Annotated in this window: 77 protein-coding genes and 6 pseudogenes; 41 read left to right on the forward strand and 42 right to left on the reverse strand. The window is 57.2% G+C overall.

Translation table 11 applies throughout. From position 1 onward, the window contains the following. Positions 1-446 precede the first annotated feature (446 nt). Complete coding sequence (locus C491_RS16930; protein WP_152421367.1) at positions 447-2,729, forward strand: bifunctional metallophosphatase/5'-nucleotidase; 2,283 nt, start codon at positions 447-449, stop codon at positions 2,727-2,729. A 497-nt stretch (positions 2,730-3,226) separates the two neighbouring features. Here C491_RS16930 and C491_RS23010 read toward each other — a convergent pair whose 3' ends face one another. Beyond that, positions 3,227-4,180, reverse strand: coding sequence for a hypothetical protein (locus C491_RS23010; RefSeq protein ID WP_005558500.1), 954 nt, complete (start codon positions 4,178-4,180; stop codon positions 3,227-3,229). A 234-nt stretch (positions 4,181-4,414) separates the two neighbouring features. On the opposite strand from C491_RS23010, the gene C491_RS22090 reads away from it, so the two are divergent. Continuing rightward, entirely contained in the window at positions 4,415-4,666 is a 252-nt protein-coding gene (locus C491_RS22090) for a MarR family transcriptional regulator (RefSeq protein WP_005558502.1), read from the forward strand. Between the two features lie 438 nt (positions 4,667-5,104). Here the strand turns inward: C491_RS22090 and C491_RS23400 are convergent, their stop codons facing one another. Together C491_RS23400 and C491_RS16940 are read right to left on the reverse strand one after the other, a co-directional pair. Further along, the gene (locus tag C491_RS23400) at positions 5,105-5,257 is read right to left on the reverse strand and encodes a hypothetical protein (protein ID WP_005558504.1); all 153 of its coding nucleotides are present in this window, start codon (positions 5,255-5,257) and stop codon (positions 5,105-5,107) included. A 1,196-nt stretch (positions 5,258-6,453) separates the two neighbouring features. Continuing rightward, complete coding sequence (locus C491_RS16940) at positions 6,454-6,783, reverse strand: DUF7344 domain-containing protein (protein ID WP_005558506.1); 330 nt, start codon at positions 6,781-6,783, stop codon at positions 6,454-6,456. Positions 6,784-7,305: 522 nt separating this feature from the next. Between C491_RS16940 and C491_RS22700 the strand changes: the two genes are divergently transcribed. Beyond that, positions 7,306-7,500: a DUF7511 domain-containing protein gene (locus tag C491_RS22700; RefSeq protein ID WP_152421370.1), complete on the forward strand. Its 195-nt coding sequence runs from the start codon at positions 7,306-7,308 to the stop codon at positions 7,498-7,500. Between the two features lie 286 nt (positions 7,501-7,786). After that, on the forward strand, positions 7,787-8,626 hold the full coding sequence (locus C491_RS16945) for a phosphatase PAP2 family protein (RefSeq protein WP_083909378.1): 840 nt from the start codon (positions 7,787-7,789) through the stop codon (positions 8,624-8,626). Between the two features lie 845 nt (positions 8,627-9,471). Here the strand turns inward: C491_RS16945 and C491_RS16950 are convergent. Beyond that, on the reverse strand, positions 9,472-9,963 hold the full coding sequence (locus C491_RS16950) for a nuclear transport factor 2 family protein (protein WP_005558511.1): 492 nt from the start codon (positions 9,961-9,963) through the stop codon (positions 9,472-9,474). A gap of 287 nt (positions 9,964-10,250) precedes the next feature. Between C491_RS16950 and C491_RS16955 the strand changes: the two genes are divergently transcribed. Further along, on the forward strand, positions 10,251-10,541 hold the full coding sequence (locus C491_RS16955; protein ID WP_005558513.1) for a DUF3303 family protein: 291 nt from the start codon (positions 10,251-10,253) through the stop codon (positions 10,539-10,541). A 28-nt stretch (positions 10,542-10,569) separates the two neighbouring features. On the opposite strand, the pseudogene C491_RS22095 reads toward C491_RS16955, so the two are convergent. From C491_RS22095 to C491_RS16970, 4 genes and pseudogenes are all read right to left on the reverse strand, one after another. Beyond that, a pseudogene (locus tag C491_RS22095) lies at positions 10,570-10,999 on the reverse strand (DDE-type integrase/transposase/recombinase); the annotation flags it as partial. A gap of 642 nt (positions 11,000-11,641) precedes the next feature. Continuing rightward, a complete protein-coding gene (locus C491_RS16960; RefSeq protein ID WP_005558515.1) occupies positions 11,642-13,264 on the reverse strand; it encodes a BCCT family transporter in 1,623 nt (540 codons plus the stop codon). A 440-nt stretch (positions 13,265-13,704) separates the two neighbouring features. Next, positions 13,705-14,898 carry an NAD(P)/FAD-dependent oxidoreductase gene (locus C491_RS16965; protein ID WP_005558517.1) on the reverse strand — a complete coding sequence of 398 codons (1,194 nt, stop codon included), beginning with the start codon at positions 14,896-14,898 and terminating at the stop codon, positions 13,705-13,707. 216 nt (positions 14,899-15,114) lie between these two features. Next, positions 15,115-16,296, reverse strand: a complete 1,182-nt coding sequence (locus tag C491_RS16970) for a M24 family metallopeptidase (RefSeq protein WP_049892218.1) — start codon at positions 16,294-16,296, stop codon at positions 15,115-15,117. 988 nt (positions 16,297-17,284) lie between these two features. Between C491_RS16970 and C491_RS16975 the strand changes: the two genes are divergently transcribed. Then, complete coding sequence (locus tag C491_RS16975; RefSeq protein ID WP_005558520.1) at positions 17,285-18,106, forward strand: IclR family transcriptional regulator; 822 nt, start codon at positions 17,285-17,287, stop codon at positions 18,104-18,106. 271 nt (positions 18,107-18,377) lie between these two features. Here C491_RS16975 and C491_RS16980 read toward each other — a convergent pair whose 3' ends face one another. After that, positions 18,378-19,568 carry an O-antigen ligase family protein gene (locus tag C491_RS16980; RefSeq protein WP_005558522.1) on the reverse strand — a complete coding sequence of 397 codons (1,191 nt, stop codon included), beginning with the start codon at positions 19,566-19,568 and terminating at the stop codon, positions 18,378-18,380. Positions 19,569-20,221: 653 nt separating this feature from the next. Beyond that, entirely contained in the window at positions 20,222-21,154 is a 933-nt protein-coding gene (locus C491_RS16985; protein WP_005558524.1) for a hypothetical protein, read from the reverse strand. A gap of 225 nt (positions 21,155-21,379) precedes the next feature. On the opposite strand from C491_RS16985, the gene C491_RS16990 reads away from it, so the two are divergent. From C491_RS16990 to C491_RS23015, 4 genes are all read left to right on the forward strand, one after another. Beyond that, entirely contained in the window at positions 21,380-21,679 is a 300-nt protein-coding gene (locus tag C491_RS16990; RefSeq protein ID WP_005558526.1) for a helix-turn-helix domain-containing protein, read from the forward strand. Positions 21,680-22,184: 505 nt separating this feature from the next. Then, positions 22,185-22,586, forward strand: a complete 402-nt coding sequence (locus tag C491_RS16995) for a hypothetical protein (RefSeq protein ID WP_005558528.1) — start codon at positions 22,185-22,187, stop codon at positions 22,584-22,586. A gap of 843 nt (positions 22,587-23,429) precedes the next feature. Further along, entirely contained in the window at positions 23,430-24,650 is a 1,221-nt protein-coding gene (locus tag C491_RS17000) for a Cdc6/Cdc18 family protein (protein WP_005558530.1), read from the forward strand. Positions 24,651-24,664: 14 nt separating this feature from the next. Further along, positions 24,665-24,811: a hypothetical protein gene (locus tag C491_RS23015; protein WP_005558532.1), complete on the forward strand. Its 147-nt coding sequence runs from the start codon at positions 24,665-24,667 to the stop codon at positions 24,809-24,811. Here C491_RS23015 and C491_RS22100 read toward each other — a convergent pair whose 3' ends face one another. Next, positions 24,812-25,054: a hypothetical protein gene (locus C491_RS22100; RefSeq protein WP_083909379.1), complete on the reverse strand. Its 243-nt coding sequence runs from the start codon at positions 25,052-25,054 to the stop codon at positions 24,812-24,814. A 352-nt stretch (positions 25,055-25,406) separates the two neighbouring features. Between C491_RS22100 and C491_RS17005 the strand changes: the two genes are divergently transcribed. Together C491_RS17005 and C491_RS17015 are read left to right on the forward strand one after the other, a co-directional pair. Beyond that, positions 25,407-25,811: a hypothetical protein gene (locus C491_RS17005; protein WP_241431361.1), complete on the forward strand. Its 405-nt coding sequence runs from the start codon at positions 25,407-25,409 to the stop codon at positions 25,809-25,811. A gap of 683 nt (positions 25,812-26,494) precedes the next feature. Then, entirely contained in the window at positions 26,495-27,106 is a 612-nt protein-coding gene (locus C491_RS17015; RefSeq protein WP_005558539.1) for an HNH endonuclease, read from the forward strand. A 7-nt stretch (positions 27,107-27,113) separates the two neighbouring features. Here C491_RS17015 and C491_RS17020 read toward each other — a convergent pair whose 3' ends face one another. Next, positions 27,114-27,464: a hypothetical protein gene (locus C491_RS17020; protein ID WP_005558541.1), complete on the reverse strand. Its 351-nt coding sequence runs from the start codon at positions 27,462-27,464 to the stop codon at positions 27,114-27,116. A gap of 646 nt (positions 27,465-28,110) precedes the next feature. Here C491_RS17020 and C491_RS17030 point away from each other — a divergent pair. Genes C491_RS17030 through C491_RS17045 form a run of 4 tightly spaced genes read left to right on the forward strand, consistent with a single transcriptional unit; the run spans position 28,111 to position 31,045 of the window. After that, complete coding sequence (locus C491_RS17030; RefSeq protein ID WP_005558545.1) at positions 28,111-28,503, forward strand: hypothetical protein; 393 nt, start codon at positions 28,111-28,113, stop codon at positions 28,501-28,503. After that, on the forward strand, positions 28,500-29,381 hold the full coding sequence (locus tag C491_RS17035) for a hypothetical protein (protein WP_005558547.1): 882 nt from the start codon (positions 28,500-28,502) through the stop codon (positions 29,379-29,381). Before C491_RS17030 ends, C491_RS17035 begins: the two co-directional genes overlap by 4 nt. Continuing rightward, positions 29,378-30,115 (forward strand): hypothetical protein, encoded by a 738-nt coding sequence (locus C491_RS17040; protein ID WP_005558549.1) that lies wholly within the window; start codon positions 29,378-29,380, stop codon positions 30,113-30,115. The genes C491_RS17035 and C491_RS17040 overlap by 4 nt, the downstream gene beginning before the upstream one ends. 9 nt (positions 30,116-30,124) lie before the next feature. Continuing rightward, on the forward strand, positions 30,125-31,045 hold the full coding sequence (locus C491_RS17045; protein ID WP_049892223.1) for a hypothetical protein: 921 nt from the start codon (positions 30,125-30,127) through the stop codon (positions 31,043-31,045). Here C491_RS17045 and aglM read toward each other — a convergent pair whose 3' ends face one another. Next, positions 31,046-32,332, reverse strand: coding sequence for a UDP-glucose 6-dehydrogenase AglM (aglM, locus tag C491_RS17050; RefSeq protein WP_005558554.1), 1,287 nt, complete (start codon positions 32,330-32,332; stop codon positions 31,046-31,048). It abuts the gene before it with no gap. A 245-nt stretch (positions 32,333-32,577) separates the two neighbouring features. On the opposite strand from aglM, the gene glmS reads away from it, so the two are divergent. Further along, entirely contained in the window at positions 32,578-34,458 is a 1,881-nt protein-coding gene (gene glmS, locus C491_RS17055; protein WP_005558556.1) for a glutamine--fructose-6-phosphate transaminase (isomerizing), read from the forward strand. 147 nt (positions 34,459-34,605) lie between these two features. On the opposite strand, the gene C491_RS17060 is transcribed toward glmS, so the two are convergent. The 7 genes from C491_RS17060 to C491_RS17070 all read right to left on the reverse strand — a co-directional run bounded on the left by C491_RS17060 (position 34,606) and on the right by C491_RS17070 (position 43,774). Then, a complete protein-coding gene (locus C491_RS17060) occupies positions 34,606-35,532 on the reverse strand; it encodes an NAD-dependent epimerase/dehydratase family protein (protein WP_005558557.1) in 927 nt (308 codons plus the stop codon). Positions 35,533-35,655: 123 nt separating this feature from the next. Further along, positions 35,656-36,396 (reverse strand): hypothetical protein, encoded by a 741-nt coding sequence (locus C491_RS22705; protein ID WP_152421371.1) that lies wholly within the window; start codon positions 36,394-36,396, stop codon positions 35,656-35,658. A gap of 34 nt (positions 36,397-36,430) precedes the next feature. Next, the gene (locus C491_RS22110; protein WP_152421372.1) at positions 36,431-37,972 is read right to left on the reverse strand and encodes a lipopolysaccharide biosynthesis protein; all 1,542 of its coding nucleotides are present in this window, start codon (positions 37,970-37,972) and stop codon (positions 36,431-36,433) included. A gap of 14 nt (positions 37,973-37,986) precedes the next feature. Continuing rightward, positions 37,987-38,889 carry a glycosyltransferase family 2 protein gene (locus C491_RS22115; RefSeq protein ID WP_005558561.1) on the reverse strand — a complete coding sequence of 301 codons (903 nt, stop codon included), beginning with the start codon at positions 38,887-38,889 and terminating at the stop codon, positions 37,987-37,989. A 6-nt stretch (positions 38,890-38,895) separates the two neighbouring features. Further along, on the reverse strand, positions 38,896-39,978 hold the full coding sequence (locus C491_RS22710; RefSeq protein ID WP_152421373.1) for a hypothetical protein: 1,083 nt from the start codon (positions 39,976-39,978) through the stop codon (positions 38,896-38,898). A gap of 797 nt (positions 39,979-40,775) precedes the next feature. Then, complete coding sequence (locus C491_RS22120; RefSeq protein ID WP_083909380.1) at positions 40,776-41,921, reverse strand: glycosyltransferase family 4 protein; 1,146 nt, start codon at positions 41,919-41,921, stop codon at positions 40,776-40,778. Between the two features lie 398 nt (positions 41,922-42,319). After that, positions 42,320-43,774: a sulfatase gene (locus C491_RS17070; protein WP_049892229.1), complete on the reverse strand. Its 1,455-nt coding sequence runs from the start codon at positions 43,772-43,774 to the stop codon at positions 42,320-42,322. Between the two features lie 273 nt (positions 43,775-44,047). Between C491_RS17070 and C491_RS17075 the strand changes: the two genes are divergently transcribed. From C491_RS17075 to C491_RS22125, 6 genes are all read left to right on the forward strand, one after another. Continuing rightward, positions 44,048-45,034: an SDR family oxidoreductase gene (locus C491_RS17075; RefSeq protein ID WP_005558566.1), complete on the forward strand. Its 987-nt coding sequence runs from the start codon at positions 44,048-44,050 to the stop codon at positions 45,032-45,034. A gap of 202 nt (positions 45,035-45,236) precedes the next feature. Then, positions 45,237-46,418 carry a glycosyltransferase family 4 protein gene (locus C491_RS17080; protein ID WP_152421374.1) on the forward strand — a complete coding sequence of 394 codons (1,182 nt, stop codon included), beginning with the start codon at positions 45,237-45,239 and terminating at the stop codon, positions 46,416-46,418. 243 nt (positions 46,419-46,661) lie between these two features. Then, positions 46,662-47,396 carry a UTP--glucose-1-phosphate uridylyltransferase AglF gene (gene aglF / locus C491_RS17085; RefSeq protein WP_005558570.1) on the forward strand — a complete coding sequence of 245 codons (735 nt, stop codon included), beginning with the start codon at positions 46,662-46,664 and terminating at the stop codon, positions 47,394-47,396. Positions 47,397-47,957: 561 nt separating this feature from the next. Further along, entirely contained in the window at positions 47,958-48,164 is a 207-nt protein-coding gene (locus C491_RS17090; protein WP_005558572.1) for a hypothetical protein, read from the forward strand. Between the two features lie 240 nt (positions 48,165-48,404). After that, a complete protein-coding gene (locus C491_RS17095; protein WP_005558574.1) occupies positions 48,405-49,661 on the forward strand; it encodes an RNA-guided endonuclease InsQ/TnpB family protein in 1,257 nt (418 codons plus the stop codon). A 320-nt stretch (positions 49,662-49,981) separates the two neighbouring features. Further along, on the forward strand, positions 49,982-50,167 hold the full coding sequence (locus C491_RS22125) for a DUF7563 family protein (RefSeq protein WP_083909381.1): 186 nt from the start codon (positions 49,982-49,984) through the stop codon (positions 50,165-50,167). A 39-nt stretch (positions 50,168-50,206) separates the two neighbouring features. Here the strand turns inward: C491_RS22125 and C491_RS17100 are convergent, their stop codons facing one another. Then, positions 50,207-50,515, reverse strand: coding sequence for a hypothetical protein (locus C491_RS17100; RefSeq protein WP_152421375.1), 309 nt, complete (start codon positions 50,513-50,515; stop codon positions 50,207-50,209). A 552-nt stretch (positions 50,516-51,067) separates the two neighbouring features. Here C491_RS17100 and C491_RS24040 point away from each other — a divergent pair. Next, complete coding sequence (locus C491_RS24040; RefSeq protein WP_275040019.1) at positions 51,068-51,199, forward strand: hypothetical protein; 132 nt, start codon at positions 51,068-51,070, stop codon at positions 51,197-51,199. On the opposite strand, the gene C491_RS23020 is transcribed toward C491_RS24040, so the two are convergent. Next, on the reverse strand, positions 51,176-51,832 hold the full coding sequence (locus C491_RS23020) for a DUF7344 domain-containing protein (RefSeq protein WP_449289272.1): 657 nt from the start codon (positions 51,830-51,832) through the stop codon (positions 51,176-51,178). The genes C491_RS24040 and C491_RS23020 overlap by 24 nt on opposite strands. Before the next feature lie 42 nt (positions 51,833-51,874). Here C491_RS23020 and C491_RS17110 point away from each other — a divergent pair, with 42 nt between their 5' ends. Then, entirely contained in the window at positions 51,875-52,183 is a 309-nt protein-coding gene (locus C491_RS17110) for a HalOD1 output domain-containing protein (protein WP_005558580.1), read from the forward strand. A gap of 1,379 nt (positions 52,184-53,562) precedes the next feature. Beyond that, on the forward strand, positions 53,563-55,956 hold the full coding sequence (gene hypF, locus C491_RS17115; protein WP_005558583.1) for a carbamoyltransferase HypF: 2,394 nt from the start codon (positions 53,563-53,565) through the stop codon (positions 55,954-55,956). A gap of 306 nt (positions 55,957-56,262) precedes the next feature. Here the strand turns inward: hypF and C491_RS17120 are convergent, their stop codons facing one another. The 4 genes from C491_RS17120 to C491_RS17130 form a co-directional block, all read right to left on the reverse strand. Then, positions 56,263-56,925 (reverse strand): ABC transporter ATP-binding protein, encoded by a 663-nt coding sequence (locus tag C491_RS17120; RefSeq protein WP_005558585.1) that lies wholly within the window; start codon positions 56,923-56,925, stop codon positions 56,263-56,265. A gap of 976 nt (positions 56,926-57,901) precedes the next feature. Further along, positions 57,902-59,449 carry a hypothetical protein gene (locus C491_RS22715; protein WP_152421376.1) on the reverse strand — a complete coding sequence of 516 codons (1,548 nt, stop codon included), beginning with the start codon at positions 59,447-59,449 and terminating at the stop codon, positions 57,902-57,904. Positions 59,450-59,572: 123 nt separating this feature from the next. Continuing rightward, complete coding sequence (locus C491_RS17125; protein ID WP_005558587.1) at positions 59,573-60,985, reverse strand: flippase; 1,413 nt, start codon at positions 60,983-60,985, stop codon at positions 59,573-59,575. A 51-nt stretch (positions 60,986-61,036) separates the two neighbouring features. Next, positions 61,037-62,359 (reverse strand): phenylacetate--CoA ligase family protein, encoded by a 1,323-nt coding sequence (locus tag C491_RS17130; RefSeq protein ID WP_049892233.1) that lies wholly within the window; start codon positions 62,357-62,359, stop codon positions 61,037-61,039. A 423-nt stretch (positions 62,360-62,782) separates the two neighbouring features. On the opposite strand from C491_RS17130, the gene C491_RS22130 reads away from it, so the two are divergent. Beyond that, the gene (locus tag C491_RS22130; protein ID WP_160167168.1) at positions 62,783-63,883 is read left to right on the forward strand and encodes a sugar-transfer associated ATP-grasp domain-containing protein; all 1,101 of its coding nucleotides are present in this window, start codon (positions 62,783-62,785) and stop codon (positions 63,881-63,883) included. A 109-nt stretch (positions 63,884-63,992) separates the two neighbouring features. Next, entirely contained in the window at positions 63,993-65,132 is a 1,140-nt protein-coding gene (locus tag C491_RS22135) for a glycosyltransferase family 4 protein (RefSeq protein ID WP_083909383.1), read from the forward strand. A gap of 640 nt (positions 65,133-65,772) precedes the next feature. On the opposite strand, the gene C491_RS22720 is transcribed toward C491_RS22135, so the two are convergent. From C491_RS22720 to C491_RS17145, 4 genes are all read right to left on the reverse strand, one after another. Beyond that, positions 65,773-66,591 carry a hypothetical protein gene (locus C491_RS22720; RefSeq protein ID WP_152421377.1) on the reverse strand — a complete coding sequence of 273 codons (819 nt, stop codon included), beginning with the start codon at positions 66,589-66,591 and terminating at the stop codon, positions 65,773-65,775. Between the two features lie 118 nt (positions 66,592-66,709). Beyond that, a complete protein-coding gene (locus C491_RS17135; RefSeq protein WP_049892241.1) occupies positions 66,710-67,549 on the reverse strand; it encodes a M14 family metallopeptidase in 840 nt (279 codons plus the stop codon). A 187-nt stretch (positions 67,550-67,736) separates the two neighbouring features. Beyond that, a complete protein-coding gene (locus C491_RS17140) occupies positions 67,737-68,513 on the reverse strand; it encodes a hypothetical protein (RefSeq protein WP_005558594.1) in 777 nt (258 codons plus the stop codon). A gap of 367 nt (positions 68,514-68,880) precedes the next feature. Continuing rightward, on the reverse strand, positions 68,881-70,773 hold the full coding sequence (locus tag C491_RS17145; protein WP_083909384.1) for an asparagine synthase-related protein: 1,893 nt from the start codon (positions 70,771-70,773) through the stop codon (positions 68,881-68,883). 623 nt (positions 70,774-71,396) lie between these two features. Here C491_RS17145 and C491_RS17150 point away from each other — a divergent pair. Further along, positions 71,397-75,125: a hypothetical protein gene (locus tag C491_RS17150; RefSeq protein ID WP_005558598.1), complete on the forward strand. Its 3,729-nt coding sequence runs from the start codon at positions 71,397-71,399 to the stop codon at positions 75,123-75,125. A gap of 779 nt (positions 75,126-75,904) precedes the next feature. Here the strand turns inward: C491_RS17150 and C491_RS17155 are convergent. Next, the gene (locus tag C491_RS17155) at positions 75,905-76,981 is read right to left on the reverse strand and encodes a glycosyltransferase family 2 protein (RefSeq protein ID WP_005558600.1); all 1,077 of its coding nucleotides are present in this window, start codon (positions 76,979-76,981) and stop codon (positions 75,905-75,907) included. Position 76,982: 1 nt separating this feature from the next. Continuing rightward, on the reverse strand, positions 76,983-78,290 hold the full coding sequence (locus tag C491_RS17160; RefSeq protein WP_005558602.1) for a nucleotide sugar dehydrogenase: 1,308 nt from the start codon (positions 78,288-78,290) through the stop codon (positions 76,983-76,985). 354 nt (positions 78,291-78,644) lie between these two features. Between C491_RS17160 and C491_RS17165 the strand changes: the two are divergent. Beyond that, positions 78,645-78,827: pseudogene (locus tag C491_RS17165) on the forward strand (NAD-dependent dehydratase); the annotation flags it as partial. Positions 78,828-79,083: 256 nt separating this feature from the next. After that, the gene (locus C491_RS17170; protein ID WP_005558606.1) at positions 79,084-80,430 is read left to right on the forward strand and encodes a S8 family serine peptidase; all 1,347 of its coding nucleotides are present in this window, start codon (positions 79,084-79,086) and stop codon (positions 80,428-80,430) included. 132 nt (positions 80,431-80,562) lie between these two features. On the opposite strand, the gene C491_RS17175 is transcribed toward C491_RS17170, so the two are convergent. Together C491_RS17175 and C491_RS17180 are read right to left on the reverse strand one after the other, a co-directional pair. Continuing rightward, positions 80,563-80,766 (reverse strand): hypothetical protein, encoded by a 204-nt coding sequence (locus C491_RS17175; RefSeq protein ID WP_005558608.1) that lies wholly within the window; start codon positions 80,764-80,766, stop codon positions 80,563-80,565. 6 nt (positions 80,767-80,772) lie between these two features. Further along, entirely contained in the window at positions 80,773-81,015 is a 243-nt protein-coding gene (locus C491_RS17180; protein ID WP_005558611.1) for a helix-turn-helix domain-containing protein, read from the reverse strand. Positions 81,016-81,416: 401 nt separating this feature from the next. Between C491_RS17180 and C491_RS17185 the strand changes: the two genes are divergently transcribed. The 3 genes from C491_RS17185 (at position 81,417) to C491_RS17195 (ending at position 82,465) form a co-directional block, all read left to right on the forward strand. Continuing rightward, the gene (locus C491_RS17185; protein ID WP_005558613.1) at positions 81,417-81,767 is read left to right on the forward strand and encodes a hypothetical protein; all 351 of its coding nucleotides are present in this window, start codon (positions 81,417-81,419) and stop codon (positions 81,765-81,767) included. A gap of 216 nt (positions 81,768-81,983) precedes the next feature. Then, a complete protein-coding gene (locus C491_RS17190; protein WP_005558615.1) occupies positions 81,984-82,166 on the forward strand; it encodes a DUF7563 family protein in 183 nt (60 codons plus the stop codon). Positions 82,167-82,252: 86 nt separating this feature from the next. Further along, positions 82,253-82,465: a hypothetical protein gene (locus C491_RS17195; RefSeq protein ID WP_005558617.1), complete on the forward strand. Its 213-nt coding sequence runs from the start codon at positions 82,253-82,255 to the stop codon at positions 82,463-82,465. 149 nt (positions 82,466-82,614) lie between these two features. Here the strand turns inward: C491_RS17195 and C491_RS17200 are convergent, their stop codons facing one another. Together C491_RS17200 and C491_RS17205 are read right to left on the reverse strand one after the other, a co-directional pair. Beyond that, on the reverse strand, positions 82,615-83,103 hold the full coding sequence (locus C491_RS17200) for a hypothetical protein (RefSeq protein ID WP_005558619.1): 489 nt from the start codon (positions 83,101-83,103) through the stop codon (positions 82,615-82,617). Further along, the gene (locus C491_RS17205; RefSeq protein WP_005558621.1) at positions 83,103-83,396 is read right to left on the reverse strand and encodes a UPF0175 family protein; all 294 of its coding nucleotides are present in this window, start codon (positions 83,394-83,396) and stop codon (positions 83,103-83,105) included. Before C491_RS17205 ends, C491_RS17200 begins: the two co-directional genes overlap by 1 nt. 76 nt (positions 83,397-83,472) lie before the next feature. Between C491_RS17205 and C491_RS17210 the strand changes: the two are divergent. Continuing rightward, positions 83,473-84,090 (forward strand): annotated as a pseudogene (locus C491_RS17210) (GDP-mannose 4,6-dehydratase); the annotation flags it as partial. A 123-nt stretch (positions 84,091-84,213) separates the two neighbouring features. Here the strand turns inward: C491_RS17210 and C491_RS17215 are convergent. Beyond that, positions 84,214-84,813, reverse strand: a complete 600-nt coding sequence (locus tag C491_RS17215) for a DUF5789 family protein (protein ID WP_005558625.1) — start codon at positions 84,811-84,813, stop codon at positions 84,214-84,216. Positions 84,814-85,054: 241 nt separating this feature from the next. On the opposite strand from C491_RS17215, the pseudogene C491_RS17220 reads away from it, so the two are divergent. Beyond that, positions 85,055-85,384 (forward strand): annotated as a pseudogene (locus C491_RS17220) (sugar phosphate nucleotidyltransferase); the annotation flags it as partial. 447 nt (positions 85,385-85,831) lie between these two features. Here C491_RS17220 and C491_RS17225 read toward each other — a convergent pair. Further along, positions 85,832-87,184: an LLM class flavin-dependent oxidoreductase gene (locus C491_RS17225; RefSeq protein WP_206537578.1), complete on the reverse strand. Its 1,353-nt coding sequence runs from the start codon at positions 87,182-87,184 to the stop codon at positions 85,832-85,834. 266 nt (positions 87,185-87,450) lie between these two features. On the opposite strand from C491_RS17225, the gene C491_RS17230 reads away from it, so the two are divergent. Continuing rightward, complete coding sequence (locus tag C491_RS17230) at positions 87,451-88,692, forward strand: carboxylate--amine ligase (protein ID WP_005558630.1); 1,242 nt, start codon at positions 87,451-87,453, stop codon at positions 88,690-88,692. After that, positions 88,693-89,014, forward strand: a pseudogene (locus tag C491_RS22140) (sugar phosphate nucleotidyltransferase); the annotation flags it as partial. Positions 89,015-89,748: 734 nt separating this feature from the next. Here the strand turns inward: C491_RS22140 and C491_RS17240 are convergent. The 4 genes from C491_RS17240 to C491_RS17255 form a co-directional block, all read right to left on the reverse strand. Beyond that, on the reverse strand, positions 89,749-90,267 hold the full coding sequence (locus tag C491_RS17240) for a hypothetical protein (protein WP_049892236.1): 519 nt from the start codon (positions 90,265-90,267) through the stop codon (positions 89,749-89,751). Further along, positions 90,264-90,494, reverse strand: coding sequence for a UPF0175 family protein (locus tag C491_RS17245; protein WP_049892244.1), 231 nt, complete (start codon positions 90,492-90,494; stop codon positions 90,264-90,266). The genes C491_RS17240 and C491_RS17245 overlap by 4 nt, the downstream gene beginning before the upstream one ends. Positions 90,495-90,650: 156 nt before the next feature. Next, positions 90,651-91,922, reverse strand: a complete 1,272-nt coding sequence (locus tag C491_RS17250; RefSeq protein ID WP_005558639.1) for an RNA-guided endonuclease InsQ/TnpB family protein — start codon at positions 91,920-91,922, stop codon at positions 90,651-90,653. Positions 91,923-92,126: 204 nt separating this feature from the next. Then, positions 92,127-92,633, reverse strand: a complete 507-nt coding sequence (locus tag C491_RS17255; protein ID WP_394295455.1) for a DUF7437 domain-containing protein — start codon at positions 92,631-92,633, stop codon at positions 92,127-92,129. Positions 92,634-93,056: 423 nt separating this feature from the next. Between C491_RS17255 and C491_RS17260 the strand changes: the two genes are divergently transcribed. The 3 genes and pseudogenes from C491_RS17260 to C491_RS17270 form a co-directional block, all read left to right on the forward strand. Then, positions 93,057-93,359, forward strand: coding sequence for a hypothetical protein (locus tag C491_RS17260; protein ID WP_005558645.1), 303 nt, complete (start codon positions 93,057-93,059; stop codon positions 93,357-93,359). 80 nt (positions 93,360-93,439) lie between these two features. Continuing rightward, positions 93,440-93,592: pseudogene (locus C491_RS17265) on the forward strand (ATP-binding protein); the annotation flags it as partial. A 139-nt stretch (positions 93,593-93,731) separates the two neighbouring features. Beyond that, on the forward strand, positions 93,732-94,459 hold a 728-nt coding region (locus C491_RS17270; RefSeq protein ID WP_005558649.1), incomplete at its 3' end, for a threonine synthase.

Below are 94,459 nucleotides of genomic sequence, written 5' to 3' on the forward strand. Positions count from 1 at the left end.
GGTGCGGCGCCGGTGGGGACGCCGCCCGCGGACTGACGCGAGAAGCGAGACGGGAGGGTGTCAGCGACCGGCTCGCGTCCTTCTCGTCAACAACGTGACGGACGGACAGAGCAAGCAGAACAGCACAGCAATCGATTCCTGCGGTGTCCGTCAGGAGCAGCCTGCCGAATAGAGAGCGGGAGTGCACCACGACGACGCCGGGTGGTTCCCGCTGAAAGTGCTGACCCATCCGCTCGCTCCGCGTCGGGCTGGTGAGCGAACCGAACGCATCCAGCAACTGGTGTCGACGCCTGTCTCCGTTCTTGAATCGGTTACTCCCACGGGTTTGGTTCCCCGGCCTCCCGCATCGGAAGATGAGGGTTGTGAACAATACATTCACTCGAGGATATTTAGCATCAAATTATATTACTTAGATATTTACGCACCCGTTGAGATAGAAAAACGGTATGTCTGAAAGGCATCCGGATGGCGATCCCGACCGAAATCGACGTGGTAGCGACGAGTCTCCCGACTCTGGGGCGAGCGATCGCTCGAGCGGCATCGGCCGCCGGAGGTTCATCGGAGCAACTGCCGGAGGGGCGGTGGCGACGATGGTGCCGGCGAGCACCGCCGTCGCTGCCGAGGACGACCGGACAGTAACGCTCGTCTTCGACACCCACTTCCACGGACGGTTCCGTGACTCGGAAGCGGCCGAACTGAACATCCAACGGTATTACACCGTTGTCGAGGAGAAACTCGAGGAGTACGATAACGCGGTGTTCGTCGGCATCGGTGACGACTTCGCGCCCTCCCTGCTCGGCCTCGAGTACGAGGGCGAGCACATGGTTGAGGCGTTGAACGCGATGGATGTCGCCGTAAACGGGGTTGGCAACCACGAGTTCGATTTTGGGCCCGACAGGGCTATCGAACTCTTCGGCGAGAGCGAATTCCCGTGGGTCGTGGCGAACCTACTCGACGACGGGGGCGAGACGCTCGAGAACACGGAACGCTGGACCACGCAGGAACTAGGCGATCTCACCGTTGGGTTCTTCGGGATGGTCTCGGAGAATTTCCATAATATCACCGACTATCCTGACGACTGGCAGGTCCTCGACAACGTCGACGCCGGTCAGGAGGCCGTCGATGAGCTCCGGGAAGAGGGTGCGGATATCGTGGTCTGTCCGGCCCACGTGTCGACGGGGACTCACGAACGGATGGCCGAAAACATCGACGGACTCGACGCGATCGTCGGGTCACACTCCGGCGTCGTTCTCGACCAACCGGCGGAAATCGACGGGACGATCAACGCCGAGTTCGGGGACGAATTCGACCACATTGGTGCCATCACGCTCAACGACGAGGGCGAGCTCGTCGACTGGGAGCGGATCGACCTGTTGGCCGAGGACTGGGAGCCTCGAGACGAAGTCGACGAGTTCGACGAGATCAGCACGCGGAACGTCGGGGAGATCGAGAAACACGAGGCACTCGACGAACTGTACGAAAAGTACCAGGTCCCCCTGGACGACCGGCTCGGAGAGCCGTTCTTTCACAGCGAGACCGAACTCAACTGGTCGTTCGACAACTACGCAATCGAGACGGGCGGCGGGAACGTGATCACAGACGCCATTCGCGAGGTGGGGGACGTAGCCGACGTGGACGTGGACATCGGGATTATTAACGGCGGAGGAATCCGCGCTGACACCACGTTCGGGCCCGGCGAGATAACCGGTGCGGCTGTGATGGAGGCATTGCCGTTCCCAAACGAGTTGTGGATCATCGAGGTCACCGGCGAGGAACTGCAGGACTTCCTTGCGAACGAACAGCGGGCGCATCCGTCTGAACAGTTCGGGACTCAGCCGGCGATCCAGATCTCGGGTGTCTCCTACGAGTGGTGGGGCCATGACTGGGAGTCCGAGATCCGGAACGTCTTCGTCGGTGGCGACCCGGTCGACGAGGACGAGACCTATCTGCTGGCGGGGACGGACTTCCAGATCGAACGCGAGGACGCCCTCGATCACGAGAACAAGTTGATCGCCGAGACCGGCCAGTTCGTGGGCCCGTTCGTATTGGACACCCTAGAGGAGTGGGGGACGGTTGCACCCGAGCGTGAATACCGGATGATCCGGTGGGACGAGGACGTTGGCGAGGCCGACCTTGCGCCCGGCGCGGACCGGACGGAGGTGACCTTCGAGGTGCCGCCTGGTGCTGAGGAAATCGAGACCGACGAGCCGGTCGTAGCAGTCAACCGGGACGGTGAGACCGTCGAGGCCGAGGCGGTCTCCGCCGACGGGGAGGCGGTCACGGCCTCCTTCGCGACCACCCCGCTCCTCGATCTGGCAGCGGTCGAGGACCCGGCGATTCGGGTGTTCGCCCACTACCACGCCGACCAGGCCGAATGGCCGTACGACTTCGATATCCCGACGTCCGACGGCTACGACCACCTCAAGGTGCGAGCCGACGTTGACGAGGACGACCTGGGCGACTTCACGCCCGCAGAGCGGACGAGGTTGGTAAGGGAGAGGGTTGCGGCCCTCGATCTGCACCGGGGCACTGAGAACAGCCTAACGTCGACGCTCGAAAACGCGGCGAACTCCTTTGACAGAGCAAACGAGACCGCCGCCGCCAACCGACTGTGCGCCTTTATCAATCAAGTGGAAGCACAACGTGGCAAGAAAATCGACGAGGCGGATGCCGACGACTTGATCGAGCGGGCCGAAGAGATCATCGCCGCCGTCGGCGAAGAGTGTTGATCACTCGTTAACCGCCGACCCTCTTTTGGGTTGGACACCGAGTACGCGAGGCGGTCGGCGGGAGTAGAAGGGCTGAGAACTGCAGTGGGAGACGGCTTGGTGGGTGTCACCGGGCGAAGGGGTCTTGGCACACGGGGTACCACTTGAGACAGATCGGAGCCGTAGCCGGTCGATCCTGAGTGACGGCTGGCAGCACGCTCGTTGGCCACCACGTCGTCCGTGTTGGGCCCGCTGAAAGCCGATCGGTGATGGAACAGCTGCTCTGTGTCCAGGACGGTTCTATCACTCCTCCTAATAGCTGCCAGAAGGAACAGTGGTGCGTTCGCAGATTACCGCGTGTTCGACTACGAGCGCACCCGGATTCAACAGTGGCAGCCGTACAGGTCGAACAAGTATCAGTGCAGGACCCGACTGTTCCGACAGCTGTGAGGAGAACCCCGTCAGAGAGCGGTCGGTACGACGGCTTCGTTCGTTCGGCGGTCGGCGTCCGAAGCCGATCAACACCCCTCGTCGTCGGTTACGGTTAGCGTCCCGGTTTCGGTCTCGCCGTTTGCACTGACGGTCCATTCGTGGTCGCCGGGGCCGAGATCCCGGCTCATGACGCCGAAATCGACGGTATCAGTCTCGCCGGATTCCAGCTCGAGTGGCAGCGGTTCGTCGAGTGGCCCGATTTCGAACCGGCCGTCGACCGAGACCGGTTTGCCACCGTGGTTCGTCACCGTGATGCAGAAGTCGGCGGCATCCTCGCTCGGGTCGGCCGTCTCCTCGTGTGGGACCGAGTCGGGTGCGGACACCGAGAGTTCGAGCTCGATCTCGGCTTCGGGTTCGTCGTCGTGATCGTCGTCGTCTGGTTCCTCGGCCTCAGGGTCGTCGTCTTCTGGTTCATCGTCGTCGGGATCTTCGGCCTCGGGGTCGTCATCTTCTGGTTCCTCGTCGTCGGGATCCTCGTCGTCGGGATCCTCGTCGTCGGGATCCTCGGCCTCGGGGTCGTCGTCCTCGGGAGCTTCATCTGGTTCTCCGACGTATATCCCCCGTGCGGTGATTGTCAGTTGCTCCGGGTCGGTCGAACAGTCATCCGGATCGAGTAATTCCAGGCTCGCCTCGGTGGATTCGCCCGGCTCGAGCCGTTCCTGAATATCCCACGTTCCGTGGTCATCGACGGTAGCATAAAAGTCAACCCTGACCCTGTCGTCGCTCACGTTGTCGGCGTCGAACGTGACATAACAGCGTCCATTGGTGTAGTAGTACGCACCCGACGACAACTCGAGACGGTCGTCGAGCTGGTCGTCGTCTCCCTCCCCGGCGAGCGTATACTCGTACTCGACCGCGACGTCCTCCGGCTCTGCTTCCTCGTCGTGTTCCTCCGCAGCCGTTGACAGCGACCCAAACAGTCCAGCACCCCCAAGAGCCGTTCCCGAAGCGAGTAGCCTTCGGCGGTTGAATGTCCTCATAGCTAGAAACTACCACACAGTAATGTGAAATGGATGACTTGCACGGGCAACCTTTTTTCAGAGGTGTCTGCTGTGTCGAACGGCTGCCACCCGTACCATCGGCGGGTGGCTGCCCAGAACAGCTGCTCCCTCGATCCCTGCCGCGCTGAGAGCCGAAACGCCTCCTTCACGGAGTAGTATGTGTAGGCGAAAGATGAAAATAGAAAAGACAGAGAAGCTGCATAGATGTACAGTATGACGACAGCGACGGAAGCGGACTGTGTTGCGGACCGGCTCAAAGAGCTGCCACCGAGTGCGAAACTCGTCTATAAGACGCTTGTCTACGACGGACCGAAACTCACACAGCCCGAACTCGCCGCCCATTCACGTCTTGCGACACGAACTGTCCGCCACGCGCTGGGGAAGTTAGCCGAGAAAGACCTCGTGACGAAACAGCCGTCGCCTCGGGATGCACGCCAATCGCTATACTCGCCGTCGCCGGACTAGCTGTCCGTCGATCACGTCGACTCGGTCCTGGTGCCCAACACGGTTGCCAGCAGCTGTTGGCTTCGTGGCGGCGTCCACAGAGCTCTCCTAGCCACCCCGACGGGGCTGCTCGAGCGCCACCGACGGCCGTTGCAGTCGTCGGACCGCGAACCTCAGCTGCAGCGCCGTGATCCCCTGTTGGCGTCGAACGGGTCCACCAGCAGACCGAGACACCGAGCATGAGGAGCCCGAGACTGAGCCCGCCGAAGAACGGCGACTCAAGGTGAGACCAGGACAGTTATGACGGCGAGGCCGACACCGACCGTGGCCTGCCGGCACGCAGAGCCCGGTCGAGTGCACTCCAGAGCCGAGTTCTAGCAGCAGTTTCGGCTTAATTCCTGTTCGCGGCGTACACCCGCCAGGCGATCGGTTTTACGTGGTGACAGGGCCTGCCGAGACTCAGTCGAACCACTCGACGTACTCCTCGCAGGCCGTACAGGCCGCCCGCGTCGCCCACGCCTCGCCCCGGTCGTGGTCGGTCGGCGAGACTTTCGCCACGTGGATCTCCACGGCACCACAGTCGGGACACTGGGAGGGAATCGGTTGCGCCATCTGACTCAATCTTGATCGTGAGCCTCATAACTGTACCTCCTGTCGTATTTGAGATCGGAGCTGTCGCAGCGACTGGCAAGCGGACAGCTGCGACGCCGACCGTACAGTTTAGCCGCCGTTCTCAGACTCGAGCGAATCGGGCTTTGAGGACCCTGCCGTCACAAAGAGCGCCGCTCGGGCATCGATCCTGGGTGGGTCTCCCCGGGTGGGCGTCGAGTCGGTCGAAGAGGGAGCAGGGAACGATGGCCGGTGGTACTCAGTGTCGACCGCTCCAGCAGTCACGACGCTCGTGGCAATTGGTTCAAACAGATTATCGGATGACGAACTTCGAACGGGGATCGGTGACCGGCCCGTCCTTCTCAGGGGAGTACAGCAACAGCCCGAGACACAGCCCCAGCCTGATCGAGGAGGGGCTGAGCCCGCCCCAAAAGCGCGACTCGAACCCATGGACAGAAAGATCGCCACGGCGAGCCCGACGACGAACCCGATCCACGGCGTCCACCGGGTGCGGATCCCCTGGCCCAGCGCGTAGACCAGCGTACCCAGATAGAGACTGCCGGCGATGATGCCCGTGTTCAATAGGGGATAGACGTAGGAGTTGTGCGGACCTCTGGCCCCGTCGGTCTCCGCGGCGGTGTTCGCAAAACTGATGCCGAGTATCGGGTCCTCGACGAGACGCTCGAGGGAGGCGGCCTGGCGTGAGGTCGTCACAGTGGGTCGCTTCCTGCACGGCTTGGCGACGAGAACCCACAGGCACACGGCTCGTGGTGTGGACTCTGGAGAGGCCTCCGATCCCAGTCGAACCACACGGTATGGAGATGTGAGCTCTCGCCCGTACACAGCCCAAGCCGACCGGCGACCAGACGGAGGAACCGCGCTTGGAAATCACGAGGACTGGGCAACTCCAAACAGGCTTCGAGTAGCAACTCGAACTCTCGGTCGGTGAGGACCTCTTCGTAAGAATGACGGGGTGTCAGTGCTCGTCGATGCCGCTTCGCCCACGTTGATGACGCAGACTGATGCTGTGGCATTACAGCCAGAGGTGTACGCGGTTCTCAGAGAAACTATTCAAAATTGATACTGTTCGACAATACAGCGGATGAGTGCACCACGACACCTCCGTCTGTTTCACGACGAAAGCAGTGAACCATCCGCTCACTACACGCGCAAATGTGACACTGAACTCGTCGGCAGAATCAAATTGATTGTGCTGCTCCCGCGACCGTCCTTTCGACCTCTTCAGCAGCGTTGAGTATGGGTTCAACGCTCCCAGTGTCGGTAAGTACCACGTCACCACTCCGAGTATCGTACTCGAGCACTCCATAGTGTTCCAACCGTGGTAAGTGGTTGTGAACCAGGCTCACTTTTGCGTGTTTGAACGCCGTCTCGTGTGCTGTATCTGAGCAAGAGGCAATTCGCTGTGAGAGGTCTGAAACGGTGGAGACCCCATCGTTTTCGACCAGTTCGTAGAGGATGTGCTGTCGATCAGCATCAGCCAAGATCTCGAACGCCTCATGCTGGTTCATGGTTGTTCAGAGTGGGAGAGGGGGATACAAAGCCTCATAGCCAACAAAATTTGGCTACTTCGATAATTTGGCAGTCTCATATGCTTGAAACTCAATTTTCCTTCCCTCGTCGAAACCCAATAAAGACATACTATATTGATCAGATGTTTTTGGCGAGCTGAAAACCCGGTAGCCAGATCTGCAAACTGAACATACTGACTTCGGTCTTTATCGATCTATAACTCACCTGTACTGACCGAGCACTACCCCTCGAAGACCGCCTCTCAGTCTGTGTCACAGTCGCGCTGTGAGTTCAGCAGAGCCTGGTTGAACTACCGAATTACTGCCAAGAGTGAACTGATGAATATAGCGGAGTAGTGCAGCATAGTGATTACGTTCCCCTCACATGGCAATCGTCGGACATCCATCCACTATTCGTACGTATTGACCCATCAAAGAAACCTACTATTGTTGCTTTTAAGAGCTATAACCCATTGACCATATGGAACATTTTTCTATAGAGCGGGTGTCGGATGGCGTGAGATGACTGAACCACCCGAAAGCGACACCTCAAGCGATATTTCGACCCACTCTGAACTCATTCAGGTTCTCATCGAAAACTCACGAGAAGCTGATGAATGCATTCTGGTTCCAGAAAATGCAACAGATGACGAGCTACACACAATGTGGGTTCTTGCTGAGGAAGGTTCGTATACTCATCCAAAAGACGCTCAGTAGACCCGTTGTCCTGACCGATCACTTGTCTTCGTAGATTGGCTTTCAGTCTGTGCCACAGTCGCGCGCTGTATGCACCACGGCTACTGAACCCTCTCACTATGGGGGTTCACCAAGGCCGTCCTCGTGGACCAACTGACCGATCACTCCGTGTATAGCCGGACTGCCGTCCGTCGCGGCCCTTCATGGGTTGGGTCCGCCGACCACCCTCGTTCGATTATCGATCCGTTCGTTGCCGAGCCAATCCATCAAGATGAAATAACAGTCTTGGCACGGATACAGTACAGTAATGCGATTTGAGACGCAAAGCGCCGTGCTCCGGGAGGCGTTCCCGGCGGAGTACGCCGACCTCGCGATCCTGGTCACCGAACTCGGCAGCCAGGAGGGCCTCATGATGGTGCTCGCGACACTGTTCTGGCTCTCGAGCCGGCGTCGAAGCGCGCTCGTCATCGCGTACGCCCTCGCGGGCTTCTCGCTGGTACTCACGCTCAAGGTCGCCCTTGGGCTGCCCCGCCCGTCGGCGGCGCTCTTCTTGAAACCGCCCGCGGCCGACCCGTACGGCTTTCCGAGCGGCCACGCGTTCGCAGCCGTCGTCGTCTACGGTGGCCTCGTCTCGGCTTTCGATCGCGCCCGAGAGCCGCCGGTCCTCGTCGGCGCTGGCGTCCTGATCCTGCTGATCTCGCTCTCGAGAGTCGTCCTCGGTGTTCACTATCTCGGCGACGTGATCGTCGGGATCGCCCTCGGCCTCGGCTTTCTCGCCGGGATCAGCCGGCTGGCACGCGGCGATCCCCGACGGGCGTTTGCGGTCGCCGTTGCCCTCTCGATCCCGGCGCTCCTGCTCGTCGGGCCGTCGTCCGCGACGCTGCTCGGTCTCGGTGGTTCGATCGGCGGGCTCCTCGCGGCGACTCGCCTCGAGCGCCTCCCGGCGCGTCGCTCGCGGGTCGAGGGAGCCGTCCTCGTGCTCGGCGGCGGTGGGTTCGTCGCCGCCGTGCTGGCGGTCGAACCGCTCGTCGCGGCGGTCCGGCCGCTGCTCGTGGCGCTCTACGCCGCCCTCGTGGCGGGCATCCTGCTCGTCCCGGCCGCGGTTGGCCGACTCGAGTTCGACGCGCTCGACGCCGGCGCGAGATGACCGGAAGTCGGTGTGGCCCGGAACTGTCGTCGCTCACACACAAAAGCTGCAGCGACGAACGCTCTTTTATCAATGAATCACATTATTTGCACTGGCGGTCCGGTCGGTCTCGGTACCGACGAACGAACCCGGATGTCATAGATCATCATCCCTGCGCCGACGCTCACACCAGTGTTTGCCAACACCGGGTCGGATCGCCGTCCTCACGAACGGAACGGGTCTCCTTGCGGACTGTCGCTCGGTGATCCCTGGTGACGTCGTACTGAACCGCACAGCAGCCGGCCAACTCGAGACGGCCGGTATGATGCTGTCCCGACGCTCCGAGAGCGTCGCGATTGGGATGTAGCAGTCGGCTCAGACGCACAGAGGCTCGACGAGCAGAGCTCGAGCATCCGCGCGCCCGCGGTCGGGTCGAGGAGCTCGAGCAGCCGGTCGTGGCGGGCGCCGTCGGATGCCTCCCGTCGAAGCGACGAACGAGTCGTCCCCCCAGCGATCCGAGCCCGAGCGCCGCCCGGTGATCGGCGGGCGGGATCACCTGGGTGGGCCGCGCTGGTGCATCGTGTCAGTTGACTCGAGGGGCCACGCATGGTCGGTGTATAGTAGGGTGGCGCCTGCGGACTGACGCGAGGAGCGATGCGGGAGGGTGTCATCGAACAGCCCATGTACTTCTCGTCAACGGCGTGCTGAACGGACCGGACAGAGCAAGCGGGGAACGGCACAGCAATCGACTCCTGGGGTGTCTGTCACGGGAAGCCTGCTGAATAGAGAGACGATCTCCATCACCGTAATTGGAAGAAATGACTCGGTGGTTTGACTGGTTGGGCCACTGGACTGGCCACGGGCAGCTACCAGTCGGGTTCTTCGTTGCTATCTTCAGGAAACGGCTGCTCCGCCCAGCCCTGCTCGTAGGGGGTGAGATAGGATACGGTGAACGTCCATGACGAACATTTCCATGCTCCGTCCACCCGTCGGTACTCGTGGTCGTACGTTCCCTGGGCCCAGACAGCGTCACCCTCGGTAGTTACGAGGGCTTCCTCTACACGCCACCGTCCTGTGGCCTCGTCACCGTCGACTTCGATGAGCGGATTGTGAAGCATATGCCAGGAGGCCGCCATATTCTCTTTCCAGACCGTCTCCGCCCAGTCCCGCCACCCGTCCCTGTCGTCTGCCGTCCCAAACTCCCCCGCATCGAACGAAATATCCTCGGTGGCGAACTGGTCGATAGCACCGGCCCACTCCCCCTCTTCGTCCCCCCGGTAGAAGAACTCGTACACCGCCTCTTTGATCGCGTCCTTCTCCAGGAGCGCTTGCGCGTCTGGTGGTGTTGTTTCTGCCATCGGGTGAGTCACCCACACCACCTATGTGAACTAGTCACATAGCGTTATCCGCTACCGACTCTGCACGGAGTGAACAGGGACGCGATAGATCGTCGGAAACGAGATGCGCGCTGTATTCAGCCGCGACTGGCGACGCCATCGAATCCCCGGACAGAAGGTCGGGCTGACTAGAGAGAAACGGTTCAGCGCGGCGGCGGCGTTTGTCTCGGGCCGAAGCCAACAAACCACTCAGTAGCCATAGAGCGTTCTATATCTGGGTTGAGGTCGTAGGAGTAGTGCTGATTCACATGCAATTCGTCGCTACCCTGGAACACAGCACGGAAAACTGCTGGGCGCGTGAAGAGAACGAAGAGAAAGCCAAAGAGTGGATCGAGGACATGGATCAGAAAGCAGCGGACGTCGATGTGGAGATCCACGGAGCGTACGTCTGCCCGAACGAGCATACGTTCTACTTTGTACTGGAGGCTGAGTCCTTCGAAGGCGTTTCGACGTTCCTCGGGCCACCGCTGCTCACTGACCACGACGCTCACATCGCACCTGTAGTCACGTTCGGCGAGGCCGAGCGCGCTGTTCGGTGAACAGACGCCACCCTATTTCTGGCACGGTCTAGTTTAGCACCGCAGCTGGCGTTCGTCCATCGAGCGATTGCTGCGGTCTCCGGGTTGTAGTAATGCACGACCTGTTCAATCCATCTGCGTGCACTCGTCCGACTGCCCACTCACGAGGTATGGAACCGGTCGACTCGCATTTTGAAGGTGTGAAACCACTTTTCGATGCGGTTTCGGTTGCGATAGTCACCCCAACCGTTCAGTCCTAACCGGGCAAGGGCAGTCCGATAGCCACACTGATCGAGGAGACACACCGTTTCGGAGAGATCGTGGTTTTCGTGGGGTCCATGCAGGAACGCGGCTGCCGGATCGGTGCCGTGTCGGCCGACCAACTGGGCATCGAGAACCACTTTCGCGCCGGGGTCTATTGCAGCGTACAACCAAGACCACTCGCCGGTGATTTTGATAGCGGTCTCGTCAACCGCGATAGTGTCAATTCAAGCGTTAACCGGTACGCAACACAACGATAACGTAGCCACGCTCGGCCGATCACTCCACGGCTGAAGCAACACTAAACAGTGTCCGGAATACGTTTTTGTCAACTTTTTCTGGTGAGAGGATGACGGTACCGACTATCAGCTTCAGGCCGTTCTAGATTGCACTGGCATGTGATGTTTTACAGTTCGGGCAATATTGGTGGGTGACACTGATCCTCGACGTCGTGTGGGCAAGCCAGCAGGGTACTGCCCCATCTCTCTGTAACACCTCCTCACAACCAGAATTGGTCGGGATGAGGCGTCTTGCCGACCGATATTGCTCCCGAACTGCCTTGTTCGGGGAGGAGTGAGCGATCGGGCCCCCCAAAACCGCACCGTAACGGTAGTCCCTCATCACAAGATGTCTCGACTGCTGCCAAAATCAACAGTCGAACGAGCGTTCGCCAATAGTGCAGAGTAACCACATCTATACTCGATACTACCTCGGACATTCGGTTACCACCGCTTCCAAAGAGCTCTAACTAACCAGCATCCATATAGGCATATAGATTATATGTGTCTTCTCTGTCTGTTCGCTCTTCCAGAGGAAGAGTAGCAGCTCGGAAGGAGCGATCGGAGCCATAGGACTCTCACTCAGTCATCATCCGCCTCCGTCGCCGAGGTAGGAGTCGATCGGTCATCCGTACTGCCAATAAGCCGTGTTTCCTCCTGGAGCAGAAGCGGACCGTGTTTACCGCTGAATTCCTTGACCAATCCGATCACCGCGATCAAGCACACGAGCGCAAACGGGCCACCCGTAACAACGGCTGAGGCCTGAAGCGCTTCGATACCACCGATGATCATGAGAACGGAGGCAGTTGCCCCAAGGAGGAGCCCCCACAGCAGCCGGTTGATCTTCGAGGGATTCTCCTCGCCGCCAGTCGTCATCATCGAGACGGCAAGCGTTGCAGAATCGGCCGAGGTGACGAAAAACGAGGTCACGAGCACGAGGAACAACAGCATGAGAACCGTCCCGAACGGGAACGCCTCGAACAGGACGAACCCAGCGACCTCCTCCCCGTGTGTATCGACGGGGTTGAGGATATCCATAAGACCGACGTGTTGTCCCCAGACGGCAGTACCGCCGATAACGACAAACCAGGTGATCGAGGCCATAGATGTCGCAATAATACCGGTAAAGGCGATCTCACGGAGGGTTCTGCCACGCGAAATCCGGGCGATGAACAGGCCGGCGAACGGCGACCACGAGAGCGCCCATGCCCAGTAGAAGACGGTCCAGTCGTTTGCCCACTGCGTCCCACCCTCTGCGCCAGCACCGGTGAAAAGACTCATCGAGATGAAATCGGACACCATCCCGCCGATTGCCTGTGTTCCAAGCACTAACAGAAACATCGTCGGTCCAAGGATGAACGTCACGGCGATCAAAAACACCAGTAGAGACACGTTGAAGTTGGACAGCCGTCGAATCCCCCGGTGGAGTCCGAGCACGAGGGAGATCGTAAAGACCAGGGTCATCCCGGTGACAACCAGAATAATACCGGCGTTCCCGAGTTCGATCCCCCACTGGTACTCGAGTCCGGTGACGAACTGGCTGCCCATAAAGCCGAGTGACGTCGCCACACCACCGATGGTTGCGAAAACCGCGACGACGTCGATCGACTTCGCGAGGTTGCCGTCAAGGTTGTCGACACCGAGTATGGGGGTCAACAGTGCGGACACGCGCAGTGGGACTCCCTCGTAATTATATGCGAAGTATCCCATAGCGATGCCCAGCGTCGTGAAACAGGCCAGCGGGGTAAGACTCCAGTGGAAGAGCGAATACTGGACGCCGAGCACCATGGCCTCAGAAGATTCCGCGGACGCACTGTAGAGTGGGGGGACCTCGGAGTAATGGAGGAGTGCTTCGGTCGGCCCCCAGAAGACAACGCCCGCTGCAGATCCCATCGAGTACAGCATCGCGAAATACGAGAGATAGCTGAATTCGGGCGAGTCATCGCCAAGTCTGAGCGTTCCCCACGGACTGACGATCAGAACCAGTAAGAATACAACGAGCAGGAACATCACCGCAAGGACAAACCAGTTGATATAGCCGAGTATCGTCTCGTTCATGCCCCACATGAGGTCCGCGGCGAGCTGTGGGTCGAACGCGAAAATCGAAATAAACGCAACCGTGAGTCCAGCCCCGAAGAGAAAGATCACTGGATCCAACTCATCAATAAACGTCGCGAGAGCGCTTTCTTGGTTTGAACTAGCCATGGGTCGACCTCGCGCTGGAGTGCTTACGTGGCGGGAAAGCCAATCCCGGGTCTTGACGAGCAGGTGACGGACGACCGGCTGGCTGGCGGCAGCCGCCTGTGGATGGCGGAGACCCCTGGACGCTGACTCTCACAGCAGTCCACTCACGGCGTGTCGCCCAGAAAGACGTCCGCCACCAGCCAGGCTCGCTCGTCCTCCCGGTCGGTTCCCGTGGTCGGTTTGACCCTTGTCGATCGGCTGTACTATCCACTCTGTCGTCACCGCGATATGCCAGTGCCATTCGCTAACAGTGTGCATCCAAACCGTTATAAAATTTTCGCTTCGTGGATCGCATCCGATTCGACAGAAAATCGACCGGTGACCGACTGCGTGTCTCTCGGTCTCTGGAGCCCCTCTAGAGGTGGTAGGCGGTCCTTCGGGTTGCCGTAGTAGGAGACGGCTCAGTATTCGATCCCGCCACCGTGTCCCTCAGCACTGTCTTCGAACCGTGAAAGGGAGAAAAACTCCAAATCAGCGAGCTCCGACTCCCCCTTAGTGATCCGGTCGCTCATCAGCTTTCCGACGGCTGGCGCCTGTTTGAATCCGTGTCCGGAGAACCCGCAGGCGAGGTAGCAACCGTCTGGGCCGCAGTGGTCGAGGATGAAATCGTGATCCGGCGTGTTCGCATAGACGCCGGTGTACTTGCCCTGAATCCCCGCATCGCTAAGCTCAGGGATATACTCCGCGACCGTTTCGTGCAGGTCCAACAGCGTTTCTTGATCCGGCCGTTTTTCGTAGTGGTCCGGATCACACTGCTCTTCGGAGTGGTGGGTCGCGATCAGGACCCCCTCTCCGAACTCGGATCGGATGTAACAGCCACCAGGTAACCCCGCGGTTGGAACGAGGTCGGGATACTGCTCCCGATACTCCGCTGTCGGTTCCAACAAAAGGACCTGTTCGCGTGATGGCGTGATCGGAACGTCGAGACCGAGTTGCTCCCCGAGCGCAGGGGTCCACGGGCCGGCTGCCAGAACAACGTTGTCGCAGGCAACCGTTCCATCGTCGGTCTGAACCGCAGTCACCGATCCGGACTCCGTCTCGAACCCCTCGACCGCGACACCCGTTACAACTGTCGCCCCGCGGTGTTGTGCCGCACGGACGAATCCGGCAGCGACGTCCGTCCCGTCGGAGTACGCCGCCGTCTCATCACTTACGGCGAAGTCAAACGCCTCGAGGTTGAACATCGGAAACGCCTCGTCGAGCTGGTCGCCGTCGTACCGGGTGACTGGAATCCCCAGCTCACTCAAGATTTCGTACCCCGCTTCGGCGTACTCGACGTCAGACGACCCCTCCTCGGCGAACGTCACACGAGGGTTTTCGTTGTACGCGATCGGCTCGCCAACTCGATCTTCGAACTCCTGGTAGAACTGATGGCTCCAGTCGGCCAGTTCAGTGTAGAGCTCCTTTTCACCGTAGTGGTGGCGAATAATCGCGGACGAATCACCTGTTGAGCCGGCGCCGATCGCGTTTTTCTCGACGAGCGTGACGTCATACTCGGATTCGGTGACGAGAAAGTACGCGATGCTCGCTCCGATTACCCCGCCGCCAACGATGACGATATCAGTCGCTTCCGGAAGTGTGGGTGTGGCTTCCATACACACGGCTTTGTTGAGCGAGTCATTTAGTTCTATCTCTGGCTCCGATCCCAAACAGTGGTCACGAGAGTCATGGCTGGAGCCGACGTCGACACCCCGTTATACGAACGGTCGAGGGGCTAGTGAGATCATGGCACTCGAGAGTGATCTTAGAGACGGCTAGCCGCAGGCGATATTCGGCGGAGCCGCGCCTGTCTTCGACTCGCTGGTCGGTTTTTACTTCACGATCAGCTCTCGAGGAACGTCCGCGAGGACGTCGGCGCCGTCGTCGGTCACCACGAACGATTCGCTGATCTCGATCCCGTAGCCGTCGAACCAGACACCGGGTATCATGTGAAAGACCATGTTTGGCTGGAGCTCGGTCGTGTCGCCGGGTCGGATGCTCGCGGACTTTTCGACCCACGACGGTGGGTAGCCGATCCCCGTTGAGTAGCCGATTCGGGACTCCTTCTCGACCATCGTCCCCGCGATTTCGTCCCGCCAGGCCCGTTCGACCGCCTCGCAGGTGACCCCGGGCTCGACAGCGTCGATCGCCGCCTCCAACCCGCGGACGACGATCTCCGACGCGGTGCGAACCTTCGCCGGCGGTTCACCCAGAAACACCGTGCGTGTCAACGGCGAGTGGTAGCGGTTCACCACGCCGGAGAGTTCCAGAATCACCGGTTCGCCCTCCTTGTACGTCTCGTTGGTCCACGTCAGATGTGGCGACCCCGTCCCCTCGCCGGAGGGCATCAGCGGCACGATCGCCGGATAATCACCACCGGTCGTTTCGGTCCCCTCGAGCAACGCTTCGTAGACGGTTGCTGCGGCATCGCTCTGACGGACGCCGTCCTCGATCGCCGCGATCCCCTTCTCCATCGCCCGTTCGGAGATCCGGGCGGCCTCACGATGACAGGCGACCTCGGCATCGCTTTTGACCATGCGAACGCGGTTGACGAGTTTCGTGACGTCGTGTACCGTCGCCTCGGACAGTGCGTGGGTCAACTCGTGATACGCGTGCGCCGAGAAGTAGTCGGCGTCCATCTCGACGCCGACGTCGCCCGTCGCCCGCCCGAGTTCCGCGAGCAGATCAACGACGAAGCTCATCGGATGGTTGTCCGAATCGACGTACTCGTCGGTGTAGACGACGATGTTCTCGTAGTCGAGCCACGTCGTTTCGGTCGCACACGTCCGGTCCTGTTCACGGCCGACCCAGATCGGTTGGTTCTGGTCCGGCGTGACGATGAGGATCTGCGGGACGTAAAACGAGTACGCGTCGTACCCTGACAGATAGAACATATTCGCCGGGTCCGTAATGAGTAACACGTCGAGATCTCGGGCTTCCATCCGCCGTTGGGTCTCCTGGAGGCGGGTGCGGTACTCTGCTGTACTGAACGGCGTCCTAGCTAACTGTGCCATACTCACACATGACGTGTCCATAGTATAAAATCTTCGTCGTAATCCAGTAGCGACCCACCCGTCGGAAACGCTATCGCTACCCGACGACATGTACCCCGCTGAACCCCACGACAGCACTCGACGCGTTCAGTCGGCGTATGCCGCCCTCTCGAGCGCTCGGGAGTCTCCACCCGTGTCGATCCGTCCCCGCCGTACTACGACGCTCGTTCGGCAGCCGTGGACAGTTATATACGCTCTGTCCCAATTCTCCTGGTAGTGACGCGTCAGCTACTTACGCATCCGCGCTCTTGCCATCGAAACAGCGTGCAACCGTTCCGATTTGGTTTTATACATCCACGAGCCGCTCACGGGATGAGGGGACTCGAGCTCGATCCCGAGGATGGGTCCCGGTTCCTTCGAACTAGGACGGTCGTTCATCCGGCATCTATGAATGGTTATATACTCTCCCTCGAGATGAATTACAGCTGTATGGGTGTAATAATGACGGTTTACTCGATGTTGGGTTTGCGCTCCCCGTTTCGGATCCTCGTTACAGGTCCTGCGGTAGCCAAAGCGAACCACTCATCAATGGCCCTATATAGTAGATATCTGGTGGTTTTGAAGAAGTATAGTAAATTGTGTATACAATAAATTCTTAGCAGGAGTGGTGAAGAATACCCTGTAGGCAGCTATAGCATCTATAGCAGACTTTCAGCACGTTCCTTGCGAGTAGACACAGTTCTCTTCTCTCGAGCCTCCTTTGGAACGCTATTGCAGTGTAGATGGTCTATAGCGGCTTATAACGGCACTTTCTACCGAGTGCGTGCGTTTTCCAGAGGGAGACCGACTCAAAAAACTAGATTGCTTACTAGTAAATAGAAGTGGTATATCTGGGAAGCGGACCGATAGATGTGTTCTGTGTTGGGTGTCTTGATCGATGTCGGCCAACACCGACGGAAGGCCAAACGAGACGACAGAGTCATGGTGCATGCTACACCAAGACACACCAATGGCGGAAAACGAGGGGAACGAAGAGGCCGGTGCGACCGGTCGAACGCTGGCAACGACGGCTGCGTCGCTTCAACTACTGGAAACGCTCGTCCAGAACGACGGAGCGACGGCCGCGGACCTCACCGCCGATCTCGATCTCGCACACAGTACTGTTCATACCCACCTGAACACGCTCTCGGAGTACGGGTACGTTGTACGGGAGGGAAATACGTACCACGCCGGCGGGAAGTTCTGCCACATCGGTGACTACGTTCGCCGCCGCAAACCGGAGTACCGTATTGCCGGCGAAATCGTCGCCGACCTGGCACAGCAAACAAAACTCGAGGCGGACTTCGCCGTCGAGGAGAACGGACGCGTTATCTCGTTACACAACGAACTCAACTTCGCCGAAAGCTCGCACTTTCTGACCGACGGCCGCTTCTTCCACGTCCACAGCACCGCCTCCGGGAAGGCGATGCTCGCGGCGTACTCCGAAGACAAAGTCAGACGGATTATCGAACGGGTCGGACTGCCGGCGGAAACCGACCGGACGACGACGGACCCGGAGGAGCTACTCAGCGAGCTCGAGGAGATCCGCGAGCGAGGGTACGCGACGAACAACGAGGAAGCCATCGACGGGCTCTGGGCGGTCGCGAAAGCGGTGAACACACCTCTCGGCGGCGTCTGCGGATCGTTAAATCTGAGCGGCCCGACGTATCTCTCGACCGAGGACATGCGCCAGTCAGCGGTCGAAACCCTGGAGGAACAGGTCGAACGATTCGAGACGCGGATCGAGGAGGCGGTCCACGAAAAATACGGCCAGATCGACTCGACTCAGTAACGGAGATCGGCTCGATATCTTCGTCGGCTGTTGTGAGGTCGCAGGGGGGGACAGGGGGCTCGAGCGACTACATTCTCTGAGCTCGCGGGCCTGCGCGGATCGGAGCAGTTGTCCCGGCACGACTGTTCGACTGTCGAGAGAGCCGATGCACAGGTTGCAGAGCAGTTCGGGGAGCCCGGTGACAGGTGGTCTCCTCGGACGACCCCTCAAGGGTGGCCTCGAGGCCTGACCAACGACGACCGCTCGAGACAACTGACTCGAAGCGGAGAACTTACCGGATGACGAACTTCGATCGCAGATCGGTCACCGGCCCGTCCCTCTCAGGGGAGTACAACAGCAGGCCGAGACACAGCCCCAGCATGATCGACGAGGGGCTGAGCCCGCCCAAAAAGAGCGACTCGAACCCCATATACAGGAAGATCGCGACGGCGAGGCCGACGACGAACCCGGTCCACGGTGTCCACCGGGTGCGGATTCCCTGGCCCAGCGCGTAGACGAGCGCGCCCAGATAGAGGCTGCCGACGATGATGCCCGTGTTCAACAGGGGATAGATGTAGGAGTTATGCGGACCTCTGGAGCCGTCGATCTCCTCGGCGGTGTTCGCAAAGCCGATCCCGAGCATCGGATCCTGGGCGAGACGCTCGAGCGAGGCGACCCAGCGGTCGACGCGGGTCAACAGCGTTGTCTCCATCACCTCGCCGACATGGCCGAGCCGGATGGCCACGTAGACGCCGAGGGCGGCGACCCCGATACCGAGAACGCCGAAGCGCCGGTCGAACCCCGAGAGGACGAGCACCGAGCCGGCGGCAAACCCGACAAGGGCGGCGTCGCCCTCGCTCAGGACGAACCCGAGCAGACAGACCATCAGCGCCCCGAGCCACACCGCCCCGCGGCGGGCCAGAAACGTATACAGCGCCGCGAGGCTGCCGACCATCATGACGAAGCCAAACCCATTGGGATTGTGAAAAATCGAGGCCGTCCGAATCCCCTCGATCCCGAACACCGAGTCACCGACGGACTCGTAAAGGGTCTCGCTCGTCTGGAGTTCGTGCCAGACCATCCCGATGCCGACTAGCGCGACCAGGCTGGCCACGAGCGTCAGCCCCATCGTGAACGTCTGGCGTCGGCCGTCGATCAACGCCGGCAACACGACCACGGTTGCAAGTACTGCCAGCGGCGTGGCGGCGATATACTGGAGGAGTTCGGTGTGGGGCGCATAGTAGTAGTGGACGAGCAGCCCCAGCCAGTACCCACCGATAAGCACGAAAAAGGCGGCGTCGAACTGCAGCCGGATATCGGGCATCAACACCCCGTACGCCGCGACCGAGACCAACAGCGCGCCCGTAACGATGTAGCCGACTCGCTGTGAGACCGCCCAGCTCGTCACCGCGAGACTGCTGATGATCGGCAGCAGCGCGAGGATCGGATCGTAGACTGGGACCGTTGGTTCCTCCGACGACATACCCCAGAGATAGTGACGAATATTCATCCTGAAAGCTCGTGGTACCTGGATATCCATCCTATCAAGAGATAAATACCGGGGAACTGTCGGCGCATCGATCGCCGAACAGGTCCGACGCCGTCCTCGAGGTGGCCCAGCGGGGCCTCGAGGACGGGTGTAGCTCTCGACCCGGTACGATCTCTGGGCGACTCCTAGACGGATCCGACGCGTATAGAACAGAGATGACGGCGAGGAGACGCTGAGACAGGGCATCGATTGCGTAGTCTGGCTCGTCAGTACAAACTCCTCAAGATTGTTCGCCAGTGGGGTCAAAAGTGCGACGAGGCAGCCATACGCAGGCCGCGGTCGTCGAACCGACGGACGGCCGTCGCCGCATCATCTGCGGACGGGCTCTCCACCGGAGAGCTGCCTTCGCGAGCCTGTCGGAATCGATCGGTGCACAGAAAGAGGCTGCCCAGTGACAGCTGATGTCCTCGGACGAACCGTCCGGAGGAGTCTCGAGTGTGGACCGACGACGACCGATCGAGGACGGTCCTTCGGCTACTCGTCCCATCGAGCTGGCTGCGTTTGGTGTGCGTGGGTTCGGGTTCCAGCGTGTAGGTGCTCGCTCGAGCGTGGGTGTCGGGTGTCGAGTGGGTACTCTCGAGGTGGGTTCAGGTGTCTCCGTGGACGTCGGCTGTCTCCGGTGTCGGAGCCGATTCGCCCGGGATGTCGGCATCGGCCGGCAGGACGACCCGCCGTTCGGTGTAGGAGAGGCCGTTCTTGCGCTGGGTCTTCCGGTGGACTGCGAGGCGGTGCTTCGAGAGCTCGAGCAAGGCGTCGATCGTCCGCGAGACCAATTTCTTGGCGTAGCTGTCGCTGACGCCGTCTTCCTGGCGGCGGATCCAGTGTTTCAGATCGCCGGCGGTGACGTGCTCACGAACGGTCTTACAGCCCGTCTCCCAGGGGTCGTCGCCGACGGTCGAGTCGGTTCGAGCCTGCCAGAGCTTCGCCGCGAGTCGCGTTGGAAGGGCGTTCGTCGTGGAGCGACGCATGTCGTCGTCGAGTCGGGCGAGTTGCTGAATCGGGAGCAGGTCGCCATGCGCGAGTGTGGTGTCGGTCCGATCGAGGGGATCGTCCGAGTCGGGAAGTCGAAAGTAGCTTCGGCCGTCGGATTTGGTGAGTCGCTCGAGATAGTCGTCCTCGAGTTCGAGGTCGTGTTCGTCGACGTTCGAGTCACGAAGATGGGCACCTTTCTCGAGTTCGCGGGCCTGGAGTTCCTCGATTCGACTCTTGTTCGCGCCCGTGCGGTTCCGGGCGGCCTCGGTGAGTGCGGCTACTTCCTCAGTCGTTGTCTCGAGGGTGTCGAGGGTCGACCCTTGCTCGTCGATCGTCGACTCGTGGCGCTCGAGGAGCTCGGCCAACTGGTCGCGTTCGCTCTCGAGGTCATCGACGCGGCTCTCGAGCTCGGTGACGCGGTCGGCGAGCCGGTCGTTGTCTGCTCGAAGCTCGCGGAGTTCCTCGAGGACCGTCTCGAGGGTTGGCTGGTCGGTCGCTGCGTCCTGTCGGTCGGGAGTTTGATTACCCCGTGAATCGTCCGTACTCATGCTTCCGTAGGTGGATACGGGAGCTTCTCGCGGACTCGGTGTCTCCAGCACCGATCCGCTATCTTCCAAAACGCGTGAGCGTCGGATCCGCGTATAGCGTCCCTTACAGGAGAGTTCTCGTCTACCCACTTAGTACTCTGGATTGTATGGCTCATTGTTGGGCCAGATAGCTCAGGTTCGGATCGAGTCGGTGCAGTTAATCGCCGAACGAGAGAGATCCGGAGTATGCGAGCCCGTGTCTCGTGGATGAACGAGGCCGACGATGCAATTCTGGAGTACCTACAGGAACTCGAGACGAGCACGGGCCACCGGATCTCGCTCCCACCGACCGCAGTCTGGTATAATTTGGTTGAAGAGTTGGCTGTGTTGGATCGGAGCCAGAACACGATCTCCCGACGGATGAACGTCCTCGCCAAGGCTGGACTGCTCGAGAAAACCGATGCGAAACGCGGCTACTATCGTGTGACCGATCTGGGAATCGCCTACCTCGAGGGCGAACTCAACGTGAGCGAACTCGAGAACTGACTCGAGTCTGTTCAGTTCTACCCTATGGGGGACAATAGAGAGAGTACTGTCGGCTGAGCAGTGTTGTTGGTACCAGTTGGCTCTCTATTTGAGCGGACCGAGAAGCGACGCTACTGCCGTCCCATCGGGATACCACCGTTCCGGCCACAGCGATCGCTGCTGCGAATCGGACAGCCATGCCGGCTTCCACGCTCGAGTACTGAACGTACTGGGCCGAGGCGGCCATCCTTCGGTATGAACGCTGGTACCGTCTCGAAGGGTGATCGGTGGTCGGCCAACGTTCGCTTCGAACCGCCCTCCACTCGTTGCTCTCCACAGTGGTTCGAGCGGGCGGTCACGGGGGTAGATTGTGCAACGGAGGTACCGATTCGATGGAAGCTTTTTCTGTGTGATGGGTGTAGTGCTTCATGGTGGCTCGCTAATAGGGTCGTGGCCCGCTCCCGTCGGACATGGGGCAAAAGAGAGGGCCAAGGGCGAGTCCCGGTCGCACCCACGGTGAGATCACATGCACTCGGAACTCCGCGTTCGACGATACACGCTCTGGAAACGCTACATCCTCGAGGGAGACACCTACTCAGAAGTCATCACCGAACTGGCCGACGAGTACGAGGTAACCGAAGACACGATTCGTAACGACCTCACGACGATGGAGGAGTGGCTGCCGAAGCTCTATCGGGCGCGGGAGGTCCACGAGGCGTCGGCCTTGCTCGCACTCCAGGAGAACCGACACCGGTTACAGCAGATGGCGGGGGAGGCCCGGGAGGCCGAGGCGCTGGACCTCGAGCTTCGGATCCGAAAGGAACTCACGCGGACGCTCAACCGCGAGGAGGAACTCACCCCCGCAGTCGATTTCACGCCCGAACAGGATCGAATGGGCGCCCTTTTGGAAGAGATGGACCAGAGCTGAGGGCAAGCGACGGCTGAGACGGTGTGCTTGCGGTCGAGACCGAAGTAGGGCTGGAAGAACAGATGGGCGTCCTCACGACTGGAGGGGCGATCCTCGAGGGGTCACCGACACCGAGCCACGCCCGGAGACGGCGTATGAGTGACTCTCGACGCCCTCGTGGTCCGGTACGACACCACCTCGAGTCGTAGACGGCTGCGACCGACGGGCGGTAGCTACCGCTCTCGGTAGCGGGTTCGGTCGAAGCTGCAGTGTAACTGTCGATGCAGGCGTATTCGAGCCGGGTGGTGTCTTTTCGGCGTACCGTGAACCTATACGGAAACGTCGTCGCGCTCGGGATCCGGACGCACCGCTCGTGACACAGCGGAGCGGCCGCGTTCGTCGGTTGGGCCGTGGCCAACGCCATCATCACTGGCATCGTCATCTCCCCCACACGACAGCCGTCGACCGAGGAACAGAGAGATGACGGGTATACAGCTACGTGGACACTCGGAGACTGGTCTTGGATGCGGGTCGCTGTCGTCGACAGAGACACACCGGAGGCAGTTGCAGCCTGTTTGTCTTGGCCCACTTCTCGAGACCGACACTGCTCGTACGGCGTATTGTGATGAGTATGAACGACCGGATTTAACTCCCTACTGTCGTTCCGTTGTAGTTCGAACGAGGTAACACGGGCTAGTGACAGCCGACCGCACACGGTACAAGCGACCCACCGGATCGAGTTGCCAGCGGTAGTGAACACGGCACTGCCCGCAACTCTTGCCACTATGGTAGGCTGTGTCATCGATCGTCGAGTGGGCGATACGTTCATTATGGCTACACAAGTAGTACGAGCACGGACACTCGATGAGCAAGTATGATGAGCTCTTCGACGAGGTAACAGCCGAGGAGAGTCTCTTTCGGGAGAAAGGCGCGCTCGATCCCCTCGCCGAACCCGACGGGATCCACGCCCGCGACGCCCAGGAACACGAGTTGGCGTCGCTGCTCGCCGGCGTCCACGAGGGGTACGTGCCGCCGACGGTCTCAATCTACGGCCCGCCGGGCACCGGGAAGACGCTGTCGACCCGACGGGTCTGTCGGGAGTTCGCCAGCCGAACCGACGCGGTTGCCGTCGAGTACGTGAATCTGAAGGAGTGTCGAACCCTCTTTAGTGCCGCCAACGAGATTTTGTTCGAACTCACCGGCGAGAAAAGAGGTGCCTATGTCGGGTTGGACGGCGTGTTCGAGGAGATCTGGACCGCACTCGAGGGGTATCCGGAGTGGACGATACTGATTCTGGACGAGATCGACCACGTCCAGTACGACTCGAACTACGAGCCCAGCGACTTCTTCTATCGACTGCTGCGCGGCGAGGGGAAGCTCAAGCGGGGGATCGATCTCTCGGTCTGGCTGGTGAGCAACGAACTGCTCGAGGTCGACCTTCGATTGGATAGCCGCGTCGAGAGCGCGATGAGCGACGAGTCGGTTTTCTTCCCGCCGTACAGACCGGGCGAACTGGCTTCGATTCTAAAGCCCCGCCTCGAGCGAGCGTTCCGCGAGGGGGCAGTATCCGAGGCGGCGTTCGAGTACGGGGTTCGGGAAGCGGCTCGTCGGTGGGGCGATGCGCGGAAAGCACTGACCCTGTTTCGCCAAGCCGGCGAGACCGCAAGCGAGCGTGACCTCGAGACGGTGACGAGGGAGTGTATCGACGTGAACCTCGAGGCGACGGATCGGGAGGCAACCGTCTCGAAGCTGCATGATCTGCCGGCCAATCACTTTCTAGTGCTGACGGCCGTCACCGGGTGGGATCAGGGCGGGAAGATCAAACAGCCCGTGACGACGGCTGAGACGCTTTCGATGCTCGAGAGCGAGACATATCCTGATGAACTCGATCTCGGTGAGCGTGCTGTTCAGGGCGTGCTGACCGACCTCGAGACGATGGGGTTAGTCGAGACCTGGATCGACTCTCGGGGGCGAGAAGGCCGGGTCAAACAGATCGAGACGACGTTCGAGCCACAGTGGGTGCGTGATACTATGGTGCACTATGTTGAGGAGTCGACGTATCTGGGGACGGATACTGAGGAGTAAACGGAATCTGAGCGGTGACCGACCTCGGCTCGACCGACAAGTGGGATCGATACGCGGGCTACGAGTTCGGCGGGATCTGGCTCGACGAAGCCAGCCAGTACCAGGCCGTTCTCCACGAGCTCCTCGAGAATTTGGGCTGGTCTAATCGTTCTGCCCTATAATTAATTGCTGCCGTTGTCACGTGGGTCGCTAACAAGTTCGTACAGTCCGGTATCGTATAGATTTCGCACGTGACCGTGCTCCTCGAGACGTTGAAGGCGCTGTCCGAGATACGTGCTCGTTACATCTCTCAGGCGCTCATCGTTCATCCGGTCACGTGCGTACACTGGTGTTACACGTCCCTCGAGTAGATACTCCAGGAGATCTCGATCAACGTCGCGGAGATCGCTATCAGAGAGTGCCATGTTGTTTGATTCGCATACTTGCATTACATACTTAGTGCTATCCCATCCCCGGCAGGGTCCTCTCCGAGTACCACTTGCCAGCTTCTAACTCGAGTTTGAGAAGCAAACTATATGATGCTGGGCGCGGTAGTAGAGACTGGAGAAGCGCAGGGTTCCTGAGTAGAATCAGGCGGTGGTGATGACACCGCCTGCGCTTCTCGAGGTCCGAGAAGCATGTTAGCTACGAATTCCGCCGTTGAAAAACGTGACGAGGTTGAATCGTGCGATCACGACTGGTGTCCGGGACCCAACGGAGACGGGCTCCCCTGCTTTGCGTGTTTCCAGGTAGCGAACAGAACGGAGGGGAAGTCGGATGCCCACCGATGAGACTTCGGGGTGTCTGGCCAAGAGGTTGGAATCGCTCGAGGACGAATCGGCTGTCGTCGCGACCCCGACGCAAACTCTGGCGGGTCACCCAGTTGGTCGGCAACCCCACGCCGCCGTCTGTATCGGTTGCGGCGCGACGCTCCGCGAGACCGATATCGTGTTCGCGTACGCCTCTCGCTGTGCCGACGCCGTGCAGTGGGCGGTTCCGCGGCTGTTCTGTCACGGCTGTGCGCCCGACACGATTCGTTCGCCGACCCTCGGAGCGACCGAGGTCCTCCTCGGCGGTCGCCTCGGCTCGATCGCGCTGCCGACGTCGCGTCGCGCTCGGCTGTGTCTGGCAGAGCTCTCCCTTCGGGCGTTCAGCGGGCCGACGGAGGGCTGTTCACCATGATCCCTGTCGACACGCGCTTACTCGAACTCGCGATCAGGAGGACCGATCGACGAGTGCCAGGGCGGAACCGTCCAAGCGACCGGCTTCGCCTCGAAGGCGAGGGTCCGAGCCGGGTCGCCGATGCAACGAGCGGGGGGCTGTGAGATGAGCGTCGACTGTCCCCACTGCGATCGGACTTTCGATTCGCACAGAGCAAAGTCGGTTCACGCGTCGCAGGTTCATTTCGCTCGAGTGCCGGCAATCCACTGTAACCCGTACGGTCACAGAGGGATCGATACGAAGCACAACGGCGCTCGTCACCGCGTCCAGGTTCACCGACTTCACGCGACGCTGCTCGTCGACGATATCGGCGAACTCGCCGAGAAGGAGGTCCACCATGTGAACGGCTGTCCGTTCGATAACAGGCTGGACAACTACGAACTACTCGATGCGTCGAGTCACCGAGCAAAGTCACAGGAGACGTATCGCAACCTCTCCGGGTACAAGATTCTCTGTCGAGCGTGTGGCACTCCGAATCAGTTAACCAAACGTGAGAACACCAACTTCTGCCCGACGTGCGGTTCAGGAGTCGAAGGCGAAGAGATCGTCCGGTCGGAACCGATCGACTGGCGGATTCCACACTGAACGATGAGAGTACACACGAGCGTTCGAGGAGCGAAGTCACTAGTGACGGGGGCAGCTCGATGAGTCATAAGGAGGACTCCGTTGGGCCGAACGTCGACGGCCCGGCGTTCGACGTTCCCAAAGCGCGTGGAAGCGACTGGACGAAACGTGCGACGGAGGTTCGAACGCGGGACAACAACGTCTGTCAGCGCTGCGGGGACCACAACGGGAACTACGAGTACTATCCGCTGTCGATGGCGGTCCACCACATCGTTCCGGGAAAGTACCTCCCGAAGGCCGACGCGCGTCTCGACCTGAATCTCGTTACGGTCTGTGGGACCTGTCACAATCGCCTCGAGGGAGCACACGTCGAGCGACAGTTCGCCGAAACCGATCGCCACGAGGCGCTTCGCGTGCTTCGGGTGTTGAAAGAGCGCGGGCAGACGGTGTACGCCCTCGAGCGCGAGCTTGAGATCCCCGAGGAACGGCTTCGGTCGCTGGTGTCACAGCTCGAGCGTATGAATTGTTTGCAGACTCGCGAGAACGTTTGGTATCGGGCCGTCTGTCCCGGTGCAGCGTGGTCGGCTCTCGAGAAGCTGCAGAGTGAGCTGGAGCGGGAGCGAGCTCGGCGTCGGTGGGTGGAGGATGTGCTCGAGGAGGTGAATTTGGAATCGATGAACGCCGAGAGGTGAACTCGCGTTAGCGAATCTCGAATTTCGATCGAATGTCGGTGACGGGGCCGTCCGCCTCCGGCGAATAGAGGAGGAGTCCGAGTGCGAGTCCGAGCATAATCGAGGAGACACTGAGACCACCGAGGAAGAGCGACTCGAAGCCCATATATAGGAAGATTGCGGTCGCGAGACCGACGGCGTAGGCGTTCCAGGGCGTCCACCGTTTTCTGATACCCTGCCCGAGGGCGTAGACGAGTGCGCCGATGTAGAGGCTACCTGCGATGACGCCCGTATTTAGCAGTGGATAGATGTAGGAGTTGTGGGGTCCTCTGACTTCGTCGATCTCTTCGGCAGTATCCGCAAAGCCGATCCCGAGCATGAGGTCCTGGGCGAGTCGCTCGAGGGAGGCGACCCGCCAGTCGACGCGACTACAGGGAAAACCCGGTAATGTGGTCTATATTGTTAGTTCTCTCGCGGATCACGCACAAATCGATAGAGTCCACGGTTTACTTTTTCCACCCAACCTGCGTCAACGAGTCCGCGGAGGGCTCGATTGATATATTGGCGTCGTGTATCAAGTGCTTCTTCAAGCCGTTTGGGATTCGCGTATCCCCATGGTTTGCCCTCTTTCCGGCCTTCCTTTAGCACCTCAAGGATCGCATCTTGCCGGTCATTAGGCTCGAAATCCTCGTTCACCATCTTACTATTGGCTACATCGATATTACACTAAACATTTCGGTGCTAGTTCTATTTTGAATTGCAAGTGTTGTTACGAAATATGTTACAATGTAACTATTAAGTGGACGGAGATGCTATATGCAGATGAGGAGGCGGGTATCCAGTAAAACTGGACGGTGCTAGGACACCGCCCGCACTTCTCGGGAGGCGAGAAGCAATGCCAACTACAACCGCGACCATTCAAAAACGCACCGGCAGAAAGATATGTGACCACGACTGGTGTGCCGGCCTGACCGGCGACCAGTTACCCTGCTTTGCGTGTTTCAACGCGCACAGTACGGAGAAAGATGGCCGCTGACGACTGCCGTCGGTACGGTGCCGACCAGCGCGAGGAGCCGACCGTCACCGCGACGCCGGCACAGGTCCTCCACGGCCACCCGGTCGGCCCGAAACCCGACGCGGCCGTCTGCATCGGCTGTGGATCGCCGCTGCGCGAGACCGACATCGTGTTCGCGTACGCCTATCGGTGTGCCGACGCTGCACAGTGGGACATCCCGCGGCTGTTCTGTCACGGCTGTGCGCCTGGCTGGATTCGGTCGCCGACGCTCGGGACGACCGAACTGCTGGTCGGCGGCCGTCTCGGCTCGATCGTACTGCCCACGCCGCGTAGCCCACGGCTATGTCTGACCGAACTCGCGCTGCGGGCGTTCAGTCCACCGACGGAGGGATGTGCGCCATGAGCCGTGAGCCACCGCTTGAGGCGTTGACGGACGTCTACGTCCGCCTCGAGTGTGACCTGCTGGTCGTTCGAGACTCGATCCTCACGGATCGCCATCATGCCTCGAACACGCACTACGAGGCCGACGACCCACAGAATCAGATTGGCGGCATCATCCCCGCGTTTTCGCTGTCGGGTTGGCTCCGCCACGGGATGGAACGCGTCGTCCAAGACCGGGGTGGAACGGCCTGCCACCCAGGCGAGGCGAACGCGAACTTTCGGAAGGACGACGTCTACGAGCGCGATCTCGAGGACGGCTATCATCCGAAGGGTAGCTGTCTCGAAGAGACCGACGACGGCTGTGTGGTCTTCGATCTCTTCGGGGGCTTCAACGCTCACCCGGGGAAGCTGATGCGTCGGCCGATCCGATTCAGTCCGGTCCGAGCGAGCGTTGACTACATGCGCGGTCAGGCTGAGGGTCACTACCGCCGGCTGAACCGGAACGTCGTCTCGCGCAACGATGCGGACGACCGCGAACCGCTGCGCAACGTTGAGCTGGATGCGGTCGCCAATCTGGACGGCTGCTGGCATCTCTCCTTCCGTGAGGTGAAACCGGCGTTTCTTGGGTTGCTGTGTGAAGCGATTGACTTCCTCCACGACCACCGAACGGACTTCCGGTACCAACTCGGCGGTGCGCGGAATTTCGGAGCCGGAATCGTCGACTGTGAACTGCTCAATCCGCTGTACGAGGACGACGAACTCCCCCGCGTCTTCGACCGTGCACGGACTCCGACGGACACGATGGAACGAAAGGACGACCAGTGGGCCGACGACTACCGGCCCGCCGTCGTTGACGCGCTTCAGAACCGGATCGATGCTCACTCGAGTGGAGAAATATGAGAATAGCAGTATATCGCCATGACACTCACAAACTGACCGGCCAATCCCATGCCCACGCCGACGAGACGTTCGCAGGGGTGCCAGTCAATCAGTCGGTCCCGCACGGCGCGGACGGCGATGCGGCGCGACTGAGTCGGCCGTCCGGAACGCCGGAGCTGACCGTCGCGAACCATACGTCACCGCACAGACTCTCGCTGCTCACGGGCGATTCGGTAATCACATCGGTCGAGCCGGCAGACCCCGAGATCAACCACGCCCTCCGGGAGCTCCTGACCGAGACGGATCCGAAGGCGATGCACGCTGCCTGGCTGGCGAGCGACGTCGCGGCGCTGTTCAACGAGTCGCTGTACTACCCCTACACCTCGTTGAAGTACCATACCTTGCTGGTGGCAGCGTTGGTAGACAACTACAGCGATGGTTACGAGTTCGATGAGCTACGGCTCGTGGTTGATCCACCTGACGAGATCGTTCCGCATCGGACGGTCTACACCGGTGATCGCTTTGCGCTCCGAATCGATCGGGACGCCAACCGCCGTCCGTCGGCACGGCTGGGAGCTCGTCCGTGGCGGTCGTGGGCAACGGTCTGGTCACAGTTATCCGGTCATCCGTTGACCACGGATAGATTCGACATGGTACTAGACGCGAACCTGCGCCGGATCCGTGCGTGGTCGACAGCACTCCAGTATCTCGAGGACTTCCAGAAGCATCTGCAGCAATCGGAAGTAAAGAAATAACGTACACAGATGAGAGAGATTCAACAAATTCATTGGGAGCTGGAGATGGATTACATCGGCCATCCCTACTACGTCTCGGGGAACGCCATCAGGCACGCACTCGGACAGCAGCTCCCGTACGAAATCCATCGCCATCTCCACGCGAGCCACGGTATCTTCGTCCCGGGGCAGTTTGGGGTGTTTCCCGATTGGCACTCACGGTCGGGCGTTCGCCCGCATCTCGGGAGCAACTTACCGCCTGTCGAGCGCTACGAGGACCTGTTCCTCCTGCGCCGACCGTCCCAGCCGTGGCTCCTCGACTCCCGCCCGCGGGACGCACTGAACACTCACGACGTTCGTCGTCAGAGCGATCATCCGGCGTTGGCTCATGAGATGATCCAGGGCCGTCCCGCCGATGCGGATCGACAGCGGGAAACGACGAAGTGGTACATCCACGCCTATCTCCACGCTGACCGCGAGGATCTGTTACCCCTCGATGACCAGCGACTCGACGGCCTGCAGTTCGGGGGCAAGCGCAACTATGGGTACGGCTGTACCCGTCTCAAGGAGACCCAACTGATCGATCTCGACGCGCTCGACTACACCCAGCTCGAGGAGAGCGAGTGCCACGAACTGGAACTCGTGACGCCGTTCGTGCTGCAGTCGACGTATCCGGGCACGAACGCCGTCGACGTTCCGTGGTGGTGGACCGCGGACCGTGACGAACTCCGGACCCGTTCAGAGAAGCTCCTCGAGAACGACTCCGACTACCGGTGTGAAACGATCGACCACGGTCAAACGGTCGGCTACGCGGGCGATCGACCGGTCGAAACCGCAAAAGCAGGGATCACCCGCGTGGGGACCCACTCGAAGTTCGGGTTCGGAGAGATCCGCGTCCTGCCAACCCCTGACTCCTTGGCACCTCGAATAAAGAAACCAAATAAAAACTAACTAGAATGTAAGTCCTTCGTATATGATTCCGTCACGTCGCTGAATAATGCGACGGCCATCGACAACGACTCCATTTTTCATCGCGTCGAACTCCTCGTCCAGCGCAGCAAACTCGTCCCAGTCAGTGACGACGACGGTGCCGTCGGCGTCTGCAAGCGCGTCGGCCGCCGAGTCGGCGTACTCGATCTCTGGGAATCGCTCGCGCATCGGGTCGATCGCAACAGGGTCGTACGCAGCGACTTCGGCGCCCCGTTCCTGAAGGTTCTCGATGGTCGGAATCGCCCGCGAATTCCGAATGTCATCAGTTTGGGGCTTAAATGCGAGTCCCAGCACGGCGATGCGCGCCCCCTCGAGGTCGACGTGCTTTTCGAGCAGATCGAGCATCCGCTCGGGCTGCCGGTCGTTGACCTCGACGGTGGCCTCGAGCAGCGCAGGATCATATCCCGTTTCACGTGCGGCCGCGATGATCGCGTTGACGTCTTTCGGGAAACAGGAGCCACCCCAGCCGACCCCGCTGCGGAGGAACTGCTCGGAGATTCGATCGTCGAGGCCGACTGCCTCCATCACTTCATAGGCATCAAGACCAAACTCCTTGCAGATGTTTCCAAGATCGTTGACGAGGCTGATCTTCGAGGCGAGGAAGGCATTGTTGGCATACTTGATCATCGAGGCCGTTGCGGGATCGGTCTCGACGATATCGGCATCGTGTTGCTCGAGCAGCGGCTCGAAGACTTGGTGGAGTTTGTCCGTCGCCCACTCGGAGCGCGTTCCGTAGACGACCTTATCGGGGTGCATGAAGTCCGAGACCGCACTGCCCTCACGGAGGAACTCGGGATTCATCCCAACCTCGATGTTCTCGTTGTCGTTTGCACCGCGGTGGACGGCTGGCTCGAGGACGTCCCCGATGCTCATCGGCGTCACCGTACTCTTGATAACGACGAGATGCCGTTCCGATTTCTCGGCGAGTGCCTCGCCTGTCGCCTCGGCAGCTGCCTCGAGTGCGGTAAGATCGATGCTGCCGTCTGCGTTCGACGGCGTCCCAATCGCGAGGAACGTGGCGTCCGATTCGGGCACTGCGTCGTAGGAAGTGGTCGCCTCGAGCCGGTCGCCGACGTGTTTCTCGAGGAGGTCCTCGAGACCCGGCTCGTCGATCGGTGCCTTCCCCTCGTTGAGCGTGTTGACGATCTCTTCGTCGATGTCGATCGCCGTGACCTTGTGCCCGAGTTCTGCGAAGCAGGCTGCGACCGTCGTCCCGACATAGCCGCTGCCAATGACAGAGATATGCATTAAGTTGATTGCTCACGCGGATCTGTAAGAACGTTCTGGTACTGAACAAGAACCGCTTGGTAGAGAACAGCTGATACAAACATCAAATTCGCAGCTGATCATGACACTAATTACAGTAAGTAAAACCAACCGGAATAAATAAGAAATAACGTTACCGATGGTACTGGTATGTCGACAGGGAAGACTATCTGTGGTGCAGCCCTCCTCGGAGAAGACGGTTCGACTCTCGAGCAGGTGAGCGGATAATGTGTGGAATCATCGGCTACACCGGGACCGGCGATAGTGCACTCGACGTTCTCCTGACGGGACTCAACGGACTGGAGTATCGCGGGTACGACTCCGCGGGCGTCGCTCTCGCCGACGATTCGCTGGATATCTACAAGCGCGAAGGCGAGGTGTCGGCGCTCGAGGCAGCAGTTCCCGAGGACCCCAGTAGTGTCTCCGCCGGGATCGGTCACACACGCTGGAGCACCCACGGGCCGCCATCCGATGAAAACGCCCACCCTCACACCGACGAGGACAGTCGCATCGCGGTTGTCCACAACGGGATCATCGAGAATTACCAGGAACTCCGCGACGAACTCGCCACACGCGGCCACGAATTTACCAGCGACACCGACACCGAAGTCGTTCCCCATCTGATCGAGGAACGGCTCGCGGCGGGCAAGGACCGCCAGACGGCGTTCCGACAGGTCGTCGATCGGCTCGAGGGCAGCTATGCTATCGCGGCGGTGTTCGAAGGCTCGGACGTGATCCACGCGGCGCGCCACGAGTCGCCACTTGTCGTCGGCCTCGGCGATGAAGGAAACTACCTAGCGAGCGATGTCCCGGCCTTCATCGAGTACACGGACCGTGTCATCTACCTCGAGGACGGCGAGTTCGCGACGCTCACGCCGGACGAGGTGGTCGTTCGGGATGAAGCGGGCGAGATCGTCGAACCGTCGATCGAGGAGATCGCGTGGGATCCCGAGGACGCGGGCAAGAGCGGGTACGACCACTACATGAAAAAGGAGATCCACGAACAACCCCGCGCGATTCGGAACTGTCTGCGCAATCGGATCGCCGAGTTCGAGGATCGGATCGTCCTCGAGGAGCTCGCCGATCTCGAGCGCCCGACACGGATCCATCTCGTCGCCTGCGGCACCTCCTACCACGCCGCCCTGTATGGCGCACAGCTCCTCCGGGAACACGGCATCCCGACTCAAACCTTCCTTGCGAGCGAGTACCGCGCCGAGTCGGTCGCCGTCGACGCCGAGACGCTCGTCATCGGCGTCACGCAGAGTGGTGAAACCGCGGACACGATGCGTGCACTGCGGGAAGCCAGTGGTGCGGACGCGACGACGCTCGCCGTGACCAACACTGTCGGGAGCTCAGCCGCCCGCGAGTGTGACCACGTCTGCTACGTTCGCGCTGGTCCTGAGATCGGCGTCGCGGCGACGAAGACCTTTGCCAGCCAGCAGGTCGCGCTGGCGATGGTCGCGAACGCGCTCGTTGACGACCCCGACCCGACGCTCGTCGACGCGCTGCGCGAACTGCCCGACCAGATCCAGCGGGTCCTCGATGAGTCCCAGGCCCATGCGCTCGCCGACGCCTACATCGACGCGGGCGCATACTTCTTCGTCGGCCGGGAGTACACCGCTCCGGTCGCCCTTGAGGGCGCCCTGAAGATGAAGGAGATCACGTACAAACACGCCGAGGGGTTCGCTGCCGGCGAGCTCAAACACGGCCCGTTGGCGCTGGTNGAGGGCGCCCTGAAGATGAAGGAGATCACGTACAAACACGCCGAGGGGTTCGCTGCCGGCGAGCTCAAACACGGCCCGTTGGCGCTGGTCACCGCAAACACCCCAGTGTTCGCACTCCTAACCGAGGGCTCGAGACTAGAGAAGACTCTGGGCAACGTCAAGGAGATCCAGGCCCGCGACGCTCCCGTGATTGCAGTCACCGACGTTCCGGAGACCGTCGAGCGGTACGTCGATCACGTGCTGGAGGTACCGTCGAGCCATCCCAAACTGACGCCGATCCTGGCGAACATCCAACTGCAACTCGCATCCTACTGGGTCGCGAACCAGCTGAACCGCTCGATCGACAAGCCGCGAAATCTCGCGAAGAGCGTCACTGTAGAATAGGTTGTCCTCGAATAACTACGGAAGGACGTTCTTGGCGCTATCGGATTCCGAACTTCGGTCGAATATCTGTTGCCGGCCCGTCCGCCTTTAGCGAGTATCGCAGAATCCCATTATACTTAAGAGAATTATTTGAATATCGACGTGCGATCAGTGCTGTCGGTACCAATCGACGGTCTGCTCGAGACCGTCAAACAGTGAAACGGTCGGCTCGTATCCTAGATCGGCTTGAATTGCGGAGATGTCGGCCCCGCTGTGGCGGATGTCTCCATCCCGTCCCTCGGTGTATGTGATTTCGGAATCGGAATCCGTGACGTCGACGATCGTTTTGGCCAACTCCTGAACGCTCACGGTTTGGCCGGTACCGACGTTGTAGGCTGTTCCGACGTGATCCGTCGTGGCAGCTTTGAGGTTTGCTTGGACGATATCGTCGATGAACACGAAGTCTCTCGTCTGCCCGCCATCGCCGTGAACGGTGATCGGGTCGTCATTGATCGCTTGGTCACAGAAGATGCTAATGACGCCGCTGTAGTCGCCGGCGGTCTGTCCCGGACCGTAGGCGTTGAAGTACCGGAGCGCAACGGTCTCGAGGTCATAGAGGTCGTAGTACCGTCTCGCGTAGTGGTCGATTGCAAGCTTGTCGATCCCGTAGGGCGAAGCTGGCGTTTTCGAGTCGGATTCTTCGATCGGAACCCTATCGGGATGACCGTAGATCGCTGCGCTCGAGGCGAGCACAACTCGAGCGTCCTCTCGTCGTGCGGCCTCGAGTAGTTCGAGGGTCGCCGTCGCGTTGATATCGTGGCTCGTCAGCGGCGCTTCGACCGATCCCTGGACGCTGACGAGGGCCGCCTCGTGAAAGATCAAGTCGACGTTTTCGGTGGCTCGCTCAAGGGTGTCCTTGTCTCGGAGGTCGCCTTCAATGAGTGTCGCGTCCTGAGGTATCTTCGATCGTTCGCCTGAAGTCAGATTGTCGAGGACGCGGATGTCGTTTTCTTCGACGAGTCCGGTTGCAAGATGGCTGCCGATAAACCCCGCACCACCCGTGATGAGAATCGTCTGATTCGACGGCCACTCCATGGTCATATGGGATCATATCCGAATCTAACACATGTGTTTATTGATCTACTCGTCTGAATTGATGTTGAGGGTAGCCTGGAATATTATAATATAAATGAGGGTATTCGCATCCGAATATTATATTTAGATTGTACTATCCATATCTGTAATTGTCTTGTTTACAGTTTCTTTGATCGGTCCATCATTATTAATCTCGATAACATCAATTTCCATATCTTCAAGCAAAGCAACCACATTGGAACAGAGGTTACTAAGCTTATTCTGAGTAGCAAGAGGTTCTTCTGCCCAATCTTTTGCAACAACTGTTCTCTTTCTTTTTTCTTGTCTTTGGAGACAGACTGTTGGTTGAGCAGTTAAATAGACTACTGCCCTTGGTAGTGGTATGTCTTCTAGGTATTCTTTTGCTAGCGACAGACCTCTGTCACTTCGCCAAGCAATTGCTACTGTCTTTTGGAGAAAACCTTCATGCATGCAAAGAACTTCTCCTGTTTCTCTTGATTCCATACCTATTTGATAGCAGCTGGCTACCCAGAGACACTGTCTAGATACTCGGTTTGATTCATACTGTATTTCCTCGCAAATATCTATAACTTTCGGAACATATTCGGGATGCTTTTGGATGAATTCCGGGAGAAAATGATTACCAACACGATATTTTAAGAAAGAATCTGCTATATAATTCCAGGCTTTGTCCGGCATTAAACGCTGGAGCAAAATATGTTTTCTTGTCGTTAATAGTCGTGCACAAACCTCTCCAGGTAGGCTACCATAGTATCGACTCTGCTTCGAAATTTTTTGATGTATTGTTGATTTTCCCACACCAGGTGGACCAATAAATTCAACATGTTGTGACTTGTAGGGCATGCGGACGAATGTTGTATGGCGACCATACTAATATCTATGATTCCAATTTCTGTAGGAAGATTCGGCCATATCGCCTAAGCGGGTCTGGACACCCATCCAGAATTCTATTTATTTCGTCGATGCTTATTGCATTTAGCTTGATGGCACTAAAGCTATATATGCAAAATCCGATTGGTGGTATAAACACTAAAGAAGCTACAGTACTGTCTATTAGATTTGATAATAATAGTAGTGGTACAGCTGTAAGGATTACCGTTCCAAGAATTCGACTCAGTCGGAGATCCTTAAGCGGATAGAAACCAAGTCTATGGGCTGAAAAAAGATGGAAAAAGAACATTGATCCGTAGCTTATACTAGTTGCAATAGCTGCACCATTCATTCCATAACGGGGGATGAGATATATATTTAGACTTATGTTTAAAAAAGTCGCAAAACCTGTAGCAAGGATCAAGAGACGCATATTACCTTTTGCTTGCCCAATAGATAGAATAGGACGTGCAGCAGCAAGCCCAATAGCTCCAGGAATAAGAAGTAATAATGGCTTTATGCTATTAGAGAAGTCCTGTCCAAGATATAGTGGCACGAAATCATCCACTAAACTAATGAGTCCAATTGCTAGTAATGAGGTGAATAATATAGTATATCGTGTTACCTTAGAAGCAATGGAACTGATCTTTTCCGTTTTCCCGTTTAGCCACAATTCAGAGGTTGAGTGTACTAACATTGTCTGTACTGCCAGTGGAACAAACCATAGAAATTCAGCAATCACAAGTGCTCCTTTATAATATCCGGTTTGCTCGCTCCCAGCCAATGGGTTCATAAGGAGTATATCAAATTGATAAAGAGATCCCAACATAGCCATGAACAACATATTGGAGAAGTTATATGATAGTAGGTCTCGGCGTGGAAAATTAGAAGGTGTTAACTTAGCGACATAGCTGAGATCTAAATCTCTCCGCAAAAAGAATATGGCTATAATACTGGCTAGAAGAACTGCAAGAATTTCTCCAACGAGTACACCCCATACTCCCCATCCTACATAAATAAGAGCGACAGAAACTCCGCCGAACATTGCTTTCCTCAAAATGAGTAATGGATCAGAGTACTTTTCCCTATTAAGTCCCCGGAGAGCGTTTTTATTAATAGAAAATAATTGTCGTACAATTAAAATTACTACACCAAGGTAAAGGTACAGAATAACATCGCTCCCTATCAATGGATCTACAAGACCTGTATACAATAGAAATATTGTGCTAACGCTTGCTATAGTGACTAATACTATTCCTACTCGAAAGTAGAACGCAAAGACGAGACTTTCCCAATTACTGTAATCTCTGTTCTCAGCAATATATTTTCTTAGCCCTGTAGACACACCAGGCGATGTTATAAGAGAAAGTACTGTAATAACTGAGAGAACAAAAGCGTAGTTTCCGTAGTTCTCGCTTCCTAACAATCTAATTATTATTGGTGTTATTAGTACTGATAGTATTAATGTGCCGAATTTAGATGTTAGTACATATAGAAAGCCTGAAACAAAACTACGAGACATTATGTAATCTCCTATGAAATTTCTCATCCATTATTGTGGATTTAACTCTCAGCCATTAAACCTGTAAAGACGGCATGCGATATTTCAAATACCTGCCCAATTGTGTTTACTGAACTCTGGCGGGAAAATTTAATACCTAATTTGTATTCTCCTTCTCTAAAGGCTATTTTTGCTAAATTTCTATAGTGGTGGCCACGTATATCGATTCCTCTCTTTTCGATTGCTTCTATTTCATCGTTAAATTTTCTAAAGTATATTTTTTTAGCTTTCAGAGTGTCTTCGAGAGAAGGTGATCCTGTTTCTGTCTTTTTGACTAAAGGCTTATCCAAGTAGGCTATGTTCCCGATCTGGAGAAGACGGATAAGGAACTCCCAATCTTGGTGGCGTGGGAATGAACTATCAAACCCATTTAGTTCCTCTACTGTTTTACGCTTAACAAGCAATGTTGAAGTTCCACCAAGCTGAAGTTTAGTAGCTAAAAGAGCAGCAATTAGCTCACTACCACCTTCGTATCCTGATTCTCGATGGTTAATGCATGTATTGCCCAAAATTTGTCGTATTTTCCCAGAGAAGCCATTCTTTTCATGCTCAACACCACAATAAACAGCTACGAAGTGAGAAGGCCGATTCTGGAGTTCTTTTACTTGTTCCTCAATTTTTTGTGGCTTCCACTGGTCATCCGAATCAAGAAAAGCGATATATTCTCCGGTAGCTTCCTTAATACCCGTATTACGGGCAGCTGCTCCTCCCTTGTTGACCTCGTGCTGAATATAATTAATTCTGTCACCGTATGTGGTTGCTACTTCTTCTGTATTATCTGTGGATGCATCATCTACAACAATTATCTCCCTTGGAGGTATTGTTTGATTTAATGAGCTATTGATTGCTAGAGCCAACATTTCGCTTCTGTTGTATGTTGGTATGACGACACTTATATCACTCATATACTATCACCAGTTGTAGCCTACTAACGCCTCATTTGAGTATATTTTGTTTGAGGATTGATGGTGCTCTATGAGACTGATATCGTTATATTCTCCTCGGGTAGCATTATCTTCTATCATTATGCCGTCTGTCCGAAGGGAATCTTCTCGGAGAACGACGACGCTATTAGATCTATGACTTGAATTGTTGATATCAAGTGTTTCATATTCGTTCTCGGGTTCTAAAGTGTTACGTTCTAAGTAGCGAATAGAATAGTGGTCAGAATAGATATTTTCATTAGAAACTAATTTTTGATCGATTTGCTCAAGGCCTTGTTGTTCAGAATTGGAGAAATGTACCGGAGGACCTGTCCAAGAAGCTTCTTCAATATCAGCTCCGTTTGGTGTATTCACCGGTATTAGTATTGAGGATAAAAGAAACAAGACAATAACTAGTACCACTACCATTCTTTTGATAGGGCCCCATCTCTTCTTCAAACTCATGATTGATAGTGACCCTATTAGTCCCCTTGCCATCAGATACGACACAAATGGACTTAGAATAAGTATAAATCTGTCAAATCTGAAAATATCTGCTTGGGGGATGGAGGTGATTGGACTAGGAAGATAAATAGGTGCTGTCACCAATCCAAATAATGCAATCGCGCGCAACCACTTTTTATCCGAAGTAGTATAGATCACATATATGCCAACAACAGACAGTAGTATAATTATATACGTATTCACATAATAGATGGCGTGATGAAGTGATTGGCCCGCTGTATCAGTAACTTGTGCTTCCGTAGACACGCCTCCGACAATTCGGTTTAAGATAGTTACTTCAACAAAGTCTAATGAGAAGAAGATCCAGTGAAGAGCCGGTGCAACTGAAAGAATGACTAAGTGCATAGGTTTAATAATCAATCGTTCTCCCACTATATGGCTGCAAGCTAATAGGACTCCAAATAAAAACAAAAATTGAAGAATAGACACTTGGTGAGACAACGTCACAAATAATAAGACAAGTAAGAATAGAAACATCCAGTATGAATTCTCAGTTTTCATCTTCAAAAATAATAAAAATAGTAGTGTAATGCCAACAAATGCCATCGAACGGGTTATCATATAGGTACCATAGAATATGACATAGGGGTTACATAGGAAGAGTATGGTAGTGAGCATAGCAGTGCCAGTATTATCATCAAGTCTATGGAACATACTGAATACAATCCAGACAAGTGAGATATATGCTGCACCGGTTAGAAGAAAGAGTGATGTTTGAACGCTAGCACCAAATAAGTGTGATCCCATAGCTACGAAAATATGATAAAGAGGGAAAGTCGAATAGTGCACTATTTCCTGTGGTAATATACTACCAGAATCGTATATAATTTCTGAATAAAGGATATGTGGGAAAATATCCCCAAAACCATGGTACAGGTGGTAATTAAGGGTAACGCCATATATTATATTAATAAGGGTCAGAGATAAAAATGATAATAGTACTAATGGAGATGATCCGACGAATATAGATAAAACTAGCAAGCCAGCCAGTAGACCTAAAGATAGTATATAGTACCAAACTCTTCCTTGTGGTATTATTAAAGCCACTAGGGACATACAATAAATAATGATGAAAATTTTAGAGATGGATTTGTTAATATTCATACTAGAGTGCATCAAAGAGGAATTAAAGCTTCTTTTAGTCATCCTTTGAAAAGAGATTATAAGTGCTGCAAATAGCACTGGTACACCGACAGTAAGAAACCCAATTATTGACAAATCTGGCCTACCCATTAACAAACCTATGATAACACCGATTGAGACGCCTAGTACGATGACAGGAACATATAATGAAACGAAAAAGCGATTAACGACCTCTCTAATCGGCTTTCTGATTATATTTCTCATTGATATGTAGGAGGAGTGTTTACTAGGGTATCAACAATTTCGTCTGCCCTGTCCCCAAATCTTTCCGCTGAATGCCTCTTTGATGTTTTGTATCCAGCTTCAGCTATAGACTGATGTTCAGTAGGATTTGAAAGTATAGCTGATAGGATTTCTTCAAATGAATGAAGATCATCATACGGGAAGAGGTACCCATTTTCTGAGTCAATTACATAATCATTTATGCCTCTTCGATCCGAACCGACCACTATTGTCCCCGCAGCCATTGCTTCTAAACCAGTTGTTACGTATCCTTCAAACATAGATGGTATAACCATAGCCAACGATTCTTCGAGCAAATTTTTCTTTTCTTTTCCTTCTACAAAGCCTGTGAAGGTAACTCTGCTTATTTTTTCTTCCTTAGTCCTTCTTTCTAGCTCCTTTCTCTTTGGTCCGTCGCCAGCAATTATTAGCTCAAATTCTGGAAACTTCTCGGCCAATATCTTCCAAGCGTCTAAAAGCAACCCTACATTCTTTATATCTGTTATTCTGCCCAAGAATAGAACCTTCTTTGACTTTGGATCGTAGTTGTACCCAATGCTATTAGTGTTTATACAGGGCCTAAGAACGGCTGTTGAATCAAAATCCAATTTATTCTGAACTCGTGCTTCAGTACTAGGGCCGGCGCAAATTATCTGATCTGGATTCAAGTATGGCAGTAGCTTTTCTACACCGACTATTGTGGATGCTTTTAGTATGCCGCTCGTTTTTATTGCAGACTTCATCTTCAAATTATGGACTATCAGTGCAGAGTTGTTTTCTTTTGTATAATATTGGAGCGGGAGGTGCGGAAGGTGGGAAATGTTGTCAATGACCAGATCGTAATGATTACTTTTAGTTATTTCACTTACTTTTCTCCACCCTTGGAAAGTGTGTTTGAATCTTCCATATATCGTAGTAGGATTGCTATAATCAAAGAACTCGTAGTTTACACCCTCTGTCTTTGGAGCCTCATAGTTAAGTGATGAAGGTGATAGCATGTCTACCTGCCATCCTCTACTCGCCAACTCTGTTGAGAGGTTGTAGACATAATTCCCAGATCCACCACGCAACTGGGTATCAAACGGTGCTATTTTATCACGTATCAGCAGTTTTCCCTTCGTCATTATTTATGTTAATTAGAAAACTAGGTTCTTGCAACAAACATCTTACTCCAGGTTAGTATATGTTCGGATATGTATCCCCAGTACATAAATATACTGTCCATTTGGTAGTGAATATTTGCACCTCCATTCTTCAGAAGCAAATCATTGGCCAAGGAGAATTATGGCTGGGAATATAGTGGACAAAATAACTTTCATGCACCACCTGGCTTCGTTTCCATTTAGTTACCATAGCCTCTGTCACCAATCTATCCGTTAGCTCGTCTTCGCCTTGTATCAATACTTTGGCTCAAAGTGTTCCTTATTGAGCCCAGTAAGGAGTCGATACAGCATCTTGGATCCACCGGAGAACGTATTGGTTGCGGAGTGGAAAAACAACCCGAATCTGATCTGTCATCGTATTACTGGAGATAGCCGAGATCCTCTAATCGGTTCTTCGTATTCTGATCCATGTCTGCATCCGTATTGTCCTCTTCAGAAGTAAATGACTCGAGCCAGTCGTCCAACTGCTGCTCAAGCCTTTCAGCTTGCTCAGGCTCCGTTTCGCTACGATTGTCTGCCTCCATTTGGTCGACACTCACCTGGTAGAGTTCACGCGTTCCATCGGACCCACGAATAAGTTTCCAGTCGGTGCCTCGAATCGCGCGAAGGGAGCGATCGTACTTGTAGACCTCTTCGGAGGGATTAGAAACGCGCTTTTCGAGTGCATCCATCGACGGCTGCGGTGCCATGTATTCCGCATAGACGTACTCTCGCGGGTCGGTGTCCGCCTGCGGATGGAACGATTGCCCCTGAAGACGGTCTCTGAACTCGGGGGCCTCGATATCTGCGGCATCAAGCAGCGAGGGAGCAAGATCGGTCAACTGCACCAGATCAGTTCGTTCGCCACCGTTCGTGAACGCGCCGCCGTGGATCACAAGCGGAACGTGAATGAGCGTGTCGTAAAGACAGTACTGGTGATCCATCAGTCCGTGGTCCCCAATGTTCTCACCGTGGTCGCCGATAACTACGAAAACGGTGTCCTCCCACTCGCCCGCTCGCTTCAGTGACTCACGCAAGTTGCCGATCTGCTCGTCAAGATACGCGATCTCTCCCCGATAGAGTGCCCGAAGGATCTCGAAATCTCGCTCCGTCATTTCGAGATCGCCCGCAATGTACCGAAACGCGTCCTGTTCGACCTGCATTGCTTCTTTGAACGTCACTCCGTCTGGGAGATGCTGCTCGGTGTACTCCTGAGGAGGCGCATATTCGAGATGAGGTTCCATATAGTTCAAGAAGAGGAAGAACGGATCCGATTCCTCTCGATCGTCCAACCACTCTTTCACCCAGTCGTTGGCCCGTTTGGCTCCGTCGTCGGAGCCGTGGCGATGTTGAAAGAACGCATAGAGGGCGTTGAGGGCGTTGAGGGGTGGGTTCCCATCGAAGATGTGTCGTGCGAGTTCCTTCCACCGCTCTATCCCGTCGTTCTCCCGTGCGATCTTCACGGGATCCGCATCCGCTTGGACGAACTGCCAGTTTTTCCGGAACTGATCGAAACCACGATCAAAACCGAACTCGCCGCTAATCCACGTGTTATTCGAGACAGCAACGGTTTCGTGTCCGGCCTCGTCGAACGCTTCGATAACACTTGGTGCAGACGGATTGAACTGTTTTGCAGTCGCGTTCGAGCCGTGCTTCGAGGGGTACTGCCCGGAGAACACACTCGCATGTGAGGGCAGTGTCCACGGTGCTGCAGCGAAGGCGTTGGTAAACTTCGTCCCGTTGTCACAGAGGTCGGCGATGGTAGGTGGGGCTGCTGTTCCAAAGGATTCGTCGTAACGAGCCGTGTCCATTACTATGAGAACAATATTCGTCATGGCTTTTCCTCTCTAAATGGTTGCTTTCTGATGGATAGCGAACACACGGTTAGATACTTCGTTCTACAATTATTCATCTCTACAGCTCTTTAAGTCAGGAAGTTGTTCTTTTACCTCAGATAAATAGTTGGCGGTCTATTCTAACGTTGTCTCTGCTGTGGCGGGATCGCTATTGTCAGCACCCTCTCACATGAACTCCACATACCGACGTCAGCCTCCTGGAAGCTCTATGAGACGACATATTTTTAATGTTAGGTGGGTAGGCCTCAGATAATGAAAGTTCTAGTAACTGGCGGCGCCGGCTTCATCGGCGGCAACCTTGCAGAGGCCTTCGCCCATGAGGGCCACGACGTCACAGTCCTCGACAACCTCGACCCCTACTATGATACGGGGATCAAAGAACACACTATCGAGATCTGCGAGGAGGCTGTGGCCGATACTGACGGCACGTATGAGTTCGTCAACGGCGACGTGCGCGACGACGAGCTCACCGCAGACCTCGTCGGCGCCGCGGACGTAATCTACCACCAGGCCGCCCAGGCGGGGGTCCGGACGAGCGTCGACAACCCGCGCAAGCCCAACTCGATCAACGTCGACGGCACGCTGAACGTGCTCGACGCCGCGCGTGATTCCGACACCGAACGGGTCGTCCTCGCCAGCTCCTCGTCGGTGTACGGGAAACCCGAGTACCTCCCCTACGACGAAGAGCACCCCACAACCCCTGTTAGCCCCTACGGCGTCTCCAAACTCGCTGGCGAGCAGTACGCCCGCGTCTACAGCGAGGTGTACGGCCTTCCGACGGTCTCACTGCGTTACTTTACCGTCTACGGGCCGCGGATGCGCCCAAATATGGCCATTTCGAACTTCGTCTCGCGCTGTCTCAATGACGAGGCGCCGGTGATCTATGGCGACGGCCAGCAGACGCGTGACTTTACGTATATTGACGACGTCGTCGACGTCAACCGGAAACTCCTCACCGATGATTCGGCGGACGGCGAGATTATCAATGTCGGCAGCACAGACAACATCGATATCGAAACCCTGGCCGAAGTGATCCGCGACGAACTCGCGCCCGAACTCGAACTCGAGTACACCGAGGCCCGCGAGGCCGACGCCGAACACACCCACGCCGACATCGAAAAGGCGAACGACCTGCTCGGCTACGAACCCACGCGGGACATCCGGGAGGGCGTCCGGGAGTTCATCGACTGGTACCAAACCAACCGCGAGTGGTACGAACCGCTCGTCCGACAGTCATAACCGAACTGTAGCTACCAATCCTCTAAGGGACCGCTTTACACCCGTTCTCAGCGAGCGGACGTTCTATGATCCGTCTCCAGTCGATCACTACCCGAGCATACATCCTCGCCGGAGCTGACGTAACGTATACGACGTGTCTAATTCGCAAAAGCACTCTGTGTTCGAAAAATGTATATCCGTACCTGATGGGGTATTGAACACAATGAATGTCATGCGGGTCGTGCCGAGTCTCTACCCGGAGAAGATGGGTGGAATCGGACTCCATGCACACCACCTCTCGCGGCTTCAGGCCGAGGATGGTCACGACATCACCGTCTACACGTCCGATAACGGTGACTCGTCGCTCCCGGGCTGTGAGAGGCGCGACGGCTACAAGGTCAAGCGCTACCGGCAGGTCGCACGGCCGCTGAACAACACGATCACGCCCGGCATCGTCTCGGATCTCGTCCGGGAGGCCGAACAGTACGACGTCGTCCACATCCACTCCCATCTCTACTTCTCGAGTCTCATGGCGGCGCTGGTGTCCCAGCTGCGCGACAAGCCGACCGTGCTGACGAACCACGGCATCATGTCCCAGAGCGTCTCGAAGTGGGTCCAGCTCACCTACCTGCCGACGGTCGGTCGCCTCGCCTTCGAGTCCGCTGACCGAATCCTCTGTTATCACGAACGAGACCGGAACGAGCTGCTCGACCGCGGAGTCACCACCGACATCGACGTGATCCACAACGGGATCGACTGCGAGCAGTTCGCACCGACGGCGACCGACGGGGGCGACGTGTCCCAGGTAGCTGACGACGGCTCAGAGTCGCCCTACATCGCGTTCGTCGGCCGGCTCCAGCCCGGAAAGGGCGCGCACTTCCTGATCGACGCGTTCGCTCGGATCGCCGACTCGTACCCGGAGCGCAACCTCGTTCTCGTCGGCGACGGCCCCCAGCGCGAGGAGCTCGAGGCCCTCGCCCACGAGGAGGGCGTTGCCGACCGCGTCGAGTTCCTCGGGGAGGTCCCAAACGAACAGATCCCCGCAGTCGTCGGCGAGGCCGACGTGTTCGCACTCCCCAGTCTCGCCGAGGGGATGCCCCGAACGGTGCTCGAGGCACTCGCCTGTGAGACGCCGGTCGTCACAACGGATCTCAAACAACTCCGCCCGCTCGTCGAGGACGTCGGCCGGCTCGTCCCCGCGGAGTCACCGGGAACGCTCGCCGACGCACTCGCCGATCTCCTCGCGATGGACGCCGACAAACGGGATCGGATGGGCACGAGGGGCCGCGAAAGGATCCTCGAGAAGTACTCCTGGCGGGACACGGTCCGCCAGACGACGAACGTCTATCGGGAGCTCCTCGATGGGGAGGACCAGGCGACACCACAGCCCGTCGCCCACCAGTAGTGAACCGGCTGCCGGAACTGTGGGTGAGCCGACGTCGCGAGCTATCGGCCGGTTCCTCGCACGAGTGCTGGTCGCTCCCAACGCTCGACGCGGGTCGTTGCGACCGCGCCCTCGGTTCAAATACCGGCCACCACCTGTTCTCATCCGGCGTCGATTCCTGAGAGATCGGAGCCGGAGTTTTCTACTGAGGATAGTTTCATAAGTACAAAAATCTATTATATGATGACCACATCTGTCGGTACTATGCAAGCTGTCGTACTCGCCGCCGGCGAAGGCACACGGCTCCGGCCACTCACGGAGGACAAACCGAAGGGAATGGTTGAGATCGACGAGGAGCCGATCCTCACGCACTGTTTTGACCAGCTCGTCGAGCTGGGTGCAGAGGAACTGATCGTCGTCGTCGGCTACCTTAAAGAGAAGATCGTCGAGCACTACGGCGACGAATACCGCGGGGTGCCGATCACGTACGCCCACCAGCGCGAGCAGAACGGACTGGCTCACGCCTTGCTGTGCGTCGAAGAGCATATCGACGACGACTTCATGCTGATTCTCGGCGACAACGTCTTCGAGGCAAACCTCGAGGACGTCGTCCGGCGCCAGCAGGAGAAGCGGACGGACGCGGCGTTCCTCGTCGAGGAAGTGCCGTGGGACGAGGCCTCGCGCTACGGTGTCTGTGACACCAACGCCTACGGCGAGATCACCGACGTCGTCGAGAAGCCCGACGACCCGCCATCCAATCTTGTGATGACTGGCTTCTACACGTTCACGCCCGCAATCTTCCACGCCTGTCACCTCGTTCAGCCCTCCGGCCGCGACGAGTACGAGGTCAGCGATGCGGTCGATCTGCTCATTCAGAGCGGTCGGACGATCGACGCGATCGGCCTCGAGGGCTGGCGCATCGACGTCGGCTACCCCGAGGATCGCGACGAGGCCGAAAAACGCCTCCAGGAGGCCGAGCTGCCGGCGACGGCCGACTGAACGGGACGTTCTCACTCCCGCAGCGTGACCGACCGACCGTTCTATGACCTAGACCGCGAGCAGGATGTCGTCGAGGGACAGCGACTCCGCCATCGGCCCCTGGTGGGTAGCTCAGACCCGTCCACTCGACTGCAAGACACCGGTCGGAACGACGGACCGCCAAACAGCGCCGCCCGCTCGTCAAGGATGTCGGCCGGCTCGTCCCCTCGGTGCCGCCGACGCGTTCGATGACCTCCTCGAGACGGAGCGGACCCGGATGGGACACGACGGGCCGCGAGAACGGGCAGGTGACTGCTTGGAGGGAGTCTCGGCGGCCGGTCGTACGGCAGTGCCTCGACGACCGTGTACTGGGTATCCACACCCCCATCAGGAAGTACCATCACTGCGGTTCGCTCGGCGCGTGTCACAGCCGCTTCTATGAGTCAGTGAGCAGGCGTTCTTCCCTGCCGGACTGCTCCCGGCGGGCAATTTCTCACCGACTCAGATCTCTACTGTAACTCACTATTCAATAATTATAAATACAAACAATAGAATGAAAGAAATACACTCAAACGGAGGGCAATGGTGGAAAACGTTATCGTCGAGTTACAGAACGGCCGCCGTCTCACGTTCGACGAGGTCGTCGTCTTGGATCGAACAAATGGGAAGTGGCTCCGGTGTGTCCGCGCAGAGCCGAGCTCTCGCGAGAACCTGCCGGAGACAACGAAGTACTACCACTTCGCGAGCGACGTCGATCAGGTCCGCTGGCGGACACCGACTCCCGAGTGAGCCCAGACGACGAGGTGCGGGCGGCGTGGCTCCAGCACTGACGGCCGAGGAGATTGTCAACTTCGAGGTCGCGCGGAGTCCCCTTCTGCTCACGGCTTCGCCGTTCGCATGGTCAGCGGAACCTTCGGTTCCGCGCTATCCTCAAGGAGCAACCGGAGGGAGCGAGTATGGAGGGGGAGAGCGCGTTCGCATCGGTCACAAGCACCAATCTATAAGTAGCCATCCACTCACATTGAAGTTGTGGCAGACGACTACGTGCGTCGGACGGCAATCACTCGTCTTGAGGTTACGGACGAGCAACGCGACCTCCTCGAAGATACTATCTCCGAGTGGAAGCGTGGTTGCCAAATCGCCACGGATATGGCGTGGGGAAATTGTAGCGCGAAAAGCGACGTACAGCCCCTCGCCTACGACGACGTACGCGAACACACCGACCTCGGTAGTCAGCACGCGATTCTCGCCGCCCACCAAGCTGCACAAGCCATCACCGGCTGTATCGAACGTCGGTCGAAAGGCAAGAAGGTGAGCAAACCGACCTTCACCGCACCCACGGTGAGGTACGATACTCGGACTATGACGCTGTTTGATGACGATACGGTGTCGCTTTCCACCACGGAGAGTCGCGTCCGGTGTGACCTTGCTCTACCCGACGCCGACGATGGCTACCAACGGCAGTACCTCGATTCAGACGAGTGGAGCGTCACGGAAAGTACGCTCACCGCCCGTGATGGCGACTACCATTTACATATCGGCTTCCGCCGACACAAGAATGACACCGAGCGGAACACCGCCGAGGACGGAACGGTTCTCGGGGTTGACCTCGGTATCGAAAACCTCGCCGTCACAAGCACCGCCTACTTCTTCAGCGGGCGGGAGTTGACCCACAACCTCCGCGAGTTCGAGAAGGTACGTGCCGGACTCCAGCAGACCGGGACGCGAAGCGCCCACCGAACGCTCGAACAGTCGAGTGACCGCGAACTTCGCTACGTCCGTGACGTACTACACCGGGCGTCGAACGCCATCGTAGACGAAGCACTCCGGTACGACTGTGACGTAATTGTGTTCGAGGACCTGACTCACATCCGCGACCGAACCGGAGCGTCGTGGGGTCACAAGTGGGCGTTCCGAACACTCTACGAGCAAGTGGAGTACAAGGCCGAAGCCGAAGGAATCTCGGTGAAGCAGGTGGGTTCGGCGTACACCTCGAAGCGGTGCGCAGAGTGTGGTTTCACAGCAGACGAGAATCGCCCGACCCGAAACGACTTCCGGTGCGTGAAGTGCGAGTCGGAAGCGAACGCGGATTACAACGCAGCGAAGAACATCGGGATGCGGTATGTCCGTCGGGGCCAACAGTCGTCTCGGCGGACGGGCAACAGTCAACTTGCCCTACAGTCTGGAACAGTGATGCCAAGTGGCGGATTTACCGCCCACCCGGAAGGGTTCGAGGCCGAGTTCATGGACAAGCCCCACCCTCCACGAGCGAACCCGTCAGGGTGAGCGAAGTAGGGTGGGGTAGTTGACCAGGCGACACTAACCCGATCGAAACTGCATGGCGCCACGAGGCTCGAGTGTCGCGGGTTCGGCACTCTCGGGAGCAGTGCTGACCATGCGATCGAAAGCGATGATCTAGACCTACAGTGCCTCGAGGCAATCCGAGAAGCCCACGGTGGCCGTCCGAATAACGGTCGAACCGAGAACGACCAGCTAACGTCGCCTTCCTCCCAATGGGACTCGAGTTTACCACGATGCATGCTTCGAAATATTAATCTCCCTTATATCACCATAGTTATTAGTATCTGGCCGCGAACGACTCAAGTATGCCACACTGTAGCGACTGTGGAGCGTACGTCACCCGGGATTTCATCCGAGTGTTCGGTGCCGACGGGACCGTCTCGGGTTGTCCTGACTGTACGACTTACCGGGACCTCAACAACGGTGGCGCCGTCGACGGCGCGGGCGAATCCCGTGCCGAGCAACTGAGAGGAAAGAAGCGCCCACTCTGAGCGCTGTCGCGTTGAACTCCACTCCCGGTCTGGCGCCTCTCAGTCCTGTTCGGTGTCTCCATCGTTCTCTCCGTCGTTGCGCGTCTCGCAGTCCCCATCCGAGCCCCCTCTGTCGTCGGAGTCGAGGTCGGTTTCCGGACCGATCGGTCCGGAGCGAAACTCGATGACCGCCCCATCTGGAACCTGTGTCGCGACGGGTTCGGAGTCATCGAGGATTCGGATAACGTCGTTCGTTCGGTAGAAGGCAGTCGTCTCGTGTGCGATTCCTAGTGCCTTCCGGAGGGTTGGCAGCCTCGTCTGTGCTCCGACCGTTACTGTCGTCCCGCCAACCACAACAGTGTGTGACATTCGCCGTTTGTCATGTATATCTACACATAAAAATATCTACTGGCTATGTCTGTTATGAACGAAGTCCGACTCGGCTGGGACAGCCAGCACACTGGTTGGACACGGGAAACACACGGTACCACCAATTGGATTTCATTTCACCTCGTGCCGAGGCTGTCACGGCGACAACCAGTTCACGGGGTGACGCTCAGTCCCAGTGCCCTGGTTAACCGGCCAGTCCTCGAAAGCAATGAAGTCGAACACGCCCGTGTATGCCAGCCAGTCACGACTGCGGCAGTGACGGCGTACAGGGGTTGGGACAGAACCCAGCGTGCCGACGCGCCTCGAGCGAGCAAGAAGACCCCTGGATAGCGTTCGACAGGGACGCCGACGGGCCGAGGCGGCATCGTCTGACATTCGTCTGACTGGTGTTTTTGAGGGACAACATACACTATGGAATATGGACACAACAAGCCTCAGGGGCACGCTTGCTGAACCGCTACCGGGAGCAATAACCGACACCACGCTACGACCTGCCGGACGCGTATTTTCTCACCGACACGGGGGGCCACAGTGAGCTACGGGAGTTCGACGGCGGCCCGGCGACCGGTTCCCCTCCTGTTTCTGGCCGTTCTGACCGTCTCCCTCGCTTTGCTCGGCTACTTCGGACTGGTGAGTCTGTTACTCGAGTACAGCCACCCCTAATCCGCTCGCGGGGACAGTCCATCCGTCTTCGACGGGTGGTCGAGACCCAACTCGCCGCGGTCCCGTCGAGCTGCGAGTGCCAACTCGTGATGAAAGGACGAAGCGGTGGCCACCTTCGTGGTCCGGAAGCGACCGCGAGTCAAAACGCTCCCGTGAGACCACACCTGGTGGCTCGAGCGCGGCGGATTCAACACGCTCCTTCGCCCGGACAGGTGGGTGACGACCGAGGCTCGTGGGCGTTGAACTGATACATCCGAGGGAGGTGTGTGCAACGGTCCCCGCCTCGGTGATCGTTACGAGATCTCGTGTCTGGTCGTACGTGACGAAACCCGCATCCTCGACCGTTGGGACGTGTTGATGAGACAGACTGAGAGACACCTCCACAACGACCTCAGCGGAGATGGCGTCGATTGTCGTTCCCTGCTCCTCGACGACGAGTTCGTCCGCGAGATCGGCAAGTGCCACGACGCTGTGTCCGCGGACGCAAGCTAAGACAGTTCGCCGGCGCCGGTGGGCGAGAGCTGCGAGCTGGGCGTCCGTGTCAGCGCGTTCCATTGGTAGACAATCACACGCTGGACTGGCGATCAGACATAAAGGGGAGGGCAGGCCAACCGGCGTTCTCAGTGAGGGCATGTCTGACTGAGTTTCAAGTAGTCGGCTGTGGTGGCCGGAACTATGCAACCACCGGAACTGGGTGTCGAAATCGCCCGCAAGATTGCCGCCGAGAAGGGGGTCGAGCCGGCGACCCTCGAGCCGCCGGTACAGGCCGTCATCGACGTGACGGCACTCGAGCGGCTGATTCACACCGGCCCACACTCTCGGACGGAGTTCACCGGTGTCGTTTCCTTTACCTACGGTGAGTACACGGTCACCGTCGAACAGACGGGTACTGTGTCGGTCATCCCACGGTCAGAACTCGAGCCGGGCGCCGACAGCCGACCGCAGCCACGAGAGGCCTGTGACACGCCAAGCGACCTCGCGTAGCGAGCCAGCTACAGAACCGATGAACAGCCGCAGTTTCGTGTTCCCTGCCCACTGGTTTTGGACACGCCAGACCGAACGATCACAGTGGGCCGTCACCGCGAACGGTGACTCCACCCGACCGTCAAACATAATCGTGTCACTAGGTACAAAACTAACCTTCTTAGAAGGATTTAATAATACAGTCGGATTCGAAACAAAGGGGCACCCGTGGAGTGGCGGTGCTCACACTCGAGGACTGGTTCGCCTCGAGTGGTGGTGGCCGGTCTCCCGCTGACCGGGAGGAGTTGGTGGCTCTTCCACCCTCTCCCACGCGACGGACCCCCTTATGCAAACTGAAACCCGACTCAGCAGCGGCCATGTGGCCGTCCAAGGGTAGTAACCATCATTCAACGCGGTGAGGCCGTGGGGGACACACCAACCCCACCCCTCGAACAGCAGTGGTTCATCACAACTGAAAACGATTTTGGCCAACATCATCCCGACAGGGTGCCAAGTCGTCGCTAGCCTGCCGAGTGTCCTCCCGAAGAGAGGAGAAATCAGTGCCTGGTGCTCTCACGGTGACTCACTCTCCCTCTCAGTCGGTTCACGACTCGCGTGCTTGACGGACTACGTACAAACGTGAGGAGAGCTGGCTCTCGGTCGAGCCGGATGGCCCAGGAAGCGATCTCGAGTAGTGCTCGAGTATCCTGACGGCTGTTGGTCGATGGACCGGTGAAGTACAACGAGGTGCACCTCACCACCAATGCGACGGGTTTCCGAGTCCTGTCGACCGACAGCGCAGTCCACTCAGAGTAAGAAGAGTACACCCAAATCAGAGGCTGCTGTAAGAGGCCGTCGCGAACACCCACCAAGGCGTGGATGTCGTCCCGAAACGCTGCACCGGTCAAGAACACCGAAGGGCAGTTGACTCCGTCAATACTGTGAGGGAACGACGAAACAAACCCGGGTCAGATGATTCCGTTCTCTTGGAGAATCACGAGTAGCGACAGACCAATTCCAGCCACTCCCGCGATCCACATGAGTTGATCTTGGTTTGGTATCATCGTGTTTGTGTGTGTATACTGAATATAATAGTGTATTGGTTCTGACCGGTATCTGACCATAGAAAACCGTGGTCACAGACCACTCTTCATCAACAAGCACTACGCACACGCAACTGGCAGAGGGCTACCCCAATTTCATAGGTGGGTCCAAGCAGAGTGCCTGGGGGGACGTCGGACGGCAATATCATGGGATCTGAGGGCGGCGACACGATCAACAACGAACGCTCTGCCGGCGAAAGCCACCGCGGGTAACAGATACTTTACAGTCCGGCATTCGGTCCCGCCCGTACGTTTGGTACCACGGTTAATGTGATCGGGGTGTGAAGCCGTCGGCGTATGGAACGCGCGACCGTTCGTGTGACCGGCGTCGTCCAGAGTGTGGGATTTCGACCGTTCGTCTACCGGCGGGCACTCGCACACGAACTCCGTGGAACAGTTCACAACCGCGGTGGCGCCGGCGTCCGGATCGAACTCGAGGGGTCGAACGAGAGCATCGACGCGATGCTCGACGACCTCCAAGAGGAGCCGCCACCGCTCGCGAGCGTGGACGCCGTCAGTGTCGACCGCGACCGGGTCTCCGAGGCCGTATACGACAGGTTCGAAATCGTCGACTCCAGTGCCAGCGGGGACGGCGGCGGAACGATTCCACCGGACACGGCGATCTGTGCGGCCTGTCTCGAGGACGTTCGTGATCCAGACTCCCGATACCAGGGGTACTGGGCAACGGCCTGTCTCAACTGCGGGCCGCGCTTTACCGTCATCGAGTCGCTGCCATACGACCGGTCGGCGACATCGATGGCCGCATTCCCCATGTGTGAGGCCTGCCGAGAGGAGTACGAGGAGCCGACCGACCGCCGATATCACGCCCAGTCGATCGCCTGTCCGGACTGTGGGCCGCGTTTGCGCTACGGCGAGGCGAGTGCCGACACCCACCCGACGAGCGACGCCGAGAACGGACGCGATCCGTTTCCGGGAAGACTCGAGAACACCGCCGACGGCACGGCGGCGATCGAACGCGCCGCCACAGCGCTCGGCCGCGGCGAGACAGTTGTCCTGAAGGGGATCGGCGGCGCACACCTCGCCTGCGACGCCACCAACGCCGCAGCGGTTGCCCGCCTCCGCGAACGGATCGGCCGACCCGAAAAACCGTTCGCCGTGATGGCGCCGAACGTCGCCGCCGTCGAAGCGTTTGCCTCCCTTGCCGCTCGAGAACAGGAGGCACTCGAGTCACCAGGACGGCCGATCGTCCTCCTCGAACACGACCCGTCCCAGGCGGAAGACGAGGGGTTGAGACTCGCAACCGGTGTTGCACCCGGACTCTACACCGTTGGGACGATGCTTCCCTACTCGGGGCTTCACTATCGCCTCTTCGAGGCGGTCGACACACCGCTGGTACTGACGTCGGCGAACCGTCCGGGGACCCCGATGCGGACCGCCAACGGACCCCTCGTTGCCAGTCTGGGCGCCGTCGCCGACGGCTTTGTACTCCACGACCGCCGTATCGTTGCCCGCTGCGACGACTCTCTCGTGCGCGTCGTTGACGGAAGCCGACGGCTGCTCCGTCGGTCACGGGGGTTCACCCCGACACCGGTGTCGATCGACTCCGTACCTTCGACGCCGATACTCGGGGCGGGTGCTGACCGCGACGCGGCCGCCGGCGTACTGCATGCGGGGGACTGCTATCTTACCCAGTATCTCGGCGATATCGACGACTCCGAGAGTCTCGCGTCGTTTGAGAGCGCTGTCGACCACCTGCTCGACGTGACCGGCCTCGAGTACCCGCCGATCGTCGCCCACGACGCCCACCCGGCGTTCGAAACCACCGAGTACGCCCGCCGACTGGTCACGGATGGCCTCACAGAGCGCAGTGTTGCCGTCCAACACCACCACGCCCACGCTGCAAGCGTCCTTGCCGAACACGACCTCGAGCGCGCCGTTGCGCTGACGCTCGACGGGTTGGGGTACGGCCCCGACGGCACGCTCTGGGGCGGAGAGGTGCTCGATGCCTCCCTAGCCGACTTCGAGCGTGTCGGCGGCCTCGCGCCGGTTCCGATGCCGGGTGGCGATCGAGCGACACGATACCCGGGGCGGATGGCCGCAGCGCTGCTTTATACCCGAGAGTCGGATCGTGTCGTCGACCACCTCGATCGCCATGACGTCTCGTTTCCTGGCGATGACACGGAGCCCGACGACGTCGTCCGACAGCTCGAGAGCGGCGACAACGTCCCGCTGACGAGCAGCACCGGCCGAGTCCTCGACGCGGTCGCTGCCCTGCTCGACGTCTGTGACGAACGCCGGTATGAGGGCGAGCCGGCGATGAAAGTCGAGGCACTCGCAGCCGACGGGAAACCGATCGCAATCGATGTTCCGACGGCGCGGGCCGATGGCCGGCCCGTAGTCGACACCCCGGCACTCTTCGCGGATCTCGTCGGACTGCGTGAGGCGGGCCACTCTCGAGCCGCCGTCGCGGCGACGGCCCAGGACGTACTCGCCCGGGAGCTCGCCGACCTCGCGGTCAACGTCGCGACTGCTCGGGGCCGAGAGACGGTCGCACTAACCGGAGGGGTGGCGTACAACGATCACATCGCGACGCGGATTCGCGAACGCGTTACCAGTGCGGGTCTCCGACTGGTCGCCAACGAACGCGTTCCAGCCGGTGACGGTGGCATTGCCTACGGACAGCTTACGGTAGCAGCAACTCGAGCGTCCCGAGATCAAGAAAGCAGTTAACCCACAGTGTAGGTCGATTCTGACTACAAAGACGACTCGTACTCTGCACAGAGCGTGTCAACCCGTTGAGAGAAACAAGTTCGGAGCGTGTGACAGGCCGAACTCGATTGAGAGCTCCGTGCTGGTTCCGCAAAAGTCTGAGTCGACCGTAGTGAAAGTGAATTCTGAGGCCACTTAAGAGGCATCCACCCACGTGCAATGATGCTGGGAAACCGAGTGAGACCTCGCACGCCCAAATCTAGGCTGTCTCCAGCCGTTAGCCAAGCCAGTCGAGGATCTACGTGATACACAAGCAACGAAGGTGGCTTACCGAGGAGCGACCGTGTCGCCGGCTCGAAGCGTAAGCGTCCGGTCGAACGGACCCTCGAGCGACTGATCGTGACTAATGATCACAAGCGCCGACTCCGTACGGTGTTGCACGTCAAACAGTACGTTGGTGAGACGATCGGTCGTCTCGGGATCGAGCTGTCCGGTCGGCTCGTCGGCCAGGATGACATCGGGTCGGTTCGCGAGCGCGCGGGCGATTGCGACCCGCTGTTTCTCACCGTTGCTGAGCGTCGCCGGATACCGATCCACCCCGTCGGCGACGGCGAGCGCCTCGAGCAGTTCGTCGACCCACGCCTCGTCGCGATTGCCGCCGTGGTGCTGGGGCAACAGGGCGTTCTCGCGGACGGTCAGATCCGACACCAGCTGGTAGTCCTGAAAGACGACTCCGATCGTATCCCGGCGCAGCCGGGCCCGCTGTCGTTCCGAGAGCTTACTTGTGTCTGTTCCGTCGACCAGCACTCGCCCGCTGTCGGGCGACTCGAGCAGTCCGAGCACCGAAAACAGCGTCGACTTCCCGGCACCGCTCGGTCCCTGGACGAGCGTCCGCGAGCCGGCCGGGATCGACAGGGACAGTTCCTCGAGAATCGGTTGGTCCCCGCGACGAACCGAGACGTCGTCGGTCTCAAGTACAGGTACATCCATAGTTTCGGCTATGAATTCTTAGCACGTTATTGTTTCTGTATTGATATAGTATGCTGTACGACTAATTAACTAGTGGGATATCTTAGGACATATCTGCTCTTGTAGAGTATAGCAAATATTCTCGAAATGCCTTGAGGGTAGTGGCTTCAGTAGGAATCCACGATTCTACTACTGTGTTCTATGAGTCAGTGAGACAGTTCTTCTAACCTTTCCAAGACAATGTTAGACGATTGACTTGGATTATAAGAAGAAGAGTTTATGGTAACTATTTTAACAGAACCTTTGCGTTCAGAATACTTTTCCACTATATCCCTAATGTCATCATATGTTTTCTCACATAGTCCGGATGCTTTACCACTATTTTCCCTCGATATTTCCTCAAGGCGACTAAGGTTAGATTCTCTTTTCTTTAACCGAGATATCGATTCTTCTCCATCGAGCTCAACCAAAACAACAACATGTGTAGATGGGTCAGGAAAAATATCAGATATTCTGCATAGAGGATTATTATTCGTACTGCTACTTGTGAGACGAGTAGACCACAAAAATTGATATAGCCCTTGATCTAATATTTCGATTCCAGAGGCGGAAGTGGACTTCTGATAAATAGTATGTATATATAAGCAATATAGTGTTAATTTTAAAAATCGACCAACGACCGCCGCTGAGTTTTATGTATCGACCAAATTATTTGTAGGGATTGAACTGGATGACGAAGAGCACTCAGTAGTGCTAATCCGACCATTATCAGGTGTCGCTTAGTGTTTGACTTTGTCTCGTGTGTCAATGAATATGTTCTATTTTTGATTTTCACTTCTTTGGGACGAAGTTGGTTTTCTAGTTCATGGGCGATCGTTGACTTACCTGATGCAGGATTTCCCACAAATTCGACGACAATTGGAAACCGTGTCACAAATATAGGGTACTACTATAATTAAATAATAGTACCGATGAGAAGTGAAAGGTTCACAACGTCTTAGTGATGGATTTCTGAACCGCTGTTGTTATATATTTTATTTTTATTGTTGTCTAGATAACTATCCAAATCGTAGTTTAGTTGCCAAGTAGAGCCATCCAATTCACTCCCCCTTATGAGGAATTCCTCTTGCTCACTACGAAGGTAAATATATCCATGTGAGTAGTCATTTATTTCTTTACTTAATAAGCTGTTATTAAATTGGTTGAAATCATTTTCTATGTCTATCTCCATTGCTTTGGAAGTAGAAATTCGATCAGCATAAACGGGATTCTCAGAATTACTGATTATGAATTCTTGCCCCATATATTCATCTTTATCTAGATAATATTTATGTTGATTAGGATTGTCAGCAATGGCAATCGGCGCAAGGGAAAAAGACAATACTACACTAATAGCTATAATAGCTATAATCGACTTTCGGTTCAGTAATGAAATAGCAACAATAGAAAGCGGGGCTAAGATCGGTTCGCTCATCAGCAACGCTCGCTGTTGTGGTAATACCCCACCAACCGTTGCTACAATATATAAAAATGCAGCAACAGCGGCATAGGAAAGTAGCAGGGCTTTTTCTTCCGATAGATCTGTGGTTCTCAATGAGTAGACCCAACCGATTCCTGATAGTCCGAAAAGGACAATTACATGACTATGCCAAATAAGTGGATCCGAGACACTCTCTGCTGCCGTCGGTACGACAGATATACTTTCTGACTGCACGAATACTCTCGAGAAGGCTGAATAAAGATAATCACCAACATAGATCCACTGGAAAAGTACCAAAACACCTCCCAAAGCCATTAGAATCGCCCAGAAACCATACCGTTGTCGTCGACCTTGAGAATTGCTCTGGATTATACCATACTCCCCTAGAATAGAGGTTATCATTATCAAAAACACGACAATAGATATTATTATTGTAGCAAACTTGTGTGAATATACAATAGTGGCCATCGTTAAAACGACTAAAAGAAGTGATCTTTGGCCATCATTATTTAGAAACATAGATAGAGAAAAGACCAGGACCAGCGTAATCAGAAAGAGATGATAATTTGGATTTGGTTCAAACGCAAAATAACGATACATAGGAAGCAGTGATCCTAATCCTGCTGCGGCTATTGATTGTTTCGCTTCCAAACCTAACCGGGAAGAGAACAAGTAAACAAACATAGGCACTAGGCCAGCACCAGCAGAATAGATCACAAGTGGACTAATATATTCTCCACCAGAAATGAGATTATACATCGATGGTAGTAGATAGAACAGTGGTATGTCGTTATAAAAACCAGAATGAATATAATCGGTTGTACCAGATTCTACGACGCTACGAACTGAATAAGCAAATCTACTCTGATCTATTCCAATTGTCGAATAGGCTATTGCATGGTAATAAACAGAAACGGTGGAAACAATAAAACTCAACGCGCCGATGACAATTCCCTCTCTAACGTTACTATATAAATAGAGAGCCAGAGTCAAAAGCACACAAGTGACCATTGTCACCGGCACAATAATATAACTTAAGCTAAATATATAGGTGAGGGTAGCCACTATTATAATAATAGATGGCGGTAGAATCGATAATCTTTGCCGAGCCATTATTCTTTCCTAGAAACTCCTCGGCTACTATAATATGGATGTTTTGATTATTGACTGCAGGGAGCCAATATATTATTATGAAAACGATCCCATAACGGATTGTACCTCAGCCCGCAGTTCATGGTTGAGAGCCAAAACAGAGAAATAAACAACGGCACCAATTGTTATAACAGCCATCAATGATAAGATACTACTGACTTCTATAACTGTTAAGATCGCCCATAGAATTATTGTCATAACGGTGGTTGCTCCTAAACACCAAGTGGCCGTCTTCCAATCGATTGTTACGGTGAGTTCCTGGGAAAGGTACCACCACCTTACTAAGAAACCAATCGTGAGGGACAACGTGGTACCAAGTGCAGCACCAGCAAGTCCGTAGCTTGGGATTAACAGTAGATTCAGAGCTATGTTTCCAACAATATCTACTATTGACGCGATTGTAACGCGGTCGGCCCGGTTGATCCCTAAAAGGCACTTACCGATGACGGCGCGGATCATTCGTGGTGCTTTTCCAATCATGAGAATCACGAGTGCTGCAGCAGCAACAGTGTATTCTGCTCCGAAAGCAAATCTAAGAATTTCTTCACTGAGAAGCCAGGCCCCCCCTGCAGCAGGAAAAACGAATATCAGACCAGGAGTGATAGCACGCGGAATTAACCTCTCGAGGCTCTTAACTGAATCACTCTCATTCCATGCACTTATCTGCGGGAATATTGTTTCGCTTATCGCTCCAATTAGTACCTTGAAGGCTTGTGAAACACGCCACGCAAATTCGTAGGCAGCGACCGCTGCCGGTGTCATAAATATGCTTATCAAAAATATATCCATCCAATTATGAACTTCTCCATCAATGGATGGAATAATGCTATAGATTCCGTAGCTGACCAGAGACCAACCAAGCGTGAGATTAGGCCTTCCAAATGTAGTTCTTTTTCTGTAAAAAGCCCAGATAAGTTTCACTACATAGCCAAAAATGAGCGAGTATACAAGGCCGTATAGGCCATAACCAACCGTAGTAAGGACAACTCCTGCCCCGATCCAAGAGACTGCATATGCTAACTGTATAATGGCTGTATCACCCACCCGAAGCTCTCCCCGAATTGTTGCGATCAATAGATCACTTAATTCTCGAGCCGCGAGAGCGATTATTAATAACAATGTTAAGTCTTCTCCAAGATACATTGTTAAATAATCAGACGTAATCATTATGGATATTGAAACGACAAATAGTAAGAGAGCTTTTATCAAAAAACCAGTTGTGAGGTATTTTGATTTGTTGGTACCTTCGCTTATTCTTTTTTCAACAGCCAGTCGAATTCCTAAATTGGAGGGTATTACAAGGAAAGAAAGGATGGCCTGGAACATGAAGAAAATTCCAAGTTCTGTTGCGCCAACAGTTCGAGCAAAATAGGCTAGTCCGAGAAACTTAATCCCAGATGAAATAGATCTTGCAGAGAGTATTTTAGCTCCAGATTTTATTAAATCCATTGCTTTGATGAATATTGGCTCGAAAAATGTGTGTTTCGAAATAGTGGGCTCTTATGTAGAGACATCCGATATAGTATATCGATACTTTCCTGAGTCAGCACGATCAATGCTTTTCGGATAATCAAACTCAACAGTAACATCCTCACCAAGAACTTTCTTTGTCTTGTCTGATATCTCTTCGAGATCTGACTGGGGTGGAGTTTCTGTGTCAGATACTAATCGAAATACAACTCGGTCATTATCAGTCTGGTGAATTTGGAATTGATTAATCCAATCGCAGTAATATAGCGATTTTCGGAGTACTCCAGGATAAACTAGAGATCCATCTAAAGCAACAAAATGGTCAGTCACACGTCCTTGAACATCAGTTATCATTGGCCAATTACATCCACACTCGCAGCTCCCTGTATGAAATGCTGCTATATCTCCGATTCGGTATCGGATGAGTGGCATAGAAAAGTTAGTCAACGAAGTGACTACGATTTCACCTGACTCTCCCGGTTCAACAGGACTCATAGTATCTGGATCGATGATCTCTATATGATGAATCATAGGACAATAATGGAGCCCTGTTGTCCATGCACATTCACTCGCAATAGTGCCAAATTCCCGAGACCCGTACCGATTATGTACAGGACAATCAAAAACTCGTTCGATTTGATTCCTCATCTCTGGGCGCAAAGTTCCGGCAGTCGTCATTACTGAATTGGGAGAATAAATTGCCACTTCGTTCTCCTCTATGAAATTTGCAAGGTTCGCGACTGCTTCAACATATGCATGAATGGTGTTAGGCTTTACATCATTGATCTTATTGGATGCAGTTCGGAAGTCTTCTTTGCGCATCGAGTATGCATTTATCCAAGTAACGTTCCGAAGCCACCTACCGAGCTTTGTTTTAATGCTATTGCCATTGGACAAATCTTCTTCTGAGCCCCAGAGCTTAATTTTCGGTTCTGAAATCTGTCGACCCCCCCAACCATCAAAAACTATTTTTAATCCTTCACGGAAAGATGCATAATGCGCATCTTGGACAAACTCAGTCGGTTGCCCCGTTGATCCACTAGTTGCGTTTTTGTACCAATCTCGGTCCTGAATACCATCTCCTTTCAAATCTTCGTAATTTTCTTTGATATCCTCTTTTTCAAGCAGTGGCAGGTCACTCATTCGAGTTGCTTTCGGAGCAGAATCAAACTTCCTTTTATAATATGGAACATTATTATAGGCATAATCCAACATTCTTTGCAACCTTTTTTGATTGCATTGTTCTATAGCATCTGGAGATAGTGATTCCCAATGACCAATAGTGTTATGCTTTTTTAAGACAGAGCGTCGATACCTGAGAATTAATTTCCAGACGTGCTTTCTCAATACCATATTCAGTGGAATGTTGTCTTAGACTTAGATTTGTTGGTTTCCTGCCTGAGATATCAAACATAACAGGTATCATAGTCCATTCTAAACTGGGTTCATTGTTAGGATGGCCAACACAAACCGTCTATCGAGTGGTTCTCATAGGTTTGGTAGTTATAGAAATGTACGAACTGTCAGTCCATTCATGTGCGCTCACTCAATCGATCACTCATAAGATGTGAAAAATTCACTCGGATTTCAGAGATCTAGAACCACTTTTCATAAGAGAGTGTTTAGCTTCATTTTAATCCTCACCATGGAGACTCACGAGCATTAGCATAACCCAATCTATGGCTACTCACTTCACAATCGCAGCAAACTATATACTATATCCTGATCGGTCATATCAGAATAACTTATATGCCCAGGAGTGTGTACTTGTTATTAGTGACTAAAAAAATACAGACACTCATTAATGTTGCTCGCAACCAGGGTTCGCTACAGGCCGTACTCGCAGTAGCAGAAGCAACGCTCCCGTCGCCCTATGCGGAACGCTCAGCGTTCACCCGTGATTTTGCGAACCAAATCTCTGAGGCCCCGTCCGATTGGTCTGAACGGTTCGAAATGTGGAGAGATGGGTTCTTACCGAAGTCATATTATTTATATAATTTTGATGAATATTCGTCAAGGTCATATCTGACCGATATTCACGAAGAGCATGCGTGGAACATAAATGGATTATCACAAAAACATGTAAATGACAAAAGAAAGTTCCACCATTTGCTATCAGATCGAGGATATAAGGAGTACCTGCCAGAATATTTTGGTGACCTTTTCCAAGGTGTTCTTATTGGGTCTGGTTCAGATATTTTTTCACTTTTGGATATGAAAGGTGAACTGGTAATCAAAGGCCACACAGGGGCAGCCGGCAAGAAAGTCTATATTATTAAGTTTGACGGCGTAGATTACTACTTTAATGGCAAACCACTTTCCAAAGTCAAATTAAGAAATTATCTTTCTTCACTAGATGGGTATATGGTAACTGAGCTTTGTAAACAGAGCAAATATATTTCAGAGATTTATCCACATACTCCAAATACGATCCGAATGATCACGATGAATCCTCAAGATGACGACCCGTTTATTGCTCGTGCAGTCCACCGGATCGGAACTAACAGATCTGAATCTGTAGACAATTTCACTCAAGGCGGTCTATCTGCTGAGGTCGGCAGGTCCGGAGAGCTAGGATCTGCTGTCCGCTACTCAGATACAACTGTTTCTTGGCATAGTTCTCATCCAGACACTGGTGCTCAAATTCAAGGAGTAATTGTCCCCCAGTGGGAATCAATCTGTGAGACGATTTTATCCGCTTCGTCCGACATACCCGAACTCAGATATCTTGGATGGGACATCATAGTCACAGAAAAGGATGGGTTTAAAATAATCGAAGCGAATGCAAACTCAGATACAGATTTGATTCAGGTGCACGAACCCCTGCTAAGAGATAGTCAGGTCCGAGATTTCTACCGCACTCAAGAGGTGATTTGATTGGTGAAATTAAATACGATTTTCAATGATCTGTGTCTTTGGTATTAAATCGATCATTTTCGCCAGCTATTTATCGTTAGTAGACTGAACTCGCCCATTCAGAGTCAAAATGAGTACTGAAAAACTAGACCTTTGCTTCATTTCTCCTAAACTATATCACTATGTACATCCCACTGAGGATAATGCTGCTGGTGGTGCACAGCGCCAGCAATATTTAATTGGAAAAGAGTTGTCCTCTAGAGGACACGACATATCTTTTATTGTTGGAGATTATGGCCAACCAAATAGAATAGAAATCAATAATATTAAAGTTTGGAAGGGATGTCCCAAACATGATGGTTTAGATGGGAAATTACCCGTACGTATGGTAAAACTTCTATATGTGATGAAGAAAGTTGACGCTGATATATATTATGTCCGTGGTGCCCCACCACTCTGCGCAAGTATTTATATGTTGTCAAAAGCACTAAAAAGTAATTTCGCGTTTTGTTTAGCCAATGATAAAGACGTAAAGAAGGACGAGATAAGCCAATTCCCGTTCTTTGTGAAAACCGCTTATCTCCGGGCTCTTTCCGACGCAGACTTTCTGGTCACGCAAACAAACAAGCAAAAGCGTATGACAAAGAAATTGGTTGGACAGGACTCGAAAGTCATCTCTAATGGTTACACGGTGGAAACCCAACAAGATATCAAAGATCACAATAACAGAAATACCGTGCTCTGGATTGGAACGGATGATTACGATCAAAAACGTCCTGATCGCTTCCTTGATTTGGCTGCGTCCCTTCCGTCAATGGATTTCACTATGATCTGTCGGCAAACAAATGACGTTCAATATCACCGAGAGTTGGAACAGAGATCGAAGTCAATACCAAATCTCACGTTCATCAATTCTGTTCATCCAGACGAGATATATAAATATTATAATGACTCATACATGCTGATAAACACATCTGAATATGAAGGGTTCCCCAATGTTTTCCTTGAATCTTGGAAATATAAAACACCAGTTATTTCGCACTCATTTTCACTGGACGGATTATTATCTTCAAAATCCGTTGGATATGTGTCTGGTTCAATGAAAGAGCTGATCAAAGATACTTCAAAATTAGCAGAGGATGTGGAAAAGAGAAAACATCTTGGAGAAAATGGTAGAAACCTACTACAGAACGAGTTTTCAATAGAGAAAGTTGCAGACGAATATGAGAGCTATATGATAGAGATGGAAAAAGCGAATAGCGCTGTCTAATCCAGTACCATTTCGGCCAAATATTTCTAGCAATCGATAGGTGCATTCTTTGATTCATATAATGATGTACCAACTATTCAACACATGCGTGTACGTTCCCCGACTATCCGCCTAAGTGTCTTGGAGCGATCGATTCGCGTTTTGGGGATGTAATATCACTTTCTGACGAGGTCCCAATCGGTACAGTTCACTTGCTCGTTCAATTCTAATCGAGAGAGTGCAACTCGATAGTCGAATTGATTACAAGAAACTCTAGCTTCAAGCAGATCATGTTTTCCGTAGAATTCACGCAGAAACACAATGATCACTTGCTGTTAACATTAATAACGGTTTCGTCAACAGCGACCCGCGACAACACCTCGTCAACAAATTGCATCCGCTATCAACCAGTCGGGTTATTAGTTCCAGGCTGTCTGTGAGAGCGTCCGACGCCTAGTTCAGCGAAAGTAGTTATTATATAATGAAATAAACGACCGGTCTGATGGAAACGGATGGCGAACGCCGTCAGGCTTTGACTCTTTGCCGTCCGGTCGTTCCTGTAGTTCTCGCTGAGCAGGTCCACTAGCAGTAGTTCAAATCAACTTAACGAATCACTCAACGTCTCAAACCGGTTTGGTTAGACAGTGCTAATTGAATTAATTCATAACTTTTCTTTGATTTTCGTTATTGTCCCAAGTAAGCCATTTCTTTGATACGACATGAGGGCCTTTCCAACTGTGGACTCTTCTTTATTGGTGTATAATGATATTCCACCTATTTGTGTAAAAACACGGTGTTGGTTAGTGGAGTTTATTACTTTAGCTGCTTCCTCAACATCATGATATTTCCCAGCTCCTGGTGATTCAATATCTAACAGTCTCCCATGAAAAATTTTAACTTTGCCTACCGCATGGCCTGGATACCGAACCATCAAATTATATTCTGAAGGAAGTGTAGCAATTCTTAAATTACTACAATACAATGCCCGTCGAAACGCTGGTTGATTTCGAGTTTCACTTTCCGTACTCAGTTGATCGTAATTTTTCTTCCAGGATTTAATAAAATCTCTAAATCTAGGTGTGTTTTTGTATAACAGAACTCCAGTATTGTATTCTGGAAACGAATCCGGTACGTTCGGGATTTCGTATGATTTTTTATTTTGATTGTGGGCAGCAGCTATATCAAACTCATCTAACAGGTCAAAGACTTCCTCAAAAGAAGAATCCGCATAGATATCGGTGTCAATGCACAGTGTTCTGTCAAAAGGTGTATTTAAAATATATCCTATTTGGTCAGAAAAATCAAAATCAGGATTACTTATTTTTATATATTCATCAAAAACCTCTTCAGTTACTTCCTCGTTAGACATGATTGCGATATCAATATGAGGCATATGCTTTTTTATAGATTCTGCCGATATAGCCGCCTCTCGTGCAAATCTTTTCCCTGTTGCAATATATAAAACGCCCTTTGTCTCCATATTGTAGGGGATAAATCGACAGTATATAAGACCCTTGGTTGTGGGCCATATTATATATAAAGAGTGTTAAATCGTCCATCTACTCCTACATATATTCGGATATTACTATAGTTCCAATCTATTTTGGGACTTTCTCAACCCCAATACCATGCTTCCTAAGCAGTTCGGCGGCAATCGCTTCAGACCAATTTGTTCGAGTTGGGAGATCGGTCCCATAACGAGTTACTTCCGTAAGATATCCTGCTCGGCCAAGATCAGCAGCAACCTTATGGATTAGACGGGGATGCTCACCTGCAAGCGTATTGCCGACTGTGAACTCGTAGGCGCTGTCGTACTCCTCGGAGGCGTGGATCAACTCATCGTTCAGCAAGCGATTGACCCGACCTGCGATCTCTCGAGAGCCACCTGCAGCGGACGGAAAGATCGCCTGGCCGAACCCGCTGGGTCCACGAGACGATCCCCAGATGCCCATCGAACTATGCATATCGATAACGGCCGCTGGATCCATTTCGGTAATGAACTCCCAGATCGCCTCGGCGATCGATGTCGTCGGTTCCTGACCGGACGGGAACTGCTGGTTAAGATCGCCATCAGGACCGCTATACGTACTGTCGCGAACCGCGGGTGCGTTGGCCTCGGGAATCACGACGAGCGTTCCCTGCTCGAACTCCCACTCGCGGACTGTGTGTGCGGCGTCGATTCCAGCCCGTTCACTGCCGTGTACACCACCAAGGACGACCACGGTCTCACCCGCCGTCGGCGCCTCACGGATATAGGCCGGCGTCTCGTAGCGCGTTCCCGAACGCAGCGTTCGGACCTCCTCGGTGACCGACTCCCCAGCACTGACCGTCCCGAGCGTGAACGAGCCGAGTACCGTCGCCGAGCCGCCGACGACAAGGGCTCGCCGGCTGGTAGTTAATCGCTGCTGTGAGTTCTTTGTTGCCGATCTGTCTTGCATTGTAACCATACAAGAAAAGATGACTATAGTATATAAAATTAGTACAATTCATACAGTGGGTAAGAGCTATATGTGAGGTACCAAGACACATATCTCACCAACTCGGAACGTCGTCGACCGGGAACACTGCAGCCTTCCCAAAAGAAGGTCCTATACGCGGATTATCGGCCGATCTGTCCTCCCTGACTCACTCCTCGACGATCTGGTCGGCTTCGAACTCGACACGGTATGCAGCCGTCTCAGCACACTGATCGAGCGAGAAACTGTGCTCGGAACTGTTCTCCGGATCAAGGCTGAAGCGTGCAGCGTCACTGGAGAGGTGATTTCCATCGGCATCGGTGATCATCCCAACCCCCTCGTAGTAGAGTTCGGCAGTTGCCGACGTGTTGTCCATCTCGACGTTGATGTTACAGAGGTGTGAGCCCTCGGAGGACTCCCAAACGAACTCGTGGTCGACCTCGAGCAGATCCTCTAGCTCGTCATCGAGTACGAGCTCCGCATCCAGTTCGTCCGGCTCTGACGAGTCGTCATCGGTGTCGTCCTCATCCGTCTCGTCGGCCTCCCCGTCTTCAGATTCCTCATCAGCGTCTTCATCGGCAGGTTCCTCGTCGTCGGTCTCCTCGTCTGCTTCCTCATCGGTATCGTCGGCTGGTTCCTCATCGTCAGCGTCTTCATCTGCTTCCTCGTCCGTACCGTCGTCAACAGGCTCTTCGTCACTGGCGTCTTCATCCATTTCCTCATCGGGATCGTCATCGGCAGGATCCTCGTCACCGACATCGTCGTCTGTCTCCTCGGGTTCGTCATCAATCGGTTCTTCGGCATCGTCATCGGCCGGCTCATCGTCGTCCTCGGCTACTGCCCCGTCGTCAGTATCCTCCGACTCATCGTCGTCAGGAGACGTACAACCGGCGAGGACCCCGACTACCGAGACACCTGTGACTTTCGTGAAAAGCCGTCTGTTCATACTTGTACATGATTCCTTCGATTAATAAATCTATTCAATAAGATTGAAATCACTCCGTGCCTCGGTTAGCTCGGAGAGTCTCTCAATACAGGTTCCTGTGGAGTGAATTCTCTCTCTCGGTCATATCCCAGCGTCACGAGCTGTCCTCGGTACGGCCTTGCTGCTCCCGGCCTCCCGTGGCAGCAACCAGCGGAGCCTCCAACAGACGAGTGGCAGATCCCGGCTGTCTGGTCTGCCAGCGGAGCCTGCTCAGAAGTGAGGGGGTGGTGTAGCGACAGCGCTACCGTTTCGAAGTAGAGACCAACCAGACCGGATCGTGATATCCAATGGGGAGACCGGTACCACCGAGGCCGGTCGTAGACGCTTCTCAGTCATCCTCGTCGACCACTGTCCGTTGGTGACGAACCCCGGTGGGGTTTGAGTGCAGTTCGCCGTCGAGAAGCTGTTCGGTCACCGGCATCGTCAACACCGTCAACAGCGTGTAGAGTTCACCGGTATAGTTCTCTCCGTTGCAGTGAGCTCGGTACAGCTCGCGGATCGCGTTCGCATCCGGGCCAGGAGATGCGTCGGCCAACCGCCCGTACTCGCTGAGCACTTCGGTCGGGAACTCGAACGAGCGAAGCAGTTCGACATCGTCCAGCCACGGCCCATCGGTCATATACGGTTCCGGTGGCGATCGGGTGGACAGATGCTTCTGCCAGAGCTCTAAGAGGTGTTCGCCGACATACTGGATCGGAAACGGCCGTGAGAGTCCCACTCCGGTGCTGGCGTGAGGGATCACCGCAAGAGATGGGTCAAGCCGGGTCACCGCCTGGCCAACGAGATCGCGCTGGAGCCGGTATCGGGGCGGCATCGACAGCGAGAGGTCCAACAGCCGGTTGTCGAGAAACGGTGACCGGTACGGAAGCATCCGACGAAGATCGCTGTGAACCCGCATATCGTCGTCGTTCGAAAGCGGGTAACAGCTCCCGTAGTAGACCAGGTCCTCGAGCGACTCGTAGGTAACCCCGTGGTGGATGATTCGGTCGCCGTCACGGTAGATGTTCGACTCGAGGATCGTCCGGAGATCGGTCGGCATCTCGAGGTTGTCGTGGGCGCGCTCGAGCAGCAGGTCGATGTACTCGTCGATCGTCTCGATCGAACGCTCGATCGGGACCGCCATCGAACCCAGCGGTCCAAGTGACACCCTCGGCGATGGGACGCTGTAGCCGCTGAACAGTGAGTCGCTGTACAGCCCCGAGAACAGACCATCCACGCGATCGGTGATCTCAGCTTCAAACCCACTCGTATAGGGCTGACTGAACCAGCCGTTGAACGAATCAGCCCACCGATTGCGCTTGAGCGCCTGGATTCGGTAGGCTGCGCCGCGTTCAAGCAGGTGGAACTCCGCACCGGCTAGGAGGGCGATCTGAATCGCAGTCCGGGCCTCGCGATTGATCCAGTCGTTCATATGGAACGCAGTCGCGTCGTCGAGAGCCGCCAGGATGAGTCGCGAATCCCGCCCCCCCGACAACAACACACCGTACTCGTGGTCGTCTCGTACCCACTCGTCGATCACCGTCTGGAACCGAGCAGCGAACTCCTCGACGAACCACTCGAAGGACTCGTCACGTGGCTGGTAGTGGGGACGCCAGTACTGGTCGGTCCCGATCGAACGCTCGTCGAGCACGACCGAGGTGATCGTTCCCGGCTCGAACTTCTCGACTCCCTCGAGCGGTGTTCTGACGCCGAACGTACATCGGAACGCAAGATATTCGTGAAGATAGGCTGGATGGTACGCGGTATCGACTGCCGGATGGAACGGAAGGTACTGGATGTTCGTCGAGAAGACGATAGCCCCGTCGTCGGTCTGCGTCCAGTAGATGGGGACCGTCCCGAACCGGTCGGTACAGATGGCAAAACGTCGGCGAGTCTCATCGTAGAGCAACAACGTATAGTTCCCGTTGAGTTCCTCGAGGAACGCGAAGCCCGACCGTTCATAGAGGGACAGACAGAACTCTGCGGAGGTGAGGTGGTCGAGTCTGGCCCTGTAGGCCTCCGAACCGTCGCGTCCGGTAACACTGCGACCGTAGACCTCGCCGATGAGCCAGCACCGAACCGAGTCCGTTTCGGCAGTTGTCGGCTGATGGCTCCTTTGAGATGTTGCAACGGCGACCTCGTCGGTCGTGTACCGTAGTAATTGAGTCCCAGGAAGCCATTCCTCGAACACCTTCTGGTCCAGCGATCCGTCGGTGGAAACCACACCATGTGCGACCGTCATCGAAAACCACACACGAGCCCAGTATTAGACGAGTCAATCCAGGAGATGAGTCCAGAGCCGCTGATTCTGGTTGTACCACGGCTTTGTTCCCATGAGGATGCTATTGTTCGACCAAACCGACGCTGTTCAGAACAACGGACTCCAAGCGAACTGACGACAACCGAAACACGACCTTCGATTCCCGGCATCACTGTTCTATCAATAGGGAGGTGCAATATATGTTTTTACTAGTGAAGGAGGAGTTCTTTATATAAGAGCCGTCTCGCGAACGCGACCACGCTGTGATTCCCCTCACAACCGAATCCGGACGGTGCAGGAGCCGTCCACTACTTCCTCTGGGAGCTTCACTTTCCCTACACTGTTAAAATAATAGCATAAATAGCCTTCTATGTTCCACGGAGGGTAAATGATTTATATTATGGGTTATTCTATCTTTAGGTAATATACTCTATCCGAACGACCATCAGCTCAATAACTGAAGGCCACAATAGTATAGTTTCAGAAATCAATCTAGCAGCAATACACTAATACAAGACAACGATGGGACGACGACCGGAAACCCAACACGACGGACACGAAACGGGTGGCGTGAGCAATGCGACGAGAGAGATAGGTGTGCAAAGATGACCCAGGCAGTACTCGATCTCGCGGATGACGATCATCAGCAGAACCTGAACAATCGATCCGGTTTCGAGTTCGAGACGACTGAGGCCATCAATGGACTCGAGTGTCGTCTCTCTGCTTGGACGACGGGCGCTCTTACAGCGTACCTGACTGACGGGTCAGGTAACGTCCTCGAGCGACAGTCGATCGCGACGCTCAGTCCCGGAGAGACGTTTACGTTCGAGACCGAACTCGAGGCCGACGAAACCTACTGGATCCTCTGTGATGCCCGGGGGTATGAGTACGGCCGGGGTCGGGCAGCAGTTGACTACCCGATCGAGAGCGACTCACTGGTCGCGACGACCGGGGTGTTCACCGGCGATGGGTTAACAACGAGTAATTATCGCTACTGTGTCGATCGGATCAGCCCGGCGTTCGGTGGTGAGACACTTGACTTGGGAAGCGACGAGGAGTCACAGTCGTGGAGCGGCCTAGATCAGCCATCTGGGGTTCGCATTCAAGCGACCACGGACGTCGCAGAGTTCGACTGTCGGTTGTCTGCAGCGACCAGTGGTGTCACCGAGGCGTATCTGACTGACGACTCTGGAGACGTTATCGACCAGCAATCGATCACCAATCTCGGAAGCGGGGAGAGTTTCTCGTTCGATACTGGGCTTGTCGCTGACGAGGCCTACTGGGTGCTGTGTGACGCAGACGGAGACAGCTACGTTCGTGGTCGTGCTGGAGCAGACTATCCACTGGAGAGCGACTCACTCATAGCGACGAACGGAATCTACGGTGGTGATATGGAAACCGGGGGCTATCGCTACTGTATCGACCAGATCCAGATTCCGGACGTAGACGAACCAACCGGTCAAGCTCTGAACCTCGGAACTGACGATGAGGGCCAATCCTGGGGCAGCTTAGACGACTGGTCCGGCGTTCGTGTTCAGGTCACTGAATCCATCCACGGACTCGAGTGTCGACTTTCGACAGAGACCGAGGATGTCACGACGGCATATCTGACGACGGACGATGGCAGTGTTCTTGAACGACAGACGGTCGCGACACTTGACGGAGGCGATACGTTCGCGTTCGAGAGTTCGCTCGAGCCAGGCGAGGCCTACCGGATCGTCTTCGACGCTCGCGGTCGGAGTTACGTTCGTGGCCGAGCGGCAGCCGACTACCCTATCGAAGGTACCGCCCTGGATATCACACACGGTATCTACGGTGGCAGTCAGCAAACCGAGAGCTATCGGTACTGTGTCGATCGAATCGTCCCGCAACAGACGAACTTTGTGACGCCGGACTCACCGGGTACAACGGATCTCCTCAATCTGGGTTCGGACGACGAGGCCCAGTCCGGGTTCACGAGCTGGTCCGGTGTTCGCGTCGAACTCACGGAAGCGGTTCATGGCCTTCAGTGTCGACTCTCCGGGGAGACCGACGTCACCACAGCCTATCTCACCGATGACTCCGGAAACGTTCTCTCTCAGCAGTCAGTTGCTGACGTGGAGTCTGGCGGAACGTTCGTATTCGATGATGTACTAGCCGCTGGTGAAGCGTACTGGGTCCTCTGTGATAGTGACGGTGAGGATTACACTCGAGGCCGAGCTCAAGTCGACTACCCACTCGAGAGCAACACTTTCGTCGCAACACACGGGATCTACACCGGGGAATCGCTCACCACTAGCTATCGGTACTGTATCGACCAAATAGAGACACTTCAGGGACGCGACGACGTCGATACACTGAGTCTGGGGAGCGATGCGGAGGGCCAGTCAGGGTTTACGAACTGGTCCGGCGTTCGTGTCGAAATCACGGAAGTAGCTCATGGATTGCAGTGTCGGCTCTCCGCTGAAACCGACGTCACCACGGCCTATCTCACCGACGACTCCGGAAACGTCCTCTCCCAGCAATCAGTTGCTGATTTAGAGCCGGGTGAGACGTTTATGTTCGATACTGGGCTCGGTGTTGACGAGGTCTACTGGATTCTGTGTGATGGAGACGGTGACGCCTATACTCGAGGTCGCACAGCGGTCGACTACCCACTCGAGAGTGACCATCTCTCGGCAACACACGGGATCTTTACAGGCACCTCTCTCACCACTAGTTATCGGTACTGTATCGATCAGATTCAAACAGTACGAGCGAACACGAACGTGGATACACTCGGTCTCGGGAACGACGAGGAAGCGCAATCCGGATTCACGGACTGGTCCGGTGTCCGCATTCAGGCAACGGAGCCTATCCGTGGTCTGCAGTGTCGCCTCTCCGGGGAAACGGACGTTACGGCGGCGTATCTGACGGACGACTCCGGAAACGTTCTTCGGCAACAGTCAATCGAGGGCTTCAACCCCGGAGACACGTTCGTCTTCGATGTCGAACTCAAGGCCGATGACGTCTGTTGGGTACTGTGTGACAGCGATGGCGAAAGCTACACCCGGGGGCGAGCAGCGGCCGACTACCCACTCGAGAGTGAGTTGGTCTCGGTTACACACGGAATTTTCACCGGTGAGTCGTTCACTGAGAGCTACCGGTACTGCATCGATCAGATTCAAACGACGCTGGCAGGTAGTGGACTGACGTCCTCCCTCGAGAACCGCTCGCTCGACGTTACGACCGTCGACGTCGTCGAAGAACCTTCGATCGACGAGAGCGGAGACTTGGCCGCGGAGCTCATCGCGTATATTACTGCCCAAAACGAGGTCAACCACGAGTTCGTCCTGCCGGCGGGGACGTACAACTGGAACACCGAGTTCGTTCTCCCCGATCCGATCGAGTACCTTGAAATCAGAGGAGAGCCACGAGCGACCCTCCAGGTCCGAGACCATAGCGTCAATGTCGCGTTCGAACTCGGTACCTGGGCTGACGACAACCCGCCCCAACACGTTGTCCTCCAGGATTTCGATCTCGACATTGCCGACCAATCGGAGCGAGACTCCGGATTCATTACGGCACACGTCGGTCGCTGTCTGATCGACAACGTCGAACTCGTCGGCTCGCGCTGGCGACACGGCCCACAGGGCGGCGGCCGGTACACCTGTCTGATCAACACGCGCGATCCGGAGATGCTCTCGATGGTCCGCAACCTCAGCTTCCCCGATGGTGAAATCGCCGACTCCGACGAACCGTCGGTCGGACACTCGATCGGATTCAGTGCCGACCCGCCACACGAAGGGATCACCCTCTGGCAGCAGTGTTATGTCGAGGACTACGTCGACAACGGATTCTACGTGAGTAACAGTGACGGCGAGAACCTCATCGTCCACGGGACAGCGGTCAACTGCGGAAACGGGACCCTCCGAATCGGTGCCGCCGACGAGGCTCGAGACTGTAAGGTCCTTTTGGATGCGGCTTCCGACCAGATCTATCCCGGTGCCGGCCTCTGGTTCCAGGGTGGCGAACCGCTCGCCGAACGAATCGAGATCGAGGGCAGTGACGCCCAGAACGACATCCTCAGAATCAACAGCGATGCCGACGGCGGCCAGATCACCGGTCTCGACCTCTTCTGTGGGCCGCCCGTCGATGCACCGGCGATCCGGTGTACGTATACCAGTGACACGGACCCATCCGGTGTGCTCATTGAGGATTTCACCGTCGAAGACGTGACTACGGCAAACGACAACGGCAGCGTCAGTATCCGTCGTCCGGATATCACGCTGAGTTCGGGCCAGATCGACGCCGAAAACCGACCGGCACTCGGTGGAGGCTACGATCCGGATCTCGACGACGTTGAACTGTCGTAACTACGTAAACAGCAGTCCGACGCTTTTCCGCCTTCCCTGTGGTCTTGGCTGGCTGCGTTCAATGCGTGTAGAACGTCGGAAACCGGAGCTTTCGACCGACCGGTCTCCTCGCGGTTGAACTCGTTGCGTTCTGTGACGTGACACCGGAGTCTGGGGCCGTTTCCTTAGACGACGAAACAGTGGGGAAGACGCCGACCCGATCGACGACAATTCCTCGACAAGCGCCCCGGATGCATACTGTCGAACGTAGAGCACGACGCGTCTCTCGGGCGGCGGGTCTGGCTGGTCGATCATGAGCGGAACCGTCGTTGGAGTTTCTCTAGACTAAAGTTCAATGATCAAGTAACCCACATAATACACATATTCATCAAGTCGTTCTCTGGGATGATACGGTCCATTACAATGTCTGCGGACGGATTCCCACGGCGAGATCACGGATGGCGTCGGGAAGTTCAACGAACGTCCACACCTCCAATCTTTAATGCCTGTCATTTCGACAACCTTCCGACCACGGGAAGCACAAGATCAGCGATGCCGTCGACTTGCTTATCCCAGTTGGAACAAAAGATCGATACAATCAGGCCCGAGGACTGGTAGATCGACGTCGGTTACCCCAATGATCGCGACGAAGCCGAAGACCGACTCCAAGACGAGGAGATTCCAGTGACTGCCGACCGAGGCGGGAAACCATCTAATCGCACAGCAGTAATTCGGTCGCGATCGTGTATTGTGAAGCGACTGAGCGCGATAATCGAAAGCGAGAACCGGTTCTCTCGAGCTTACTCCCGAACCTGTGTCTCCTGCCCCTCGTTGACCTGCATGTCGAACAGCATGGCGAACATCAGGAACATGCTGCCCATCGTGAACAGCATCATACTTCCCGTCCCGCGCATGAACAGCGACTCGCCGAGGAATAGGGAAGTGTACAGTGCCCAGAGACCGGCCAGAATTCCCAGGCCAGCAGTCCCAGCCCCAAAGAAGTAAAACAGCGCGAGCGGATGGAAGTCCAGCACGAGGTACTTCACCTTCAGCCGCCAGAGGAATCCTCGAAGCAACATCCCCGAGACGTTCCAGATGTAGCTCGGATAGCTAATCGAGGACTCCTCGTCGCCGTACAGCGCCGGCATCGCGACGTCGGCCACGCGCATCCCCTTCGCGTTCAGCTTGATCAGCAGGTCGTTGCAGTAGCCGTAGTACTCGTAGAGGTCCTCGAGCCCGGCGTTCTCCAACGCATAACTCGAGATCGCCGTATACCCGTTCTGTGGGTCCATCGTCTTCCAGTAGCCGCTAGCGATCTTCGTCAGGAAGGTGAGAATCGAGTTCCCGAAGAAGCGGAACGGCGGCATATCCTCGCGGAACTCCTTGTACAACAACCGATTAGCCTTCGAGTAGTCGGCCTCGTCGTCGACAATCGGATCCAACAGACGAGTCATCTGCTCGAGGTCCATCTGGCCGTCGCCGTCGACCGTGGCGGTGATATCCACATCCGCGTCTCGAGCGGCCAGATACCCCGTTTTGATCGCCCCGCCCGCACCGAGGTTCTCGCGGTGTTCGATCGGCACCACCCGTCCAACGGGATCGTGGACGATCGCGCGCTCGGCGAGCATCCCGCCGCCGTCGGTGCGGGCCTCCTTGGCGTAGCCGAGCTCCTGCCCGCTGGCCTCGACGAACGACTCGCTGACGCCGGCGTCCTCGCGGGCCGCCTGCAACACCTCGTCCCACGTCCCATCGCTCGAGCAGTCGTCGATGACGAACATGCGGTCGACGTAGTCGGGCATCCCCCGAATCACGTCGCCGATGAACCCTTCCTCGTTGTACGCCGGGATCACGACGCCGATCGTGTGCTCGCGGTACATGTTACAACCTCCGGTAGGTGAACAGCTCGGCAGCGTCCTCGAACGTGCCGTCGATGTCGATCATGACGGGGTCGTCGGCCATCTGGTCGGCCAGCGTCGCGGGCGACAGCGACTGGAACTCGCTGTGTGGCGTGCCGATGACGAGTCCGTCGAAGTCGGTGACGTCGAAGGCGTCCTGGATCTCGATATCGAACGCCTCCCGGGTTGCCTCGGGGTCGGCGTGGGGGTCGAAGCCGACGACCTCGATCCCGTACCCCTGGAGCTCCTCGATGACCTGGCCGATCTTCGAGGTGCGGATGTCGTCGACGTCGGGCTTGTACGCCAGCCCGGCGACGAGCACGCGGCTGTTCTTGGGGACCTTCTCGCTCTCGTTTAACGCCCGGATCGTCATATCGGCGAGATGGTCCGAGACCGACTCGTTGACCTCGCGGCTCGTGCGGATGAGCTCGGGGTCGACGCCCTCGCGCTCGCTCTGGTAGAGCAGATAGAACGGATCGACGGGGATGCAGTGGCCCCCGACCAGGCCGGGCTCGTACTCGTGGAAGTTCCACTTCGTGCCCGCGGCCTCGAGGACGGCCTCGGTCTCGAGGCCGAGCTCGTCACACACCATCGCCAGCTCGTTCATCAGGGCGATGTTGACGTCGCGCTGGGTGTTCTCGACGCACTTGGCGGCCTCGGCGGTCTCGATCGTCGGCGCCTCGTGCAGGCCCGCGTCGACGACGGTGCCGTACAGCTCCACCAGTTCGTCGCGACCCTCGTCGGTCAACGCACTCACGATCTTGACGACGTTCGCCAGGCCGTGTTCGGTGTCGCCGGGCACCATCCGCTCGGGCGAGTAGCCCACGTCGAACTCCTCGCCCGCGGTCATCCCCGAGGCCTCCTCGAGGGCCGGGACGAACACCTCCTGGGTCGCGCCCGGGTACACCGTCGACTCGAGGACGACGGTCGTCCCGTCGGTCATGTTCTCGCCGACCGTCTTCGCGGCGCCCTCGACGATCCCGAGGTTGGGCTTCTCGTTGTCGTCGACGGGGGTCGGCACCGCCACGATGACGAACTCCGCGTTCGCGATGTCGGCGCTGTCAGTGGTGTACTCGATCCCGCCCTCGGCGATCGCCGCGTCGCCGACGTCGCCGGTCGGGTCGACGCCGGACTCGAGGGTGTCGACCTTGTCGGGGTCGACGTCGAATCCCGTGACGCTGTTGCCCGCCGCGTCCAGCGCGGCTGCAAGCGGGAGGCCGACGTAGCCCAGTCCGACGACGCAGACGCTCGCGGTCGTCTCGACTGGCTCCTCGTACTGGTACTCGCTCACGCCTCGACCCTCCGCGGTCGGTCGGTAGTCGGCGTCTCGATGCGTGGTGCTTTCTTGGGGATGCTGTGTGGGGGGCTCATTTGCGGTCAGGGATAGATACGATTCCAGCGATAGTCAGGTCGAACCAATGTTCTTAGACGAAGAGTAAATAGCTGGCGAAGCACAAATAACTAGTGTTTCGAGAGAGTCACCGAAAAAGTCCTTTCCGGCCAAACTCCGTCGCTGGACGCAATTATGACTGATTGATCGTTCAGGACAGCTGAGGGGATCGACCGAAACCCCTCGGCGCTATTGACGGAATCGAGCACGACTTCCGCTCGAGGAGAATCGACCCGGTTTCGCTCGAGGACTCGTCTCGAGCTCGAGTACACCGACGCCCGCGAAGCCGACGTCGCACACACCCACGCCGACATCGCGAAGGCCAACGACCTGCTGGGCTACGAACCCACGCGGGATATCCGCGAGGGCGTCCGGGAGTTCATCGACTGGTACCGGACCAACCGCGAGTGGTACGAGCCGCTCGTGCGCCGGTCCTAACGCCTGCCGATCTCGCCGGCCCCGGAATCAGTTCGCTCGCGATCGGCTCGCTGGCGACGAACTGGCGCTCGAGCCGGGCCGTCGGCGGTCGACGGACGATGGAACGCCTCGCCACCTGCTCCGGCTCGAGTCACAACTGATTCGAGGCGTTCCCCGGCCTCGATTCTCACGACCAGACCTAATTGTTCCCATTATTTCGATTAATGAAGATCATGAGAACAGATAACAATCAGTCTGCTGGAGATCCGATCGCAGCATGGAACTCAACAGACGGTCCGTGATCAGGGGAATCGGCGCAGCGAGTGCGACGCTCGTGTTCGCCGGACTGGCGTCGGCAGACGACGGTCGGGCGCGGTACATCGTACGGACGAACGGGAACGGGGCCGACGTGGAGTCCGCCGGGTTCGACGTGCTGAACGAGCTCGCCGGTGGCGACGTCCTGTTGGTTGCCGGCCCGGACGACGCGGCCGAGACGCTCGAGACCGCCGACGGCGTCGCGGCTGCCCTGCGGGACCTCGAACTCGAACTCGAACCGGTTCTCGAAGACGAACACGACGAGATTCCGGACGATCCTGACGACGTCTACGATACGCTGCTCTGGGACAAGCAGGTCCAAGAGGTGCGCGAGGCGCAGGAACACGCGACAGGCGACGGGACGACGGTGGCGATTATCGACACCGGCGTCGCCGAACACCCGGACCTCTCGACTCTCGACACCGACGCGAGCGCGACTATCATCGACGGCGAAATCGTCGACCACCAGGGCGACCCGAACGGGCACGGCACCCACGTCGCGGGAACGGCGGCCGCCACCGGTGACGTCCTCATGACCGGGACGGCCCCCGACGCGACCATCGTCTCCGTGGACGTGCTGGGCTATGGCACCGGCTCGTTCGGCGACATCATGCTCGGAATGGAACACGCCGCCGACGTCGGCGCGGACGCCGCCAACATCAGCCTCGGTTTCATGATGGCCCCGCAGGACTTCGCCGACTTCGACGACAACGTCGGACTCTACCGCCAGATGTTCGAGCCGGTCGCCAACTACGGGCGACGCGAGGGCACGCTGTACGTCGGGTCGGCCGGCAACGACGACACCGACCTGCAGGGCGGCTGGCTCCGCCTCTGGAACGGGCTGTCCGGCGTTATCGGCGTCAGCGCCACCGGTCCGAACGACAAGCTCTCGTTCTACTCGAACTGGGGGCGAAACGACGTCGACGTCGGCGCGCCCGGCGGTGGCTACGAAACCGAGGAGAAGACAGTCGACCCGGGGACTGAGTGGCCGCATCCGCTCAACCTCGTCTTCTCGACGTACATCTCGGACGAAGACGACGAAAACAACGAGAACGGGAACGGCAACGGAAACAATCGCAACAACAACGACGCCGAGGACGACCCCGCGTACGCGTGGCTGGCGGGGACGTCGATGGCGGCCCCGCAGGTCACTGGCATCGCCGCGCTCGTACGCGAACTCGATCCCGACGCGAACACGCAGCAGGTGCTCGACGCTATCCGCAAGGGCGCGGAGGTCGCGGACAACCGCGGCGACCCCGAACTCGGCGCGGGGCGGGTCAACGCGCTAAACACGGTCGAACGGTTCTAAGAGCAACCCGGAATCGCCCTGCACCCTTCTTGGGTCTAAGTTATCGAAGTGAGACGTTCTGTATCTATGAGTAGATCGCATCCGAAGCGAGTGGTACGGTGATCGATACGTGCTCCGTAGCAGCGGTTTCAGTCACGGTCGACGGTTCCGTCGGGGTGGGTGCGACGACTCCCGCCGGCGATCGGCGACGGCGGCGACGAACCCACCGCTGTGCAAGCGGCCCCGAACGCGGGGCGCAAGCCAGAGCCGACTGTGAAGTGCGAGCCCGAGGGCTGCAACCCCGAAGAAGTAGAGATAGATCGCCAGTTCGACGAACGCGGGAAGCGGGTCGACCATCGGCAGTTAGCAGCAGCGGAACGTCTCGCCGTCGGCGCGCTCGACGAGCCCGTGGCCGGCCAGCGTCTGGAGGATCGGATAGAGCGTGATCTTGCTGATGTCGAGGTCGGCCTGCAGCGCGTCGACCGACGCCTCGCCCTGGGCGAGATAGAGGTAGACGAGCTTCGTCCGGGGGGACTGCAGCGTCGCGGGAACGTCGCGGGCGGCGTCGGTGGCGGTCGCGGTCGGCTGGGTTGTGCTCAGTGACATACTCCCAAAAACGGCCTTCCACTACTTAATATCTCTGTACATACAACCAATGTAATATAAGTGTGTTAATTTGCCATATTGTTCGAATCGGGAGTATCTAGCGTCGGTCGAGCTGTCTGGATCGGCCCGACGCGACACGCTGCCCGAGGCCCATGAATGAGGACTCGGAGCCGGTGGCGACGGCCGACCGGTGACGGAGCGAACTCGCTCTGCCAGACGAGCCCACTGACCGACGCCAGCAGCCGAACCCCACTCCGATCGTTGCGGGCCACGAGGATCCGTTCTGACAGGCGTCACACGGCCGTCTGACTGACTTTCATACTGCCCGGTGTTGGCAGTTCGGACATGCAGTCACGAGCACCGTTCCGACCGGTTCTCCACCCCGCGGGAGGCGATCGCTGATGTCGGTCTCGACACCGACCGAGCTCGTCTCGCGAGGCCGGAGCCTCACTGACCGCGGACGCACCTGGCTGGCCTACGGGCTGGCGATCCTCGTTCCGGGCGCGGGCCACGCCGCCACGGGCTACTGGCGTCGCGGACTCGCCTGGGCGGGGCTCTGTGTCACGACCCTCGCGGTGCTCAGCACGGCGCCGGTTTTGGCCGAACGCACGCTCGCGGAACCGCTGCTCCTCACCCTGTTCCGGGCCGGCGGCTTCGGGGACGTCGCCGTCCCGCTGGCGGTCCTCGTGTGTAGCGTGGTCGACCTCTACGGGCTCGCCGTCCTCGAGGACGCCTCGTCACACCCGGGATAACCACGGCGACAGCCATCCAGAGCCACCCGCGACTCGCGTGTCGCCCGCGTGATCGAGTGCATCGCAGCTTCCCGGCTCGGTGTCGTGGTGGCCGCGGTGGCCTCCTGGCGGGGCGGACAGCGAAAGCGAGGATCGCTGGTGTGCACGCCCCACCCGGTGGTGACACGTTGCTCCTGCCAGCACGGTTATTAGTGGGGCGTTGGTATCGGTACTCGTATGCCAAACTGTCAGAACTGTGGGGGGTACGTCACCCGGGATTTCGTCCGGGTGTTCGGTGTCGAGGGGGCGGTGGCCGGCTGTCCGAACTGTACGACCTATCGGCAGCTCCAGGAGGGTGGCGGCGTCGAGGACGGAGGCGGGTCCTCGCCCTGGGAGCCGAAAGCGAGCCGGCCGACCTGACCCGCCCGCAGCCGACGTCGACTCTCCCGGGGACCCCGACGAGGCAGAAGACTGGCTTCCGGACGCAGAGCTGTCGGCACTGGCCGATGACCGGCCACTCCCCACATCGCGGCGTGGCCGAGAGCTCGAGGACACCAACTCCAGAGCAGCCGACGTCACATAGCCACGCCGATATCTCGACGGCCAACGCCCTGCTGGGCGACGAGCCCACGCGGGATATCCGCGAGGGCGTCCGGGAGTTCATCGACTGGGACCAGGCCACCCGCGAGTGGGACGAGCCGCTCGTGCGTCAGTCCTAACGAACACGCGATCGGACGGTCTCGAGTCGGATCCGTTGCACGAGACAACGAACTCCCGTGACCACTGCGGACGCCGCGACGACCGCCGTATCGAACGGACCCGATACCGACTCCGGGAGAGCGGGTTCTGTATTCGAATCGAACGTGGACTACTCCCCTAACTCGTCCAGTTTCTGTTGGGTTTGGGAGTACACTTTCGGGTGGAGATTCATCCCTGCGTCCACGAGGTCATACAGAATGTCGGTCGCCTCTGCGGACGTCACGACCCCCTCTTTGGTACACTTCAGTAGCAGCGTTGTCACCCACCAACACTCGACACCGTGAGTCCGAGCGACCGCGATGAGCCCTTTGTCATTAGCGAGAAGCAGTTCCTCTCCGTCATCCGCCAGTAGAATCACAGATGCATCGGCGACTGCGATCCCTTCCAACGATGCGACTTCTTCGGCTTGGGGAGACGTCTCGCACGCCGGAACGTCGTCAAGAAATGCCGTCAGCGCTGCCGTTCCTCGCTTCCCGTCGACGAGTACTTCATCTCGGACTAGTTCAGTCGTCCGGATCTCATCGAAGGTTGCCGAGATGAGGTCGAGACGACCAACCCATGCAAGCGGAATCAACGCCGACGAATCGACGACAACCATCAAATTCTCTCGAGGTCGCGTTCGAGATCATCGGTCGTGTAGCCCGTCTCGATGCCTTCGTCTGCGGCGAGTGACAGCATCTCAACGTACGGGACATCGGCAATTTCGGCCGCACGGCGGAGGGTGATGGTGTGGTCTCGAAGCTGGGTGAGTGCCTTCTCTTTTCGCCACTCCTCGAGTCCGTCCCGAATGAGACGGCGAAGAACCTCTGACCGGTCTGCTGCCAGCTCTTCTTCGAGCTCGGACAGCGCCGCTTCGTCGTCTTCAGGAAGGCGTGTGGTGACGGTCTTCATCGTTACGATTGAATGCGTTACGTTACAGTATAGATGTAACGGCGAAACCCCACGGCACCCGTCTTGTTTCGGCGCCCGCGTCGTCCTCGCCAGCTCCGCCTCGGTCTACGGCAAACCGGAGTCCCTGCCCTCCGACGAAGCCCACCCGACGACGCCCGTCAGCCCCGACGACGTCTCCAAACTCGCGGGCGAGCAGTACGCCCGCGTCTACAGCGAGGTGTACGGCCTGCCCACCGTCTCACTGCGCTCCGTCACCGTCTACGGCCCGCGGATGCGCCCGAACATGGCCATTTCGAACTTCGTCTCGAGGTGTCTCAACGACGAACCACCCGTGATCTACGGCGACGGCAACCAAACTCGAGACTTTACCTACATCGACGACGTCGTCGACGTCAACCGGAAACTCCTCACCGAGGACGCGGCCGACGGCGAGCTTATCAACGTCGGCAGCACCGACACCATCGACATCGAGACGCTCGCCGAAGTGATCCGTGACGAACTCGCGCCCGAACTCGAGCTCGAGTACACCGACGCCCGCGAAGCCGACGCCGAACACACCCACGCCGACATCTCGTAAGCGAACGACCTGCTGGGCTACGAGCCCACGCAGAACATCCGCGAGGGCGTCCGCGAGTTCATCGACTGGTACCAGACCAACCGCGAGTGGTACGAGCCGCTGGTGCGTCAGTCCTAACGAACACGCGATCGGACGGTTTCGAGTCGGAGCCGTTGCACGAGACAACGAACTCCGGTGACCGTTGCGGACGCCACGACGACCACCGTCTCGAACGGACCCGATACCGACTCCGGGAGCGGCCTAGATCCCGAGCCACTCGTCGTTTCGGACCTCATAGCCGTTCGCCCGGCAGAACTTCGCCGCTTCTCGGCGCACCGCCCGGGACGAGGGGAGCGTTTCTTTATCCTGGATCCGCTCGACGATCCAGTCGCTGATGGCCTGGATCCCTTCGTCGTCGTCGACAGCGTCGACCGCTTTGAGTTCCCGGAAGGTCTTCTCGTACGCCTTGCGCTGTGCCGGACTGAACGCCGGATTCCGAAGCGTCGTGCTGGCTTCCACGACCTGTTTCATGGCCTCAGCAACCGTCGGTCGCTGTACCTGCACCAGGACGGCGGCCGGAGCGTCGAACGTCTCCGCGTCCGTCTCCGGGACCAGCTCCTCGAGACGGTAGCTCCCCTCGACCGATTCGATCTCGCGGTCGCCGACCGCCGCGACGACCTCGGTCCCCGTCGCTGGGAACGTCACCGCTTCGAGCTCCGCCTCGAAATCGGCGAGCTCCCCCGCGTCCACCGGTGGCTCCGCTTCGTCCCCGCGCTCCAGTTCCGCGGCGACCTCGCGCTCTCGCTGGCGTCTCTCGGCGTTGCGTGCTTGCTTATTTCGACCGCGTTTATCGTCTGCCATACCGGAGGTTGCCCCTCGAGCCGAATAGCTCTATGCCCGACACCGGGGACTCCCGAACGGGGACGCCAGCCGGTGAACTCGAGTGGCCCGCTCATCGCTCGTCGGGTCGGCTGGTTCTCCGAACGGCCAAGGAATACCGGTGGGTGAGTGCTGAAGACGTCTGCGGTGTACAGCAGAAAATGTGAGAGAGTTCGGCGGAACGATCGGTGGCTGCTGAATAGACGGCGCAAAAGCGAGACGAGATGAAGCGTCTCGCTACGGCGTCTGCGATACCAACGCCGACGGCGAGATCACCGACGTCGTCGAAAAGCCCGACGACCCGCCGTCGAATCTCGTGATGACCGGCTTCGACACCGTTACGCCCGCCATCTTCCACGCCTGTCATCTCGTCCAGCCCGCCGATCGCGGCGAGGACGAGCGTAGCGACGCCGTCGACCTGCGCATCCAGTCCGGCCGAACGATCGACGCCATCGCCCTCGAGGGCTGGCGCATTGACGTCGGCTACCCCGAGGATCGCGAGGAAGCCGAGCAGCGGCTGCAGGACGCCGAAGTGCCGGCGACTGCTGATTGAAGCGGACTCCGCACCGTCACTGACGGGTCCGGAACACGGACACTCGTGGATCTCCCCGCTCCGAGAGCCGAGCGAGTAGCTGGCGAGCGACGGCGAGTCCTGTGGGCGAGCTGTCGGCCTTTTTTATCGAAGGTGTTTGCCGGGGCCGTCGGCGTCAGCCGATGCCCACGGTAACAAAGGTCGCTGTACGCACCGCGAGTTTCAGGCGGGAGTCCGAATACCAGTCGTTTCTGTATTCCGTCCGGGCGGTGAGTTCGAATCGGGATCGTCGCGGTCGTTGCTCCCCTCCTCACCCCCGCTCTGCGACCGCTGTGCGTCGCTCTCGAGGAGCGACAGCGATCGACGTCGTGCTCGAGGCGTCGCCCGAGCGCCCTCACTCCGGGACCGGTCGACCAACCGGCTGCGTGGCGTGGGACAACGGCGTCCGTGAGGCCGTCGCCCGCTCGCTCAGTCGGTGCGCGGCGACCCCGGGTGGTCGGCGGGAAGCCGCGACTCGTCGGTTCCGGTGAGGCGCTCCCGAAGGGTCGCGCCCGGTCGGCGCTCCGAGAGGAGCCCCCGCTCGCGGAGTTCGGGCACGACCAGGTCGACGAAATCCCGCAGCGAGTCCGGCCGCACGACCTCCTTGACGTTGAAGCCGTCCACCCCGACCTCCTCGTGCCAGTACTGGAGTTCGTCGGCGATCGTCTCCGGGGTGCCGACGATCTTCGGCGAGGTCGTCCCGAGCCCGCAGAACTCCGCGACTTCCCGGACGGTCCACTCCCGGTCGGGCTGGGACTTGGTGAAGGCGTTCATCGTCCCCTGGATCGCGTCCGTCTCGATGTGTTCGACCTTCTGATCCGGATCGAGTTCCGAGAGATCCATATCGAGAAAGCCCGACAGGAGCGCAAGCGTCGCCTCGACGTCGACGTGTGCTTTGTAAGCGTCGTACTTCGCCTGCGCGATCGCCTCCGTCTCGCCGACGATCGGGACGACCCCGATGAAAAAGCGCAGCGAGTCGGGATCGCGGCCGTGTGCGGCGGCGCGCTCCCTGAGATCGGTCATGTACTCGCGAACCCCTGCCTCCGTCGGCTGGCTCGCGAAGACGGCCTCGGCGTTCGCGGCGGCGAACTCGCGGCCGCGGTCCGAGGAGCCGGCCTGGTAGATCACGGGCGTTCGCTGTGGCGACGGCTCGCAACCGTGGGGGCCGGGAACGGTGAAGAACTCGCCCTCGTGGTCGATCGTCGAGACTCCCTCGGGGTCGGTGTACACCCCGGTCTCGGCGTCGGTCCGGACCGCCTCGTCGTCCCAGGAGTCCTCCCACAGCGCGTAACAGACCTCGAGGAACTCGTCGGCGCGGTCGTAGCGCGTCTCCTTGTCCATCCGCTCGTGGAGGCCGAGGTTCTGGGCGGCGGACTCGAGATAGGAGGTGACGACGTTGAGCGCCACTCGGCCGTCGGTCAGGTGGTCGAGCGTCGAGAACTCCCGGGCGAGCTGGTAGGGGTGGGTGTAGGTCGTCGAGCGCGTCACCGCGAAGCCGAGCTCGTCGGTCACCTCGGCCATCGCCGGCACCACGAGCTGCGGGTCGTTGGCCGGCGTCTGGACGCCGCGCTCGACCGCGGTGTGGCGATCGTCGCCGTAGACGTCGTAGATCCCGCGCACGTCGGCGAAGAAGACGGCGTCGAACCCGCCGCGCTCGGCGGTCCGGGCGACCTCGGTCCAGTACTCGAGGTCGGTGTACCGGGTCGAGTCGTCGCCCGGATACGTCCACGAGCCGGGCGAGACGTGCTCGGGAGCGTTCATGGTGAAAAGGTTGAGATGCATCGGTGTACGGCGAGTTACGAATCGAAATCCGAAGAACCAGGAGGAGGTGGCGAATCTTGTCGGGACCACCGACGTCCGGCGTCGCGGACGCGGCCGTCCCTCGACGATCACGACGAACGGGTGACGTCGTCCGGAAGTCGATCGGCGCAGACGAGCGGACTTCGAGCGGTCCTGAACAGGGGTCGACGCCGGCACGGTCGTCACCGACGCCGGCACCACTGTCCGGTTCTCGTGCGCTTTTGTCCCGAAGCGAGCCATCGAGAGGTATGGCAACGCAGTTCCAGTCGCTCTCGTCGCTGCTCGCGGATCTCGAGTCGGCGTCGTTCGACCGGCCGCCGGCGGTCGTCTCGAACGCCCACTACACCGGCCTCGCCGTTTCGCGGGCGCTCGACGCCGTCGACGTCCCCGTCATCGCGCTCGATCGCAACGGCGACGGTCTCGCCTCGCCGTCGAACGCGATCGACTACGCCGGGCGGATCACCTACCCGCTCGAGGACCAGGCGGGGTTCGAGGCGGATCTCGAGGCGGTCGTCGACGCCGTCGGCTCGGACGTGGTCGCCTTTCCGTGTATGGACGAGTGGGTCCACGCCTACGCCGCCGCGGACGTCGACGGCCTCCGCCGGCCGTTCTCGGACGCCGCGGGGATCGAACGGGTGCTCGACAAGGAGTCGCTGTACGCGATCGCCGAGGAGCTCGGCGTCCCCTACCCCGAGACGTACCGGTTGAGCGAGACCAGCCCCGAGGAAGCCGCCGAAGTCCTCGGATTCCCGCTCGTGGTCAAACCCGCCCGCAAGCGCGAGTTCGAGGAGGCGATCGGGACCAACGTCGTCGAGGTCGCCGACAGCGAGGAGCTCGCCGAGATCGTCGCGGCCGCCGAGGAGGCCGACGTTCGGATCATGGCCCAGGAGCGGGTGCCCGTCGCCCCCGGCGAGGACTGCTCGGTCGCCTCCTACGTCCCGCCCGGCGGCGTCGACGACGCGCTGTCGGTCGTCGGGAACCCGATGCTTCGCTACCCGCGCTCGTTCGGGAGCTCCTGTGTCGTCGAGCGGGTCGACCGGCCGGCCCTCGAGGCGCGGGCGTTCGACGTCCTCGCGGAGACCGGCTACCACGGCATCAGCGAGGCGGAGTTCGTCTACGACGCGGACCGAGACGAGTACGTCCTGCTGGACATCAACACCCGCCCCTGGAAGTGGATCGAGATGCCGGTCACGGCGGGCGCGAACCTGCCGGCGGCGGCCTACGCCGCCGTGACCGACGCCACGTACGAGCCCGACCCGTCGCGGGACGCGCTGTGGGTCTCCCTGAAGGACTACGTCTCGTTGCTCGCGACCGACGACACGACGCCGACCGCCCTCGAGGGCGACCACTGGCGGGCACTCGTCTCGGGGGCGTTCGAGGAAATGGAGGGCGGACTGACGACGGCGGTGTACCGGCCGTCGGATCCGGGACCGACGGCACAACTGCTCGAGACGGAGTTCTCCGGACGGGAGTACTACTGCGCCTGCTGAGACCGTGCGGATGCGGCCTTCCTCGTCGAGGAGGTCTCGTGGGAGGAAGCCTCTCGCTACGAGATCTTGAGACCAACGCCGACGGTGAGCTCACCGACGTGATCGAGAAGCCGATCCACCCTCGAATCTCGTGAGGACCGGCTTTGACACCCTTACGCCCACCATTTTCCACGCCTGTCACCTCGTCCAGCCCGCCGACCGCGACGAGGACGAGCGCAGCGACGCCGTCGACCTGCTGCTCCAGTCGGGACCCACTATCGACGCGATCGGCCTCGAGGGCTGGCGCATCGACGTCGGCGACCCCGCGAGGCCAAAAAAGGCTCCAGAAGACGGTGCCGGCGACCGCCGACTGAACAGTTACCGCCCACCACCGCGGCGTGGCCTCGAGAGCGAAAGAAGCGAAAACCCCCTCGTTCGTGACCCTGAAGCTCTGTCCGTACTGCTTTGCATCGCGAACGGTACCCGTAAACGCAGTGTGCTTGCGGAGCCGCGCACGAACCGCGATCCACCACAGAAGAGTCGGGAAGGCAGTGTTCGGGAAAGCCGACACCGCAGCCCGGTGGTCTCGGTGCCGAGGACGTGCAACGGCGTAAGCGACCGGCTCTCGAGGATACGGATCACCGTAGAACCAAAGGTCGACGCCGGGTCGCCGTCCATCGACACCACCGCGAGGTCCGTGCCCGCAGCCGACGCCTACTCGAGGACCGTCCCCGCGTCCTCAGCGGTGGCTCGTGGGACCGTGGTGTCGTGAACGGCTCTCCGAACGTATCGAAACCCGAAAAACGTTCGCTCGCGATCGACTCACTGGCTGGCGACGAGTTCGCCGGTTGACCGTCGACAACCACGGCCCACTGACCGGACTCGATCTCACAGACCCGCAATGCGTGCGCTCATCATCAATTCGGTTTAGGTCTGCGTGTAGTGAGTGTGTTACGTGCACCGTCTCCACTGACCAGTCACTACCGTTCGTAGATCGGGTCAGATGACGTGCAACACTCGCGCTGTGTATTCACTGCGACCTGAACCCGATCTCCGACTACAGGTTGCACAGGACCACTAGTCAGGAAGTACATCACTAACGCTCTCGATCGGAGCGTAGTAATTGCGCTCATCAATCCAGGTCGCAAGCCAGGCATCAGCTGTCTCGATTGTGAGTTCGTTTTGTGCGACACCGCGAACCAGCAACCCAATTGAGCCCGTCAGCTTGATATCGGACGCGGACGCGAGTTGACGAGCCGTACCATCATCAGTCACGAGCGTCCCTTCACTTCTGTCGGCGGTCACGAACGCTTCTGCCTCACCCGGGTCAAGCCGGTCACGAATGTTTGGGTATGCTTGCTCAAGTTCCGCAGGTGCGGCTTCGTCAATCGTGATCGCTTCATCTTCAATAGCCCTGAGCGCAGGCGTGAGATGCTCGTACCCAACCTCAATCCCTTGGTGAAGTTCTTTTTTGACTGCAGGGACGGTTACCAGCTCATCAAACGTTGCGGTAAGCCATGCGATAGAATCTGTACCCGCAAAATTGCTCAACACTGTCGCGTCGAGAACAACCGGTCGCGAAAATGCCTCACTCATTCAAGGTCAAGAGCCGTCTCAACCTCGTCCTCAAGATCGTCTTTATTCTGTGGCCCGAGGCGAACTTCTACCCCTGCGTCGGAGAGTATCTCTTCCATCTCCCAGCGAGTAACACCCGTTCGCTCTGCGGCCTTCCCGAGCGAGATTTCGCCGAGGACGTAGAGCCCGATGGTAGTAGCGAGCTCTTCGGTAGTGTCGACCTGAGGACTGCGACGATCAGTGGCCATGGGGTTCTCTAAAGGGAGGGGATGCACGGTCATTAATGTGTCCTCGTTTAGCATCTCTGACCGGGATCCGTTCTTTGTTGGTAGACGCTGAACTCGGAACGCAACGTGTCAACCGCCTCGGGGTCAAGCCCCGAGGCTTGTCAGTGGACTCCCGTTCTATCCGCGCAAGGCGGAAGGCGTGTACTCGCCGTTCACGTTCAACGTCCCTGACTCGAGGGCCAGTTGACTGGTTGCCCATCCACCGCGAGACTTCTGCCCGCGATGGATATACCCGCAGTATCGTTTCGCAATGTTCTTCGCCGCGTTGTAATCCGCGTTCACCTCATACCCACAGTCCTGACACGCGAACTCTTTGTCGTCGCGGTTGTCCTTGTGGGTAAACCCACAGTGCGAACACCGCTGACTCGTGTACGCAGGATTCACCGTATCCACGAACAACGCCGTGGATTCAACCTTGTACTCCACGAGTTCCACGAACTTCGCATACGCCCACTGCTGGAACTTCGACTCGTTCGCAATGTTCTCGCGGATGTGGTCAAGGTTTTCAAAAATAATGCCGTCTACATCCGTGGCTTGGGCTTCCGCAATGAGGTCGTTGGCGCGGTTGTGGAGCCAGTCCAGCGACCAATCCGAGAACCGACTGCCGATGGACTGAATCGTGAGGTGAGCGGACCGTGTACCCGTCTGTTGCAGGCGGGCACGGCGTTTCTCGTACTGGTCGCGCTTGTGGGTGAGGTAGTCCGCACTGCCGATGAACTTTCCCGTGGAGGTGACGGCGAACGCGCCAGTCACGTTCAGGTCAACACCGAGAACCACTCCGTTCTCGGCACCATCATCGTCGTGACTGGCTTCTTGGCGTTCCGTTCTGTCAACCGTGTAGTCGGGGTTCTTCAGCGTGACGTGCAGGTAGAACGTGTCATCCTGCTCGTCATACTGGAGCGTGGCGCTCGACGCATCCCAGTCGTCACTCTCGTAATACCTGCCAAACGGCGTGTCTTCGCGTTCGTCCTCGGGTGGGAGGACGTACTCAGTGGTGACTCTGCCGTTCGGCGTGGACAGCGTGGCGTGGTCATCGTTGAATGACGCAGACCGTTTGTCGTAGACGACGCTCCACGAGTCAAACTCTGGTTGACTCGTCTGATCGCCTTGCTGCAGTTTTTCGACGCCTGCATCGACGGCTTCGATGGCGCGGCGGATGCCTTTCTGGACGAGGTTGGCGGTGAGGTCGGTTTCCTCACGCAACTCGTCGTACAGGGAATTTTCGGCTTTGCTCTTGCTGGTGACACAGTAGTCGTCGTAGCGCCACGCCCATTCGCTGGTGCGGTTGGCGCAGTGCAGGAATTGGCTTTTGGTTTGATGGAGGTCGCCACGACGCTCTTCGGACACGTCGAGCTTGATTGGAATCGTGCGTCGTGGCGCGTCGTCCATCTCTGGTTCACATTTACAATTGTTGTCTAATAAAAATTTACGTGTGGGGAGAGGAGTCGGCCCTGTCAGCGAGCGTGGCGGGTTTCATCGAGTGTCGGCTTCCTCCCCGACCTCAAGGGTCGGGGCATCCGCCTCGTACCGCCTGTGAACCCACATCGCTGTACCGTGTTGCACCTCGATGGTTGGTGTCACCAAGTGTCGGCTTCACTCGGAGTGGTTCTCGGCCGGCGGATGCGCACGTGCGTTCTGGACGTGCTCGAAGTACGGATCAACCGCCCGCATGTCGAGAACCACATCACGGAGCGCCTGGAGGATGGCGATGCCGAATGCTGGCTGGACGCCCAACTCGCGGGCAGCGACACGCTCGCTCATTCCGCCGTCGACGTACGGAATCGCGTAGGTGAGCGCGGCAGCAAGTTTCCCGAGCCCATGCTTCTCGAGTACGAGGCCAAGGTCTTGATCTCGCGAAGAGCGTCCAACGGCTTCGATGAGCGTTGGTGTAATGGTATACTCAGCACCATCCAGATTTGCGGTCAGCAGCACTGGAACTGCAGTATAGGTGTGGGTTTTCTGCGATTCGTCGCGCTCGAGAACGCCAAGATCGACGAGCGTTCCGGTATCCGAGTAGACCGTCGTTCGTGGAATCTCGAGGGCTGGCGCATCGACGTCGGCTACCCCGAGGATCGCGAGGAAGCCGAACAGCGGCTCCAGGACGCAGCGATGCCGGCGACTGCCGACTGAACGGGACGCTCCTCTCACCAAGAGTGGGACGAGCCGCTCGTGCGGCGATCGTAGGACTGGATGTCGACGCCCTCGAGCGCCGCGACTGTGAGTCATCCGTCCGGAGGACCAGCCTGGTCCTATCGGGCGTCGATCCCGGAGTCGCGTGTCCAACCCGGCTCGAATCCGCCGAAGCGACTCCGTCGCAGCCGGGAGAAAACTGGGCACCCGCACGGACGATCATACAGCGTGAGCGCTCCGGCACCGATCAGCCCACGAGCGACGCTCGAGCGCGCGACAGCAGGGTCTACCGAAGAACACTCGAGCCACATCGGCCACCTATCGTCCGGGTCGACAACAGAGAGCCGTCCACCGGAGGGAAACCGTCTCCCGCCAGTCGCTCGTCTCCCACTCATGAAACACGTCCGAGCGCTCGAGTGGACGCGCTGTGGCGAGACGGCCGAGCCCGACCGACTCCGCGACACCTGTGCGAACCATCCCGTCGTCGGAGGGATCCTCGAGGTCACCGACGACTACGACGTCATCGACGAGCGGTCGATTGCCGACGCAGACGAGCGGAGATCCGACGGCCGTGCCGACGAGACGGACTCCTCGCCTGGTGGGCTGGACGTGTCCGACCGCGGCTGGGTCGCTGTTCCGGTCGGGAAACTCCGAGTTCCTCGAGTCGAACGAGTCTGCGGAAGAACAGCCTACTGAGTAGCGAACCAATTTCAGAATAGCCTATTTTAAAATAGGCTACTCGGAAGCATTATTCGCTGGTGGGATCGCGGATAGATATGGAGCGCTTCGTCAGCCGGGAGGATGCGCTCTCACGGCTCCGCAGGTGCTACGACTCCGACAACGCTGAGATGGTCGTCATCTTCGGTCGGCGGCGCCTTGGGAAAACACAACTCGTTCAGCACTCGCTTGCCGAGTGCGATGACGGAGTGTCTCGGTTCGATCCGTCGCCGTCGACCGCACCCGAATACTGAGCCGCCGATCGAGGGACGAACGGGTTCGTTCCCGGCGGGACAGGACCGTCCACGGGGGAAACCTTCTCCCGCTCGTCGTTCCTTGTGTGGGTCACCCATGAGACACGTCCGAGCGCTCGAGTGTACCCGCTGTGGCGAGACGTACGACCCCGACCACCTCCGTTACACCTGTGCGAACCATCCCGGCGTCGAGGGGATCCTCGAGGTCACCTACGACTACGATCTCATCCAGGAACGCTTCGACGAACCGCTCGACGGCCGAATCGAGAGCCAGTGGAAGTACCGGGCGTTCCTGCCCGTCGCCGACGACGCGGAGCCCGTGACGTTGCAGGAAGGCGGCACGGCGCTCCACGACGCCCCGCGACTGAGCGAGGCGCTGGGCGTCGACACCCGCATCAAAGACGACGGCCGCAACCCGACGGGCGTACTCAAAGACCGGGCGACCAGCGTCTCGGTCACGAAGGCCGCCCACGCGGGCCGGGAGGTCGTGACCTGTGCGTCGACGGGCAACGCCGCGGCGTCGCTGGCCGGCTACGCCGCCCGCGGCGGGCTCGACTGTCGACTCTTCGTGCCGAACGACACCCCGAAAGAGAAACTGGCCCAGCCGCTCGTCTACGGCGCCGACGTCCTCGCCGTCCGGGGGAGCTACGACGAGGCCTACGACCTCAGTATGAACGTCACCGACGAGTACGGCTGGTACAACCGCAACGCGGCGATCAACCCCTTCCAGGTCGAAGGGAAACGGACGGTCGGCCACGAACTCGCCGAACAGACACAAGCAGACGTCCCCGACTGGCTCGTCTTCTCGATGGGCGACGGCTGTAC

Origin of the sequence: Natronococcus amylolyticus DSM 10524, from assembly GCF_000337675.1 — an archaeon.
GTDB lineage: Archaea > Halobacteriota > Halobacteria > Halobacteriales > Natrialbaceae > Natronococcus > Natronococcus amylolyticus.

Bases quoted from the DNA above. Each gene is read 5' to 3' on its own strand.
- C491_RS16980 (WP_005558522.1), bottom strand. From the start codon at position 19,568: ATGTCGTCGGAGGAACCAACGGTCCCAGTCTACGATCCGATCCTCGCG.
- C491_RS17005 (WP_241431361.1), top strand. From the start codon at position 25,407: ATGCCCACCGATGAGACTTCGGGGTGTCTGGCCAAGAGGTTGGAATCG.
- C491_RS17250 (WP_005558639.1), bottom strand. From the start codon at position 91,922: ATGGACGACGCGCCACGACGCACGATTCCAATCAAGCTCGACGTGTCC.
- C491_RS16985 (WP_005558524.1), bottom strand. From the start codon at position 21,154: ATGAGTACGGACGATTCACGGGGTAATCAAACTCCCGACCGACAGGAC.
- C491_RS17145 (WP_083909384.1), bottom strand. From the start codon at position 70,773: ATGACGGTCGCACATGGTGTGGTTTCCACCGACGGATCGCTGGACCAG.
- C491_RS16960 (WP_005558515.1), bottom strand. From the start codon at position 13,264: ATGGCTAGTTCAAACCAAGAAAGCGCTCTCGCGACGTTTATTGATGAG.
- C491_RS17245 (WP_049892244.1), bottom strand. From the start codon at position 90,494: ATGGCCACTGATCGTCGCAGTCCTCAGGTCGACACTACCGAAGAGCTC.
- C491_RS17260 (WP_005558645.1), top strand. From the start codon at position 93,057: ATGAAACACGTCCGAGCGCTCGAGTGGACGCGCTGTGGCGAGACGGCC.
- C491_RS16955 (WP_005558513.1), top strand. From the start codon at position 10,251: ATGCAATTCGTCGCTACCCTGGAACACAGCACGGAAAACTGCTGGGCG.
- C491_RS16945 (WP_083909378.1), top strand. From the start codon at position 7,787: ATGCGATTTGAGACGCAAAGCGCCGTGCTCCGGGAGGCGTTCCCGGCG.
- C491_RS17090 (WP_005558572.1), top strand. From the start codon at position 47,958: ATGGTGGAAAACGTTATCGTCGAGTTACAGAACGGCCGCCGTCTCACG.
- aglM (WP_005558554.1), bottom strand. From the start codon at position 32,332: ATGCATATCTCTGTCATTGGCAGCGGCTATGTCGGGACGACGGTCGCA.
- C491_RS17225 (WP_206537578.1), bottom strand. From the start codon at position 87,184: ATGCATCTCAACCTTTTCACCATGAACGCTCCCGAGCACGTCTCGCCC.
- C491_RS17040 (WP_005558549.1), top strand. From the start codon at position 29,378: ATGAGAATAGCAGTATATCGCCATGACACTCACAAACTGACCGGCCAA.
- C491_RS16970 (WP_049892218.1), bottom strand. From the start codon at position 16,296: ATGGCACAGTTAGCTAGGACGCCGTTCAGTACAGCAGAGTACCGCACC.
- C491_RS17075 (WP_005558566.1), top strand. From the start codon at position 44,048: ATGAAAGTTCTAGTAACTGGCGGCGCCGGCTTCATCGGCGGCAACCTT.
- C491_RS16940 (WP_005558506.1), bottom strand. From the start codon at position 6,783: ATGAACCAGCATGAGGCGTTCGAGATCTTGGCTGATGCTGATCGACAG.
- C491_RS17205 (WP_005558621.1), bottom strand. From the start codon at position 83,396: ATGAAGACCGTCACCACACGCCTTCCTGAAGACGACGAAGCGGCGCTG.
- C491_RS16990 (WP_005558526.1), top strand. From the start codon at position 21,380: ATGCGAGCCCGTGTCTCGTGGATGAACGAGGCCGACGATGCAATTCTG.
- C491_RS17180 (WP_005558611.1), bottom strand. From the start codon at position 81,015: ATGTCACTGAGCACAACCCAGCCGACCGCGACCGCCACCGACGCCGCC.
- C491_RS23020 (WP_449289272.1), bottom strand. From the start codon at position 51,832: ATGCCCTCACTGAGAACGCCGGTTGGCCTGCCCTCCCCTTTATGTCTG.
- C491_RS17185 (WP_005558613.1), top strand. From the start codon at position 81,417: ATGTCGGTCTCGACACCGACCGAGCTCGTCTCGCGAGGCCGGAGCCTC.
- C491_RS22110 (WP_152421372.1), bottom strand. From the start codon at position 37,972: ATGAGAAATTTCATAGGAGATTACATAATGTCTCGTAGTTTTGTTTCA.
- C491_RS17125 (WP_005558587.1), bottom strand. From the start codon at position 60,985: ATGGATTTAATAAAATCTGGAGCTAAAATACTCTCTGCAAGATCTATT.
- C491_RS17045 (WP_049892223.1), top strand. From the start codon at position 30,125: ATGAGAGAGATTCAACAAATTCATTGGGAGCTGGAGATGGATTACATC.
- C491_RS17150 (WP_005558598.1), top strand. From the start codon at position 71,397: ATGACCCAGGCAGTACTCGATCTCGCGGATGACGATCATCAGCAGAAC.
- C491_RS22720 (WP_152421377.1), bottom strand. From the start codon at position 66,591: ATGGAGACAAAGGGCGTTTTATATATTGCAACAGGGAAAAGATTTGCA.
- C491_RS22710 (WP_152421373.1), bottom strand. From the start codon at position 39,978: ATGGCATTTGTTGGCATTACACTACTATTTTTATTATTTTTGAAGATG.
- C491_RS17080 (WP_152421374.1), top strand. From the start codon at position 45,237: ATGAATGTCATGCGGGTCGTGCCGAGTCTCTACCCGGAGAAGATGGGT.
- C491_RS17140 (WP_005558594.1), bottom strand. From the start codon at position 68,513: ATGAACAGACGGCTTTTCACGAAAGTCACAGGTGTCTCGGTAGTCGGG.
- C491_RS22120 (WP_083909380.1), bottom strand. From the start codon at position 41,921: ATGACGAAGGGAAAACTGCTGATACGTGATAAAATAGCACCGTTTGAT.
- C491_RS22125 (WP_083909381.1), top strand. From the start codon at position 49,982: ATGCCACACTGTAGCGACTGTGGAGCGTACGTCACCCGGGATTTCATC.
- aglF (WP_005558570.1), top strand. From the start codon at position 46,662: ATGCAAGCTGTCGTACTCGCCGCCGGCGAAGGCACACGGCTCCGGCCA.
- C491_RS17155 (WP_005558600.1), bottom strand. From the start codon at position 76,981: ATGTACCGCGAGCACACGATCGGCGTCGTGATCCCGGCGTACAACGAG.
- C491_RS17100 (WP_152421375.1), bottom strand. From the start codon at position 50,515: ATGTCACACACTGTTGTGGTTGGCGGGACGACAGTAACGGTCGGAGCA.
- C491_RS17130 (WP_049892233.1), bottom strand. From the start codon at position 62,359: ATGGTATTGAGAAAGCACGTCTGGAAATTAATTCTCAGGTATCGACGC.
- C491_RS17135 (WP_049892241.1), bottom strand. From the start codon at position 67,549: ATGCAAGACAGATCGGCAACAAAGAACTCACAGCAGCGATTAACTACC.
- C491_RS16950 (WP_005558511.1), bottom strand. From the start codon at position 9,963: ATGGCAGAAACAACACCACCAGACGCGCAAGCGCTCCTGGAGAAGGAC.
- C491_RS17170 (WP_005558606.1), top strand. From the start codon at position 79,084: ATGGAACTCAACAGACGGTCCGTGATCAGGGGAATCGGCGCAGCGAGT.
- C491_RS17215 (WP_005558625.1), bottom strand. From the start codon at position 84,813: ATGGCAGACGATAAACGCGGTCGAAATAAGCAAGCACGCAACGCCGAG.
- C491_RS22115 (WP_005558561.1), bottom strand. From the start codon at position 38,889: ATGAGTGATATAAGTGTCGTCATACCAACATACAACAGAAGCGAAATG.
- C491_RS23400 (WP_005558504.1), bottom strand. From the start codon at position 5,257: ATGGCGCAACCGATTCCCTCCCAGTGTCCCGACTGTGGTGCCGTGGAG.
- C491_RS17035 (WP_005558547.1), top strand. From the start codon at position 28,500: ATGAGCCGTGAGCCACCGCTTGAGGCGTTGACGGACGTCTACGTCCGC.
- C491_RS16975 (WP_005558520.1), top strand. From the start codon at position 17,285: ATGGCGGAAAACGAGGGGAACGAAGAGGCCGGTGCGACCGGTCGAACG.
- C491_RS17195 (WP_005558617.1), top strand. From the start codon at position 82,253: ATGACCGGCCACTCCCCACATCGCGGCGTGGCCGAGAGCTCGAGGACA.
- C491_RS16995 (WP_005558528.1), top strand. From the start codon at position 22,185: ATGCACTCGGAACTCCGCGTTCGACGATACACGCTCTGGAAACGCTAC.
- C491_RS22135 (WP_083909383.1), top strand. From the start codon at position 63,993: ATGAGTACTGAAAAACTAGACCTTTGCTTCATTTCTCCTAAACTATAT.
- C491_RS17070 (WP_049892229.1), bottom strand. From the start codon at position 43,774: ATGACGAATATTGTTCTCATAGTAATGGACACGGCTCGTTACGACGAA.
- C491_RS22100 (WP_083909379.1), bottom strand. From the start codon at position 25,054: ATGGCACTCTCTGATAGCGATCTCCGCGACGTTGATCGAGATCTCCTG.
- C491_RS16930 (WP_152421367.1), top strand. From the start codon at position 447: ATGTCTGAAAGGCATCCGGATGGCGATCCCGACCGAAATCGACGTGGT.
- C491_RS16965 (WP_005558517.1), bottom strand. From the start codon at position 14,898: ATGGAAGCCACACCCACACTTCCGGAAGCGACTGATATCGTCATCGTT.
- C491_RS22090 (WP_005558502.1), top strand. From the start codon at position 4,415: ATGACGACAGCGACGGAAGCGGACTGTGTTGCGGACCGGCTCAAAGAG.
- C491_RS17190 (WP_005558615.1), top strand. From the start codon at position 81,984: ATGCCAAACTGTCAGAACTGTGGGGGGTACGTCACCCGGGATTTCGTC.
- C491_RS17020 (WP_005558541.1), bottom strand. From the start codon at position 27,464: ATGCTCGGGATCGGCTTTGCGGATACTGCCGAAGAGATCGACGAAGTC.
- C491_RS17015 (WP_005558539.1), top strand. From the start codon at position 26,495: ATGAGTCATAAGGAGGACTCCGTTGGGCCGAACGTCGACGGCCCGGCG.
- hypF (WP_005558583.1), top strand. From the start codon at position 53,563: ATGGAACGCGCGACCGTTCGTGTGACCGGCGTCGTCCAGAGTGTGGGA.
- C491_RS17240 (WP_049892236.1), bottom strand. From the start codon at position 90,267: ATGAGTGAGGCATTTTCGCGACCGGTTGTTCTCGACGCGACAGTGTTG.
- C491_RS17110 (WP_005558580.1), top strand. From the start codon at position 51,875: ATGCAACCACCGGAACTGGGTGTCGAAATCGCCCGCAAGATTGCCGCC.
- C491_RS22700 (WP_152421370.1), top strand. From the start codon at position 7,306: ATGACTGAACCACCCGAAAGCGACACCTCAAGCGATATTTCGACCCAC.
- C491_RS17230 (WP_005558630.1), top strand. From the start codon at position 87,451: ATGGCAACGCAGTTCCAGTCGCTCTCGTCGCTGCTCGCGGATCTCGAG.
- C491_RS17030 (WP_005558545.1), top strand. From the start codon at position 28,111: ATGGCCGCTGACGACTGCCGTCGGTACGGTGCCGACCAGCGCGAGGAG.
- C491_RS22705 (WP_152421371.1), bottom strand. From the start codon at position 36,396: ATGCCCTACAAGTCACAACATGTTGAATTTATTGGTCCACCTGGTGTG.
- C491_RS17060 (WP_005558557.1), bottom strand. From the start codon at position 35,532: ATGGAGTGGCCGTCGAATCAGACGATTCTCATCACGGGTGGTGCGGGG.
- C491_RS17200 (WP_005558619.1), bottom strand. From the start codon at position 83,103: ATGGTTGTCGTCGATTCGTCGGCGTTGATTCCGCTTGCATGGGTTGGT.
- C491_RS23010 (WP_005558500.1), bottom strand. From the start codon at position 4,180: ATGAGGACATTCAACCGCCGAAGGCTACTCGCTTCGGGAACGGCTCTT.
- C491_RS17175 (WP_005558608.1), bottom strand. From the start codon at position 80,766: ATGGTCGACCCGCTTCCCGCGTTCGTCGAACTGGCGATCTATCTCTAC.
- C491_RS17000 (WP_005558530.1), top strand. From the start codon at position 23,430: ATGAGCAAGTATGATGAGCTCTTCGACGAGGTAACAGCCGAGGAGAGT.
- C491_RS17120 (WP_005558585.1), bottom strand. From the start codon at position 56,925: ATGGATGTACCTGTACTTGAGACCGACGACGTCTCGGTTCGTCGCGGG.